Below are 94,351 nucleotides of genomic sequence, written 5' to 3' on the forward strand. Positions count from 1 at the left end.
TGGGTTCTTTCTAGGGACAGATTTCAATCCACAAAGATCAATACGCCTTAACTTATTCACTAAAATTTTTAGTAAATTCAGTCTACCGAGCTATGCTCTTAACATACCTAATAAAATGGACTAGGGCATGGCAAAGCTAATATTGGCAATTGATGACGATAAGTTGGTTCACCATATAATAGAGGAGTCTTTAGCAGGGTTTTGTAAAATTATTCATGCAAAAGATGGGGATGAAGGTTTAAGGCTCGCTAATAAATATAACCCTGACATTATTTTGCTCGATATAGAAATGCCGGGTAAATCAGGCTTTGAAGTTTGCCAAACGATTAAAAAAAATGAGCTAACCAAAGATATTCCCGTTATGTTTTTATCATCCAACATTGAGTTGGCTGATCGTGTTAAAGGTTACAGTGCTGGTGCATCTGACTATATAGCTAAGCCTTTTAACGCAGAAGAATTAATGGCGCGTATAAAAGTGCTTTACGAATATCGACAGCAAGGCATAAAGTTAAAATATGATGTAGCGCACGCAAATAAAACAGCCGAAATGGCGATGACTGAATCAGGTGATATGGGCCGAATAATACGCTACGTTGGGCAAAGTTATCATGCTAATAATTTCTCATCATTAAGCGAATATTTTTTAGCATTTTTTACACATTTAGATTTAGATGTTGTTGTTGTTTTTTGGTATGAAAGTAGAGGCATATTTTATTCTCAGCAAAGTGCAGTGTGCCCATTAGAACAAGAGTTATTAGAACAACATAGGCATGCACAGCGGTTTGTCGATATTAGCTCCAGCACAATTATTAATTACCCTAAAATATCATTACTGATAAAAAACATGCCCGTTGACGATAGCGCTAAATTTGGGCATTACAAAGATTTGTTTCCACACATATTGGAGATCACCAATGAAAAAGTGATCACTATACAAAATAATGAAAATAGCTACGAACAGGCCACGCAAATAGGCATCGTGCTTGAAGACATAGTGAAGCAATTAGATTCTCAGAGCCAGGCAAAAAACAGTATTGCTAAACAGCTTATAGAGCAATTAAGTGAGCTTGATAGTGCAATTAAAGTGCAAAAAGAGAGTGATAATATTTGTGACTTAACGCCTTACTTTACCAAGCTAGATAAAACTATGCAGTTGTTTACTTCTGCTAATAGCGATCTAGCATTTATTAAATGTCAGCTTAAGCAAATTAGTGAAACTCGTAATGGGCTACTCGCTAGCTTGCGTAGTAACGATAGTGAAGTTGTCTTACAAAATACCACTGAAAATAACGATATAGAGCTATTTTAGTGCTTTAACCTGTACTGATTGATATACTAAATAGGTATTTTATCGTCGGAGTGTAGAGTGGTTATTCAGTGTGCTTTTAAAGAGTGTCGCCCTTATTTAAATGAGTTAGAAACGCGTTTTGGTTTGGCTCAATGGGCAGAGCAAAACAATGGTTTTCGGCTGAATTACGACTATAGCGGCCTGAGTTTATATAAAACGGATGAACCCAAATTAGGCGCGATCAACGTTGATTTTGTAACCGGCGCAGCGGCGCATAGGCGCAAGTTTGGTGGAGGTAAAGGCCAAGCAATTGCCAAAGCGGTTGGCTTAAATAAAGGCGCAACGCCCGTAGTGCTTGATGCAACTGCCGGCTTAGGGCGTGATGGTTTTGTACTTGCGTCACTTGGATGCAACGTTATATTACATGAGCGCCACCCCGTAGTCGCCGCGTTATTGTATGATGGTTTGCAACGTGCTTATAACGACATTGAAATTGGCGCATGGATGAAGCAAAGCATGAGCCTTATATTTGGTTCAAGCCACACTCTACTATCGCAATGTGAAAGCATGCCCGATGTGGTTTATTTAGATCCTATGTTCCCGCATCGCGAAAAATCAGCATTAGTAAAAAAAGAAATGCGTGTATTTCAAGAGCTTGTTGGTGCAGATACCGACGCTGACGATTTACTCGAATTCGCCTACCCACTCGCCAGTAAGCGCGTAGTAGTAAAACGTCCCGATTACGCCCCATTTTTAAATGACAAAACCCCAAGTATGCAAATTAAAACCAAAAAGAACCGTTTTGATGTGTATGTAAAGGCGGCAATGGTTTAAAAATAACAACGCGATAAGCTTCCTACATAGATGTCTGTCGCTGAAACCATAATTTAAAATAATTGCCCGCACTAGGATCGTGGCTATCTTTAAGCTGGGTAATTGACTTCGCAATAAATTCATAACACCTTGATTATTATTTATCCATCCCAGATTAACATTCAAAAGCATTAATGCTGTCGTTAATAATTTTTAATTTATATTGATTAGATGTTTTTTAAATGTTAAAAAGACAACGTTGTTTATTTTCTATACCCAAGCGTAACCATAAAATTTGAGTGCAGAAAATATATTCACACGATAAAAAGACAACGTTGTTAATTTGTATGATGAAATCAACATTAATAATTAAAATGAGGACACACACAATGCTCATATTTCGAAAAAACAAACTTGCAGTTAGTGTTAATACAATTCTACTGGGCTGCACGTTACCACTCAGTGTTGTTGCCGCTGAAAAGCTGCCAGAAAAAGCTATATCTAGTGATGGTATTGAAATAATAGAAGTTTCATATGGTTATGGTAGTGTCAAAAAGAAAGATTTAACAGGTGCGGTGAGCACTGTTAGCCTTGAAGATGTCGTTGACTTGCCGTCTGGTAATATCATGAAAAATTTGCAAGGGCGTGTACCTGGTTTGCAAATTACGACGAGTGGCTCACCTGATTCTACAGCAACGGTGCGTATTCGGGGGCAAGGTTTGGGACCTTTAGGTAACAACGATCCCCTTTATGTTGTTGATGGTGTACCCACTAAATCGGGCATGCATGAACTAAATAGCCACGATATTGCAGATATACAGGTGCTAAGGGATGCGGCAGCTGCAAGTATTTTTGGTGCTCGCTCTGGTAATGGTGTCATTGTTATTACAACAAAAAAAGGGAATGAAGGGCTCGACTTCAATTTTTCTTTTAATCAGTCATATGATGATTTTAATTATGAGTTAAATCCATTAAATACACAGCAAAGATCACAATCAGTCTGGCAAGCTGCAGTAAATGATAGGTCAGATCCAAATGCAGCAAGTTCTCTTTATACTTATGATTGGAATAATGATTTTAATAACCCTCAATTAAACAACGTTGTTTTACCTGAGTTCACAGATGCTGCACAGGTGCAGCGTCCTGCAGATACAAACTGGTTTGATGAAGTTACGCGATCTGCAAAAGTAACGGATCTTAATTTTTCAGTTTCAGGAGGTTCAGACAAAGCTTCGATATATAGTTCACTTGGATATTACGGCTCAGAAGGTATTGTTGATGGCTCAGAATTTGAGCGAATTAGTTTTCGCGTTAACTCGGATTATCAGTTAACAAATAAACTTAAGATTGGTGAGAACTTTATAGTGACAAACCAAGAGTCAAACTTGGTTAATGATCTGGCCGGTAATATTCTAAATTTGGCTATAGAGCAACAATCTATCGTTCCTGTATATAACGAAGATGGAGACTGGGGAGGACCGGTTCCTGGTGTAACTGACCGTGATAATCCAGTTCGATTAATTGAAATGAATCGAGATAATGTCAGTAGATTCAATAAATTAATGGGGAATATTTTTGTTGAATATGAAGCAATAGAGGGCTTAACGTTAAAAAGCTCTATCGGCTTAGATTACGGACAATACTATTTCAGGAATTATACCCGTGCTTTTCAAGCTGGCTCACTAAACTATGGTGATCAGCTGTCAGTGACAGAAAATTGGAATAGCAGTTTCAGTTGGACTAATACCGCAGAGTATAAGCTTGATTTAGATGCAAACCATTTCACGTTTTTGCTTGGTACTGAACAAATAGATTACGAGTATGAAGGGTCTATTGGTTTTGGTTCTGGTTTTGCTTCTGATGATCGCGATTACGCTCATTTATCACAAGCAACTGGTGATGTTCGTGTGGAGGGGGATGGTGACAAATGGTCTCTTAATTCTTATTTTGCGCGTATGGACTATAACTATGATGATCGATATTTAGCAGGTCTGACAATACGTCGTGACGGTTCGTCTCGTTTTGGTAGTAATAATAACTATGGTAATTTCCCCGCTATTTCTGCAGGTTGGGTGATTAGTAACGAATCATTCTACGATATTGAGTTTTTATCTACTCTAAAGCTTCGTGCTAGTTGGGGCAAAACAGGTAATCAAGAAATCCCTACAGATGCAACGTACACAACCTATTTAAGTCGTTATGCAACGCAATCCTTATTCACTGATCAGCAAGATGAAGGAACGGCTTATGATATAGGCGGGGCTAATGGCGGCACGCTACCTTCTGGGTTTGTAAAAGCACAGACGGGGAATGATGACCTAAAATGGGAAACATCAACGCAAACAAACATTGGTCTTGATTTTGGCATGCGTTACGAAACCATATACGGCAGTATCGATTGGTTTGAAAAAACGACAGAGGATATTTTAACTTTAACCAATCCACTTGCAACATTAGGCGAAGGCGCTCAGCAATGGGTTAATGGTGGCACAATTGAAAACTCTGGTTTTGAGTTTCTCATTGGATATGCCGACTATCTTACTTTTGATAGCTTAGATGGTGATATTGATGTCGATATTAGTTTTAATATTTCTTCAGCTAAAAATAAAGTTGTATCACTTCCAGAAGATGTTGTTAATTCATTCGGCGGTAATGGCAATGATAAAACGATTGTTGGTCATTCTATTAACTCTATTTATGGTTATGTCGCCGATGGTTTATTCCAAAATCAAGGTGAAATAGATACTCACGCAGCGCAATCAGGGGCTGGTTTAGGTCGAGTCCGCTGGAAAGATTTAGACGGCAATGGCGTGATTGATGAAAACGATCAAAGCTTTTTCACCGATACTGATCCTGACTTTATGTATGGATTGAACATGAATTTCAAATACAAAAATTGGGATTTAAATATGTTCTGGCAAGGTGTTGAGGGAGGTGAAATACGTAATAGCTGGCGTGGATTTACTGACTTCACATCATTAAATATAGGCTCTAACTACGGCGACCGAGTTCTTGATGCATGGTCAGTTAACAATACTGACACCAATGTACCTGCATTAACTTTAATTGATAACAATGGCGAAGGCCGTCAATCAAGCTTATTTTGGGAAGATGGTAGCTACCTAAAGCTCCGTAACTTATCTATCGGTTATACACCTGATGAACAGTGGCTAAGTCAATACGGTATTAGTTCTGCGCGAATTTATTTGCAGGGAAGCAACTTATTGACCATTACTCCATCCGGGACGCTAAGTCAGGATCCAGAGACGCCAAACAGTAACTTTCCAATTCCAAAACGTATCACGTTAGGCGTGAACCTTTCTTTTTGATTTATTAAAACGACAACGATACGAGCACATATTATGAAAAAAATAAAAACTCTATTTGCAGCAACTACATTTGTTCTTTCTTTAGCTTCTTGTGGTGGGTCTGATCTTGATGTTGCACCTTCGGGAGTATTGACCGAAGAACAAGTTTCTAATAGTGAAAATGTAGATGCGTTGATTATTGCTGCTTACTCATATCTAGGTAACGATCATTATACCGCGCCTAATTTTTTATGGCCGACAGGGAACTTACGCGCAGGAGATGCCCATAAAGGTGGTAATGGACCCGGTGATATATTTGCTTATCATGCTTTGTCTTTATATCAGCCAATAGTTCCAGATATGGAGTCTTTCCCGCCAGATTTGATTGATTTGAATAATAAAAAATGGACACGTAATTACACGGGGATCTCAAGAGCAAACTCAGCATTAGCAGTCATCGCAAATGCGCCCGATGCAATTGAAAACAGCGCTGAAAAACAATCTGAACTGCGATTTATTCGCAGTGTTTTTTACTTTGACTTAAAAATTCATCATAAGCATATTCCGTGGATTGATGAAACGATGACTCAAGATCAGATACTTACAGCAACTAATCGTGAGCTAAGCGATCAGGAGCTATGGGATAAGATTGCAGCAGACTTTGAGTTTGCCGCAGGCAACTTACCACAAACCCAAGATGATGTAGGGCGAGCTTCAGCGTTATCAGCCAAGTCATATTTAGCTAAAACATTGCTCTATCAGGCTTATGAGCAAAATGAATTACATCAAGTTATTAATATTAATAAAGATAAACTTGTAAAAGTAGTAAATCTCATTGATGAAATTGAACAAGCCGATGTATATGGTTTGTTTGATGATTACGCAAATAACTTTTTATTTGAAACTGAGAATGGCAAAGAATCAGTGTTTGCTATTCAGCGTTCTTTAAATGACGGTTCACCAGATGGTCGTGGTAGTTGGCCTAGTGCATTAAATGCACCAATGGCTGGAGGTTTTGGTTGTTGTGGTTTTCACGTTCCAACAGAAAATTTTGTTAATGCGTTTAAAACAGATCAACAAGGCTTGCCGTTATTTGACTCTTTTAACGATTTTAACTACGACATGACGACTGACTCAGTTGACCCTCGCCTAGATCATACTGTTGCAATGGAAGGTAAGCCATTTAAGTATGACGAAAACTTGATTCATGGCGGTGATAGTTGGTCACGTGCTCCAGGCATATATGGCAACTTTACGGCAATGAAAGATCTTGAACACCCAGACTGCAGTTGTCGCGGTGAGAATGGACCATTTCCTATTTTTTCATTAAATACACCGCTAATTCGTTACGCAGATGTATTGCTTTGGAAAGCAGAAGCATTAATTGAGTTAGACAGGTATGACGAAGCATTGCCAATTATTAACCGAATTCGTGAACGAGCTAAGCAAAGCACCGATAAATTACATAATGCCAGCATTTATAATATTGGCGCATATATAAGCTTTGATTCTAAAGAGCAAGCAAGAGAGGCACTGCGTTTTGAGCGACGCTTAGAATTAGGACTTGAAGGGCATCGCTTTTTTGACTTAGTTCGTTGGGGGATAGCTAAAGAAACTATTGATAAGTATTTAGCAATTGAGGCTGTACGTAAACCTTACTTAGTCGACGCTGTTTTTACTAAAGGTAAGCATGAGTATTTACCTATTCCAAACCAGCAAATGATTTTAAGTGGCGGGTCGTACACACAAAATCCAGGTTATTAATAGTGGTGGGTTTCGGCCCACCTTTTAATTGTTAAGTTTTAAGAGTGATTATGAAAAAAATTATTTACTGGTCAGTCACTGTTGCTGTGGCTGGTTTTTTATTTGGCTTTGATACCGCAGTTATATCCGGTGCTGATAAACCTATTCAAGCATTATGGAATACGAGTTCATTATTTCATGGCCTATTTATTATGTCTTCGGCTTTATGGGGAACACTCCTTGGCGCCTTAACAGGTAATTACCCGTGTGATAAGTGGGGTCGAAAACCCACATTGATTTTAGTTGGGGTGTTATTTTTTATCTCAGCACTTGGCTCTGCTATGGCTCCTGAAGTTTACAGCTTTGCAATATTGCGATTTATTGGTGGTGTGGGAGTGGGGATTTCTTCAATTGTTGTACCAGCCTATATTTCTGAGATTGCTCCAGCTAAGTTTCGAGGACGTTTGGTCGCACTTTATCAATTTCAAATTGTATTTGGTATTTTAGTTGCGTTTATTTCTAATTTTTTAATCGCTGGTACATCCGCAATTGATTGGCGTTTAATGTTAGGTGTGGAAGCAATACCTGCCTTAGCCTATTTATTAATGATTATTAAGGCACCTGAAAGCCCTCGTTGGTTAGTGCAAAAGAAAAATGAAAAAATGAAAGCGCGTTCAATTTTAGTCACTTTAGGTGAAGAAAATCCTGACCAAGTATTGAATGAAATTGAACAGGACAAGTTACAGAACAATCAATCAAAACTATTTGGAGGTAGTTACAATAAGGCTGCACTATTTGCATTTTTATTCGCTGCATTTAATCAGTTATCAGGGATTAATTTTATTATTTATTATGCACCGCGGGTATTTGAACTTGCTGGACTGGACGTAAATCAATCATTACTTTCAGGCGCAGGAATTGGCGTGGTTAACTTATGTTTTACCATGCTAGGTTTATCTTTGATTGATAAGTATGGTCGACGGTCACTGATGTATATTGGCTCAATTGGTTACGTTATTTCTCTTTCTATGGTGGCGTGGGCGTTTGGTACAGATTCTGGTGGCTTAACGGTTGTTGCGTTTGTCTTTGTTTTTATTGCCGCTCATGCCATTGGTCAAGGTACCGTTATTTGGGTTTTCATTGCGGAAATATTTCCTAACAAAGTCCGTTCTAAAGGTCAGTCTTTGGGCTCTGGTACGCATTGGTTTTTTGCCGCTGCAATTACTTTATTTATGCCATTTTTCTTAGAACATTTTAGTGCAACTGAAGTGTTCACTTTCTTTACTTTAATGATGTTAGGGCAGTTGATTTTTGTTGCGTGGTTCATGCCAGAAACAAAAGGACGTTCTTTAGAAGCTATTTCATCAGATACCAATAATAAACATGGAGCATTAGATGCGAACCGTTAATTTAGTTTTAATTTCATCATTTTTGGCAGCATGTAGCATGACAAACCAAACTGAAAAAACCACCCATGAGGGTTTAGATAAACTTGGTAAAGAGGCGTTTCGTCCCGCTTTTCATTTTACTCCAGAGAAGCATTGGATGAATGATCCTAACGGTATGGTTTTTTACCAAGGTGAGTATCATCTATTTTACCAGCATAATCCTGATTCATCTGTATGGGGACCAATGCATTGGGGGCATGCGATTAGTAAAGATATGGTTGATTGGCAGCACCAAGAAATTAAGTTGTTTCCTGATGAACTCGGTACTATTTTCTCAGGCAGTGCGGTGGTTGATTGGAAAAATAGTAGCGGTTTTGGCAGTAAAGAAAATCCACCATTAGTGGCTATATTTACCTATCATGACGATAAAAAGGCTGCACAGGGGGCAATTGATTTTCAAACACAAGGCATCGCTTATAGTATCGATAAGGGTCGTACATGGAAAAAGTACGCGAACAATCCTGTATTGAAAAACCCTGGGATCCGAGATTTTCGTGATCCTAAAGTAAATTGGCATGAGGGTACCCAGCAATGGATCATGGTATTGGCTCAAGATGATCATATTGGCTTTTACAGCTCAAAAGATTTAAAAACATGGCAATTTGAAAGTAACTTTGGCGCTGATTGGGGCAGTCACGCCGGTGTATGGGAGTGTCCAGATCTGATTCGCGTGCGTATTGAAGGCACTGATGAATATAAATATGTTTTATTAGTGAGTATAAACCCTGGCGCTCCAAATGGCGGCTCTGGTACGCAATACTTTGTTGGCGATTTCGACGGTGAAAAATTTGTACTTGATAGCGATTATCAAAAAATGCTCACAGCAACGCCAGCAGTTTTCCCCCATGGACTTGATTTTTCTGACTTCAAAAGTGGTTTAAAAAATTGGCAAGTATCAGGTGAAGCATTCCATATAGTTAATGCTCAACCGTCAAATACGATTGCTAGTTCTTTTAAAGGTTCGGATAAGGCAATTGGCACGTTAACCTCAAAATCATTTGCGATCGATCACGATTTCATTAACTTCAAGATTGCAGGCGGAAAGCATCACAATAGTACTGCAATACAGCTGTTAGTTAATGACGAGATAGTTAAAACCGCAAGCGGAAATAATACAGGTACTATGACTGAACGTTCTTGGAACGTGAGTCATTTAAAAGGTCAGCAAGCTTATATTAAAGTGGTAGACAATGAACGAGGTGATTGGGGGCATATAAAAATTGCTGATATCGTATTTTCGGATAAAGCAGCAAATGAAAAGTATGAACCTTCGATATGGTTAGACTACGGCACAGATAATTATGCTGGCGTGACTTTTTCTGATGTTCAAGACGGTAGACACTTATTTATGGGGTGGATGAGTAACTGGCAATATGCAAATCAAGTACCTACAGAAGCATGGCGCAGCGCAATGACTATTCCCAGAGAATTAAAGTTATTGCAAACGCCAACAGGCGTGCGTTTGGCATCCCAACCTATTAAAGAGCTAAATAGTTTATTGAGTAAGACACAACAAAAGGCAACCCTAACTGGCGCAAAGAGCTATCAGTTAGATGAGTTTTTTACTGTTGAACCTGGGCAATTTAAGGTGAGCTTTAGTTTATTAAATACTGAACAAGTTATTGATATCTTGCTTAGCTCTGAAACAGGTGAGTACACTAAGTTACAGCTAAATCCAGCTCAAGGACAGCTTGTACTTGATCGCAGACAATCAGGTTTAAAAGACTTTGAAGATGGTTTTGCTTCTTTACAAACTGCGCCATTACAGACTGGGCTTAAATCTTACGATGTCGATATATGGGTAGATAAAGCATCGATAGAAGTGTTTGTAAATAAGGGGGTTAGCTCTATGACCTCGATTGTTTTTCCAACTTCTCCTTACGATAAAATACAAGTTAGTGCTCAGCAGTCCATATCACTGAGTGACATTCGCTTAAATAATATAGCAATAGAAAAATAACTTCCAAAATGGCTCTATATTAATATAGAGTCATTAACCTTTCTCCAAGGCTATGCGATATATGAGTAGCAATTATCGGCTATTAAGTGTCATTTTCTTTGTCTATTTTATGGCATGGTCTTTTTCTTTTTCATTATTTCCGATTTGGCTTAGTCAAGAGGTAGGCCTCAATAGTGCTAAAGTCGGGGTTATCTTTAGTATTAATTCCATCATGGCTTTACTCGTGATGCCTTGCTATGGCATTTTTCAAGATAGACTTGGTTTACAAAAAACACTGCTTTACTTCATTGCATTTTTTATGATGTTGATTGGCCCGTTTGTTAGTTATGTATACGCACCACTGCTACAAACGCAGTTTTACCTGGCTGCGATCTTAGGTGGTGGGATTTTTTCATGTGCATTTTTGGCTGGAGTGGGAGTAATTGAGAGTTATATAGATAAACAAAGTCGAATCACGTATTTTGAATTTGGTAAGGCGCGAATGTGGGGATCTCTAGGTTGGGCTGCAGCAAGCTATTTCGCAGGTTTATCTTATAATTTAGCGCCCAACTTAAATTACTGGTTATCAAGCATTGCAGCGCTCTGTTTAATTGGTTTATTAGTTTTTGTTAAAGTCGCAAAAAGTAATCACGGGCGAGTTCCTTCTCAGGCTTTTTCTTCTACACGACAGTTTAAGTCATTTTTTAAAACGACGGGGTTATGGCGTTTAAGTGTATTTGTGATCGGTGTAAGTTGTATTTATGCGGTATTTGATCAGCAATTTGCTATTTATTACACTTCTTTTTTTGACACCCCAGAACAAGGTCGAGAGTTTTTTGGCTATTTAACTTCAGCGCAAGTTATGCTTGAGGCTGCTGCTTTGTATTTAGCTGTAAAGTGGGTGAATTATTTAGGCGTTAAAAACTCGTTGCTGTTAAGTGGTGTATTGATGGCGGTACGAATATATTGCTCGGGGATTGTTAATGACTCTATCAGTATTAGCGTATTGAAATTGTTACACGCAATTGAATTACCACTTATGCTGATTGCGTTATTTAAATATATAAACATGCATTTTGACGCTCGTTATTCAGCAATGATCTATATAATTGGCTTTCAATTTACGACTCAATTGATGGCGTCAATTCTAGCTGTCGTGGTAGGCGTTGTATATGATCATTTAGGCTTTGCGCTAGCCTACCAGTATTTGGGTTTGGTTATCAGTGTGTTTATCGTATTGTCGTTTTTCACATTAAAAAAAGACGTTATTAAAACGAATCGCGAGCAATCAATTTAAATGCTAAGTGGTGGTGAACAATATCAGTGCGCTGCTCTATAAGATACTCCATTGCCCAACGTCCCATTGCAAGATGTGGGAGTGCCATGGTGGTTAAGTTCGGTTGTAATAACTGTGGAATACTGCCCCAATCATCAAAACTGGCAATACCAATATCCTTACCAACGACCATTCCTTTGTCATGCACTACAAAGTAAATTTCCAGCGCCATGGGATCTTGACCACATATAATTGCATCAGGTTTAAACTCGTCTATCACTCGCGCGGCTGACTCTCTTGAGGTAGAAATTTCACTGCCGTCTGCTTGGCTAATAATAACCGATTCAATGAGCAAATCTTCTAATGGTAAACCATGCCTTTTAAATGAATTTATAACGCCTTGTTTTCGCCCTTTAGCTGCAACTATATTCTCATTTAAGTTTAAAAAAGCAATTCGACGATAGCCTTTACGTATTAATGCGTCGGTAATATCTTCACCTGCTTGTTGTTCATCAGGTACAACACAGGGGAAATTATTCGAAGCAGGAAAACAGTTGGCCAAAATAGTGGGTATTTTTTTTAATTCATCAGCGATAATAACTTGGCGATGGTACATTGCTGAATATATAACGCCTTCAACACGATACTCTAAAAGACTTTCAATCGCTCTATCTATACTCGCTTGGGTTTCGTTAACATTGAGGATCAATAGTTCTTTATTTTTCTGCCAAGCAATTTCTTGGGCACCACGAATAATATCAAACGTATAAGGAACACTAAGTAATTCATCTGCGATAATAGCGTAAATATTTGATTTTTTACGTCGTGTTAAGCTTGCAGCGCGATTAGGTCGATAACCTAATTCTTTTATCGATCGAAGAATCTTTTCACGGTTAGCATCCTTGACAGTGGGATCATGATTTACAACACGAGATACTGTTTTAAATGAAACACCAGCGTGGGCAGCCACTTGTTTAATTGTAACCATACTAGAATAAGACCCTCTCTGAATAAAAAGAGTATAACAGCAGATTACGTTTTATTTATATGTTTTTATAAAGGTTTATCTTTGATATAAGCTATAAGTTTACTTAAATTGAATTAATAAATATTTGGAATTGTTAGAGCTTGTTTATTTTTAGAGATTAAATTTACAGCCGTATATTTGGTTTTTTCATGGTGTGTGGGCTATCCGCACAAATAGGTGATAATGCAGCATGATTGCCAAACATACACAGCCCTTTGAGTTCGTCCTCGGGGAAATTTTCCTTTTTTTATATAGATGTGGGAGCAGAGTTACCGAGTCTACTCGCTTACAAATTTCACACCGCGATTAAATTACTTCTAGATAAAATAAATTAAATATTCAAAATCAGCTGTTAACGAATTTGGTTTACAGTACTGAGTCTACTAACCATTTCCATTAGATCTGTAAACTATGTCGTTTTATTTTATATGATCGTATGGTTGTTAAAGTATATGTAAGCATTTGTTCTTTAATATCACAGTTGTTATCTCATAAATTCAGCGACAAGAATTCACTCACGTAAGATGCCTTATATTAGGCCAGATCTTAGGATCTCGCCTTTTGAATCTAGGATCTTATTACACTTTCGTGTTAGAATTCGCGCAATTTTTTGGCATAGGTAAGTAGCATAGCAATGATCTTAGATGATATTCGCGTTGTTTTAGTTAACACATCACACTCAGGCAATATTGGTTCGGCGGCTCGCGCCATGAAAACCATGGGTTTATCAAAACTGTATTTAGTTGACCCTGCATGTGAAATAGACAGCCACGCGAGTGCTTTGTCTGCAGGTGCTAGTGATGTTTTAGGTAATGCTGTTATTGTTGGTACAGTTGAAGAAGCCATTGCCGATTGTGCATTAACAATTGGTACAAGTGCACGTTCACGTACGCTTTCTTGGCCTATGGTTGAACCTCGTGAATGTGGCGAAAAACTAGTTACGGAAGCAGTAAATGGCCCTGTGGCATTAGTATTTGGTCGCGAAAACAGTGGTTTAAGCAACGACGAATTACAGCTTTGTAATTACCATGTATGCATCCCTGCGAATCCTGAATACAGCTCGCTTAATTTAGCGATGGCTGTGCAAACTCTGTGTTACGAAACGCGTATGGCGTTTTTAAATCAACAACCTAAAAAGGTTGAAGAAGATGACACTGTTTACCCAAGCTCAAAACAAACTGAGTTGTTTTATGACCACCTTGAAGAGACACTATTTAACACCGGTTTCATCATAAAACAGCACCCAGGTATTGTAATGACAAAACTACGTCGTTTATTTAACCGTGCTCGTCCAGAAGATGCAGAGATGAACATTCTACGCGGTATTCTCACTTCAATTAATAAGTCTATCCCTAAGTAACCAGAGTTCAGGTTAAGTAACTTAGGTATAGCGATTAGTTATAAAAACCAGTGGTTAAATAACTAGCTAATACTTGACTAAAATACTCAGGTAATTACAATGGCTGTAATACTTGACCAAAGAGGTCAGGTATTAAAAAATTTGTTAACTCTACAATTTAATAAGTAAGAGTTTTAAATCAAATTTTTATCAAGTGATAATACTTGACTAATTTACTCTGGTAATTAAAATTTGCACTCTTTGTGCAGGGGGCGTTATGAAGTTAACATCAAAAGGCAGATATGCCGTTACAGCGATGCTGGATGTTGCACTGCACACAGGTGTAGGTCCTGTAGCCCTTGCTGATATTTCACAGCGACAAGAAATTTCTTTGTCATACCTTGAACAATTATTTGCTCGTTTACGTAAAAATGGCTTAGTAAGTTCTGTTCGTGGGCCTGGTGGTGGTTATTTACTAGGGCGTGAAGCGGGCGTTATCTCTGTTGGCGATATTATTAGCGCCGTAGACGAATCGGTCGATGCTACACGTTGCCAAGGTGCCGATACCGGCTGTCAAAGTGGTATGCGCTGTTTAACACATAATTTGTGGTCAGACTTAAGCGCACGCATAGAAGAATTTTTGAATAATATTACCCTTGCTGAATTGGTGGAAAAATCAGATGTGAAAGAAATAGCATCGCGCCAAGATAACAGTATCAATAATGCAATTAAGCAGTTGGAAAACATTCAAGTAAGCTGTCAACTTTAAGGTTGACCTGCAGCGGAGAGAGAAATGAAGTTACCGATTTATTTAGATTACGCAGCGACCACGCCTGTTGACGAACGTGTTGCTAAAGAAATGATGCAGTGCCTGACAATGGACGGTAAGTTTGGTAATCCTGCGTCACGCTCACATCGTTTTGGTTGGCAAGCAGAAGAAGCTGTTGACCAAGCACGTACAGATATTGCTGATTTAATTAATGCAGACCCACGTGAAATTGTTTTCACATCGGGTGCAACAGAATCAAATAACCTAGCTATTAAAGGTGCAGCACAGTTTTATAAGAAAAAAGGTAAACACGTTATTACCGCTAAAACTGAGCATAAAGCTGTAATCGACACATGTCGTGAGCTTGAGCGCCAAGGTTTTGAAGTAACTTACATGGACGTTGAAGAAAACGGCCTACTTGATCTGCAAAAACTTGCCGACACAATGCGTGACGACACAGTACTTGTAAGCATCATGCACGTTAATAACGAGCTAGGTGTAATTCAAGATATCGCGACTATAGGCGAAATGTGTCGCGAACGTAAAATTATGTTCCACGTAGATGCAGCGCAAAGCGCGGGTAAAGTATTAATCGACGTGCAACAACTTAAAGTTGATTTTATGTCGTTCTCTGCACATAAAGTGTATGGCCCTAAAGGTGTTGGTGCACTTTACGTTCGTCGTAAACCACGTGCTCGCCTTGAAGCGCAAATGCACGGTGGCGGACATGAACGTGGTATGCGCTCTGGTACACTAGCAACTCACCAATTAGTGGGTATGGGTACTGCGTTTAAAATTGCTAAGCAAGATTTCGAAAAAGATCACGCACACATCAGCGCACTACGTAATCGTTTAATCGACGGTATTATGGCTGATATGGACGAAGTATACTTTAACGGCACACAAGACCAATCAGTACCTGGCATTGTAAACATCAGCTTTAACTTTGTTGAAGGTGAGTCGTTACTTATGGCAGTAAAAGACATTGCAGTATCGTCAGGTTCAGCCTGTACATCTGCAAGCTTAGAGCCTTCTTATGTATTACGTGCACTTGGCCGTAACGACGAATTAGCACATAGCTCAATTCGTTTTAGTATTGGTCGCTTTACTACCGAAGAAGAGATTGATTACACCGTCGAATTAATGAAAAACTCTATCGGTCGCCTACGTGAGATGTCTCCACTTTGGGAGATGCATCAAGAAGGTATTGATTTAGATTCAGTTGAATGGGCTCACCACTAATAGTGTGAGCACATACCCTAGCAGGTAATGAGGATAGAATAATGGCTTATAGTGATAAAGTAATCGACCACGTAGAAAACCCACGTAACGTAGGTACTCTAGATAAGAACGATCCGTCAGTGGCAACGGGTATGGTAGGCGCACCAGCATGTGGTGACGTAATGAAATTGCAAATTAAAGTATCTGCCGAAGGCGTTATTGAAGATGCAAAATTCAAAACCTACGGTTGTGGTAGCGCAATTGCTTCATCTTCACTTGTAACAGAGTGGGTTAAAGGTAAAACGCTAGACGAAGCCGCGACAATTAAAAACACTGATATCAGTGCAGAGCTTGAATTACCACCAGTGAAAATTCACTGTTCAATTTTAGCCGAAGACGCAATTCAAGCAGCAATTGCAGACTACAAAAGCAAACAAGCGAAGTAAGAAGAGAAACTCATGGCAGTGACATTGACAGATGCGGCAGCAAACCGCGTACAATCATTTTTAGCAAACCGCGGCAAAGGTTTAGGCCTGCGCGTTGGCATTAAAACGACGGGCTGTTCAGGTCTTGCTTATGTACTTGAGTTTGTTGACGATTTAAACGAAGACGATGAAACTTTTGCGGCTAAAGGTGTCACGTTAATTGTTGACGCTAAAAGCTTAGTTTACATTGACGGCACAGAGCTCGACTACACTAAAGAAGGCTTAAATGAAGGGTTTAAATTTAGAAACCCTAATCAAGCAGATGAGTGTGGTTGTGGCGAAAGCTTTACCGTTTAAGCTTAAAATATCTTTGTAGTATCAATAAGCCCTGCCAGTTAATGTAGGGCTTTGTTATTTTTGAAATTAATTTCTGAATTTTATTGGTTGAAGTTATGCGTTACTTTGAATTATTTGCAGTCCCCGTTGATTACAATATTGATTTAGCAACAGTTAACAAGCACTACTTGGAATTACAGCGTACTGTACATCCAGATCGCCACGCGAATGCGAGCAGCCGCGATAAGTTAATGGCCGTGCAAAGCGCCGCCGAAATTAACGATGCGTTGCAAATATTAAAGCACCCAGTAAAGCGTGCCGAGTATATGCTGAGCGAGCTAGGCGTTGATATTCGTGCAGAGCAGCAAACCTTGCAAGATCCAATGTTTTTAATGCAACAAATGGAACTTCGCGAAGAACTTGAAGAGCTAACATCAGCAAGCGATCCTGATACTGCGATTGCAAATTTTGAAAAACAAATTAAGCAACTAAACACGCAGTACAGTGCACAACTTGCCGATCAACTCGCAAGTAACGATGAGCAGCAATATCAACTTGCCGCTGATAATATTCGTAAACTGAAGTTTGTTTATAAGTTACGTGACGAACTAGAGCGTATTGAAGACAGTTTATTTGACGATTAATTACTTGCTGCAAAGCGAGCAACACGAGTTTAAAGAGCATTATGGCATTATTGCAAATTGCTGAGCCGGGGCAGAGCGCGGCACCACACGAACATAAACTAGCGATTGGTATTGACCTTGGTACAACCAATTCATTAGTTGCAACAGTGCAAAGTGGCGAAGCCCGCACGTTGACTGATGATCTTGGCGCGGCTATGTTACCGTCGGTTGTTCGTTATCAAGCAGGCGGTATTACTGTTGGCGCAGAGGCTGCTCAAGCAGCAACGCAAGACCCTGCTAATACACTTATTTCGGTTAAGCGTTTTTTAGGTAAAACTCAGGCTGAAATAGAGCAAAGTTATGGGCAACTACCGTATGAATTTTGTGAGCACAATGGTGCGTTAGCAATAGAAACTGCGGCAGGTAAAATCAGTCCAATTAAAGCATCAAGCCATATTTTAGCTGCACTAAAAGCACGAGCTGAGCAAAGTTTTGGCAACCAAGAAATTTTAGGGGCGGTAATTACAGTACCTGCGTACTTTGATGACGCACAGCGCCAAAGTACTAAAGATGCCGCAGAACTTGCTGGTATTAACGTACTGCGTTTATTAAACGAGCCAACAGCAGCAGCCGTTGCCTATGGTTTAGATTCTGGCCAAGAAGGCATTATTGCTGTTTACGATTTAGGCGGTGGTACATTTGATATATCAGTACTTAGATTACACCAAGGTGTGTTTGAAGTAATGGCAACCGGTGGCGACTCTAGCCTCGGCGGCGATGACTTTGACTCGCTCCTTGTTGATTACTTTAAGCAGCAAACTGGTGTGTCGGCGTTATCGTCTTCAGTTTTACGTTTATTCATCAATAAAGCAAAAGCGTGTAAAGAAGCATTAAGCCAATACGCTAAAGTAAACGTGGGTCTTGAGTTTGACGATCAAAAATACACAGTAGAAGTAACGCGCGAAACGTTTGACGAAATGGCTATGCCGCTGGTTAAAAAAACACTGCGTTCGTGTCGTCGTGCTGTAAAAGATGCTGGCATAGAAAACGAAGAAATACTGCAAGTTATTATGGTAGGCGGCTCAACCCGTATGCCATTAGTACGTAGCCAAGTACAAAGTTTTTTTGATAAAGAGCCGCTAACTTCAATCGATCCTGATCGTGTTGTAGCCTTAGGTGCCGCGCTTCAAGCCGACGTGTTAATTGGCAATAAGCCAGATTCTGACATGTTATTGCTTGATGTATTACCGTTATCACTGGGCCTTGAAACGATGGGTGGTTTGGTTGAAAAAATCATCCCACGCAATACGACGATTCCGGTAGCACGCGCACAAGAATTTACAACGTTTAAAGATGGCCAAACAGCCATGTCATTACATGTGCTGCAAGGTGAGCGTGAGCTTGTTGATGATTGTCGATCGCTTGCTAAGTTTAGCTTAAAAGGTATTCCACCAATGGCGGCAGGCGCTGCGCATATTCGTGTAACCTTTAAAGTTGATGCAGATGGCTTATTAAGTGTTTCAGCTATGGAAAAATCAACAGGTGTACAAGCTGAGATTCAGGTTAAGCCTTCGTTTGGTTTATCTGATGACCAAGTAGCTAACATGCTAAAAGAGTCAATGAGCAACGCCAAAGGCGACATGCAAGCACGTATGCTTAAAGAGCAACAAGTAGAAGCGTTGCGCGTAATTGAGGCGCTTAATGCATCACTTGCAAGCGATGGAGCATTGCTTGACGATACGCAACTAGCTAACTTACGCGCTGAAATTGCAGAACTGGTAAAAGTGCGCGAAAATGCACAAGAGCCTAGTGAAATTAAAGCAGCTATCGAAAAAGTCGATAATGCGAGTAGCGATTTTGCATCGCGTAGAATGGATGCATCAATTAAAAAGGCCCTTACAGGGCAGTCAGTAGACAACATTTAAGAGAGATTAGAATGCCACAAATTGTTTTTCTTCCACATCCTGAATTATGTCCTGACGGCGCTGCAATTGAAGCACCAACAGGCCAAACGGTACTCGACGCTGCACTTAAAAATGGTATTAGCATTGCGCATGCCTGTGAAAAGTCGTGTGCATGTACTACGTGTCACTTAGTGATTCGTGAAGGATTTGATTCACTTGACGAAAGTGATGAGCTAGAAGATGACATGCTAGATAAAGCATGGGGTTTAGAGCCTGAATCGCGCCTTGGTTGCCAAGCAATTATAAGAGATGAAGACCTAGTGGTTGAAATACCTAAGTACAATCTCAATATCGTTAATGAAGAGCACTAGTTTTTAACGATGTATATATTAAAAGCCGCTGTTTGATACAGCGGCTTTTTTGTTTGTGAATTGCAGGCGTGACGAGCAAAGCTCGTATGTTATTTGTAGACGCAAAGCTTGCTGGCGTTATGTGTTTTAACTCTAGGTTATAAATATAGAAGCTGCGCTTCTCACGTGAGCAAGCTCAACGTCTACAGCAAATTTTAAATTATATATTTATTTTGTAGACGCACAGCTTGCTTGCGTGATGTGTTTTAACTCTAAGTTATAAATATAGAAGCTGCGCTTCTCACGAGAGCAAGCTCAACGTCTACAGCAAATTTAAAATTATATATTTATTTTGTAGACGCACAGCTTGCTGGCGTGATGTGTTTTGGCTCAAGAGTAAAAATATAGAAGCTGCGCTTCTCACGTGAGCAAGCTCAACGCCTACAGCAAATTTAAAATTATATATTTATTTTGTAGACGCACAGCTTGCTGGCGTGATGTGTTTTAGCTCAAGGGCAAAAATATAGAAGCTGCGCTTCTCACGTGAGCAAGCTCAACGTCTACAGCACATTTAAAATTATATATGTATGTTGTAGACGCACAGCTTGCTGGCGTGATGTGTTTTGGCTCAAGAGTAAAAATATAGAAGCTGCGCTTCTCACGTGAGCAAGCTCAACGTCTACAGCAAATTTTAAATTATACATTTATGTTGTAGACGCACAGCTTGCTGGCGTGATGTGTTTTGGCTCAAGGGCAAAAATATAGAAGCTGCGCTTCTCACGTGAGCAAGCTCAACGTCTACAGCAAAGTTTAAATTATATATTTATGTTGTAGACGCACAGCTTGCTGGCGTGACGAACTTAAAACGTAATTTTGGAGGTTTATTTTGAGTAATCTTATTTTCTCAGACTCATTTATTAACGGCGGATTTTATAAAACTAATACGCGCTTTAGCGTGAACGATCCCGCTACCGAAAAAAGTATTGTTGAAGTAAGCGATATTGACGAGCAGGGTGTAAATAGCGCAATAACCGCAGCTCAAGGGGCTTTTGTTAAGTTAAAAGAGACGAATGCGACTGAGCGAAGTGAAACCTTGATGCGCTGGTATGAGCTAGTTATAAAGCACAAGCAAACACTCGCAGAGCTGATGACTAAAGAGCAAGGCAAGCCGCTCAAAGAATCCCTTGGCGAAATTAACTACGGTGCAGGTTTTATCAAATGGTTTGCAGAAGAAGCCAAACGTAGTTACGGAGATGTAATTCCGCCAACAGATGACTCGCATCGTTTAACTAGCTTTAAGCAGCCTGTAGGTGTTGTAGCTGGTATTACGCCATGGAACTTCCCTGTTGCTATGGTTACTCGTAAAGTAGCGCCAGCTTACGCTGCGGGCTGTAGCTTTATACTTAAACCTTCTGAACATACGCCACTATGCGCTATCGCACTTGCTTATCTGGCCGATCAAGCTGGTTTTGTTAAAGGTGCATTTAATGTACTGGTTTCACAAGATGCCAAAACAGTAGGCAAAATGTTAACCGACTCAGACGTTGTGCGTAAGTTTACATTTACTGGCTCTACCGGTGTAGGTAAGCAATTACTATCGCAGTGTGCAAGCACAATCAAGCGTACTTCAATGGAGCTGGGCGGCAATGCGCCTTTTATCATTTTTGATAATGCAGATTTAGATGAAGCTGTTGAAGGGCTAATGGCGGCTAAATTTAGAAATAGTGGGCAGGCGTGTGTTGCTGCAAACCGTATTTTTATACAACGTAATATTATCGACAAAGTACTGTCAAAAATCACGCCTAAGGTTGCAGGGTTAAAAGTGGCAAATGGTTTTGAGGACGATGTTGATATTGGCCCACTCATTTACCCTAAAGCCAAAGAGAAAGTGCAGCAGTTAGTACAAGACGCACTCGATAAAGGCGCGACGCTGATTGGCGATAATAGTGACTTAGGTGGCAGCTTTCAAAACCCATTAATAGTGAATAATGTAACCACTGACATGGATATTTACCACGAAGAGGTATTTGGGCCAGTATTAACGGTTATTCCTTTTGATGAAGAAAGTGAAGTGCTTGCACTTGCCAACGATGTACCATTTGGTCTAGCAGCTTATTTTTACAGCCAAAACATTAAGCAAGTCTACCGAATTAGTGAAGGGCTTGAATTTGGTATGATCGGCGTAAATGAAGGTGTTATATCAAATCCAGTAGCGCCATTTGGTGGCGTTAAACAATCAGGTTTAGGGCGTGAAGGCGGCCATCAAGGGCTTGATGAGTACTTAGAAGAAAAGTACGTGTGTATTAAAATTTAATAACGTCTTATTTACGCGGTTTATTTGCTTATAACGCTTAATTTATGGGCAAAAAACAAACTAACAGCTATGTTGTCAATATGGGTACAAGTGATTGTAAACGTAAATCTTTATAATCAATTTTTTATTACAATAATGTGGCAGATATATGATCTTTATCCTTTACTGTTGCCACACAAGGCACTAAATGCTACCTTTGGCAGTATATTTTTTGTTAAAAAAATAAGACAAAAACTAATAAAAAGTAAAAGGATTTCTATAAGTAGAAATAACCCCGTGTGTAAATGCCACCGTAAGGTGGCATTTTTTTGTTCAAAATTTAAAAAGGTTAATTTTAGCAAAATAACTGGTAGAGAATTTTAAATTAAGCATTCAATAATCAGATCTTTGGATAATAAATTTTTGCCTAGTTATAGCGTGATTTTCTTAACGTTAAATAGACTCTATATAAGCGAATTGGTATAACGTGTGAGGATTTTTAATTTTATTACAAACTGGTCTGTGTTATTTAAATCACACAAACCAGCTTTTGTAATAAATAGATCAACGGATAGGTGAGTAACCGGGAAGGTTATCGAGGTCGACTTCATCTAGCTGCTCAGGTTTTGCATATTCATTGATGTAATGTTTATACACTTCGGATTCAATAAATACTGCAAAAATGTCTGCATCAAGATGGTTCTGACTAACCATAGAGCCTAAAATATGCAAACATTCACTTACTGGTTTTGCTTTTTTGTATGGTCGGTCTACAGCCGAAAGAGCTTCAAAAATATCAGCGATAGCCATTAATCTAGCAGGTACTGACATTTGTTCTTTAGTCAATCCGCGAGGATAGCCTGTACCGTCAAGTTTTTCATGATGCCCTAGAGCATACTCAGATACATTACTTAAATGCTTTGGAAACGGTAAGATATCTAAAATATTCTTAGTTATATCCATGTGGCGCTTCATAATGTCACGTTCACCTTGAGTAAGCGTACCACGCCGAATCATTAAGTTTTCAACTTCATTATCAGACAGTAATGGGATTTTTTCGCCATTAATTTTTAATTGATATTGGGTTGATATTCTTTGGATATGCGCCTGTTCTTCCTCACCTAAAAACTCTCCGCCAACGTTCACGCGTTGTAATAATGCACGATCTAATGCGAGTTGTTTCAGTTCGGTATCAAGCAATCGTTCAAATTGGAGTACTTCAATTGGCTTATTTTTTTTCATCGCAGAGATTATTTTCTGCTGATACGCTATTTTTAAATCTCTGCTAATTATTTCAAATTTTGCATCGATAAATTTGATTCGATCAAAAATAGTTTCTAACTTTGTTGATTTTTCCATGACGTGGTCGGGAGTCGCAATTTTTCCACAATCATGTAGCCATCCTGCAATATCTAACTCATGGCGCTCTGCATCACTCATTTTAAATGTAGCAAGTGGGCCTTTATCTATTAGATGAACAGCATCGGCAAGCATCAATGTTAATGCGGGTACTCGTTTGCAATGACCTCCTGTATGAGGTGACTTTTCATCTATCGCCATGGCAATAGCCTCAGCAAAAGTTGCAAACAACTCTTCCATATCTTTAATTAGTGCAGAGTTTGTTAACGAAATAGCACCTAAAGAGGCGAAAGAACGAACTAGCGTAACAAGCTCCTCACTAAAAGGAATATTATTATTTTCGTCGTCTTTTACATTGATAAGTTGGATAACGCCAATAATATCATCAGCATGATCTTTTAAGGGAATAGTTAACATTGACTGGGTACGATAACCTGTACGAGCATCCATAGCGCGAGCTGCGCTCATATCAAAAGGCAGTGCAGCATAAACATCAGGAATATTAATAACTTCCCCAGAATTAACCGCATGAGCAACAATCGCTGTTTTATTTTCTTTTCCGTCGATAAAAAGATCTATATTAGGAAAATCAACAGGCTTACCTAAACGACCGCCTAAATACAGATCCAATGATTCATTAATAACCGTTTCAAACTTAAGTTGTTTGTTATCTGTAATCGAATAAATAGTCCCAGCATCTGAATTAGCTATAGACATAATTACTTGCAGTATATCATCGAGTAATTTACTCGAATCTTTTTCGGTTGTTAACCTAACGCTGATATCAATAAAGTGATGCAGGTTTATTTTATCTTTGATGTGCTGCGGCATATTTCCACTACTTTTTGGTATGAATAAAGGCACCATTCCAATCCTTTGCGAGTGCTTGTAAATCAGTATTTTGAATTCGTTTGATAAAAACACCGTACACATGCGAACTAAACAGTGTAGTACTTTGTAATTCAGTAAATAAACTTAGTGCTTGCGGCCAATCTTTATTATAAAAATGGGTCATGGCGATAAATGATTTTTTTATTTCAGCGAATTGTTTTGTATCTAATTTATTTGTGAAGCCAATGGGCTCAAATAGCTGCGTTGCGGTCGTTTTTCCAACGACCTGCACTTTATCTATCAAGCGAAACGTTATATGTGGACATGCATTCATTGTTTCTTCAGCTACTAGAATAGCTACGCCGTAAAACTTGGTCAAGTTTTCAATTCTTGCACCTAAATTAACTGTATCACCTAGTACGGTATAAGCTTTACGATAAACGGATCCCATATCGCCCACATTCATATCACCGGTACTTAAGCCTATACCAATTTTGACCGCAGGTAGTTTTTGTTCGGCAAATAATTTATTAATGAGAGTCAGTCCGTTAATCATAGCCATTGCTGCTTCAACGCCGTTTTGTGCATGGTTTTCATCTTTTAATGGAGCATTCCAAAACGCCATCACCATATCACCAACGTATTTATCGATAGTCCCGTTATGATCAAATATTATTTGCGTTATTGAAGTAAGGTATTGGTTTAAGTACTCGCTTAATTGATGCGCAGTCATGTTTTCAGATAATGAGGTGAAACTGCGAATATCAGCAAATAATACTGTCATGTTTCTTTTTTCACTGCTTTGAGATAGCTCATTGCCTTGTTTTATAAGTTGTTCAATACGCGCAGGGGGGACATATTGATTGAACATAGATTTAATTTTTCGGCTGTGGTGCATCTCGGCGATAGAGCCAACAATAATGTAATAACCAGCTAATAATATTATGAGTAAGAGTGGCATTAATAATGGCAAACTAATTTTTTGTACTGACCATAAATACACGTTAAATGATATAACAGCTACCGTAATAGTTAACGAAAGAAAAATAATAAATCGGGCACTTCTGCCGTGGCTAAAAAGTGATAAAACGACACCCGTTAGCGCAATAATAAATAGGCTCGCACCTAAAGACCAGTTGGGCTTGGCTGGCAGTATCTCTGGGTGCATCAGTCCTTCAAATATATTGGCATGCACTTCAACACCAGGATATTGCATACCAACTGGGGTTGACCTTAGGTCAGCTAAGCCCACAGCTGAAGTACCAATAAAGGCAACTGTTCCTTCTAGTTCATCAGAGCCAACTCTTTGCATCAGCACATCGGTTGCTGAATAATAAGGGAAGCTATGTGCTCGGCCTTTATAGGGAATGAGTATTTGGCCGTGCTCATCTGTCTGAATCCATTTATCTTGAAACTTAATTCCTTCAAACAAAGTAATACCATCTAAAATATTTGAGCGCGTTTCAATTTTATTAGCAAGGACATACAGTCGAGCCACTTCAAGTGCTAAAGAGGGATAAAGTTTATCACCGACCCGATTAATAAGAGCGGCTCTGCGGATAAAGCCATCGTTGTCGCTATGCGCATTTATAAAACCAATACCAGCAGCGGCATTTTGTAATTGTGGGATATTTACAATAGCCCCCGAAAACTCACTTATTTGTGAGTTCGCATGTTCAGCATTTTGCCATAAAACGCTGCTTTTTTTGGGGGGACTGTGGGCTGCAAGTTGGTCATCGGTTAGTAAAAACCCAAGGGCGGTATCATTTTTAGCAAGTGCGTTAGCAAACTTGGTATCGGCGTCTACTTGCTGTTTAATTTTGGCAAGTGGTAAGCTATATTGCTTTGATAAGTTAGGTATTTCAGAAATGATTTGTGTAACTGGATTTACTTCAGGCTCGGCAAAAAATATATCAAAAGCGATAACAATAACACCTGCATCGGTGAGTTTTGTTACAAGATCAGCTATTTTCGATCTACTCCAAGGAAATCGACCTTGCTCTCGCATACTTTTTTCATCAATATCGATAATAACTACTGATTCGTCGATATGTCTAGGTGTTGCAGGTGTTGTTAATAAGAGCCGAGAATCATAAATGATGCCTTCCACACGATTAACTAATTTGGCTAATGTTCCTGTAGCAAATAACTCTATTGATGCAATAAATAAAGTTATAACGGCACCAATAAAAAAATGCCTGGAAATTATAGGCTTTAAAGATCTAATGGGCGTTTATCCTTGATAGATTAAAAATCAAAAACTCGTCCTTCTCGGCCGCATTCTATCAGTAACTTGTCACCGTATTTAGCTTGCAATGAGTTTTCTATTGCTAGAAGTTCATCATCGCTTCTTGCAGGGTCGTGGCTGATAATAACAATGTTTTTGATGTTCGCCTTTACGGCGAGATCGGCAACTTGATTAATCGTGCTGTGTCCCCAACCATGCTTAAGTGGTAAGTCGATATCTATAAATTGTGCGTCATGGATCAGTAAATCAGCGCCTTTAATAAAGTTAATCCACTCGTTGATATCGGTTCTTAGATCTTCTGGGGGGTTTAATTCATTATCAGTAACATACGCTACTTTCTTGCCGTCAGCGTTAATACAATACGCAGTACCGCCATCGGGGTGATTAAGCGGCGCAGTCGAAATTGAAAAACTATTAAGGCTAAATGTTTTTTTAGCCGACAATGTCGTATTTAGCGTAATATTTGCAGGTAACTCTTGGTATTTAACCGGAAATTGAGAGCCACTCATTTGTTTTAGTATGGCATCTTTACTTTCTTCGTCATCTACATTTCCAGCCACTATTGTTATATTTTGGTTAGATTGATAAATAGGGGTGAAAAAGGGGAAACCCTGAATATGATCCCAATGATTATGTGTCAGTAATATAGCGATAGGTTCCGCTTTTACCACTAAACGTTTACCTAGTTCAACAATACCTGTACCTGAGTCTAAAATAAGGGATTTGCCATTTTTCTGCTCTATATATACGCAAGATGTGTTACCACCAAAAATGTGCGTATGTTTTCCTGTTGAGGGCATTGAGCCCCTAACACCAAAAAGTTCAACTCTCATAAATTAAGGTGTAACTCCATCAACATAAAAATTGAACTTAGATGCACTTATATTATTAGAAGTGCCGTTATTACAGGTGCTGCTAACAATAACTTGGGTATCACTTTGTAAAATCATTGATGTAAATACTTGTTCATTTGCACATTGCTCGGCCTTGTAAAAACCAACACCGTTGTGGCCAAATGTGCCATCTAATACACCATTACTTAAAATGCGCGCTAACACACCTTTATTATTACCCATACCACTTAGTACAATGTTACCCATGCTATCAAGCGCGGCATCTTTTACCTTAGTGTCACCGGTTTGCGTTAGTATGTACTGGCCAGCTCCACCTTCAGCAAAACTAGTCTCTTTTATTCCTGCTGATGATAATTTAACAATGACAGCTTGGTTTGGCGTATTCGTTTCATTACCAATTAAATACAGATTATTTAAGGTATCAGCAAATATTTTAACTATTCTATCGTGGTTATCTAAACTAATTACAGAGTCTATATAGCTAAATTCGCGTTCACCATCAACACTTAGCTTTACTGCTAATAGCTGAGAATCAGAACCCGAAACAACTTTTCCGCCAATAAAAATTTTATCGCTATTATCAATGTAAACAGTTTTATAGGATTGGAAAGCGGTTCCAATAATTTTACCATTGTTACCAAAGTCGCTCTCCAGTGAGCCTTCTGGCGTTAACTTCATAACAAATGAGCTCGGTGTATCTGCCACTGTTAACGAGCCTACGGCAATAATATCGTTATCGCTATCCAGTGCTGCGTCAGTTAGATTGAGCTTCTGCGTCGTTACGGCTGTAGTGGCGTAAATCCCTTCTGTTGCAAAGTCTGTATCAAAATAACCATTTTGATCTACTCTTGCTACAAAACCTTCTTCATTATTTTCAGTTTTACGCGAACCCGCGATAATAAGTTTGCCATCATTTTGCTCAATTAACGCAAAATTAGATGTACTTAAGTCGATTGCAATTTGCCTGTGCCCACTTTCACTAAAGCTAGTGTCTAACAGCCCGGCTACGGTCAGGCGCGTTAATACTAGTTTAATTACGGAGCCTTGCTGAGCTGTTGATGCGATAATATATTTACCAGCATGGGTGCCATGGCTAAGCTGTATCACCTGCTTTGATTGATCATTAGAGTCAGTCCCTAAGTTGCTCAATGTAAGGTAACCAGATCCTGCTAAGCCAGTAAACAATGCCGCGTGATTGTCTATTGCTACAATAAATGGCTGACTACTTGAATCATCGCTGATGCCTGATACCCAAAGCGTATCGTTTAAATCTATTGTTGCAGCATTAGCTATTTGTTTACCGTTAATATCCGAAATAATATTAATGCCGTAGGTGTCATCAAGTGCCCCATCGGTTGCTAAAATACGCGTAGAAAACAGCTTTTCAGTCTCACCTTTCCCCGTTGTGCCCGATAAAGTAATTTGATTATTTATAGGTTCATATTTTACGCCAGTAATTTCAGCACCACCGTTGCCAGCACCTGTATTACCATCAATGTCATAAACGGCAATACCATGATTACCTATACTCGTTACCAAATCGCCTTTTTTATCAATAGCGAGAACAACAGCTTCTTTTTCACCTGAATGGCGAGTGGTATATCCGCCAACAAAGGCGGTAAAATCAGCTGTATTTAAACCGCCAAGTGCAAAGAGTTCATCGTCGGTGTTATTCCCAGATAAATCGATGCTAAGTGCATTATAATCATTAAAATTACCGTTATTTTCACCATCTGAAATAAGGTAACGGATTAATGCATCTTTATCACCGTTTGCACTGGTAACACTCCCCACAACCATAAGATCAGAACCATTAAAGTTTTTAATGGCAAATGCTTCATCATCGCGTTGTTGACCACTTACATCTTTAATTTTAGGGCTAGACGCTTCGTAAGCTAATGTCGAAATGTCATATTTTATCCATAAACTATCATCGTCATTACCATTAAACTGTTTACCAACAGCTTGAATTTTATTGTCGCTAAATTCAAGATCATTAATAACCAGCGTACTTGCCATTTTGGTACAGTGAATACCTGAATTATTGTCACCTGAGGTGTTGCTTATCACGCCTGTAACGCTCATTTTTAATAAACATGCTTCGGTGTTGGTACCATCAAAACTAGAAAAGGCGATAAACAAGTCACCGCCACCTGAAATTATGGCCGTTGCTTTTTCATCGTGCCCTAAATCCAGTATTTTTATGCCATCTTCATCGAACGCATTATTGGCCGCACCATTATTAGTATATGAAGCAATGACAATATCTTGGTCTGTGTTTTGACTAAACCCAACAAAATAAAGATTATTATTTAACTCAATACTGTCGTTAAATTCACCGTTTGAAAAAACACTAGACAGCTCTAACTCACCAGTCACAGGGCGTCCAAAAGTTTCATTTTCGACAGGTATGAGGTAGTCGTCAGCATTAATTACATTAACAGTAATATTAATAGAAGTTGTTTCATTAGGAGTACCATCGTCGGTAACTGCTACTGTTATCAAATGCTGAGTCGCATTTTCATAATTAAAAGGGCTCGGGCCGCTTGCTGTTAATAGGCCAGAGCTGCTGTTAATGTTAAACAAACCTATGTCGCCACTGACCAGTGTGTAGCTTAAATTTTCGTTTTCAATGTCGCTGGCAACAATGGTGCCGACAACGTCACCGTCTGTCGAATTTTCACTAACACTAAATGTTTGATTTGATGCAGTAGGTGCATCGTTTACAGCTGTGATTGTAATCGACAAATTTGCCGAGGCAGTGCCTTGGTTTCCATCACTTACAGAATATAAAACGGCTGCCACGCCATTACTATTTACAGCGGGTGTATATTGCAGTTGATTGCCAATAATTAATACCGATCCTAAGTCGGCGGTCGCTGAGGTAATTGTTAAGGTATCTCCGTCAATATCGGTGTCATTGGCGAGCACATTAATTAATAGCGGGGCGGCATCTTCGGCCATTGTTGCTGTATCAGCATTTGCAATGGGCGCATCGTTTACAGCTGTGATTGTAATCGACAAATTTGCCGAGGCAGTGCCTTGGTTTTCATCACTTACAGAATATAAAACGGTTGCTGCGCCATAACTATTTATAGCAGGTGTATATTGAAGTTGATTACCAATAATTAATACCGACCCTAAGTCAGTAGCTGCAGAGGTGATTGTTAAGGTATCTCCGTCAATATCGGTGTCATTGGCGAGCACATTAATTAGTAGTGGGGCGGCATCTTCGGCCATTGTTGCTGTATCTGCGTTTGCAATAGGCGCATCGTTTACTGGGATAACCGTGATAGTTACTGTTGCGGTTGTATCATTAGCATTGGTGCTTTCTAAGGTGTTTCCATCAGTAATACTATAAGTTAGCGTTATATCACCATTAAAATTGACTGGTGGTGTAAATTCTATTTTTTTATCGATAATAACAGCTTGGCCAATCGTGTTTTCAATACGAGATATACTAATTACATCGCCATCTAAGTCGTTATCGTTAGCCAGTACATCAAGTAACGTCGCTGGACTATCTTCATTTAGTGTAAAGGTATCATTATTTGCACTTGGCAAAGTATTCACACCACTTTTACTTAATATTACTTGAGCACTCGCCGCAAGGCCTTGTTCATTTGAAACTAAATAAGTAAAGCTATCAACACCTACAAAATTTTGATTCGGTTGATAAGTAAAAGAGCCATCAGTATTAAGATTAAGCTCGCCATTTTTTACAGCCACAACCGGTACGGTATTAACATAAAGATCACCGCTTTCAATATTAATGTCATTAACTAGCAGGCCGCTTTCAACGTTAACTTCAAGCAACTTATTCGGTCTGAATAAATACTCATCATTTTGGGCAATCGGATTATCAGCTTCACTATTAATTGTTAACGTTACGCTGGCTTGAGCTGTAGCACCTTGAGAGTCAATTATTTGATATTGAAACTGATCTACACCAAAAAAATTAGCATCGGGTATATAAGTAAAGCTACCATCAGTTGCAAGTAATAATTGGCCATGAACAGGCGCAACAATAAAGTTTTCATCAACAAAAAAGTTGTCATTATTAGGATCTGTATCATTTTTAAGTAAACCAGCAATAGCTTCAACAACTAATGTACTGTCTTCACTTAAACTATAACTATCGTTAGTCGCAATCGGTGGCATATTTTCAGCTACGCCGATGATAACTACATTGGCAATAGCTTGCTCACCTTGACTATCAACAATACGATATTGAAAGCTATCCTCCCCGCGCATATCTACTTCACCAAGGTATTCAAAGCTACCATCTGCGCGTAAAGTCAAACGTCCTTTTTCTGGTTCAGTGATAGGTGAGGTATCAACCGTTAAGCTATCTAAATCAATATCACTATCATTGGCAAGTAAGCCAGGTGATGCAATATTCAAATTACCATCAAGTGGAATGCTATAGCTGTTATCAAGTGCAATAGGTGCATCATTTATCGGATTAACAACAATTTCAACAACAGCGATGTCTGTCATATCAAGCTCATTAACCACTTGATAGCTAAAAGCATCTTCACCATTAAAATTGGCCGTTGGCGTGTAATTAAACTCACCAGACTCATTTATATTTAACGTACCGTGCTGTGGTTGCACTAGCGCATCTAAATTTATGCGCAATTCACCCATATATTGATCGGTATCATTAGCAACTACATTGCCTTGTAGGCTTTCATCTTCATTAATTTGAAATTGATCGGGTTGCGCATTCGGGGCAAAATTTAGTTCTCCACCAATAGGGGCTATATTTATTGCTTCAGCAAAACCACTTTCGCCACTGCCATCAATGCCAGTGATCAGTATTTGATAGCTTTTATCAACAAGCGATCCATCAAAGCTAAAAGCTGAATTGGATAAGCTTAGAAATTGTTGCCCATTTTCGAGCGTATTAATATTTTCAGGAGTCACACCAGCTTGAGTTGCTAAATAAACGTTATAGCGATTGAGGTCTGAATTGGCTTGCCATGAAAGATCAATACTTTGATCATTACGCTGCGCCGTAACGCCTTCAATTTGATGGGGTTGCCAGCTAAATGTAGTCGCGTCAGCAAGTACTTGGTTATTTAAATTATCGGTTATCCATATTTCTAAACGAAGATCGCCCGCTTTTTCACCATAAAAATAAGGGTTAAAGCCGATAATTGATTGTTCAAAGCTTAAGCCACATAGTTCAGAACAAAGTGCGATGCTTTTATCTACACTTGGTAATACCAAGCTTACTGTAGCAATACCATCGGGATCTGAAACCGCAAGTGAAAACGTTACATTACCTTGCACAACTTCATTTTTTTGCGCAAATATAATATCAGCCTGTGAATTAGCAACTACATCGCTAACAAATGCTCTACTTGACGTCGAAACACCTGAAACTTTAAATTTGGTCGATTGATTACTAGCAGTAACTCCCGTTAAGTTGAGGTTACTTGAAATAGGCTGAGGTGTTGCTTCGTTACTCGAACTTGGTGAAGCTTCTGGTGCAGTGGTGTCTTCTGAGCCACCACAGGCGCTTAATATAAACGCCATGGCACCAAGCAAAAATATATTTTTTGCTATCATTTTAAATACTCCATAATAAAAAGCGCTGTGTCCAATGTGTTTATGGTTCTAACCTAAAGGAGCCATTAGCATTTACATTAGGGTTATTTATTTCATTGAGATTAAAATTGCCGGTAATCGTATCTAAACCATTCAAAAAAATCGCCTCAATATCGCCAGCCGCTTTGTTATTACCATGAGATGCAAAGGTAACAGCTAAATCAAGTTTACTTATATCTATTAAGCCGCTGTAAGCTGCATACCAATTACCACCAGTATCGCTAAAGCTAATTTCACCCTCGGGCACCGTACCATTATCAAAATCAACCGCCATGGTCATTGTAAAGTCAGTCACTGCACCTAAACTAGAATTCACTCCAAAGCTTGTCGCTTGATAGTTAAAAACGCCTTGGCGTTGTGCTATTTGATCAACCAAAGATGCATCACTAACCGTTTGATATTGTTGTTCAGAATAAACATCAGCAATAATAACTGTCTCTGAATCAAAGTTACTTTCTACTACAATCTCAGTAACAGGATCGGGCGAGGCAGTAGCCGTTTGTTGTTCACTTTCTTCATCCTCACTTTCACTTGGGCTATCGATACTTGTTATATTTTGATCAAAAACGCGCGACGCACTAATACTTGTGAATACTTCACCAGAAGACGTTACTTGCGCAAAGGAAAACGCTTCATCGCTGCCTAAAGAAACAACTTGCTGGTTTTCGAGTGTTAAATCTATTGCGCCGTCCCAAACAGCTAAAAACACATCGCCTTCAACCAACTGAACTTCAAAATGTGTACCGCGAATACCAATAGATCCAACAGGGGTTTTTACACTATAAGAGCCACCATTTTTTTTAATCACTCCCGAAATCGAACGCAAACCACCTTTAAGTAATTCAATTGACGCAGAGCCTTGTTGGGTATTACTATCAAACTCATAATTAGCAATATTGAGCACCGAATTCTCTTTTAGCGCAATCAAGCCACCGTCAGACATTGAAAACTGTGCCTTACTTTTTTCACCAGTAGTTATGCGATCTACACCAAATACAGTGTCTCTGCGTTTTAATTGTCTTTGCTGTTCGGAGTTAGCATCTAGAGCTAAAACAGTACCTCGGGCAAGAATCGTTTTACCAGCAGGATTGGCGGCTTGTGCATTAAAACTCACACAAAGTAAGGTTGTTATCACAGGGAGTAAAAGTTTCATAAGTACCTTAAATTAGAATGAGTAAGAAACGCTTAAATTAATATCTAAGCGATCATATTCAAATAAAGATATATTACTGGTTTTATCTTGATAATTGGCCGCCAGTTGTATAGCTAAATCGTCGTTTATTAAATAACGTATGGTGCTTGTAAGCATCAGTAAATTGTCTTCACGGTCTTTTAAAAATAAAGGATGTTCATCTTGGTAATCAATCCATTGATATCCTGCAAGTGTTAGTAGTTGCCAATGTTCAGCAAGCTGAGAATTAGCCTGATAATACATGCCAAGTATATTACGACTATTTGATTTACCCGCAGGTACATCCGCATTTTCAGTTTTGATATTAATACTCACACTTTGGAACCAGCGTTGAGATACATAACTAGTTCCTGCGTTTAGTGCAATAAATGTGTTATCGAGTTTTTCATCAAGTTTATTATTCATTACACCAAAAGAAACAGCCCCAAATAAGCGAGATTTTTTAGATAATTTAAAATCAGCTCCTGTTACGAGCGACGATTCTGTTCTATAAAGTTCGCCATCAAGTACTAATGGTGTTACACCAGCTTGTACATACCAACTTAGCTTATCTTGTTTGTGCTTATAAGCTGCATTTATGTGTGTGTTAACGCGGTCATATTGTTCTAACGCTTCAAACTTATACCATGCAGTATTAACACTTAACGTTAATAAGCTTTGTTGGTCCAGAGGATGAGAATAGCTCCCTCTATAGTTAAGCTGCATATAGTTATCATCAGTACTTTTGCTGTCTGGCGACAGTAAAAATTCGCCTAAATTAGGTATGATAATAGTATCTTCGGCTGTGCCTGCATTTACATTGTCATCCACACCAAAAGCCAGTTGAATATTTTGTGTATAAGAGCGCCCTGCACGTTGCTGTTCAACAATGGCAGCATCAAGTAGTGATTGCGCGCTCGTTTTTATATTTTTAGGTGTATTAGCCGCGTTAATAAGTATTAGCGCTTGAGTATCTGCTGCGGGTAAGTTTTTAACCATTAAATAAGCTCGAACTAAATGTAGGCGAGCTTCGTACCATTGTGGGCTTGCTTCAACTACACGTTCAAAAGCAAAGACTGCTGTAGCTGGTTGGTTTGTTTTAAGTGCGGAAATCCCTAATAAAAAGTCAAAAGCAGGCTCGCCTAAATATTGATTTTCAATATGACTTATTTTGTAGGCTTGTTGAAACTTATGATCAGAAATTAATTGTTGTAGTTCAGTTAACAATTTAGCGTAGCTTTCGTCATTTTTAGCCAGAGCACTAACACTAACTACAGTTAAAAAAGCACACAGTAAATGTGCTAGAGCCTGTTTAATCATGTTTTATCGAATATCCTATAAGAAATTTTTTGCTTTATTGCCATTAGGGTCAGTTGACCTTTTCGGATTGAAATTTGTTCTATCTAGGGGCGACTTAATCGCGGCGCAAGGTTTGTTGCTTAGTGGGCTCGGTAACTGCTCCTGCGTTACTCTAATGGCTTACATACCTATAAGAATAAATCAAAACCGAGCAAAGCTGCCCAGTCATGCTCACGGGCCTTATTTAAAAACCAAACACGCCGCTGCAAATCTAACCTCGAAAGATAAACAAGCCCTAATAAAATGATGGTAGTAGGTAATAATTTAGCACTTTTTATAGGCATGTAAAGCAAATGAAAACATTATTTCAAAAATGTAAATGTTAATATCTTCCAGCTTTTTAAATCAATAGCATAAAATTAGTGACCTATTATAGCGATAATAAAACAGCTTGATAACAAAGCATAAATTTCGTTATTCTAAATAAAATTTAACAACATTTTAGAGTAATTTAATTCGGTAAATTAGTCATGTTTTAATAAAATTGGTTTAGAACTGGTCTAGTTGTTCAGACAAGTAAGTGCAGGGGGAAATAGATTGTATTTTTAGTTATTTAAAATTACTGGGGAAATAATATGAAAATGATTATACAAAAAATAAAAAAAGGAGAAAAATTGGGGCGATTGACGGGGCTTGAACCCGCGACAACCGGAATCACAATCCGGGGCTCTACCAACTGAGCTACAACCGCCACAACACACCTTGTTTGGTGTGGCGCGCATAATACATAAAATAATAAATCTTGTGAAGTCTAAAAGTGAAAAAAATCAAAAAAAATAATTAATGCGTAAAATACAGTATGTAAGGTGGTGATTGATTAGTGCTTAAATATGGCTACTTTAGGCCATTTAACTGGGGGCAAAACGTGTAACGAACGAGATTAGTAAAGGGAGAAAAAATATTTAAGCCTTACTTTCTTTATTAGTAAGTGCGAATGATTAAGAAACAGCGCATACCTTCTAAAAAAACGATAAATACTTAATAAATATGAAACATATTGTCGCTTTTATATATTAATTTATATAAACATAGCGTTTTTTATAGTGAAAATTCATTGTTTTTTGAGAATAAATTGTAAATAAATGTATAATGTTGGCTGGAAAAACGCTTAATGAAAACTATTTGGAGTGATTATGGATTCAATATTAAACTGGCTGAACGAAAACTCAGGCCTAATTTTACATTACGGTATACAGGCGGTTGTTGCGCTTGTTATCTTTTTACTTGGTAGTCGTATTGCTAAGTTTTGTTCTAACTTAACTGAAAAAGGTTTTGCTAAAAAGAACGTAGATAAAGCGGTTGGCTCATTTGTTTCAAGCATTGTGTATACACTTGTATTTGCTGTCACTATTTTAATGGCACTTTCGCAAATTGGTATTGAAACTACGTCATTCATCGCTATTTTAGGTGCCGCAGGTTTAGCTGTTGGCTTAGCGCTTCAAGGTTCATTGTCTAACTTTGCATCTGGCGTACTAATTATTTTACTTCGTCCATTCAAATCAGGTGATTTTGTTGAAGCTGGTAGTAAAATGGGTACTGTTAAGAAAATCGAAATATTCTCAACTGAACTACGCACTCCAGATAATAAAGTAATAATTGTGCCAAATTCACAAATTATGTCGGGTGCTATTACTAATTTCTCACGTGAGTCTACTCGTCGTATCGATTTAGTTATCGGTGTTGGTTACGATGCTGATTTACGTCAAGCAAAAGAAGTATTAAAATCAGTGTTAGATGCAGAAGAACGTCTACTTAAAGACCCAGCTTATACAGTTGCTGTATCTGAGCTAGGTGATTCGAGTGTTAATTTTGTAGTGCGTCCTTGGGTTAACAGTGCGGATTACTGGCCAACATATTTCTCGCTAATGGAAAATATTAAAATTGCATTAGACGACGCAAACATTTCAATTCCATTTCCACAAATGGATGTTCATTTACACAAGCAAGACTAATTTTAAATAGGTTATTTTTTTAATGAAATTAAAGCTTTTATCAATGTTAGTTGCAGCCTCTGCTGCAACTAACGCATTTGCCGAAGATGCAGAGCAAAAAACGTGGGAAGTTACCAGTGAGCTTGGTGCTATTATCACAAGTGGTAATACAGAAACAACCACGCTTAAAGGTGGTATTAAAGTACAGCACAATCTAGAAAACTGGAACAACGAGTATAAAATCGATGGAATCTTCAAAGAAGATGAAGTTGAAGATGCTGACGGTAATAAAGATAAGCAGCGTACCAACGAAAAATACTCTATTTCTGCGCAAGGTAATTACAAATTAAATGAAAAGCATGCTCACTTATTCATTTATGGTTCACACGTGTCAGATTACTTTGGCGCATACCGAAGTGAATCAGTAATTTCTGCTGGTTATGGTTTACGTTTATTAAACGAAAAAACCATGTGGCTAAGTGCTGAAATTGGTCCAGGTTATAAATATTTCGAATACCCAGATGACAGCACTGAAATTGACGACAACGGCGATTTACTTGCTGGTGAGTTTGAAGGTGAGGTGATTGCTCTAGGTAAGTTAGATTATAACTGGAAGATTTCTGATAATGCGCGCTTTACTCAGTTAATTGCAGTGGAGTATGGTGATACAAACACTAAAACGCGTTCAGAAACTGCACTACTTGCAAAAATTAATGGCTCATTACAAATGAAAGTTGCTTTTAATGTTACCAACAACTCAGATGTTGCTGATGATAAAGAAAGCACTGATACTGAAACGTCATTCACGTTAGTTTACAGTTTTTAACCAATGTAACTAAAGAAATGACATTTAAGTGACAAAAAGGGACGAAAGTCCCTTTTTTATTTGCTACTAAATAATGTATTATGGCGACCAATTTTGGTTGTAGACCTAGGGATATACCTACTCGTGAAAGTATTTACTCAATTTTTTAGTGCTTTTGTTCTATTGTGCAGTTTTAGTGCATTGGCTTTAACGCCAACAGCGTCACAATTGGAGCAGTTTAAAAAGCTGCCTAAATCGCAACAAGAAGCCCTCGCAAAACAGTACGGTGTAGACTTATCTACAATCACGGGTACAAATCAATCAAGCGAACAGGTTAAAACTGAACAGTCGACTATCGGCCAACGCTCAGAATCTGAGCCGGAGCAGCTTACAGGTGAAGAGCGCTTTAAACCAAAAGTAGACGAAATAAAGCCTTTTGGGTATGCGCTATTTGCAGGTGAACCTACAACATTTATGCCAAGTGAAAATGCAGCTGTTCCTGATACGTACTTAATTGGACGCGGCGATCAACTAAGAATTAATTTTTATGGTAAAGAAAGTGAAAGCTTCGACATAACCGTTGACCGTGAAGGGCGACTTAATATTCCTGACTTAAGTCCAGTTCAAGTGGCTGGCCTTACTTTTGCTGAAGTAAAAGAGTTAATTAATGCAAAAGTAGAGCAAGAAGTTATTGGTGTAAAAGCATTTGTATCGCTTGGTCAACTTCGCAGTATGCGCATTTTAGTGCTAGGTGAAGCGTATAAGCCTGGTAGCTACAGTGTTTCTTCATTAACAACTGTTTCGCACGCATTATTTGTAAGTGGTGGCGTGTCTGATATTGCTTCACTGCGTAATATTCAAGTTAAACGCACAGGCAAGGTTGTAGCAAATTTTGACCTTTACGACTTACTTATTAATGGCGATAGCAGTAACGACATCGTATTAAAGCCTGGCGATGTTGTGTTTATACCATCAGTTGGCGCTCAAGTAAGAGTTGAAGGTGCGGTTAAACGTCCCGCTATCTTTGAACTTAAAGAAGGTGAGACTGCTCAGCAATTGCTAATTATGGCAGGTGGCCTTAAGGCAAACGCTTATGCTAAAAATGCAGTGGTAGAGCGCTTTAACTATGATCGTAAAGAAGTACTATCGGTAGACTTTTCAAAACCGCAAATTAATTATATTCCACAAGATGGCGACCGTATTCGCTTTAATTCAGTTAGCTCTCAATACCAAAATACTATTAGCTTGATTGGCGCGGTAGCACGCCCGGGTAATTATCAATGGTACCAAGGAAAACGTATTTCCGACGTTCTAAAATCAGTACGTGGCGACTTACTCCCACAAGCTGATTTAAGTTACGGCTTACTTATTCGTGAAACAAATATTAATGGTGACATAGAAGCGCACCAATTTGATATAGCGCAAGCAATAGTTAAAAACACCGCAAATAACCTACAGCTTAAAGCAAACGATAAAATAATTGTATTTAGCCGCTTTGAAGAGAAAGAAGCTGAGTTGTCTGCGCTAGCAAATATGGCATTAAGCCAAGAGCAACAAGAGCAGCAAACTAAAGCAGAGCAATGGCATAAGTTTGAACAAAAAGAGTTCGAAAAATATATAGGTATAAATCAAAAAGACGAAGAGCTTGTACTTGAAGACAATAAAATTTTAACTATTGCTGAAATATCTAAACGTAAAGCAAAAGAAGAAGAACAAGAGCTTAAAGCTCAAGAGTATGCGTCATTTAGTCGCCATAACTTATTAGCGCCTATTATTGCTAAATTTAAACAACAAGCTTCTGTTAGCGAAGCAATGAAATTGGTTGAAATTAGTGGCAATGTAACTTATCCAGGTATTTACCCGTTAACGGTGGGCGGCGAAGTTGTTGATTTAGTGACAGCCTCAGGTGGGTTATTAGAGTCTGCCTTTATTAAGCAAGCAGAAATTACACGCATCGTGTCTGGTAATGCATCTCAGGTTGAACATGTAAGGTTTGATCTTGAAGGCGCTATGAAAGGTGACTTACAAAATAATATTATACTACGCAGTAAAGATAGCATTAATATTTTCGCCATTCCCAACTGGCAAGAAAACGTAAAAGTAGAATTAAGAGGTGAGCTCAAATTCCCTGGTACTTATACTATTCGTCGTGGTGAAAAACTAACTGATTTATTAGAGCGTGCAGGTGGCTTCTCTCAATTTGCAGAGCAAAAAGCTGCGGTATTTACACGTAAATCGATTAAAAAACAGGAACAAGAGCAACTAGCTCGTTTGTCTACAGAACTTCGACGAGATATTGCATCAAAAAGCTTCCAAAACTCCGTAAGCGGCAATACCCTTTCTTATGAAGAAATGGATAAACTGTTAAACGATTTAGCCAATGTTGAAGCCGTAGGGCGTTTAGTTATCGACCTTCCTCGTATAGTAAGTAATCAACAAAATTTAGTATTACAAGATGGTGACACGCTTTATGTGCCAAGCAAGCGCGACTCTATAAGCATCATAGGTGAAGTTAACTACTCTACATCTCACCTTTATCAAGCTGGTGTGAGTGTTGATGATTATATTGATCTCAGTGGTGGTTTAAAAGAACGTGCAGCAGAGGATCGTATTTACATTATTAAAGCTAATGGTTCAGTAAAAATCCCTAATACAGGCGGCTGGTTTGCTGCTAATAATACAGACCAATTAGAACCAGGGGATACCATTGTGGTACCAATGGATGCAGGGCACATGGATAAGCTAACGCTTTGGAGCACAGCAACGCAGATTATGTACCAATTAGGTGTAGCGGTAGCTGCAATAAGCGGTATTTAATAGTTATGCGCGGCTTGTTGCCGCGCATTTATTTATTAGTAGGCGTGGCTTTTTGTTACGCATTTATTAGCAGGCGTAGCTTTATGCTGCGCAGAATGAGCCTGAGACTTACATGGAAAACAATTTAAATAACCCAAAACAAGCAAATGTTTTAGCTGTCGCTGATGATGAAATCGACCTGAGAGAATTATTTACAGCTATTTGGCAAGGTAAATGGATTATTATCGCGGTCACTACACTATTTGCGGTAGCTTCGGTTTTCTATGCAATTAATCAGCCCAATATTTATAAATCAGAGGCACTACTTGCTCCGACTGAGACCCCAAAAAATGCTAGTTTAGGTGGTTTAGCTGGGCAATTTGGCAGTTTAGCGAGTTTAGCTGGAGTTAATCTTAGTGGTGGAGGAAATAATAAAAGTCAATTAGCTATTGAAGTTTTGAAATCCCGTCATTTTATATCTGAGTTTATAAAAAGGCATAATATATTAGCTGATTTGATGGCTGTTAAAGAATGGGATAGCGTTAATAATACAATAGTATATAACAGTGATTTATATAACATTAAGTCTAAAGAGTGGACTAGAAAAGTTAAAGCACCTTTCAAACCTATACCATCAATGCAAGAAGCTTATAAAGTATTTATAGATAAGAGTCAGTTTATAAGTAATGAAGATACAGGAATGATAGTTGTTTCTATAGAACACATATCTCCAGTTATCGCTCAACAGTGGGTTTCATGGCTTGTAGAAGATATTAACGAGGTTATGAAAGAAAGGGATGTAACTGAAGCGAAGAGAAGCAGTGAATTTTTAGAAAATCAACTAAAAAAAACCAAAATTGCAGATATTCGCGTCGTACTATATAAATTAATTGAAGAGCAAACAAAAACAATAATGTTTGCAAATGTACGTGATGAATATGTTTTTAAGACAATTGACCCTGCTGTTATACCAGAACAAAAGAGTAAGCCTGCACGAGCAATGATTTGTATTTTAGGTACTATGTTAGGTGTCATATTAAGTGTTTTTCTTATTTTGGTTAGGTACTTTATTAAAAGGCAAGACTGAAAGTTCATGCTTTACCCTGAATCAGGGTAATAAATCTGATTGTTAAATAATAAAGTGAAGAAAGGTTTTAATATGTCTAAAATTAAAGTTTTAACTGTTTTTGGTACTCGTCCAGAGGCAATCAAAATGGCTCCTTTAGTACATTCACTGAAGAGTGATGAGCGTTTTGAATCAAAGGTATGTGTGACCGCACAACACAGAGAAATGTTAGACCAAGTACTAGAACTATTTGAAGTAATTCCTGATTATGATTTAAATTTGATGAAACCTGGGCAAACACTTTCTGAAATAACAAGCCGTATTTTGCTTGAACTTACCAGTGTATTAAAAGATTTTGAGCCTGATGTAGTTCTTGTCCACGGTGATACGGCAACTACATTTGCTGCTAGCTTGGCTGCATATTATGAACAAATAGCAGTAGGACATGTTGAAGCAGGTTTGAGGACGGGCAATATTTATTCTCCATGGCCAGAAGAAGGCAATCGTAAGTTAACTGGTACGCTTACTAAATATCACTTTGCACCAACGAAAATTTCCGAAGCTAACTTATTGAGAGAAAACTATAGCGTTACAAATATATTTGTAACGGGCAACACTGTAATTGATGCATTATTACTTATTAAACAGCAAATAGAATCTGACGAGAACTTGAGTAATAAACTTTCAGAAAAATTTCCAATGCTTGATTCAAATAAAAAGCTTATTTTAGTTACAGGGCATCGTCGTGAAAGCTTTGGTGGTGGATTTGAACGAATTTGTGAAGCATTAGCGCAAACGGCAAAAGCCCACCCTGATTGTCAAATTTTGTACCCTGTACACCTAAACCCTAATGTACAAGAGCCAGTAAAGCGGATTTTGAAAGGTGTAAATAATGTGTATTTAATTGAACCGCAGCAGTATTTACCCTTTGTATATTTGATGAATCGTTCGTACGTTATTTTAACTGATTCAGGTGGTATACAAGAAGAAGCCCCTAGTCTAGGTAAGCCTGTACTGGTAATGAGAGATACCACAGAGCGCCCTGAAGCTGTTGAAGCGGGTACTGTAAAGTTAGTTGGCACAGATGTCGTAAAAATAACGACTGAATTAAACGAGCTATTAACCAACGAGTCTTCATATAAAGTAATGAGTAAATCTCATAACCCGTATGGGGATGGTAAATCATGCCAACGTATATGCGATATACTAGCTAAATCTCTTTATGAGTGAAGGTTACGAGCTAAATAGAGAACAAGGAATCCCATGTCATTTAATACAATATCAGTAATTGGCTTAGGCTATATTGGTTTACCAACAGCTGCGATGTTTGCATCATGCAAAAAAAAAGTAATAGGTGTTGATATTAATCAAAATGCCGTTGATACAATTAATCGTGGTGAAATACATATAATAGAGCCTGATTTGGACTTGATAGTTCATGCTGCTGTAACTCAAGGTTACTTAAAGGCAACCACTAAGCCTGAACCTGCTGATGCTTTTTTAATAGCAGTACCAACACCATTTAAAAACACCTCAGGTAATGAAAGTAACTCAACCATTCCAGAGCCTGATTTAAGTTATATTAAAAAAGCAAGTGAGGCTATTGCACCAGTGCTGAAAAAAGGTGATTTAGTCATACTTGAATCTACTTCACCGGTTGGAGCTACAGAACAAATGGCTGAGTGGTTGGCTGCTGCGCGTCCAGATCTATCGTTTCCAAAAACACTAGATGACAATGCGGATATAAATATAGCTCATTGTCCTGAGCGAGTCCTACCAGGGCATGTTGTGCGTGAATTGGTTGAAAATGATCGTGTTATTGGTGGTATTTCTGCAACGTGTTCTAAACGCTCAGTACAATTATACAAAACATTTGTACAAGGTGAGTGCGTTATTACAAATGCACGTACAGCTGAAATGGCAAAGTTAACAGAAAACTCATGTCGTGATGTACAAATAGCATTCGCTAATGAGTTATCGGTAATATGCGACAAGTTAGATATTGATGTGTGGGAGCTTATATCACTTGCTAATCGCCATCCACGTATAAATATTTTACAACCAGGACCTGGTGTTGGCGGACATTGTATTGCAGTAGATCCCTGGTTTATCGTAAGTAAAACTCCTAATGAAGCACAATTAATATACACAGCGCGTAAAGTAAACGATGAAAAGCCTTTGTGGGTAATCAATAAAGTAAAACTCGCTATAGCTGATTTTTTGCAAGCAAATCCTACAAAAACAGCTAAAGATGTAACTATTGCTTGTTATGGCTTAGCATTTAAACCAAATATAGATGATTTACGAGAAAGTCCTTCATTAAATATTACTGAGCAAATAGCGAAACTGCATGCAGGTGATGTTATTGCTGTGGAGCCAAATATAAATGAATTATCGAAGCGTTTCGATACATTTAAATTATCTTCATTTGAATATGCAAAATTAAATGCAAATATTCATTTATTATTAGTAGATCATAACGAGTTTAAAATGAAAAACCCAATTTCAAGATATGTAATTGATACTAAAGGAATTTGGTCATGATAGCTAATCAAGGCCTAATAAAGATAGGCGTAATAGGTTTAGGCTATGTAGGCCTGCCATTAGCGGTTGAGTTTGGTAAAAAATTCTCAGTACTTGGTTTTGATGTGAACAAAAATAGAATTGCACAATTGGAATCCGGTACGGATTTAACCCTTGAAGTTAGTGATGAAGAACTCAAAGAGTCGTTACTGCTTAATTATTCTTATAGTGTATCGGATCTTAAAAGTTGTAATGTATATATAGTTACAGTACCAACACCAATTGATCAGCATAAGCAGCCTGATTTAACACCACTGATTAAAGCTAGTGAAATGTTAGGCTCAGTGATTAAATATGGCGATATCATTATTTATGAATCGACAGTATATCCTGGTGCTACGGAAGAAGTGTGCCTACCTGTTGTCGAACACGCATCTGGCCTGAAATTTAATAAGGACTTTTATGCAGGTTACTCACCAGAGCGTATTAATCCAGGTGATAAGGAACATCGTGTAACTAATATATTAAAAGTAACATCAGGGTCAACACCTGAGGTAGCTGAAAAAGTTGATCAACTCTATAAATCAATAATAACGGCAGGTACTTATAAAGCTAGTTCAATAAAAGTAGCTGAAGCTGCAAAAGTAATAGAGAATACTCAACGAGATGTAAATATTGCATTGATTAATGAATTATCAATTATTTTTAATAAACTAGATATAGATACTCTTGAGGTATTAGAAGCTGCAGGTACCAAATGGAATTTTTTACCTTTTCGACCGGGTCTCGTTGGGGGGCATTGTATAGGTGTTGACCCCTACTACTTAACTCATAAAGCACAAAGTGTGGGTTATCACCCTGAAATGATTTTAGCAGGGCGTCGCTTAAATGATGGTATGGGCAAGCATGTAGTATCTGAGCTAGTAAAAAAGATGCTTAAAAAGCGTATTCATGTAGACGGTGCTAATGTATTGGTTATGGGCTTAACCTTTAAAGAAAACTGCCCGGATCTCCGAAATACAAAAGTAGTTGATATTGTTTGTGAGCTTAAGGAATATAATATCAATGTAGATATTATAGATCCTTGGTGCTCAAATAGTGACGCTCAACATGAGTATGGTCTCAGCTTAGTAACAGAGTATAAAGAAAACAATTACGATGCAGTAATACTAGCTGTTGGCCATAATCAATTTAAAGTAATGGGGACAAATAAAATACGCTCCTTGGGTAAAGAGAATCATGTTTTGTACGACCTTAAATATATATTACCGAAGCAAGATGTAGATATGAGATTATAAAATGAAGTTATTAAGTAAAGTAAATTAGCTTGGGCTTAATTAGGTTTTTACTTTAGTACTCATTTTGACTCTTTGGCAAATTTATTTTAAGGATTTTTATGACTCGTTATGAACAAATACAAGCAGAACTACTTTCCTCGCCTAAAACGTGGTTAATAACAGGTGTCGCAGGTTTTATCGGCTCAAATTTATTAGAACACCTATTAAAGTTAAACCAAATAGTAGTTGGATTTGATAATTTTTCTACAGGTCACCAATATAATTTAGATGAAGTAAAAGGTTTAGTTACAAAAGAGCAATGGCAGGGCTTTAGTTTTATTGAAGGTGATATTCGCAACTATCGAGACTGTGAGTTGGCAATTAGTGGCGTTGATTACGTACTACACCAAGCTGCATTAGGTTCAGTCCCGCGCTCTATAGCAGATCCTGTTACAACTAACGCTGCTAATATTACTGGCTTTTTAAATATGTTACAGGCTGCAAAAGAGGCTAAAGTTAAAAGCTTCACCTACGCTGCTAGCAGTTCAACTTATGGTGACCATCCAGCGTTGCCTAAAGTTGAAGAAAATATCGGCAACCCTCTGTCTCCTTATGCTGTAACTAAATACGTTAATGAATTATATGCTGGCGTTTATGCTAAAACATATAACTTTAAGACGATAGGTTTACGTTATTTTAACGTATTTGGTCAACGTCAAGATCCCAACGGAGCTTATGCTGCAGTTATTCCTAAGTGGACTGCTGCTATGATTCAAGGTGATGAAGTGTTTATTAATGGTGATGGTGAAACAAGTCGCGATTTCTGCTTTATAGAGAACACGGTTCAAATGAATATCTTAGCCGCGACGGCTCCAGATAATGCCAAAGACAATATTTATAATGTGGCCGTTGGCGATCGTACTACGTTAAATGATTTACACGAAGCTATCCAAGCAGCCTTAACAGAATGTAAAATTCCTGCTGGGAAAGAGCCTGTCTACAGAGATTTCAGAGCCGGTGATGTGCGTCATTCTCAAGCAAACGTAAGTAAAGCAATAAATAATTTAGGTTACGTACCCGAATACAAGATATTACAGGGAATTAGTAAAGCAATGCCTTGGTATAAAGAGTTTTTAGGTAATAAATAATATGAAGATACTTGTCACTGGTGGTGCGGGCTTTATTGGTTCTGCAGTAATTCGCCATATTATAAATAATACTCAAGACGCCGTTATTAACCTAGATAAGCTAACATATGCAGGTAATTTAGAGTCGCTTAAATCTGTAAGCAATAACGAACGTTACATTTTTGAACAAGTGGATATATGTGATCGTTTAGAGCTTGACTGTATTTTTGACAAATACAAGCCCGATGCTGTTATGCATTTAGCAGCAGAAAGTCATGTTGATCGCTCAATTACAGGGCCTGCAGAATTCATTCAAACAAATATTGTAGGTACTTATAACTTATTAGAAGCGGCGCGTGAATACTGGAATACGTTAACTGATACAGCAAAAAAAGCATTTAGGTTCCACCATGTATCTACCGATGAAGTATATGGAGACTTACCGCATCCTGATGAACAAGACGGCGATCTTCCGCTATTTACCGAACAAACAGCTTACGCACCGAGTAGCCCATATTCCGCAAGTAAAGCGTCGAGCGACCACTTAGTTCGAGCTTGGTTACGTACTTATGGTTTTCCTACAATAATAACTAATTGCTCGAATAATTATGGGCCTTATCATTTTCCCGAGAAGTTAATACCGTTAGTTATTTTAAATGCGCTTGAAGGCAAGGAATTACCTATTTATGGTAAAGGTGACCAAATTCGTGATTGGCTTTATGTAGAGGACCACGCTCGTGCTTTGTATAAAGTAGTTACCGAAGGGATTGTAGGTGAAACCTATAATATTGGCGGTCATAACGAGAAACAAAATATTGAAGTGGTGCAAAGTATTTGTAGTATTTTAGATACGCTAGTACCTAAAAAGACAAAATACGCAGAGCAAATTACTTATGTAACGGATCGCCCTGGACATGACCGCCGATATGCAATTGATGCATCAAAGATGAGTGACGAACTCAACTGGAAACCTGTTGAAACCTTTGAGACAGGACTTAAAAAAACGATTCAATGGTATTTAAATAACCAAGTATGGTGTAAAAATGTGCAAGACGGCTCATACAAACGCGAACGCTTAGGTGAACTAAATACACAGGTTGAAGGAGAGTAATATGAAAGGAATTATTCTTGCGGGCGGCTCGGGCACTCGCCTTTACCCTATAACAATGGGTGTATCAAAGCAGTTACTGCCTATTTATGATAAGCCAATGATTTATTATCCACTGTCGGTATTGATGCTAGCTGGCATTCGTGAAGTGCTTATTATAACTACCCCTGAAGATAGAGATTCATTTAAACGTTTGTTAGGTGATGGTTCACGATTTGGTATTAAACTTAGTTACACCATACAACCTAGCCCTGATGGCTTAGCGCAAGCGTTTATTTTAGGCGAAGAGTTTATAGGTAGCGACGATGTGTGTTTAGTACTTGGAGATAATATTTTTTATGGACAAGGCTTTACACCTAAATTAAAACAGGCTGTAGAGAATGCTAAAAGTGGTCAAGGTGCGACTGTTTTTGGTTACCAAGTTAAAGATCCTGAACGATTTGGTGTAGTCGAATTTAATGAACAACAAAAAGCGATTTCAATTGAAGAGAAGCCAGTTAAGCCAAAGTCACACTTTGCAGTAACAGGTCTTTATTTTTATGATAATTCCGTAGTTGAACTAGCTAAAAAAGTTGAGCCTTCAACGCGTGGTGAGCTTGAAATTACCTGCCTTAACGAAATGTATTTAGAGGAAGGTAAGCTAAATGTTGAGATGCTTGGTCGTGGTTTTGCTTGGTTAGATACTGGCACGCACGAAAGCCTGCTTGAAGCCGCACAATTTGTAGAGACTATAGAAAAACGGCAAGGCTATAAAATCGCATGTTTGGAAGAAATTGCATTTAATTATGGCTGGTTAAGTAAGCAAGAGCTTGAAGTACTAGCAAAACCATTTTTAAAAAATAGTTATGGCCAATACCTAATGCAATTGATAAAAGATTAAATAATGATAGCACTTAATAAACCACTAACCCCAGACTTAACGAAGTTGACTGCTTATTTAGCGCAAGTCAACCAGAGTGGCTGGTACACTAATTTTGGTCCATTGCATGAGCAACTCACGAAGCGTCTAGAGGCATACCTAGGTGTTGAAAACTTATTGCTAGTCTCTAATGGTACTGTCGCAATTCAAGTCGCTTGTAAAGCATTAAATATTAATTCAGCTATTACAACTCCTTTTACTTTTGTAGCAACGACCAGCTCATTGTTGTGGCAAGGCATTGACACAGCATTCAGTGATATTGATATGCACAGCTATAACTTATGCCCAATAGCACTTGATAAAGCGCTCGCAAAAGATAGTAACTACGATGGCGTAGTTGCAACTCATGTCTATGGTAACCCATGTAATGTTCACGATATAGCTGAGGTCGCCAATAAGTATAATAAAAAAGTAATTTACGATGCGGCACATGCTTTTGATGTGAAAATAGCTGGGCAATCAGTGCTTAATTATGGTGATGCAAGCACGTTAAGTTTTCATGCTACTAAGGTTTTCCATACGGTTGAAGGTGGCGCTATTATTTTCAAATGTAAGGCTGATTTTGATAAAGCTAAGCAACTGATTAATTTTGGTATACAAGCTAATGGAACACTAGGCGCGGCAGGTATCAATGCCAAACTTAACGAATACCAATGCGCTGTAGGTTTAACATTACTTGATGATATTGAAAGTGTTATAAAGCATCGAACAGCACTATTTGATAACTACACAAATCAGTTGAAAGATGTGGTTGAATTACCACAATGGCATTCGCAAGCAAGCCTCAATGGTGCTTATATGCCTATATACATCGCGGATGCACAAAAGCAGAAAGATGTAATGCAAGCTCTGGCTAAAAATGATATTCAATGCCGTCGCTATTTTACACCCTCACTTGATCTAGCCTATAGCAAACAAAAAAGCTTTGGTTGCGGCAACAGTCAAAAGGTAGCAGGCGGGATCATTTGTTTACCATTGCATAACTCTATGAGCGCTGAAGATGTGTTAACCGTCACTAACGTTATTAAGGAAATACTATGAGCTTTGCTGTAATGCAGCCTTATTTATTCCCTTATTTAGGTTATTATCAATTGGTCAATGCTGTAGATAAATTTGTTTTTTATGACGATGTAACCTTTATAAAAGGAGGCTACATAAATCGGAATAACATTCTATCAAATGGTAAAGCTCAGCGCTTTACTATCCCGGTGCCTGGCATGTCATCAAATACATTAATTAATGAACTAAGCTTTGATAAAAATATAAAAAAAATACTTAAAACAATTGAACAAAGTTATAAAAAAGCCCCTTACTTTGAGCATGTTTTTCCACTTATTAAATCCGTATTGAATAATGAAAACAGACGTGTGGATCATCTTTGTGCGAAGAGTATTTCAGTCGTGTTTGATTATTTAGGTATTAGTAAAGACTTTTATTATTCAAGTGAACTCGAGTATAACCGTGACTTATCTGCTGCTGATAAGTTGATAGCGATGGCTAGTGTTTTAAAATCAAATGATTACATAAATAGCCCTGGTGGAAAGTCGCTTTATGATAAAGAATATTTCGCTAAAAAAGAAATATCTTTATCGTTTATCGAAACTGAAAAATATGAATACTCACAAAATAATGACGAATTTATTCCTCATTTATCGATGATAGATGTATTGATGTGGAATAACAAAATACAAGTTGTTGAGCTATTAGATAAATATAAGTTGGTCTAACTGATGGCTATTGGTGGGTATAATCAATTACCATTAATCAGTTTAGATACACAATTAGGCTCTGATGCCTATCAATTTCAATCAGCTCGAGCAGCTTTATACGCGTACTTAAATACCGCGAAAATTAAAACGCTGTATGTACCAAATTATATTTGCGATAGTATTTTTCCAGCACTTAAGTCATTAACTGTCGAGGTTAAGTTTTATTCGGTTAATGAGCAGTTACTTCCTGCAAGTTGTCCAAAGCAAATAAATAAAAGCAACAGTAGAATACTTTTAGTGAATTATTTTGGTTTGTTAAATGAGCAAATCAAAACGTTAACTGCCGTATCTCCTGAGTTATTTATTGTTGATAACTCACAAGCTTTGTTTAGTGAGCACATAGATGGTACGACAAGTATTTACTCGCCGCGTAAATTTTTAGGCATACCCGATGGTGGGCTGCTGAGAACAGAAATAAAAATTAATATGCCAGAAGCTCTATATGATGCTAGCGAAAATGTAGGGCATTTGTTACTTCGTGCTGCAGGTGATGTGCAAGCAGGGTACGCGCGGTTTTTAGCCGCGGAGCAGGCGCTTGAATGCTTTATACCAAAAAAGATATCAGTAATATCGGCTCACCTAATTAAATGCGCAGACATAAACGCAATTAAAGAGAAACGACGGCGTAACTATAAAATTTTATATAATAAGTTTAAATCAATAAATCAGTTAAATCTTCCTGTAGATGATCATGTACCACTTTGTTACCCACTAAAAATTAGTTTTAATGTTACTGGTATTTGTAAGGAACTTGTTAGTAGTGCTGTTTATTTACCTAGATACTGGTGTAGTCATCATAGCGGTAGTGTAGGGAAAGATATGTTTGAAAACACTTTGTTTTTACCTGTTGACGAGCGTATTAGCACAACTGAATTACTGCAGCTGGTTAAATTAATTAGAAACAAGCTATAAGTTTAAAATGCTTGTCAAAAGAGATAAATGATGAAAGAGATTTGTTTAAGAGAATTATCTATAGCAGATATGGAAGTTTTAAATGAATGGCGAAATACAAAAAAAACCGTTGATTACTTAGGTGCAAATTTTCGCTATGTGGATATAGCTATAGATAAAAAGTGGTTTGAAAATTATCAGAATAATAGAGCGAATAATGTTCGTTTAGCCATCTGCTGCCAAGAAACTAATCAGTTATTAGGTGCTGTTTATTTGCTTAATATAGATTGGCTTAACCGTAATACGGAGTTTGCAATTTGGTTAGGTGATGAAAGCATTAGAGGACAAGGGGTTGGAGAGCGTGCTACGACACTTGCTTTAGAACATGCATTTTTAGATTTAAATTTACATAGGGTATATTTAACTGTTTTAGAAAAAAACCAAGCGGCAATAGGGTTATATAACAAGGTAGGCTTCAAAAAAGAAGGCACTTTGGTGGACGCAGTTTACAAAAATGGGAGATATATCAACATGACTTCAATGGCAATAATTAAGAAAAATAATTAAGCGATATTATGTCATTGAAGAAAAATATAATAGCAAATTATGTCAGTCAAATATATGTAACTGCTATAGGAATACTGATACTACCTTACTATATAGAGTATATGGGAGCGGAAGCTTATGGTTTAGTTGGCTTTTTTGTACTGTTACAAGCTTGGTTTAATTTGCTTGACTTAGGTTTAACACCCACAATTAGCAGAGAAACAGCTCGTTTTAAGTCAGGAGCTACGACCCCTTTAGGATTTCGTCAAATATATAGAGCGTTGAATGTTATATTTTTTATTATTGCGTTAGTTGGGGGTCTCTTTTTATATTTGTTATCTGAACTTGTTGCTAAAAAATGGTTGAATTTCGATAGTCTAGACACGGATAGTGTAATTTTCTCTGTAAAGATAATGGCACTTACAGTGGCATGTAGATGGCTTTGTGGCCTCTACAGAGGGGTGATAACTGGAAGTGAAAACCTCGTATGGCTTAGCTACTTTAATATAGTTATGGCTACATTAAGAGCTTTAGGTGTATTTGTTGTAATGTTCAAGTTTGGATTTACAATTTTTATCTTTTTTGTCTACCAGCTAATAATAGCGTTTGTAGAAACCTTAATTCTATTTAACAAATCGCGTACATTGTTACCCTCTATAAACTCTAACCTAGAAGTAATTGGCTGGTCTTTAAAGCCATTATTACCTGTACTGAAATTTTCAATGACTATCGCTTTTACTGCATCTATTTGGGTATTAGTTACTCAAACGGATAAGTTGGTGCTTTCAAATGTATTACCATTAGCTGAGTATGGTTATTTCACTTTAGCGGTTTTAGTTGCTGGGGGGATTATGATAATAAGTGGTCCAATTAGTAATGCTGTATTACCTAGAATGACATCATTATTTGCTCAGAATAAAAATATTGAAATGCTAAACGTGTATCACAACGCAACTCAATTGGTTGCAATCATTGGTGGTGCAGCAGCAATTACTATCTTCTTTAGTGCTGAAAGCTTGCTATTTGCATGGACTGGGGATAAACATTTGTCTGAAGCTGTAGCACCGATATTACGTCTGTATGTTATAGGGAACAGCTTTTTAATAATTACTTCATTTCCTTATTATCTTCAATATGCAAAGGGTAATTTGAAATATCATTTGTATGGTAACTTTATATTTGCGGGTATTTTAATTCCAGCCATAGTACTAGCCGCTAAGTATTATGGTGCAGTGGGGGCAGGCTACACATGGGTTATTATAAATTTTTTATTTTTAACGTTTTGGGTAGGATTTATTCATTATAAGATTGAACCTGGTTTACATCTCAAATGGCTATTTAATAATGTTATATTTGTGTGCATACCAGCAGTATGTGTAGGTTATATTATTCATTATATATTATTTGAACCTGTAACTAGATTAGATAACTTTTATGTAGTTATAAGCACCGGTATACCTGTTTTTTTAACTTCTTTATTTTTTTCTCCTATAGCAAGAAAGGTTTTAGGTGAAAAATATTTCAATAAGGTAATGTCTTGACCCAAAATAGTAAAGTTAAAGTATCTGTTTGTGTTGTCACTTATAACCAAGAAAATTATATTCGTGATTGCCTAGAAAGCATAGTGAATCAAAGTACTAATTTTAATTTTGAAGTAATCGTCAGTGACGACTGCTCTACTGATCGTACGGCTGAAATCATTCAAGAATATGCTGATAAATATGCGTTTATTAGACCTGTTTTACGAAGAGTAAATGTAGGAGCAGGCACCAACTACTTTGATGCACATAATTTAGCCATTGGTGAATATGTTAGTCATTGTGATGGTGATGATCTGTTTTTGCCAGACAAGCTCCAAAAACAAGCTGATCTACTTGATGAAAAACCTTTTATTTCGATGACAACTCATGCTGTTAAAGTTATAGATAGTCAAGAAGTGATTGGGGCAGACCCCAAGTTACCTATAATAGCGAGCGTTGAGCAATTAGTATCTCTTGGGACATACTTTGTGCATAGTAGTGTTATGTATCGATACAAATGTAGAAAGAAATATCCTGAAGGATTTGAGGCTGTAGATTTCTATGTTTATATTGATACAGCAATTAATGGTTCTATTTATTTAGATAAATCAGTGCTTGGTTGTTATCGCAAACATAGTGGTGGTGTATCATCAAACCCTATTTATAAATCAGCGATAGAAAATTTTTATCTTGATGCCTATAATTTAGCCCTTAGCTTAGGGGTAAATAAAGCAATAGTAAAAAAAGCGCAAGTACATAAAAAGCTTGCTTTCTCTTTAAGGTGTTGTTTTTCTGGGGATTACTCTGGTTTTAAAAGGCTGATTGAACTTTCGGCTGAAGAGTATAAATATGCAACTTGGTTGCATAAGTTTTTACATTTAACAAGATATTTCTCTTTGATTTTTCGTCTTATTTATTCATTTAAAAAAATAAAAAATAAAAAATAATTTAGTAGAGACTTTTGCATGTGTGGTTTTGCCGGTTTTATAAGTATAAAGAAGACTATAGATTTTGGAGCGGAATCTGTAGTTAGGGATATGTTAAGTAAAATTAATCATCGAGGACCCGATGATTCAGGTACTTGGATAGAGGATGGCGTTGCTTTTGGGCATCAACGCTTATCTATTCATGATTTATCTCCGCTAGGTCATCAGCCTATGCACTCCCATTCAAATCGGTTTGTTGTTGTATTCAATGGCGAGATTTATAATTTCTTAGAGCTTAAAGAAGAGCTTGTAGCATCGGGAAGTGTGTTTAAAAGTGAATCTGATACAGAAGTATTATTAGCCTGTATTGAAAAGTGGGGAGTGGAAGCCTCACTTAATAAATTTACAGGCATGTTCGCTTTTGCTTTGTGGGATAAAGAAAACAAACAATTATATTTAGCTCGCGATCGCATGGGTGAAAAACCTCTTTATTATTCGATTCTACCGAGTGGTATTGTTTTTGGTTCGCAATTAGGTTGCTTAACTCAGCATCCTCTTTTTGATAAAGAGCTAGATAGGAATGCTATTGGATTATATTTAAGACATGGTTATATTCCTGCACCTTTTAGTGTTTATAAAAACACTAAAAAATTAATGCCAGGTAATTTTTTAGCTATTGATCTTAGAGATAATGAAACAATAGCTAGTCCGCCAGCCGCATATTGGTCATTTAAAAACGTGAGTGAAACATATAAAAATAAAGATAGAATAAATGATCCAAAATTAGCATTAAGTGAACTAGATGTATTAATCAGTAAAAGTGTAGAGCAACAATCTCAAGCAGATGTGCCTCTTGGGGCGTTTTTATCTGGCGGAATTGACTCGTCTTTAATTACATCTTATATGCAATCTCAGTCCTCTAAACCAATTAATACTTTCACAATTGGTTTCAAAGATCCTAAGTATAATGAAGCTAAATTTGCTAAAGAAATAGCAAACCATTTAGGTACAAATCATACAGAGCATTATATAGACCAGTCTGATTTGTTATCAGTAGTTCCCAAACTCCCACTTGTTTATGATGAACCATTTGCAGATTCATCGCAGTTACCTACATATATAGTAGGAGCTTTAGCAAAACAAAAAGTAACAGTGGCGTTATCTGGCGATGGCGGTGATGAGTTATTTTGTGGCTATAGTCGTTATGAGAGAACTTACCAACGCTGGAATAAGGTTAGCAAAATTCCAGAGCCAATCCGTGGCTTAATAAATAGTACAAGTAAACATATTAATGTTTTAAATAATGTTCATAACTTTAAAGCTATGGGTAAAAGTACCCATGGACTAATACGAAGTTTGGACTATTTAGGTTGTACTGATTTTAATTCTTTTTATAAGCGCTCAGTATCTACCCTTATGAATGTAGAATCACTTGTAAAAGGGGCTTTGCCCATTTTTTCAGCTTATGATGAGCAAGCTGAGTATGATTTATATAGTCACATGATGAATGCTGATTCTATGCAATATTTACCAGATGATATTTTAGTAAAAGTTGATCGAGCTTTCATGGGCTCGAGCCTAGAAGGGCGTATTCCTTTACTTGATCATAATATTGTAGAATTTTCAAAAAAAATCCCTGTTAGTGTTCATAGATTTGATGGAAAAGGGAAATATTTATTAAGAGAGCTTCTGTATAAAAAAGTACCTAAAAAATTAATTGAGCGTCCAAAAATGGGGTTTGCTATTCCGCTTGACGATTGGCTAAGAGGTGCTTTGAATGAGTGGGCTAACAATTTACTTTGCCCATCAAGATTAAAGCGAGATGATATTTTTGATGTTACTTTCGTTGCAAAGATGTGGGAACAACACCAAAGCAAAGTCAATAACTGGGGAACATTACTATGGTCAATTTTAATGTTTAATGCTTGGTTAGATGAACAATGAAACTACCAAAGCTAACAATTAAAACATCTCAAGAAGGCTTTTTGTTTAAGTCTTTATTGTTGGTTTTAACATTTTTCTATTTATTTCAATTAAAGTTTTTAAAATTTGAGTGGATGCCAGCTACGCGGCTCGTTTTTTTACTATGTACTTTAACTATTGGCTTAAAATTACTTTATTTTTTTAAAAAGGATATTGAAAGAAATGTAATCTTTTATTTTTTCCAATTCTCAGTTTTCTTGTATGTTATTTTTCAAGTTATTTTTTTATCTACAGATTTTGGGATGTTGAGTAAAATAATAGTGTTTTTAGTTTTTACTCTTTATATGGCGGCCGCAGCATCATTTTTTTTTAATGATGTACGGCACCTCTTAAAAGTAATTGTGATTTGCTGTTGTATACAATCGGTAATGATATTTATTTCTTTTATATTTCCTGGATACAGAGATTGGCTTTCAACAGTTATGGTTGAGGGCGGCAACATTCCCTTCACTGACCCATTTAGAGTACCAGGCTTTTCTACAGGATCTGGTGCAAGTTTAGCGTTGACCATATCAGTGGGTGTTTTTGCTTCTATGGCGCTTTACTGGCGCTCAACAATGTTAAAGCGTAAATTATTATATTTATTTATATCTTTGTTTATGAGTGCATCTTGCATTTTGGTAGGTAAGTTAGGTTTGTTTCTTAGTTTATTTTATATTCTTATTTTTTTTATAATAGCATCGAGCAATTTGAAACATACGTTTTTTATAGTACTGACATTTTTTCTTAGTTTATTTATTTTATATTTTAGCTTAGAAATTGATTGGGAGGCAATAGCTTACCCATTAGAACGTTCTTTTTCGATTTTTTTAAAGGGAGAAGATGCAACTGCTGGCGCATTAGCTAAAATGCCTATACCAGCTCTTGAAATAACCACTATCATAGGCACTGGGTTGGCTGCAAAAGCTAATGGTCTAAATGCCTCAGGCAGTGATATAGGGTATGTTCAAACTTATTATGGTTTTGGGTTAGTCGTTTCTATTTTATTTTACGGTAGTTTCTTTTTTTACTTAGTCCGCAGTATTTTAAAGTTAGATAACTCAGTCAACAAGCTGTTGTGTATCGTTTTTTTTATGCCTTTATTTATAATTGAGTTCAAAGAACCATTCATTACTAAAATAATTTATCCGTTAATTTTACTAATTTTAATCTTCTTATCACAAAAAGAAATGGGAATGAAAAATGCTCAAAGATGATTGGCGACGTACTTATGAGTTAGTTCTAGGCGGTCGATTGAAGAAAATATAGGCTGCTATAGAACCCCGGTTTTCACGCAATCGTAACGTATCGGTATGGGCAATGGGTTAAGCAAAATATATAATTCGTATCTTTTTAGAGCCATGGTGTTTTTTCAGTATCATCGTATGTGCAGTAAGTGGGGAATTGAGATTCCTCGGGTTGAAAATATAGATACAGGCCTTTATATCGAGCATCATGGAGGGGTTGTCGTTTCTAGCCAAACAAAGATAGGTAAAAATGTTAATCTATCGCAAGGTGTTATAATCGGAATTTCTGGGAAAGGAGATAGACGAGGAGTTCCAGTAATTGGAAATAATGTTTATACCGCACCTGGAGCAAAAGTGTTGGGGAAGATAACGATAGGAAATAATGTGTCTATTGACAGCTAACGCTGTCGTTAATCAAGATATTCTGGATAATTCTATTGTAGTTCTATCTCCAGGTTGTATTGTTTTAGATAAAAAATAAGCTTAATGATGAAAAAAAAAATTCCAATATTGCTAGTTATTGATCATTTCGGTTCAGGTGGCGCACAAAGGCAAATTGTTAATATTGCTAACGGGTTAGTTGAAGCAGGTGAAAATGTTCATATATTAATATACTACCCCGAGTTTACACATCACAGAGCTAACTTAAATAATCGAGTTGTGGTTCATGAAGCGGTTAAATCCAATAAGCTTGGTTTCTCTGTGGTATTTAAATTGCTCGGTTTATTATATAAGTATAATTATAAAAGCGCTCTTGCTTTTTTAAACACTCCTGCATTTTATTTGGAGTTGGCGAGTTTGTTTTATGTGAAAAAAATAACACTTACTTATTCAGAAAGAACCTCACTTGAGCTAATGCCAACAGGCCTTTTAAGTAAAATAAGATACAAATTTCATGGCGTATGTAAAAACATCACTTCAAATTCAATTGTTCAATCTGAGAAATTAAAGTTAGTTCATGTTAACAAAAATGTTGTTTATATCCCCAATGCTATGCCAGAGCCTTTTTTTGACATTGAAATCAATCCTAAAGCCATTGAGGAGCGGATATTCACTGTTGTAGCGCATACCACGCCATTTAAAAATTTCAGATATATTGCAGAAGCGCTTATATTATATAAAACAAATTTTTTATCTCCAGTACCTAAAATATATTGGTATGGTCGAATTATAAAATCGGATGAATTTAAAGAAGTTGAAAATTTATTACAGCAGCATGATTTAACTGAAAATTTAGTGTTTCGTGGTCCGTCTGAGGATATTCCACACGTATTAGAGAGTTCATTCATGTTAATTCATCCGTCCAAATTCGAGTCATCGTCTAACTCAGTTGCAGAGGCGTTAGCAACAGGTACTCCAACAATACTTGGCAATATTTCTGATCATGAAATTATTTTAAAAGATTCTTCTGCCGGTTTTTTAGTTGATTTAGAAAAGCCTATTGAGTTATCGCGTTGTTTAGAGGCTGCCACAAAAATTGATTCTATTGAATATCAGCAGTTGTGTGAAAATGCTAAATATTATGCAACAGAGAATTTTAAGTCTGAAAGTGTTTTAAAAAAATATATAAAACTACTCAATGATTAATTTTTTATATGAAAGAGGGACGCAATAAGTACTTAATGTCATAATATGCAAAATAGATATTTTTTATAAATTCAATTTAAGTGATCAGGTTATTATGAGTATATGTGTTGCTGGAAGGTTTCCACCACCAATCGGTGGCGTTAGTGTTTATGTTACAAGACGTTACGCTGAATTACTCAAAACTTCAGAGCAAGTTACAAAATTAGATTTCTCAGAAAAGAACTTTTTATTTAATTTGTTTAACTCAAAAGCTCAAAAGTATGAGGTTAACTCTCTTAATTTATATGTTGTTTTAGCATTTTTATTTTTAGGGAAGATAAGAAATAGTGTTTTTATCGATCATAATGCTTCAAGACACTATAGCGGTATTAAGAAAAAGCTACTATTAGCTATTTTAAAATATTGTCACGGAGTTTATGTTGTTAATCCGAAGTTAGTCTTTTTTTATCCACCTCAGTTTAATGTAAAGTTGATATCACCTTTCGTAGCACCTGACGAGTCAGAGCATAATTCTATAGTTGAAAATTATCCACGACCTGTAAAAAACTTTATAGAGGATGGTTGTTTTACGGTTAATTCTGCTTGGAAATATATTCCTTATGAAGGGGAAGATTTATATGGTGTAGGGACAAGTTTAAAACTGCTTGATGCTATACCTAGCATGAAATTATTATTGGTTATAGGTTTATACGAACCAGAGGTATTGTCTGATGAGTGTAAAAAATTAATAGATAAACATACTCAATCAGGTCGCCTTTGTATTTTAACTGGCCAACATCAACTTTGGCCCGTGTTTAAGAAAAAGCCAATTTGTTTAAGGTTAACACCAACAGATGGCGATAGCGTTAGTGTGAGAGAAGCATTATATTTTTCTTGCTTGACTATAGCTTCTAATTCAATCGCTCGTCCAAAAGGGTGTGTGATTTATGAATATGATTCTTTCGAAGATTTAAAAAGAGTATTAATAGAGCATTTATAAATGAAACAAATATTACAAGATATGGCCAAAGGGGGCTCAACTATAGTTGAAGCTCCTGCTCCCCAGGTAACAAAAAATAATGTAGTGATAAACACTACAACTACGCTCATATCTGCAGGTACTGAGAGAATGCTCGTTGATTTTGGTAAAGCTAACCTAATTGATAAAGCACGTGCCCAGCCTGATAAAGTTAAAATGGTGCTTGAAAAAGTACAAACGGATGGTTTGATGACTACAGTTGATGCTGTGAAGTCTAAGCTTGCTCAGCCATTACCGTTGGGTTACTGCAATGTAGGTGTAGTTGAAAGCGCAGGAATAGGTGCTGAGAGTTTTAAAGCTGGTGACCGAGTTGTATCTAATGGGCCTCATGCTGACGTAGTGCGAGTTGCAAAAAACTTAGTTGCAAAAATACCGAGTAATGTTTCTGATGAAGAAGCTGCTTTTACAGTTGTTGCAAGTATTGGTCTACAAGGCATACGTTTAGCGAACCCAACAATGGGTGAGTGTTTTGTTGTTACAGGTGTTGGCCTAATTGGTTTGTTAACAGTTCAAATGCTAAGGGCTCAGGGATGTAGAGTATTAGCAATTGATTTTGACCAATCAAAGCTTGATTTAGCTAAGCAGTTTGGCGCAGAAATTTGCAACCCCGGTAAAGGTGAAGACCCAGTTGCCGCTGGGATGACATTTAGTCGCGGGGTTGGCGTAGATGGTGTAATTATTACAGCCTCAACTAAATCAAACGACCCTGCAACCCAAGCAGCTAGAATGAGTCGTAAACGTGGCCGTATTATTTTAGTGGGGGTAATTGGCCTTGAACTAAATCGTGCTGACTTTTATGAAAAAGAGCTGACTTTTCAGGTTTCATGTTCTTATGGCCCTGGCCGTTATGATCCTAGTTACGAAGAGCAAGGTAATGATTACCCACTAGCATTTGTGCGCTGGACTGAGCAGCGTAATTTTGAAGCAATACTTGATATGATGTCGTGTGGTCAAGTCGATGTTAAGCCATTAATTACACATCGATTTAAATTCGAATACTCAAATGATGCCTATGATTTATTAACAACAGATAAAAGTGCTTTGGGTATTTTGCTACAGTTTGAATCTGATTCAGTAAGTCGTCATGAAAGAATCATAAATTTAAAAGCAGCACCTGAGTATCAACCCGATGATGCTATAGTCGGCTTTATTGGTGCTGGCAACTATGCATCACGTATGTTGATCCCTGCCTTTAAAAAAGCGGGAGCGCAACTTCATAGTATTTCAACTTCTGGTGGTATTAACGGTGTAATTCATGGTGAGAAGGCAGGCTTCAGCGAGGCGACCACTGATACACAGAGTATGATTGAAAATTCAAGCATCAATACTATTGCTATTGTTACTCAGCATAATAGCCATGCATATTTTGTTCAACAAGCGCTTAAGGCAGGCAAAAACGTATTTGTAGAAAAACCGTTAGCAATAACTCATGAAGAACTAGCCGAAGTTAAGACTGCTTATGAGGATGCTATTAAAGCAGAAAAACCACCTAAATTGATGGTTGGTTTTAATCGACGTTTTTCACCTCAAATACAAAAAATGAAAGCACTATTAGCACCGATTAAAGAGCCTAAATCATTTATTATGACAATGAATGCTGGCAGCATTCCAGCCGATCATTGGACGCAAAATAATAATGTTGGAGGTGGACGCATTATTGGTGAGGCCTGTCACTTTATCGATTTAATGCGTTACTTAGCTGGTAGTGAAATTGTAAGTGTTCAAGCTCGTAGAATGGGTGACACCAACGCAGTTGATATAACAGAAGATAAAGCGGCAATTATTCTTGGCTTTGCTGATGGATCATTTGGAACTATTCATTATTTAGCAAATGGTGCTGCTAGCTTTCCAAAAGAAAGAATCGAAGTGTTTGCAGCGGGCGGGACATTGCAGTTGGATAACTTTATAAAACTTAAAGGTTTTGGCTGGAAAGGGTTTAAGAAGCTTAATTTATGGAAACAAGATAAGGGCCAAACAACTTGCTCGGCAGCCTTCATTGATTCTATAAAAAAAGGTACCACAGCACCAATACCGGCTGATGAGTTATTTGAAGTTGCTAAGATAACCATTGATGTTGCAGAGCAGTTGCGCATACAAAAATGAATTTAATCAAAGTTAAAACAGCACTCGGATTAGGTTTACCAAACCTAGCCCGAGTGTTTACGTATCAGCTTGGGCTAAAAACAGGGTTTAATAAAGTAAAAAATATTACCTCTGAAATTAAATCAGGTGACTTTTTTACTCCATATGTAGGTCCTACAGTTAATAGCCCATGTAATGCTCAGTGGTTTAATAAGCATACTTATTTTGGTGTCGAATCAGGTAGAGCTGAAATTCCCAATTGGCATCAAAGCTGTTTAAATAAAGAGTTAACTCCTTGTGACATACCTTGGTATTTAATTGGGGACTTTGATGAGCAGTTAGGTGATATTAAAGGCGTTTGGGAAGCATCACGCTTTGATTGGGTCGTCAGTTTTGCTCAACAAGTAGCAAGCGGCGATAAAGGCGCTCTTATTAAGTTAAATGTCTGGGTGACCGGCTGGGTTAAGAGCAATCCTCCCTACAACGGAGTTAATTGGAAGTGTGGACAAGAAGCTTCAATAAGGGTAATGCATTTAGCTCTAGCCGCTTTATTGCTAAAACAAACCCAAAATACGACTCCAGCACTATTAAGTTTAATTAAAGCACATTTAAAGAGAATATCGCCTACTGTTATGTACGCGGTTGCTCAAGATAACAATCATGGAACTTCTGAAGCTGCGGCGCTTTATATTGGCGGTTCGTGGTTAGTACTAAACGGTGATAATGACGGTGTTAAATGGCAGAAACAGGGTTTAAAGTGGCTTGAGAATAGATCTAAGAAATTAATTGAAACAGATGGAAGCTTTAGCCAACACTCTGTAAATTACCACCGAGTTATGCTCGATACCTATAGTTTTTCCGAAGTATGGCGCCAAAAACACAGCCTACCTTCGTTTTCAGAGCCTTTGTATATAAAGTTAAAAGCTGCTACCAATTGGTTATTTTATTTTACAGACTCTATATCTGGAGATGCTCCAAATCTTGGTGCTAACGACGGGGCACGCTTAATTCCGCTAACAAGTACTGATTATAGAGACTTTAGGCCGAGTGTTCAGCTTGCCAGTACATTGTTTTTCAAAAAAGCGGCGTATAATTTTAGTGGTGATTTTAATGTGCCACTTAAGTGGCTAAAATTAGAAAAACCTAACCAATGTATAGCAAACAAAGTTGCAAAAGACTTTACAGATGGTGGCTATACTTATTTGAGCGCGGCAAACGCTGCGCTTTATTTTAACTACCCCATGTTTAAGTTTAGACCCAGTCAGAGTGATGCCTTGCACATCGATTTTTGGTTGAATGATCAAAATATATTTCGCGATGGAGGCACATTTAGCTACAATGCTGGGAAAAAATATATTGATTATTATGGTGGAGTAAAAAGTCATAATACGATTGAATTTGATTCGCACGATCAAATGCCTCGTTTGAGCCGTTTTTTACTAGGTGACTGGGTAAAAACTATTCATAAGAAAACTCTCATAGTTGCAGGTAGCGAGCAACAAATTAGTGCTGGGTATAAAGATAGATTTGGCTGCAAACATATACGCGTGATTAGTTTACAGCCACATTTATTAACCGTACAAGACACTATTAGTGGATTTAAGCAAAAGGCTGTACTGCGTTTTCGGCTTTCTCCAATAGATTGGACATTAGCAGGGGATAGCCTTGTAAGTGAATTTTGCACAATTGATTTTTCGGCGAATATGAATATAACTCGTATTGAACTAACTACAGGTTTTGAATCTCGCTATTACCACCAAGAAATTGAAATACCAGTACTCGAAATAGAAGTTAACGAGCCTGGAACATTGACCACGGAAGTAAAATTTTAATTATGAATGTTTTATATTTTCATCAGCACTTTTCTACGCCTAGCGGCTCTACAGGCATCCGTTCTTATGAAATGGCACAGCGGTTATTAAAACATGGACATCAAGTGACTATGGTGTGTGGTAGTTATGGCGGTGGAGAAACGGGTTTAACTCCCAGCTTTATCAAAGGTCGCAGGGAAGGAGTGGTTGATGGTATTCATATAATTGAATTTGATTTAGCTTATTCTAATGCTGATGGGTTAGTAAAACGTGCTGGCACATTTTTAAAGTTTGCAACTAAGAGTGTCGGTATAGCGCTAACGTACAAATATGATGTTCTTTTTGCAACTACAACCCCTCTGACTGCTGGAATACCTGGCATATTTGCACGCTGGTTACGAGGTAAACCTTTCGTATTTGAGGTTCGGGACTTATGGCCTGAACTACCAAAAGAGATGGGAGTGATAAAAAACCCCTTAGTTTTAGCTGCAATGTCTATGCTTGAGTGGTGCTCGTACCGCTCTGCTAATCGCTGTATAGGTTTATCGCCCGGTATCGTTGAAGGTATTAAAAAATGCGGTGTAAAAGCAAGTAAAATAGAAATAGTACCAAATGGATGTGATTTAACTATATTTGCTGAGGATGTTACCCCCTGGCGGCCTGATGGTGTAGCTGATACAGATTTAATGGCTGTATTTACTGGTACTCACGGACAAGCCAATGGCTTGGATGCTGCATTGGATGCAGCAGCTGAACTAAAGGTACGTGGTCGTGACGATATTAAACTGGTACTTGTTGGTCAAGGTAAGTTAAAGCAAAGCTTGCAGGCTCGAGCTGAATTAGAAAAGTTGGATAATGTGATATTCCACCCACCAGTTAATAAAAGTAAGCTAGCAGAATTAATGAAAGGGGCTGACATTGGCTTGCAATTATTAGCGAATATACCCGCTTTTTATTACGGTACATCGCCAAATAAGTTTTTTGATTATATTTCAGCTGGTTTACCTGTACTTAACAATTATCCGGGTTGGTTAGCGAGTATGATTAAAGATAATAATTGTGGATACGCAATTGAACCTGATAATGCAATAGCATTTGCTGACGCATTAATAAATGCCGCAGATAATAGGGAGTTATTACCTGAGATGGGTGAAAGAGCACAAGTTCTGGCTAAGCGCGATTTTAATCGTCATAATTTAGCGGATAAGTGGGTGGCTTGGGTTACCGGAGTAAAGAAATGAAGCGCACCTTCGATTTTATAGTTGCCCTCAGTGTATTGCTTACTTTATTACCATTAATAATTATAGTTGCGATATTAATTCGTTTAAAATTAGGTTCACCTATATTGTTTACTCAAAATCGTCCTGGTTTGAATAGCTATATTTTTAAAATGATGAAGTTTAGAAGCATGCTCGATGCCAAAGATAAGCACGGTAACTTGCTTCCAGATAACGAAAGGATGACTAAATTTGGTGCTTTTTTACGCTCAACTAGTTTAGACGAGCTACCTGGTTTGTTTAATGTTATCAAAGGCGATATGAGCTTAGTTGGGCCAAGACCACTACTAGTACAGTATTTACCGCTGTATAATTCAGAACAAGTTAAACGCCACAATGTAAGACCTGGTATAACTGGTTGGGCACAAGTAAATGGTCGTAATGCAATTGGCTGGGATGAAAAATTTAAGCTTGATGTATGGTATGTAGACAATCAAAGTCTCCTCCTCGATATGAAAATATTACTGTTAACAGTAAAAAAAGTTTTTGTAAGAGAGGGCATCAGTGCTGATGGGCACGTCACTATTGAACCTTTTAAAGGTTCTAATAATGACTAAGCCAGCTTTAAAAACGCTGGCTATTTTAGGGGCTAGCGGCCACGGTAAAATAATAGCTGATATTGCGGAGCAGCTAGGCTTTAGTGTTAGCTTTTATGATGATGCATATCCTAATAAAAAAAATATAGAGCATTGGTCTGTTGTAGGTACATTTTCAGATTTGCTTAATGTACCTAGTAACAACATGAATGTTGCTGTTGCTATAGGTGACAATAATACTCGAGAAGAAAAAATTAAAACGTTAGCCAAAAATGGCTACACACTTCCAATCCTAATACACCCAAGTGCAATTATAAGTAAATATGCTCAAATAGATTCTGGGTCTGTTATAGCTGCTAATGCTGTCATTAACGCTTTTGTAGTAATAGGCCGTGGCTGTATAATTAATACCTCAGCTATAATTGAGCATGATTGTAAAATAGGTGACTTTACGCATATTTGCCCAGGCACTGCATTAGCTGGCGGGGTTAGCGTCGGGCGAAGTAGTTGGCTAGGTATTGGAAGTAAAGTAAAACAACTTATTAATATTGGCGATAATACATTAATTGGTGCAGGTAGTTTGGTTGTTAAAGATATACCATCTGGTGTAATTGCTTACGGCTCTCCTTGCACTAAAGTTTCAGAAAATAGTTAAGCCTTATCATATTTTATAGGATTATCATGTTAAACACCCCATTTTCCCCTTGGCCTAATTTTACGCAAGAAGAAGCCGATGCAGTTAGCCGGGTAGTTTTGTCGAATAAAGTAAATTATTGGACTGGTACTGAAGGTCGTGAATTTGAAAAAGAATTTGCTGCGTGGGCTGATAGCGAGTACGCAATTGCACTTGGTAATGGCACTTTAGCACTCGATTTAGCACTTAAAGCTTTAAGTGTTGGCACTGGTGATGAAGTAATAACTACTCCACGAACATTTTTGGCATCTGCTTCAAGTATTGTAACTGCTGGTGCTGCTCCCGTATTTGCTGATGTAGATCTAAATAGCCAAGCTATTACTACCGAATCTATAAAAGGAGTGCTTACACCAAAAACAAAAGCGGTTATTGTTGTTCATTTAGCGGGCATGCCAGCTGAAATGGATGAAATAATGGCGCTCAGTAAAGAACATGGTTTTTATGTAATTGAAGATTGCGCACAAGCACATGGTGCAAAGTATAAAGGCCGCTCGGTTGGTAGTATTGGGCATATCGGTGCATGGAGCTTTTGCCAAGATAAGATTATGACAACAGGCGGCGAGGGCGGCATGGTAACGACTAACTCAAAAGAGTTATGGTCAACCATGTGGAGCTACAAAGATCACGGTAAGAGCTTTGATGCAATATACAATAGACAGCATCCTCCTGGTTTTAGATGGCTGCATGAGAGTTTTGGTACGAATTGGCGCATGACTGAAATGCAAGCAGTGCTAGGGCGAATCCAGTTAACTCGAATGAGTGATTGGACTGCAAAACGGCAATCGCATGCTGCACAGCTGGATAAAGCAGCAGATAGCTTCGATTGTGTAAGATTAGTTAAAGTGCCAGAGTATATCGAACATGCTGAATATAAACATTACATGTTTGTTAAACCTGAGTACTTAGTTGATGGTTGGGATCGCGATCGTATAGTAAACGAAATAGTTGAGCGTGGTGTACCTTGTTTTCAAGGCAGCTGTTCTGAGGTTTATCTTGAAAAAGCATTTGATGATACCTCATGGAGGCCTGAAAAACGTTTACCAAATGCAGTAGAGCTAGGAGAAACTTCACTTATGCTTTTGGTCCATCCAACCTTGAGTAAAGGTGAAATGGATAAAATGCTACAGGTTATAAGGGAAGTTTTGGGTTTGGCGTCTTTATAATCAAAGGCTAACATTCGCTGATAACGTTTGTTTACAAAAAACAACCAAATACATAAAGACTATATAAATATTTATATATAGTCTTTAATTATTAAGTGCAATAGTTGTTCATCTTGTAGTAAAATTGTAATCAATAGAATAGTAGTGGCGCTGCTAACTTCAGGGAAATGTATTGTGTTTTTAAAATTCTTAGTTAATTTACCTCGTCCCCAAAAAAGAGTTGTTTCTCTCCTCATTGATAGTGTATTTATAGTAGTTGCTTTTTGGCTTGCATTTTTGTTAAGGCTAGATAGTACGGCTGTCCTGAAAAGCACACATACATGGACATTGCTTTGTGCTTTACTTCCATTAAGTTTATTAAGTTTTGTAAAACTTGGTTTATACAGAGCAGTACTTCGTTATATGAACTCTCAGGCTATGTGGGCAATTATTGCAGGAGTTATACTTTCAACTGTTTATTTGACTGTTTTATCTTTTTTTCTAAGTGCGCCAGTACCACGCACCGTTCCTTTTATTTATGCTAGTTTTTGTATTTTATTTGTAGGTGGCGCAAGGTTGACAGTACGTGCCGTAGTTGGGCAAATTACTATGCGTAGCAAAGAAGGCGTAATAATATACGGTGCAGGCTCAGCTGGACGTCAACTTGCTACAGCACTTGCCAATGGTCCTGAATACTCTCCTGTTGCTTTTATAGATGACGATCCGAAAAAACATTTATCGCTAATACAAGGTATTTGTGTACATGCTCCCTCGCAAATAGCTGCAATTGCAAAGCAAAAGTGTGCCAACAAAATTTTACTAGCGTTACCTAGTACATCGCGTAGCCGCAGAAAAGAAATACTAAATGCGATTGAAAAATTTAAACTACAGGTAATGACCATCCCAGGCATGGCTGATATTGTGTCTGGGACTAACAATTTAGATGAAGTAAAAGACGTTGAAATAGAAGATCTACTTGGGCGTGATTCCGTTGAACCTAGAGATGATTTGATGGCGGCAAATATAGCTAATAAAGTTGTTATGGTGACAGGAGCTGGTGGTTCAATTGGTTCTGAGCTTTGTAGGCAAATAGTAAAAAGTAGCCCTACTAAAATAGTGTTATTTGAACTTTCTGAATTTGCGTTATACGCAATCGAAAAAGAGTTATCTGAATATTGCATTAGCAATGGCTTAAATATAGAAGTTTTGCCAATACTTGGGTCAATCCAAAATAAAAAACTAGTAGAGTCAACATTCTCAACTTTTGATGTACAAACTGTTTATCATGCGGCTGCATATAAGCACGTTCCTTTAGTTGAGCACAATGTAGTAGAAGGTGTACGTAATAATGTTTATGGCACATACAATGTAGCAACGGCTGCAATATTCACTAACGTAGAAACTTTTGTACTTATATCTACAGATAAAGCAGTACGCCCAACCAACATAATGGGGACAACAAAACGTATGGCTGAACTTGTCTTGCAAGGTTTATCTGAAATTCAAAGTACAACACGTTTCACCATGGTTAGATTTGGTAATGTTTTAGGTTCATCTGGTTCTGTAGTGCCACTTTTTAGAAAACAAATTAAAGCGGGTGGCCCAATAACACTCACCCATCAAGACATAACCCGCTATTTTATGACCATTCCTGAAGCTGCTCAACTAGTTATTCAGGCTGGTGCAATGGGGGTGGGAGGTGATGTATTTGTGCTCGATATGGGTGAGCCTGTAAAAATTAAAGATTTAGCAACCAAAATGGTTCATTTATCTGGGCTTGAGGTAAAACATGAAAAACGCCCGAATGGCGACATAGAAATAAAATGCACTGGTTTACGACCTGGCGAAAAGCTTTTTGAAGAGCTACTTATTGGCGATAATGTTATTGGTACTGAGCACCCTAGAATTTTAAGCGCGCAAGAAATAAAAATGCCATGGGCAGAGCTTGATCCGTTTTTAGATAAACTTAAAATTGCATGTGATGAGTCTGATCATCCTGAAATACGTAAATTATTGTTAACAGCACCAACTGCATTTTCACCAACAGATGGTATTTGCGACTTAAACTGGAAGCAAAAATATAATACACAATCTAACATTACGGTTTTACCAACGGCAACTAGTAACTAAATGAATATAGGTGCAAATTTACTTTGCACCTATATTCCCTACAGCGTTATTTGCACACCCCTTCTTAACCAAGTACAATCTGCCCTCACCAAATTAAATCTTTATTATAGAAAGTTAGCACTTTGTTTTATGTAACCCTGATTAATATGAAATAATCATCGGCTTTTTAATCAATAGGTAAAGTGTTTTTAAGTTTTTCACTAAAGTACTGGTTAAAGCTTGTGGCGCTAAACAAGCTATTTTATTTTTAAGTTATTTATTCCAGCTCATTTAATACTACCAGTAAATATATTCGTTAAAAAGTAAACGCAGCACTGAGATTTTAGGTTGAAAATAAATCAGTATGCAAACTTTTAACTAGGGGTAGAGGATAGGGCGAAAGTGAAAACCTAAGAATAATATACTAGTGAGGCTTTTTGCGGGTATGCTTTTCACATTTATTTAACTGGTTGCGTGTTTACTGAACAGTCGTATCTTGCGCCGCTCCTATAGCCATGCTTTAATTAGCCAGTTAAAAATACAAGTACTCACCAAGGTCGGTGAGTAAGTGCAATATTAAAAAAATTGGGATTCTACAATGGCGTTAAGCTGTAAATCACTCGCATCAATACTCGCAATACTAAGCATGACCGGCTGTACAATAGTACCTGGTAGCCATTTTGAGGGGGTTACCCCTGGCGAGCAAACACAAAACCTCGAGCAAGATCTCGAAAAAGTAAACATTCAAATAATTGACTCGCTACTAATAAATAAACAAAAACAAGCGCGAGTAGCTGCTAGGCCTATATCTAGTTTAAATAACATAAACACAAGCAACTACGAATATAAACTAGGTGTTGGTGACGTACTAACCATTGGCGTATGGGACCACCCTGAGCTAACAATACCTGCAGCGGTACAACGAACAGCAGAGTTTGACGGCTTTAGAGTGCAAGAAAATGGCACTATAACTTACGCATATGCACCCAATATACCAGCGGTGGGGCGCACTGTAAGTGAAGTTCGTAACGAGCTTGTCGAGCGTTTAAGCCGAGTAATTGAAGACCCTCAGGTAGATATGAAAATAGTAGGGTTTAGAAGTCAAAAAGCGTATGTGACTGGTGAAGTAAAACAGCCAGGTATATACCCTGTAACAGAAGTGCCGCTAACTTTAATCGATGCCTTAAACCAAGCCGGTGGTTTAACTAGTGCAGCTGATTGGCGAACAGTAACATTTACCCGAGGCAATAAAACAGAAGTTATTAAACTCGATGATTTTTATGCTCATGGCGACATTTCGCAAAACAGATTATTACAAAACGGTGATATAGTGCATGTTAGTCGTAACGACGCACAAAAAGTGTTTGTATTAGGTGATGTAAAAAGAGCCGGTACAGTAACACTTAATCGTTATGGTTTAAACTTGGCTGAAGCGCTAAGCGACTCGGGCGGTTTGAACGAAAATACAGCCGATGCTAATGGTGTATTTGTACTGCGTAAAAGTAATGTTGAGCAAACCGGTATTATTGCTAATGTTTACCAGTTGCATGCAAAAAATATAGCCGCAATGGTATTGGCCGAGCAATTTGAACTACAGCCGCATGACATTATATATGTAACATCAGCGCCACTAGCTCGTTGGAACCGTGTAATTAGTTTATTATTACCATCGGTAGCTACCGTTGATAGTTTAGATGATATAAGCGCCAATTAAGGGTTAATGGATATGTTTGATTCTGTCTTAATAGTGTGTGCGGGTAATATTTGCCGCAGCCCAACCGGTGAGTATGTATTAAAAGCAAAGCTCGAAGGTAAAAATATTAAAGTATCATCAGCGGGTTTAACAGCGCTTGAAGGCAAACCCGCAGATGCAAAAGCCAAACAAATAGCATTCGCTCATGGTGTTAATATGGATGCTCACCAAGGGCAGAAGCTTACATCAAGCTTAGTCGCGCAAAATAGCGTAATACTGGTTATGGAAGAACGCCATTTAAACGACGTACATGCGCGTTATCCTGAAGCGCGCGGTAAAACATTTTTACTAGGTAAATGGATTAATAACGCCGAAATCCCCGACCCATACCGCCAAAGCCAAGAGGCTTTTGAACACGTTTACACATTAATCGACAGCGCATGCAGCGCTTGGCAAAAGTATTTATAAGGAATGGCAAAGTTAATGAATCCTAAGCCGACAGCTCCAACCAGCAATCAAAATAAATCAAATGAACAAGAAATCGACTTACTGGCTCTATTTGGAACACTACTCGACCGTAAGTATTTTATTGTTTTATTTACGGCTGTATTTGCAATAATTGGGGTCGCAGTAGCCTTATTTAGTACGCCTATTTACAAGGCAACAGCCCTAATACAAGTTGAAGAAAGTAGCCCTTCCGTTCCTGGTTTAGATGACATGGCTGGCATGTTTGAGAGTTCAAGCGAAGCTGTAACCGAAATTGAACTATTAAAGTCGCGCAGCGTTATTGGTGAAGCCGTTGATTCGTTAAAGCTTAATATAGTAGCCGAACCAAAGTTATTCCCTGTTATTGGAGGGCGTTTTTTTAGGGGGTTTGTAGCCGAAAAAGAAAATGATATAGCGGAACCAATGCTAGGCGCTAGTAGCTATGCTTGGGGCGGCGAAGCAATTAATGTATTTAGATTTGTAGTACCAACAGCGTTTGAAGATAAAGAATTTGAATTAGTTGTAAATAAAAATGCGCAGTATGAATTAATTAACCCTGATGGAGACACTGTACTTACGGGTAAAGTGGGTCAGGATGAAAGCAGTGGATATTATGAACTTACAGTACGCAGTTTAAATGCACGCCCTGGTACAACATTTACTTTAATTAAGAATAACCGTTATCGAACAGTAATCGATTTGCAGCAAGAAATATCTGCCAGTGAAAAAGGTAAAGACTCAGGTATTATTACTTTGGCGTACGAACATAAAAGTTCTACTCATGCAGCAAAAGTACTCGATAAAGTTGCTGATATTTATGTGCGCCGTAATGTAGAACGTAACAGCGCCGAGGCTAAAAAATCTCTCGATTTTTTAGAAGTACAGTTGCCTGAAGTAAAAAAACAACTTGAAGGTTCAGAACAGCGTTTTAATGATTACCAAAAACAACGAAAGTCTGTAAATATAACTCTAGAAACTCAAGCGGTGCTTGAGCAGATTGTAGAACTAGACACAACACTGCAAGAACTTGATTTGAAACGCTTAGAATTAAGTCGCAAATTTAAGCGTGAACATCCAGCATATCAAGGTGTTATTAAGCAAATTGAATCTATTGAAACCGAAAAAAAATTACTTACTTCTAAAATAAGCAATCTACCCGAAACACAGCAAGAGTTGCTTCGTTTAACGCGCGATGTTGAAGTGGGTAACGAAATTTACATGTTACTACTTAGTAAAACGCAAGAGCTTGATATTGTGCGTGCTGGTACTGTAGGTAATGTGCGAGTTGTAGATGTAGCTGCGGTTGATACTACTGAACCAGTGAAACCTAAAAAGGCGCTTATAGCTATAGTGGCAACACTACTTGGTGGGTTTTTAGCTGTAGCAATTGTATTGATTCAAAAAGCTATGCATAAAGGCGTAGAAGACCCAGCAGAGATAGAAGCGCTTGGAATACCTGTTTACGCAAGTGTGCCGCACTCAGATTTTCAAGATAAACTAGCAGGCTTTACAGGAAGAACTAAAAAAAATAAAGTGGGCAAACCTAAATCAATACTTGCGCTCGACAACCCTGCCGATTTAGCAATTGAGGCACTACGAAGCCTGCGTACGAGCTTACACTTTGCGATGATGGAATCTAAAAATAATATTATTGCAATATCGGGCCCAAGCCCGGGTGTAGGTAAGTCATTTATATCAGTTAATTTAGCCGCGGTGTTGGCTCAAAGTGGTAAAAAAGTACTTATTATTGATGCCGATATGCGTAAAGGTTACTTGCAAACGCAGTTCGGTTTAAAGTGGGACGACGGCTTAAGTGACTATCTGTCGGGCCGTTTAAATTTAGAGCAAGTAACTAAAGCAACTAAAGTTAAAGGATTAAGTGTTATTACCCGTGGGCAAATACCACCAAACCCATCTGAATTATTAATGCATTCAAACTTTAGCAAACTAATTGAAGAGATAAATGCCGCTTACGATATAGTAATTATTGATACTCCGCCAATACTCGCTGTAACAGACCCCGCAATAGTAAGCGCCCACACGGGCACCACATTACTTGTGGCGCGTTTTGGGCAAAACCACTTGCGTGAAATAGAGCTAACTAGAAATCGCTTTGAGCAAAACGGTATAGATGTAAAAGGGTTAGTGTTTAATGGTGTAGTTAAAAAGGCCAGTAACGCTTACGGCTATTATGGCTACTACAATTATGAATATAAATCAGACAAGTAGTTACTTGGTGGTAATTGTAAGTATTTTCTTTGAAATTGAATTAACTTAGACGTTTTCACTGTATTAAATTAGTGCTGTAATTTAATCATTGTTACAATGATGGCTGATAAATAATAAAATGCTCACAAAGGACATAAAAGTGAAAGTATTAACTGTATTTGGCACTCGACCTGAAGCGATTAAAATGGCTCCATTGGTTCATGCTCTAGTAAATGATAGTCGCTTTGTAGCAAAGGTTTGTGTAACTGCTCAGCACCGTGAAATGCTAGATCAAGTACTGGACCTTTTTAAAATCGTACCAGACTACGATTTAAACTTAATGAAAGTAGGGCAAACACTACCTGAAGTAACTAGTCGAATTTTGCAAGAATTGACTCCAGTACTTAAGGCTTTTAAGCCAGATATAGTACTTGTTCATGGAGACACTGCCACCACTTTTGCAGCAAGCTTGGCTTCTTATTATGAGCAGGTAGATGTAGGGCATGTCGAAGCAGGGCTGCGTACTGGTAATATTTATTCTCCCTGGCCTGAAGAAGCTAATAGGAAGCTAACAGGAACATTAACTAAGTTCCACTTTGCGCCAACTGAAATATCAAAAGCTAACTTAGTTAAAGAGAATTATGCAGATGAAAATATCTTTGTAACGGGCAACACAGTTATTGATGCTTTATTACTGGTTAAGCAGCAAGTTGAAGGGGATGTAGAACTGAGCAATGCATTAGCGTCAAAGTTCCCTATGCTTGATGAAAGTAAAAAGCTTATTTTAGTAACAGGTCATCGTCGTGAGAGTTTTGGTGGTGGGTTTGAACGTATTTGTGAGGCTTTAGCGCAAACAGCTAAAGCACACCCTAATACACAAATACTTTATCCTGTGCATTTAAACCCGAATGTACAAGAGCCAGTAAAGCGGATATTAAAAGATGTAGACAACGTACATCTTATAGAACCACAGCAGTACTTGCCTTTTGTATATTTAATGAATCGTTCACATATAATTTTAACTGACTCCGGTGGTATTCAAGAAGAGGCGCCAAGTTTAGGCAAGCCAGTGCTTGTTATGCGTGATACTACAGAGCGGCCAGAAGCCGTTGATGCAGGCACTGTCAGGCTTGTTGGTACTGATGTTGATAAAATTACATTTGCACTAAATGAATTGTTAACCTGTGAAACAGCATATAAAAAGATGAGTCGTGCCCATAATCCATATGGTGATGGTCAAGCTTGTCAGCGTATTTGTGATGTTTTAGGTGGTTATAAGTATTAGATATGTAACCGAGCTAATTTAAAAGTAAAAAATGAAGCCTTCATAATGTTCATGTCATTTTTATTTTAGTTATTATACGTATGGTTTTTTCCGTACTTTTTGAAAAATTATTGAATATGTTTCATAAGTGTTGTGAAACTCGCAGTTAAAAATAAAGGACAAGTATCCCATGTCATTCAGTACTATTTCCGTTATTGGTTTAGGTTATATCGGTTTACCAACAGCAGCTATGTTTGCATCACGTAAAAAAAATGTAATAGGTGTTGATGTAAATCAACATACGGTTGATACAATTAACCGTGGTGAAATACATATAGTAGAACCTGATTTAGACATGATAGTACATGCTGCAGTTACTGAAGGGTATTTAAAAGCAGTAACAGTACCAGAATCTGCTGATGCATTTTTAATTGCTGTACCAACTCCTTTTAAAAATGATATTAATAATAAGAATGACTACTCAATTCCTGAGCCAGATATAAGCTACATAAAAAAAGCCAGTGAGGCAATTGCACTTGTACTTAAAAAAGGCGACTTAGTAATACTCGAGTCTACATCACCAGTTGGTGCTACTGAACAAATGGCTGAGTGGTTAGCTGATGCACGCCCTGATTTGTCATTCCCACAGGTAGCGGGTGAAAATGCAGATGTAAACGTAGCTCATTGCCCAGAGAGGGTCTTGCCAGGTCATGTTGTACGTGAACTTGTAGAAAATGATCGTGTAATTGGTGGCATGACGGCAAAGTGTTCTGCTAGGGCTGTTGAGTTATATAATACATTTGTACAAGGTGAGTGTGTAATTACTAATGCCCGTACTGCTGAAATGGCAAAACTCACTGAAAATTCATGCCGTGATGTACAAATAGCATTTGCTAATGAGCTATCTATTATTTGTGATAAGCTAGATATTGATGTCTGGGAGCTTATATCACTCGCTAATCGTCATCCTCGAATTAATATTTTACAGCCAGGCCCCGGTGTGGGAGGGCACTGTATTGCAGTAGATCCTTGGTTTATTATTAGTAAAACCCCTGAAGAGGCTAAGCTTATTCACACTGCTCGTGAAGTTAACGATAGTAAACCTGTCTGGGTAATTAATAAGGTAAAAATTGCGATAGCAGACTTTTTGTTAGCAAATCCTGACAAAACAGCAAAAGATATAACTATTGCTTGTTATGGATTAGCTTTTAAGCCTGATATTGATGATTTGAGAGAAAGTCCTGCGTTGAATATAACAAATCAAATTGCTAAATTTCACTTAGGAAAAGTATTAGCCGTTGAGCCTAATGTAAAGGAGCTTCCAAATTCTCTTGCGGTTAATATCAGATTAACCGAATTAGATACCGCAAATAAAAATGCAACTATAGGTGTGATATTAGTTGATCATAAAGAGTTTAAGTTACATTCCAAAGACTTTAAAGGGATTGCCTATATTGTAGATACACGAGGTATTGTAAAGTAAAGCATGTTAAATAAAATTCCTTGGAATAAAATTGAGCTATTAGCAGCAACAGGTTTACCTGGTGGTTTCAAAGTATTTGTATTTTTTTTAATTCAATATGCTTATGATTCAACTACTTTAGGTAGAGTTGCAACTCTACTTTCTATGGCTCAAATTTTAGCGTACTTTACAGCCATAGGCTGGTGTTCGTTATTAATAGTACGTGTTGCAAAGTGTGAAAATATTAAAAATCAGCTCTTAGTCTACAATAGCCTCCTCGTAATGGGAGGGATTACCACTGTATTAATATCTATAGGTATTTTTTTAATTAGTTTTATTGTCGAAATTGATAATCTATTAACCTTTATTTTACTTTTAATATCTTGGAGTTGGTATCAGTTTCAGCGACATTATATATTAGCTTTGAAGTGTTATAAGTTAATAATAAAATTTGATCTTATCTTACTACTTTTAGCTGCTGTTTTAATTCTTTTAATCGATCCAATAATTGCACTGTATGTTTCTTTCTTTTTAATTTCATTTGTAATGATGTTATATCAACAGAAGGGATTTAAAATAACGCCATTTAAGTTGTCTTATGATTTTAAAGGGGTATCTTTCGGTTTTAATAATTTCTTTAGTGGTGGTATTACTTTATCATTAATTCCTTTGGCTAACTTCTTCAATGGTGTCGATTTTGCAGGGTTTATATCTTTGTTCTTGTCTCTATCTGCATTAGCAATGCTATTTCCAAGGGCTATATCATTATTTCAGTTACCGACACTAAGTGAAAAAATAAACGATCCTTCAATCTTTACATTGACTGATACTATGAAGAAGCAGATGCTTTTATGTAACTTTTTAACTTGTATTGTTAATTTGTTTTTGGCGCTTTTTATAATTTCTTTTATGAACGTTGGGGATAATGTTTATCACAACTTTTTTATACTAATTTCGTTTGTGTTTAATTACCTTTTTACAACACAATCTTTAATTGGAGCAAATGTACTTATGGCTTTAGAGAAAAGTAAAGTTCTATTGCTTTTATCATTTAATAGTGCACTTGTTTTCTTCGCAGTGTGCTTTTTATTATCGAAATCCAGCTACGGCAACTCTTTTTTTATTATTAGTGTGCTATTGGCATCCCTTGCGTTGGCTAAATGGTTAATACTAGAATCAATTTATAAAAGTGAGTTAAAATGTCAGTAACTAAGTTATATCGGATCGGTAACTATTTGCATAAGAGAAATATACCGGGAGCTGCTTTTCTATTTAAGTTATTAATTAGGGTAGTCTTTAATTGTGCCGTTGATCCTAGGACTAAAATAGGGAAGGGGAGTTTCTTTGCATATGGTGGAATAGCGGTAGTTATTCATCGGTTAGCAGTTATTGGTGATAATGTTACAATTTCTCAATGTGTTACAATTGGTGGGCGGTCAAAAATTAGTCGTTTACCAACCGTTGGCAATAACGTTTATATTGGTGCTGGGGCAATAATTCTAGGAGATATAAGTATTGGTGATAATGCTGTAATTGGTGCAGGTTCCGTTCTAATCGACAATGTTGCAATTGGTGAGGTGTGGGCTGGTGTACCTGCGAGGAAAATAAATTGAAAATTAAAAAAAAAATTAATGGGCACATTTTATTTTCTCCAAATGTTTTTTTAATCTTTTGTGCTTTTTTCTTTTCTATATGTATTATTGAAAACCCTTTAGGTTGGAGTAATGCTTTCGGTTGGGATGGAACTATTAATTATGATCTGGTTTTTATCTATCTATTATCTTTATATTTAGGTATTAAACTAGGTGGTATTAATTTTTTTCCGTCTAAAGTTAGTTTAGATGAAAAAAATAATATCAATTATAAATACTTAGCCTTACTTTTCTTTATAGCTATTATTTTTCAATCTGCAAAATTTATTAATATTGGAGATATCCCTTTATTAGGGGATCCTTTGAGTAGGTATAATTTAACACTTGGTGGTTTTGAAGATTATCCTACGAGACTTATAGCACCTTTTTGTATGATTTTTTCATTGTTTTATATAGATAATAAAAGATTAAAATATATTATATTTATTTTTTTAGGCGTAATTTTAAACTTGTTCTTTTTGCAAAGACAAGAAGTTATGAATTTGATTCTAGGTGTTGCTTTAGTTTTAACGTTTAGAAAAAAAATAAACTTTAACACTATTATCAAAGTCATATTGGTAGCTTTTATAGTTGCTTATATTTTTATTGGTGTAGCGGCTGTAGTTCGTGTTGGTCCCGATGCTTTGATGACTAATGCTAATGTTTTCATCTTACCTCTGTGGGTAATTCATGCAGATACAACTACTGCTTTTTTATTTGGTCAGTCTGTTGTTGAAAAAATGAATGGTGAATATTTGTATGGAAAATATTCATTTGGTATTTTTATTTCAATTTTTATTCCTGGCTACACTGAACATGGTGCTGAACTTGTTAGGGTTATGTTTACCGAGGCTAAAACAGCTCAATCAATATCCGTTCCTTATTCCTATTATGTTGATTTTGGTTATACATCATTATTTTTTCTTTCTTTTCTTCAAGGCTTCGTTCTTTCTTATTTTTATAGAAAGGCTATTAATTCAATGAGTTACAGTGATCTTGTGCTATACGCCGTTATATACCTGAACGCTTTATGGTCTTTACGATCAGGATCTGTGATCTTGAGCCCAATTGTAATATATATCATCTTTTCCTTTTATTGTTTGTCTAACACTAGTGAAAAAAAAATTACATTCAGAAATTTAGCAAGAGGAGGTTTTGTTTTTATTTTAGCTATATCAACTATAGCTTTAGCCTTTAGAATCTAATATTAAGAGAGTATATGTCAAAAATATTATTGTTAATTATGAAACTTAATTTACTGCCGTCACTAATTTTTGGTAGTAAATATAAAAAGATTAAGTCTAATTTTTTCTCAGAAAATTTAAATGTTTTTTTTACTTTTATAAACGTAAATAAAGAAAAAATTCAATTTTACTCTAATAAAGGAACTTTACCCAATGATATTACTTCACTAACTGACTTTAAAAATAGTTTTGATTTAATTGATAAAGAGATTGCTCTAACCAATTTTAATAAGTTATTGAATAAAAACTTGTCAGGATCAGCTTTATGTACGACAGGAGGTACGTCAGGTAAACCAATGAAAATCTATCTCCCAAAGACAAGGTATAAAAATGAGTTTGGTGCCCTGCATGCACTTTGGAGTAAAATTGGATATAACTTTGATATCAGAGCTGTAGTTCGTAATGAAAAAGTAGAAGGTAATTCTTTTAAAGTTAACTTAATAACTAAAGAGGTTATATTCGATGGATTCAGAAGTGATGACGAATATTTAAAGTTTATATACGAAACCATGAAAAAATATAATATAAAATTTTTTCATGGTTATACATCTAATGCAGAAAGGTTTTTTACTTATTTGTTAAAAAATAAGCTTGATACCTCTTTTATGAAAGGAATTATCACATCATCGGAGAACTTGTACCTTCATCAGATCGAGCTTTTTGAGAAAGTAAAACATATCAAGCATATGAATTTTTACGGTCACAGTGAAAAGTTATTACTAGGTGGTTGGTGTACTGAAGGTAATTGTTACCATTTTTATAATTCTTATGGTTACACAGAATTACTCGATGAAGATGGTGTTGATATCACTGAGGAGGGCGAGATAGGTGAGTTAGTGGGGTCTACTAATTATAATCATTTTATGCCTTTATTTAGATACAAAACAGGTGATTTTGCAATTAAGGGAAAAAAGAAGTGCCCTGGTTGTGGGTTTGAGGGATTATCTGTATCCAAAATCTTGGGTCGCTGGCATGGTGAGCGTGTTTATAATAGTGATAATACATTTGTGACTACCACAGCACTAAATCTTCATTCTCATCATTATGATGCAGTCGATGGTTTGCAGTATTATCAACCTGAAAAAGGCGTACTGGAGATTAGAGTTATTCCAAACTCTAGTTTTTCTAATCATATAGAAAATGAGCTTTATCAATTGGTTAAGTCTAAATTGAATTCGGATTCTATTATACATTTGGTAAAAGTTACAGAAATAGAAAGAAAAGCCAACGGCAAATATTTACTTTTAATTAGTGAAATAAAATAAATGTTAAGAAAAAATGTAAAAAACTTAATTATTTCCACTGACTATGATGGGCAAGGGGGAATTGCAACAGTTGTAAGTACTTATAAGGAAAATGGTTTATTTGAGCGTTGGAATATTGAAGCACTATCTACACATTCGTCTTTTGCGAAAGCTGGAAAATTTAGCTTGGTACTTATGTATGCTTTTTTTATCATAAAATTATTAAAGACTATCATGTTCAACCAAGTTGGTTTCGCTCATATACATATAGCCTCAAGAGGAAGTTATACTAGGAAGTCAATAGTAGTAAGAATTTTAAAGTTTTTCAATGTAAAAGTCCTTTTACATTTGCATGGTGCGGAATTTCAAGATTTTTATCAAAATGAATGTTCTGCAAGAAAAAAGCTACACATTAGAAAGACATTTCAAATGGCAGATAAAGTAATTGTATTATCTAGTCAATGGTATAAATGGTTATCAACATTACTTCCTAATAATAGTAAATTAGAGATATTATATAATTCGGTTGCAGTTCCTGAGCTTCAGAGAAAACATGTTGAAGTTGGGAAGATTGTATTTCTTGGACGAGTTGGTGAACGAAAGGGAGTTTATGATCTTATTAATGCCTTTAAATTAGTGTTAGATAGCTGTCCAAAATCACAGCTTATAATTGCAGGTGATGGCAATTTAGATGAAGCGAAAAAACTTGTGAAAAACCTTGATATTGAAAACTCTATTGTTTTCACTGGCTGGGTTAGTGGCGAACAAAAAAAGAATCTCCTTGCTACATCCGATGTATATTGTTTACCAAGTTACAATGAGGGGTTTCCTATGGGGATTTTAGAAGCTATGGCAGCTTCTATACCTGTAGTTGCTAGTCGTGTTGGAGGTATCCCTGACGCAATTGATAATGAGTCAAGTGGCTTTATTATTGAAGCTGGGGATGTTGGTGCTTTAGCTGGAACTTTAACAAAATTGATTAATGATAGGGTTTTAAACCAAAGAATAAGTACTAATGCAAAGATAAAGTTCGATCTAGAGTTTAGTTTGAATATAATAATTCCAAAGCTAGAAAAAATTTATAAGCAATTATGATAAATAAAAGAATATTGACTAAATCTACTGAGATAGCTGGTTTATTATTAGATAACTCTAAATCCGAAGATTATAGTGGTTATGATCCATTTGATTCATTAAATAGCCGTTTATTGCAAATGACAGGACTTGATCGTATTCCTATAATCAGGTTAGCCTGGTTGCAATTTGGGAAAAGATCGCCCATTAATATTAGGCGTTTATTGATCGTACCTAAAATGAGAAACCCTAAAGGCATAGCGCTCTTTATATTAGGGTTAATTGAGGATTATAAACGTACGAACAATAATGATTTTTTAAGTGATGCAATAGGTCTTGCTGAATGGCTTCTTTCACAACAAAGTGACCCATTAATTTGGGAGTATAGTTGTTGGGGTTATCATTTTGATTGGGAAGCTAGGGCTTTTTTTGTTCCTAAAGGTAAACCCAATATAATTACAACTGTATATGCTGCACGTGCTTTATATAAGTTAGGTGAAATTCTAAATCGAAAGGATTTTATTGATGCCTCTTTTAGCTCAGCAAAGTTTATAATTGAAAAGCTTTATACGGAGTTTGAAGGTAAAACATTCTTTGCTTATATCCCCGGTGAAAAGGCATTTGTTCATAATGCGAGCTTGTGGGGGGCTGCTTGGGTTGCTTTTGTTGCTTCTAAGACAAAGAATGAATACATGGCAAATACTGCAACTACCGTAATTCGTGAATCAATTAAAGCGCAAAGTTCAGATGGCTCTTGGGTCTATGGTAGTCGTAATCACCATCAGTTTATAGACGGGTTTCATACTGGGTATAATCTTGAAGCACTTTGCATGGCAAGAAAGGCACTAAATACGAAAGATTTTGATGTGTCTATTCATCTTGGGTTTATTTATTACAAAAACAATTTTTTTTCTGATAATGGAATTGTTAAATATTATAATAATAATACTTATCCCATCGATATGCACTCAGTTGCGCAAGCAATTTTTACATTATTAAAAGTTGGCAATGAGTTGAGTGATGAAGAGTTATGTAAGAAAGTTGTCGTATGTGCGATAAAATTGCTTTACTTAGAAGAAAAAAAGCAATTTTCATATCAAATTAACCGCTATTACACGAATGATATCAATTACACTCGTTGGACTCAGGCTTGGGGATATTTTTCTTTAGCATTTTTTAATAGATATTTTGAAAGTAAATATGAAAAGAATTAACTTACTAGGCTGCCCTATAGATATTACTTCAATGGATGAAACGGTATCGGTAATAAAGGAATTACTAAGGGAAGGTGTATTCACTCAACATGTTGTTGTAAATGTTGCAAAACTTGTAAATATGAGGGCGGATAAAGCTTTAAAAGAATCCGTCGAAGGTTGTGATATTATTAATATAGATGGAATGGGGGTTGTTCTGGGAGCTAGGCTGTGTGGTTATGATGTACCCGAACGCGTAGCCGGGGTGGACTTATTTCATAACTTACTAAATATGAGTGCCATTGAGGAGTTTCCGGTTTTTTTATTGGGAGCAACAGACGATATTGTTAGTAAAACAGTACAGAAAGTGAAAGAGCAAAATCCTGATTTAATTATTGCAGGGTATCACCATGGATATTTTTGGGATGATGAAGAAGCGATAGTTGAAAAAATAAAGCAGTCTGGTGCAAAATTGTTATTTGTAGCTATTACATCTCCAAAAAAAGAAAACTTCATTAATAAATGGCAAGATAAATTAGGTGTAAGTTTTGTAATGGGAGTTGGTGGTACGTTTGATGTTGTAGCAGGTAAAGTTAAACGTGCGCCTTTATGGATGCAAAGATATGGTTTAGAATGGCTCTATCGTGTAATACAAGAGCCGAGAAGAATGTGGAAGCGTTATTTGGTTACTAATTGTAAATTTGCTTGGCTTTTATTTAAAGAAAAGCTCAAATGATCCGTTTATATTTTATTTAAATAAAGTGTTATAATAAGAATTGCGTTTTTAACAATAATAATTGGGATCATATGCAAATGCATAAAGGAATTTTGCAAAGTAATGCAACCATTGTTGCATTTGTTCAACGAGTACTCGATATTACTATTATTGTTGGTACTTTATGGTTAAGTACTTTTTTACATGATAAAGCATGGCTATTGCAGCACACCACGGCTGCATTATTAGCCGTGTTTTTATTTCATTTTACTAGTGAACTAGACAAGTTGTATATATCATGGCGCGGATTGTCACTCTATAAAGAGCTTAAAAAACAATATCTCATTGGTTTATAAGTGCTGCCGTATTATTTTTAAGCGTTAACTTTTTAGCCCCTGAATACTTAAACCCTACAGGATTACAGCTAGCGTGGTTTACATTAGCGACAGTATTGTTAGGTACTTACAGGATATTTTTACGTTTTTTATTAAGGTTTTTGCGTGCACAGGGTTACAATACTCGTAATGTGGTAGTTGTAGGGGCTGGTGTATTAGGTCAAAAATTTGCAAATAATATTATTGAACATACTAGTTTTGGGTTGGTTTTTAGTGGTTATTATGACGATGAAACGCCTAATCAAAAAGTTGTGGCTGCACAAACTTTGGGCGATCTTGAACAGTTGGTTACTGATTGTAAAATAGGCGGAATTGACCGAGTTTATATCGTACTACCTCCACAAGCGTATGAGCGTCGTAAGTGGTTAGTTAAAGAACTGGCCGATAGCACTGCAAGTGTGTATATAGTGCCTGATGTTTTTACATACCAGTTATTACATTCACGCAGTGATACTATTATGGGCATACCAACTATAAGCATTTACGACTCACCCATAGATGGTAGTAACGCTATAGTTAAACGTATAGAAGATGTAATATTATCAGTATTAATACTTGCTTTAATTTCACCTGTATTAATAGGGCTTGCTATTGCTGTTAAAGTTAGCTCTAAAGGACCTGTGTTTTTTAAACAAAATCGTTATGGTATTGATGGTAAAGCAATAAAAGTTTGGAAGTTTCGTTCGATGAACGTAATGGAGGATGGGGCTAAAGTAACCCAAGCCACTAAAAATGATAGTCGTTTTACCCCAATAGGGCAGTTTATTCGTAAAACAAGCCTTGATGAACTCCCACAGTTTTTGAATGTATTGCAAGGGCAGATGTCGATAGTCGGACCTCGGCCTCATGCCGTAGCTCATAATGAAGAATATCGTTCACTTGTAAATGGATATATGCTTCGTCATAAAGTAAAACCAGGTATTACAGGATGGGCGCAAATAAACGGTTGGCGTGGTGAAACCGATACGCTCGATAAAATGGCAAAACGAATTGAATTCGATCTTGAATATATTCGTAATTGGTCACTTATTTTTGATTTGAAAATAGTGTTTTTGACTATCTTTAAAGGTTTTATAAATAAAAATGCCTACTGATAATTATTAGGAGCTAGCCCCCTAGCCTCTAATAACTAATTCCTACTTATCCGAGTTTATTGCATCTATTCAGTTTATATATAACTAGCGTTTGGTACGTTATTGTCAAATATAGATTTAATTATTTACAATAAAGGACTACCTATGAAAGCTGTAATTCCTGTTGCCGGCCTAGGCACTCGCATGTTGCCCATGACTAAAGCAATTCCAAAGGAAATGCTCCCTGTAGTTGATAAACCACTAATTCAGTACATTGTAAATGAATGTGTTGCTGCCGGTATTAAAGAGATTGTTTTGGTAACCCACAGTTCAAAAAATGCGATTGAAAACCATTTTGATACCAGCTTTGAGTTAGAAGTAACACTCGAAAAGCGTGTTAAGCGCACACTACTTGAAGAAGTGCGCTCTATATGCCCTCCCGATGTAACGATTATGAGTGTACGTCAAGGTGAGGCCAAAGGCCTAGGGCATGCAATTTTATGTGCAAAGCCAATTGTAGGTAATAACGATTTTGTTGTGCTACTCCCTGATGTAATACTCGATGCCTACACGGCGAATCAAAAAACTGAAAACTTAGCCGCGATGATTAAGCGCTTTAACGAAACTCAAGCAAGCCAGATTATGCTAGAACCTGTGGCAGAGGAAGATGTAAGCAAGTACGGTATTGCTGATATTAACGGTGTTCAATTGGCCTCAGGTGAAAGCGAAAAAATTAGAGCCATGGTTGAAAAGCCAGCAACGGATGCAGCCCCCTCAAACCTTGCGGTGGTTGGGCGTTATGTATTAAGTAAAAATATTTGGCCTTTACTTGCTAAAACGCATGCTGGTGCTGGTGGCGAAATACAACTTACCGATGCGATTGATGCGTTAATTATGCAAGAAACGGTAGAAGCATTCCATATGAGCGGGCGCTCGCACGACTGTGGCGACAAGTTAGGTTATTTAAAAGCGATTGTTGAGTACGGTATGCGTGACGCAAAGCTAGGAAAAGAGTTTGCTCAGCATTTAAATATGCTTATGAACGCAAAAAATTAATAATCTAGTGATTTTGTACGGTTTGGCGTATGTTGTAGGTGAGGTTTCACACCTCGCTTTTTGACACCAAAGCCACGTTACATGAGCGCGAAGTAAATTCGCACCTCTGGGTTGGTGTATGTTGTAGGTTAGGTTTTACACCTCGCTTTTTAACATTAAAGCTATGGTATATGAGCGCGAAGTAAATTCGCACCTACGGGTTGGTGTATGTTGTAGGTGAGGTTTTACACCTCGCTTTTAAAACAGTCAAGCCACATACAAAGCGCGAAGTAAATTCGCACCTACGGTTTTGCGTATGTTGTAGGTGAGGTTTCACACCTCGCTTTTTGACACCCAAGCGACGTTACAAAGCGCGAAGTAAATTCGCACCTCTGGGTTGGTGTATGTGGTAGGTGAGGTTTTACACCTCGCTTTTTAACACCCAAGCCACGTTACAAAGCGCGAAGTAAATTCGCACCTACGGTTTGGCGTATACTGTAGGTGAGGTTTTACACCTCGCTTTTTAAACTTCCAAGCCACGTTACATGAGCGCGAAGTAAATTCGCACCTACGGGTTGGTGTATGTTGTAGGTGAGGTTTTACACCTCGCTTTTGAAAAATTTAAGTTGTATCAGTGTCAAATCAACTAATACCTACTAAAATGTTAAATTAATCAAATCGTTGTTGTTAACTCAGCAGCGATTTTTTATTATGTACGTATTACCTAGAACATAACAATAAATGGAATAAAAATGCTAAAAAAATTACCCGTATTAATAGGATTGATGTTTAGTTCTCAGGTTCTAGCAAATGGTGTATCAGCTTATTTACCTTTAAAACAGAATCCTCAATTAGAGCACCTAGTTGAAAAGTTGCTAGTAGTTGGCGATAACGCCCATATGATGAGTAAACCTTATAAAACGTCTGAAGTATTAAGGGTATTAAAATCTATTGAGCATAGCTACCCAAGCTTATATCAAAAGTTATTTAATGAATTGGCTCTTTACAAGCAATCAGATGCAGTAACTTATGCTAAAGCAACGCTTGCTTATGGTAATGAATCTAAATCAATCCCTAACCAACGTGGCCAAAAGGTTGATACGTATTTAAAGCTAGAGGCCGGTGGATTTGCTAATTTTGGTAATCACTTTGGTGTAAGTGTTGCAGGTATTGCTAACGAAGATAACCTACTACCTACTCAAAGTTTTGTTTATTTTGGTAACGAATACGCGCAAGTTGACATAGGTTACCGTGAGCATTGGTACTCACCGTTTAACGATAGTGCAATGATTTTAAGTACCAATGCTAAAATACTTCCTTCAATAAGTATTAGTAATGTAAAACCCATTACCGATTTTGATATACGCTACGACTTGTTTTATATGAAAATGAAAACAGATCCTGCCATTAATTCAGGTAAAGACCTTGGTAAAAAAGTACCAGGCAAACCTAATTTAGCAGCAGCGCATTTAAGTTTTTCGCCTTTTTCTGGTTTAACTCTTGGCGTTAATCGTTTATTACAATTTGGTGGTGGTGATCGTTCAGTAAGCTTAAAAGGTTTTACCGAAGCCTTTTTTTTACCGGGTGGTAACGATAATGTAAATGCAGAAGAAATCCAAAAATATGGCCCTAACTATGAGGTAGGCGACCAATTAGCTTCACTAAGTTTTGATTATAAAGCGGCATGGTTTGACATGCCGTTTAGTTTTTACGGAGATATAGGAGCTGAAGATACTCAAGGAGGACGACGGAATAACGCTTATAATTTTGGTTTATATTTACCTTACTTAAGCGAAAACCATAGCCTAAGGCTTGAGAATAATCGATGGCAAGAAGGTTGGTATTACAACCACCTTTACTCACTTGGTAACTCAATTGATGGCCAGGTTTTAGGTCACTGGGCGGGTAATGAACGTGGATTGAATCACCAGCCAGCTGCTGAAAGCCAGTCAATCAATTGGGTATGGAAATATAGCGCAACAAGAAGTATTGATACCACTATTCGCCGTATTGAAAATGGTTTAGACCAGATTAGGAATAATGCAGGCATCTTGCCAGAGACCCCGTATACCATAGGCTTTGAGTTAGAAACACGTTATACCCAGCAGTTGCAAGATGGCTATTGGGGTTTAGAGTTATATACAGGTAAAACAGTGTTCGATGATAACTTTTTTAGGCTTAGTGCTTTTTATGGATGGTAAAAATAATCATGTAATTGATGATTCTATTTCGAGGCACTAGCTTTTTGCGTTAAGCTTATTGTTTAATTTTATACTAAACTCTAAAAATAATTTTGATGATTTTTAACTTGCGTTAGTTTTTTAGCGTATTTTGAAACATTCGTTTATTTATTTGCGCGAAGGGTTTATATGAAAATTACAGTAGTAGGTACGGGCTATGTTGGCCTTTCTAACGCTATGTTATTAGCGCAACATAATGAAGTGGTTGCGCTCGATATTGATGAGCAAAAAATAGCGCTTTTAAAGAAGAAGCAGTCGCCTATTGTTGATATCGAAATTAGTGATTTTTTAACACGTAATGACTTAAATTTTACAGTGACTACCGATAAAGTAGCCGCTTACAAAAATGCAGATTTTATAATTATTGCAACACCTACCGATTACGATGTCGAAAATAATTACTTTAATACAAGCTCAGTAGAAGCTGTGATTAAAGATGCAATGGCGCACAATAAAACTGCTGTAATGATAATTAAGTCTACAGTGCCTGTAGGGTTTACTCATGGTATTAAAGATAAGTTAGGTGTTGATAATTTAATATTTTCACCAGAGTTTTTGCGTGAAGGTAGAGCACTACACGATAATTTATATCCATCACGCATTGTAGTGGGTGAGCAAAGTGAGCGTGCAAGTGTGTTTGCTAACTTACTTAAGCAAGGCGCTATAAAAAAAGATATTGAAGTATTGTTTACTGACTCTACAGAAGCTGAAGCAATTAAATTATTTTCAAACACTTACTTAGCAATGCGCGTAGCTTACTTTAACGAGTTAGATAGCTACGCAGAAACACATGGTTTGAATAGTAAGCAAATTATACAAGGTGTTAGTTTAGACCCACGTATAGGTAACTATTATAATAACCCATCGTTTGGATATGGTGGTTACTGTTTACCAAAAGATACCAAACAACTTAGAGCAAATTATGCATCGGTTCCTAATAATATAATAGGTGCAATTGTTGATGCCAACACAACGCGAAAAGACTTTATTGCTGATTCAATCATTAAACGCAGCCCTAAAGTGGTTGGTGTTTACCGCTTAGTTATGAAAGCAGGGTCTGATAATTTTAGGGCTTCAGCCATTCAAGGCATTATGGAGCGCATTAAAGCCAAAGGTATTGAGGTTGTAGTTTACGAACCAGTGTTACAAGAAAGTGAATTTTTTCATTCTCGCGTAATCAAAGATTTAAATGAATTTAAACGCATCTCTGATGTTGTTGTATCTAACCGCATGGTTAAAGAGCTTAGTGATATTACTGACAAAGTGTATACACGAGATTTGTTTGGTAGTGATTAAGCTAGGCCTGTTTATTTTTTGAGGCTGAATTTACTGCCTTTTGGGTTTGTTCTAAAGGTGGTTTACTCTTTGTTGCTCGGTTTTTACTTATTCTTATATAGATGTAAACCAGTAGTGTAACGCAGGAGCAGTTACCGAGACCACTAGGTTACAAACCTAGTGTCGCGATTTAATCACCTCTAGGTAGAATAAATTTTAATCTTGAAAGTTCAACAGACCTCTATATTTAAAATAAATAATCTGGAATCTAATTTTAACCCCGATTTTAGGTGAATTTTTAATTCATCATTTTTAGGAGCGATTTTTATCTTGCCCTTTAAATTAGTTCTTTTGTATTGGTTACATTAAAAATTGTTGAATAACTCTGCCTTTAAAGGTGGTTTACATAAAAGTGTCATAAATAGTTAATACTCTAAGCGCGCACTCACTATTGGAGCTAAGATTTATGCGCGTGTCATCTATCACCCGGTTACTGGCTATATTATTGGCTTTGGCGAGTATTTTATTAGGCTTTACCTTATTTTGGGCAAGCCAAACTTTACTTAAGCTAGAGCAGCAAAATACCGCATACAGCCAACTCAAAAATACTATTTTAGTTGATTTAGCCGGTTATTTAGGGCGTTACTTAGACCAAGGTGACAACCAATATTTAAATCAAGCCTCTACTTTAATTAACAATGTTAAAGTTAATCAATTATCTATATTGCCAAGTGAGTTAAGCACAACGCTTGAACAGCAATTAACGAACCTCAACAATGACATAAATGGCAAATACCGTGCACTTGGTAAGCTTTCGGGTAACGAAACCGCACTACTTGATAACGCGCTTAGGCAAATGGCAGGCTCAGCATCAACATTAATTAGCTATGCTAAAAAAGCACCGAAGCAAAATAACCATGCGCTAATGTATTACTCTCTGGCGAGTGATTATTACACTGAAGTAATTAATTTATCTTTATTTACCTATCAACTTATTGTTCAGTACGATAAAAACACAGAACAAAGCTTGCAACAAAGCATCGTAAATTTAAATAAATTAGCACAAGCTATTGAGCAGCTTCCTAATTTAGGCGTTATGAGTGCCGTTGACGAAGACGCTCTATTTATTGATGAAGAAGCCGAAGACCTTGGCGACGAAATAAAGTCAGAGCTTGTCAGTTGGCCTAATCGTTATCCGCGTGATTTAGCAAGTACTCTTGAGCAAACTCAGTTACGAGAAAATGGCTCTAATACGTTACGCTCACAAATTAGTGCACTTTCAAATACGGTTATTAATGCAGAGCAGGCGCTTAAGGCGGAGCAAGATAATTTAAAGCAGCAAGTACTTTGGGTATTTTGTGTTGCAATAGGTACGTTGGTTATATTGGCTGCGAGCGTTTATTTTGTACAACGTAATCAAGTACTAAACCCGCTTAGGCAATTGCGAGATGGCTTTGCTTTTTTAATTGAAAGTAATGAGCTTAAGAGTATTGAAAGTAAAAATTCAAAAACTGAGATTGGTGAGATTGCGCAGTTTTTTAATCAACTCATCGATAGGCAGCGAACTGAAGCGCAAGAGCGGGCACAAATGCTAAAGGTGGTTAACAGTTTTATGCAGCAAATGAGCGAAAACTTATACACTATTAGTCAACAAGCATCGCTTAGCTATGGGCAAGTAGAACAAAATCAAAACTTATTAAGCGACATTCAACGTATTGGCGAGCAGGTAAATGATATTAATGCACAGGTGGCCGATAACGCACAAAGTACATTTACTGCAATGGAGCAAAGCTTGGGCTTTTCAGCAAATATGTTAGATGCCAGTTCTGATACGCAAGTGCGTGTAGAACAAGGAATGCAAAGCATACAAGAGTTACTAACAGGTGTTGATGGAGTGGGTAAAATTATTGAGGTTATTCGTAATATTGCCGATCAAACTAACCTTTTAGCCCTAAATGCAGCGATTGAATCAGCGCGTGCAGGAGAGCACGGACGTGGCTTTGCTGTGGTGGCTGATGAAGTAAGGCAGTTAGCGCGGCAAACACAAGGATCGCTTAGCGATATAAACGATCAACTAAGCTTGTTAACTGAAAACTCGCGAGTGGTGTCTACGCAAATATCAGCATTGGCCAACGGTGCACAGTCGCAAACACAAAATGCTCAAGAGCTAAAACTAAACTCCGAAGGGGTAGCTAGTAATGCTCAAAGTGCAAACAGCGTTGCTTTTGAGGCAATGGAACTGGCAAAGCAACAAAGTAGCTTACTCGACAATTTTAGTAAATCAATGCAAAGCATGAAAGGGCAAGTGAGTGAATCAAGTTTACTTGTTGATGATATTCGTAATCAGTTACAGCAGCAAATGCAAACAATAAAAGGTAGCTTGGGCCTTAAAAAATAAACAAAGCTGTATGTTAGCCGCATTAAGCGATAAGCTAAAAATTCATTACGTTTCAATATTTTTTAAGGATTTATTATGATTGAACAAGGCCAAACGTTACCGGCTGTAACACTTACGCAATTAACTAACGACGGCATGCAAACATTGACGAACAGTGAGTTATTTGAAGGTAAGAAAGTTGTGCTGTTTGCTGTGCCAGGCGCGTTTACACCAACCTGTTCAAATGCTCATTTACCAGAATTTATTACCCTCGCTGATAAAATTAAAGCAAAAGGTATTGACGCTATTTACTGTGTATCAGTTAACGATGCATTTGTTATGAAAGCATGGGGCGATTCACAAAACGCACAAGAAATTGCCATGCTTGCCGATGGTGATGCAAGCTTTACTAAGGCATTAGGCCTTGATAAAGACACCGCTGGCTTTGGCGGTATACGTTCTTCACGTTACGCAATGATTGTTGATAACTCGGTAGTAACCGGTTTGTTTGTAGAACAAGATAAAGAATTTGCAGTAAGCCGCGCAGAATACGTTTTAGAAAACCTTTAAGCGCGAAGTAAATTCGCACCTACGGTTTGGCATATGTTGTAGGTGAGGTTTTACACCTCGCTTTTTAAACACCAAAGCCACGTTACAAAGCGCGAAGTAAATTCGCACCTACGGGTTGGTGTATGTTGTAGGTGAGGTTTTACACCTCGCTTTTTAAACTCCCAAGCCACGTTACAAAGCGCGAAGTAAATTCGCACCTACGGTTTGGCATATGTGTAGGTGAGGTTTTACACCTCGCTTTTTAAACACCAAAGCCACGTGATATGAGCGCGAAGTAAATTCGAATCTACGGGTTGGTGTATGTGTAGGTGAGGTTTTACACCTCGCTTTTTAAATATTAAAGCCACGTTACAAAGCGCGAAGTAAATTCGCACCTACGGTTTGGTGTATGTGTAGGTGAGGTTTTACACCTCGCTTTTTAACATTAAAGCCACGTGATATAAGCGCGAAGTAAATTCGCACCTACGGTTTGGTGCATGTTGTAGGTGAGGTTTTACACCTCGCTTTTTAAACATTAAAGCCAGGTTACAAAGCGCGAAGTAAATTCGCACCTACGGGTTGGTGTATATTGTAGGTGAGGCTTTACACCTCGCTTTTTAAACACCTAAGCCACGTTACAAAGCGCGAAATAAATTCGCACCTACGGGTTGGTGTATGTGTAGGTGAGGTTTTACACCTCGCTTTTTAACATTAAAGCCACGTGATATGAGCGCGAAATAAATTTGTACCTACGGTTTAGCGTATGTTGTAGGTGAGGTTTTATACCTCACTTTTATACATTAGAGCTGTGGTGATATGAGCGCGAAGTAAATTCGCACCTACGATTTGGCGTATGTTGTAGGTGAGGTTTCACACCTCGCTTTTTAAACACCAAAGCCACGTGATATGAGCGCGAAGTAAATTCGCACCTACGGGTTGGCGTATGTTGTAGGTGAGGTTTCACACCTCGCTTTTTACTTTATG

Annotated in this window: 70 protein-coding genes and 1 tRNA gene; 63 read left to right on the forward strand and 8 right to left on the reverse strand. The window is 37.3% G+C overall.

Translation table 11 applies throughout. The features are described 5' to 3' along the window. Window positions 1-127: 127 nt before the first annotated feature. The 7 genes from DC53_RS04715 to DC53_RS04685 all read left to right on the forward strand — a co-directional run bounded on the left by DC53_RS04715 (window position 128) and on the right by DC53_RS04685 (window position 11,836). Entirely contained in the window at window positions 128-1,309 is a 1,182-nt protein-coding gene (locus tag DC53_RS04715; protein ID WP_033031191.1) for a response regulator transcription factor, read from the forward strand. Between the two features lie 57 nt (window positions 1,310-1,366). Continuing rightward, entirely contained in the window at window positions 1,367-2,122 is a 756-nt protein-coding gene (locus DC53_RS04710; protein ID WP_033031192.1) for a class I SAM-dependent methyltransferase, read from the forward strand. Between the two features lie 368 nt (window positions 2,123-2,490). Further along, window positions 2,491-5,430 (forward strand): SusC/RagA family TonB-linked outer membrane protein, encoded by a 2,940-nt coding sequence (locus DC53_RS04705; protein ID WP_033031193.1) that lies wholly within the window; start codon window positions 2,491-2,493, stop codon window positions 5,428-5,430. Window positions 5,431-5,463: 33 nt separating this feature from the next. After that, window positions 5,464-7,173, forward strand: a complete 1,710-nt coding sequence (locus DC53_RS04700; protein ID WP_008136305.1) for a RagB/SusD family nutrient uptake outer membrane protein — start codon at window positions 5,464-5,466, stop codon at window positions 7,171-7,173. Between the two features lie 50 nt (window positions 7,174-7,223). Next, entirely contained in the window at window positions 7,224-8,561 is a 1,338-nt protein-coding gene (locus DC53_RS04695) for a sugar porter family MFS transporter (protein ID WP_008136304.1), read from the forward strand. Further along, entirely contained in the window at window positions 8,548-10,560 is a 2,013-nt protein-coding gene (locus tag DC53_RS04690) for a glycoside hydrolase family 32 protein (RefSeq protein ID WP_008136303.1), read from the forward strand. The genes DC53_RS04695 and DC53_RS04690 overlap by 14 nt, the downstream gene beginning before the upstream one ends. Before the next feature lie 61 nt (window positions 10,561-10,621). Continuing rightward, entirely contained in the window at window positions 10,622-11,836 is a 1,215-nt protein-coding gene (locus DC53_RS04685) for an oligosaccharide MFS transporter (protein ID WP_081824585.1), read from the forward strand. Here the strand turns inward: DC53_RS04685 and DC53_RS04680 are convergent. Next, entirely contained in the window at window positions 11,808-12,803 is a 996-nt protein-coding gene (locus tag DC53_RS04680; protein ID WP_008136301.1) for a LacI family DNA-binding transcriptional regulator, read from the reverse strand. The two genes, DC53_RS04685 and DC53_RS04680, sit on opposite strands and share 29 nt — an antisense overlap. Window positions 12,804-13,476: 673 nt before the next feature. Here DC53_RS04680 and trmJ point away from each other — a divergent pair. The 9 genes from trmJ (at window position 13,477) to DC53_RS04635 (ending at window position 22,123) form a co-directional block, all read left to right on the forward strand. Continuing rightward, window positions 13,477-14,202: a tRNA (cytosine(32)/uridine(32)-2'-O)-methyltransferase TrmJ gene (trmJ, locus tag DC53_RS04675; RefSeq protein WP_007377676.1), complete on the forward strand. Its 726-nt coding sequence runs from the start codon at window positions 13,477-13,479 to the stop codon at window positions 14,200-14,202. A gap of 256 nt (window positions 14,203-14,458) precedes the next feature. Then, entirely contained in the window at window positions 14,459-14,950 is a 492-nt protein-coding gene (gene iscR, locus DC53_RS04670) for a Fe-S cluster assembly transcriptional regulator IscR (protein WP_002958424.1), read from the forward strand. Between the two features lie 24 nt (window positions 14,951-14,974). After that, a complete protein-coding gene (locus DC53_RS04665; RefSeq protein WP_002958425.1) occupies window positions 14,975-16,192 on the forward strand; it encodes an IscS subfamily cysteine desulfurase in 1,218 nt (405 codons plus the stop codon). Window positions 16,193-16,233: 41 nt separating this feature from the next. Then, the gene (gene iscU, locus DC53_RS04660; protein WP_007377675.1) at window positions 16,234-16,617 is read left to right on the forward strand and encodes a Fe-S cluster assembly scaffold IscU; all 384 of its coding nucleotides are present in this window, start codon (window positions 16,234-16,236) and stop codon (window positions 16,615-16,617) included. A gap of 12 nt (window positions 16,618-16,629) precedes the next feature. Continuing rightward, on the forward strand, window positions 16,630-16,953 hold the full coding sequence (gene iscA, locus DC53_RS04655) for an iron-sulfur cluster assembly protein IscA (protein WP_007377674.1): 324 nt from the start codon (window positions 16,630-16,632) through the stop codon (window positions 16,951-16,953). A gap of 95 nt (window positions 16,954-17,048) precedes the next feature. Next, window positions 17,049-17,576: a co-chaperone HscB gene (hscB, locus tag DC53_RS04650; protein ID WP_033031194.1), complete on the forward strand. Its 528-nt coding sequence runs from the start codon at window positions 17,049-17,051 to the stop codon at window positions 17,574-17,576. 41 nt (window positions 17,577-17,617) lie between these two features. Beyond that, entirely contained in the window at window positions 17,618-19,480 is a 1,863-nt protein-coding gene (gene hscA, locus DC53_RS04645) for a Fe-S protein assembly chaperone HscA (protein ID WP_007377672.1), read from the forward strand. An 11-nt stretch (window positions 19,481-19,491) separates the two neighbouring features. Beyond that, the gene (gene fdx / locus DC53_RS04640; protein ID WP_007377671.1) at window positions 19,492-19,830 is read left to right on the forward strand and encodes an ISC system 2Fe-2S type ferredoxin; all 339 of its coding nucleotides are present in this window, start codon (window positions 19,492-19,494) and stop codon (window positions 19,828-19,830) included. 865 nt (window positions 19,831-20,695) lie between these two features. Beyond that, a complete protein-coding gene (locus DC53_RS04635; protein WP_033031195.1) occupies window positions 20,696-22,123 on the forward strand; it encodes an NAD-dependent succinate-semialdehyde dehydrogenase in 1,428 nt (475 codons plus the stop codon). A 543-nt stretch (window positions 22,124-22,666) separates the two neighbouring features. Here DC53_RS04635 and DC53_RS04625 read toward each other — a convergent pair. The 7 genes from DC53_RS04625 to DC53_RS04595 form a co-directional block, all read right to left on the reverse strand. Next, window positions 22,667-24,328, reverse strand: a complete 1,662-nt coding sequence (locus DC53_RS04625; RefSeq protein ID WP_007376714.1) for an HD-GYP domain-containing protein — start codon at window positions 24,326-24,328, stop codon at window positions 22,667-22,669. Further along, entirely contained in the window at window positions 24,300-26,402 is a 2,103-nt protein-coding gene (locus DC53_RS04620) for a CHASE2 domain-containing protein (RefSeq protein WP_239462848.1), read from the reverse strand. Before DC53_RS04620 ends, DC53_RS04625 begins: the two co-directional genes overlap by 29 nt. 137 nt (window positions 26,403-26,539) lie before the next feature. Beyond that, a complete protein-coding gene (locus DC53_RS04615) occupies window positions 26,540-27,340 on the reverse strand; it encodes an MBL fold metallo-hydrolase (RefSeq protein WP_007376717.1) in 801 nt (266 codons plus the stop codon). A gap of 36 nt (window positions 27,341-27,376) precedes the next feature. Continuing rightward, on the reverse strand, window positions 27,377-32,971 hold the full coding sequence (locus DC53_RS04610; protein ID WP_033031199.1) for an Ig-like domain-containing protein: 5,595 nt from the start codon (window positions 32,969-32,971) through the stop codon (window positions 27,377-27,379). 40 nt (window positions 32,972-33,011) lie between these two features. Further along, window positions 33,012-34,163, reverse strand: a complete 1,152-nt coding sequence (locus DC53_RS04605) for a FecR family protein (RefSeq protein WP_033031201.1) — start codon at window positions 34,161-34,163, stop codon at window positions 33,012-33,014. Between the two features lie 12 nt (window positions 34,164-34,175). After that, entirely contained in the window at window positions 34,176-35,501 is a 1,326-nt protein-coding gene (locus DC53_RS04600) for a DUF2860 family protein (RefSeq protein WP_033031203.1), read from the reverse strand. A 654-nt stretch (window positions 35,502-36,155) separates the two neighbouring features. After that, window positions 36,156-36,231, reverse strand: a tRNA-His gene (locus tag DC53_RS04595). 442 nt (window positions 36,232-36,673) lie between these two features. Between DC53_RS04595 and DC53_RS04590 the strand changes: the two genes are divergently transcribed. The 47 genes from DC53_RS04590 (at window position 36,674) to DC53_RS04395 (ending at window position 93,388) form a co-directional block, all read left to right on the forward strand. Further along, on the forward strand, window positions 36,674-37,492 hold the full coding sequence (locus DC53_RS04590) for a mechanosensitive ion channel family protein (RefSeq protein ID WP_008133554.1): 819 nt from the start codon (window positions 36,674-36,676) through the stop codon (window positions 37,490-37,492). A 22-nt stretch (window positions 37,493-37,514) separates the two neighbouring features. Beyond that, window positions 37,515-38,297 (forward strand): DUF481 domain-containing protein, encoded by a 783-nt coding sequence (locus DC53_RS04585; protein WP_007376723.1) that lies wholly within the window; start codon window positions 37,515-37,517, stop codon window positions 38,295-38,297. 123 nt (window positions 38,298-38,420) lie between these two features. Further along, window positions 38,421-41,093: an SLBB domain-containing protein gene (locus tag DC53_RS04580; protein ID WP_033031208.1), complete on the forward strand. Its 2,673-nt coding sequence runs from the start codon at window positions 38,421-38,423 to the stop codon at window positions 41,091-41,093. Between the two features lie 112 nt (window positions 41,094-41,205). Continuing rightward, window positions 41,206-42,159 carry a Wzz/FepE/Etk N-terminal domain-containing protein gene (locus DC53_RS04575; RefSeq protein WP_033031210.1) on the forward strand — a complete coding sequence of 318 codons (954 nt, stop codon included), beginning with the start codon at window positions 41,206-41,208 and terminating at the stop codon, window positions 42,157-42,159. A gap of 81 nt (window positions 42,160-42,240) precedes the next feature. Beyond that, on the forward strand, window positions 42,241-43,368 hold the full coding sequence (wecB, locus tag DC53_RS04570) for a non-hydrolyzing UDP-N-acetylglucosamine 2-epimerase (RefSeq protein WP_108912443.1): 1,128 nt from the start codon (window positions 42,241-42,243) through the stop codon (window positions 43,366-43,368). A 33-nt stretch (window positions 43,369-43,401) separates the two neighbouring features. Then, complete coding sequence (wecC, locus tag DC53_RS04565) at window positions 43,402-44,682, forward strand: UDP-N-acetyl-D-mannosamine dehydrogenase (protein WP_033031214.1); 1,281 nt, start codon at window positions 43,402-43,404, stop codon at window positions 44,680-44,682. Beyond that, window positions 44,679-45,959 carry a Vi polysaccharide biosynthesis UDP-N-acetylglucosamine C-6 dehydrogenase TviB gene (gene tviB, locus DC53_RS04560; RefSeq protein ID WP_033031216.1) on the forward strand — a complete coding sequence of 427 codons (1,281 nt, stop codon included), beginning with the start codon at window positions 44,679-44,681 and terminating at the stop codon, window positions 45,957-45,959. The genes wecC (DC53_RS04565) and tviB overlap by 4 nt, the downstream gene beginning before the upstream one ends. Window positions 45,960-46,057: 98 nt before the next feature. Further along, on the forward strand, window positions 46,058-47,086 hold the full coding sequence (locus DC53_RS04555) for an NAD-dependent epimerase/dehydratase family protein (protein WP_033031218.1): 1,029 nt from the start codon (window positions 46,058-46,060) through the stop codon (window positions 47,084-47,086). Window position 47,087: 1 nt separating this feature from the next. Further along, window positions 47,088-48,176 carry a dTDP-glucose 4,6-dehydratase gene (gene rfbB / locus DC53_RS04550; protein ID WP_033031220.1) on the forward strand — a complete coding sequence of 363 codons (1,089 nt, stop codon included), beginning with the start codon at window positions 47,088-47,090 and terminating at the stop codon, window positions 48,174-48,176. Window position 48,177: 1 nt separating this feature from the next. Beyond that, a complete protein-coding gene (gene rfbA / locus DC53_RS04545; RefSeq protein ID WP_033031222.1) occupies window positions 48,178-49,053 on the forward strand; it encodes a glucose-1-phosphate thymidylyltransferase RfbA in 876 nt (291 codons plus the stop codon). A 3-nt stretch (window positions 49,054-49,056) separates the two neighbouring features. Then, complete coding sequence (locus DC53_RS04540) at window positions 49,057-50,133, forward strand: DegT/DnrJ/EryC1/StrS family aminotransferase (RefSeq protein ID WP_081824587.1); 1,077 nt, start codon at window positions 49,057-49,059, stop codon at window positions 50,131-50,133. Beyond that, window positions 50,130-50,819, forward strand: coding sequence for a WbqC family protein (locus tag DC53_RS04535; protein WP_033031225.1), 690 nt, complete (start codon window positions 50,130-50,132; stop codon window positions 50,817-50,819). Before DC53_RS04540 ends, DC53_RS04535 begins: the two co-directional genes overlap by 4 nt. Before the next feature lie 3 nt (window positions 50,820-50,822). Continuing rightward, window positions 50,823-51,773, forward strand: a complete 951-nt coding sequence (locus tag DC53_RS04530; protein WP_033031227.1) for a hypothetical protein — start codon at window positions 50,823-50,825, stop codon at window positions 51,771-51,773. Between the two features lie 27 nt (window positions 51,774-51,800). Continuing rightward, window positions 51,801-52,319, forward strand: coding sequence for a GNAT family N-acetyltransferase (locus tag DC53_RS04525; RefSeq protein ID WP_239462847.1), 519 nt, complete (start codon window positions 51,801-51,803; stop codon window positions 52,317-52,319). Between the two features lie 8 nt (window positions 52,320-52,327). Then, a complete protein-coding gene (locus DC53_RS04520) occupies window positions 52,328-53,839 on the forward strand; it encodes an oligosaccharide flippase family protein (protein ID WP_033031233.1) in 1,512 nt (503 codons plus the stop codon). Beyond that, on the forward strand, window positions 53,836-54,765 hold the full coding sequence (locus DC53_RS21410) for a glycosyltransferase (protein ID WP_050484160.1): 930 nt from the start codon (window positions 53,836-53,838) through the stop codon (window positions 54,763-54,765). The genes DC53_RS04520 and DC53_RS21410 overlap by 4 nt, the downstream gene beginning before the upstream one ends. An 18-nt stretch (window positions 54,766-54,783) precedes the next feature. Then, window positions 54,784-56,688 carry an asparagine synthase (glutamine-hydrolyzing) gene (asnB, locus tag DC53_RS04515; RefSeq protein WP_033031235.1) on the forward strand — a complete coding sequence of 635 codons (1,905 nt, stop codon included), beginning with the start codon at window positions 54,784-54,786 and terminating at the stop codon, window positions 56,686-56,688. Continuing rightward, window positions 56,685-57,923, forward strand: a complete 1,239-nt coding sequence (locus DC53_RS04510; protein ID WP_033031237.1) for a hypothetical protein — start codon at window positions 56,685-56,687, stop codon at window positions 57,921-57,923. The genes asnB and DC53_RS04510 overlap by 4 nt, the downstream gene beginning before the upstream one ends. Window positions 57,924-58,019: 96 nt before the next feature. Next, window positions 58,020-58,355 carry an LbetaH domain-containing protein gene (locus tag DC53_RS0120685; protein WP_050484161.1) on the forward strand — a complete coding sequence of 112 codons (336 nt, stop codon included), beginning with the start codon at window positions 58,020-58,022 and terminating at the stop codon, window positions 58,353-58,355. Window positions 58,356-58,439: 84 nt separating this feature from the next. Continuing rightward, window positions 58,440-59,540 (forward strand): glycosyltransferase, encoded by a 1,101-nt coding sequence (locus DC53_RS04505; RefSeq protein ID WP_081824588.1) that lies wholly within the window; start codon window positions 58,440-58,442, stop codon window positions 59,538-59,540. A gap of 94 nt (window positions 59,541-59,634) precedes the next feature. Beyond that, the gene (locus DC53_RS04500) at window positions 59,635-60,519 is read left to right on the forward strand and encodes a hypothetical protein (RefSeq protein WP_033031241.1); all 885 of its coding nucleotides are present in this window, start codon (window positions 59,635-59,637) and stop codon (window positions 60,517-60,519) included. Continuing rightward, window positions 60,520-62,661 (forward strand): bi-domain-containing oxidoreductase, encoded by a 2,142-nt coding sequence (locus tag DC53_RS04495; RefSeq protein ID WP_033031243.1) that lies wholly within the window; start codon window positions 60,520-60,522, stop codon window positions 62,659-62,661. Beyond that, a complete protein-coding gene (locus DC53_RS0120690; protein ID WP_033031245.1) occupies window positions 62,658-64,472 on the forward strand; it encodes a heparinase II/III family protein in 1,815 nt (604 codons plus the stop codon). The genes DC53_RS04495 and DC53_RS0120690 overlap by 4 nt, the downstream gene beginning before the upstream one ends. 2 nt (window positions 64,473-64,474) lie before the next feature. Beyond that, complete coding sequence (locus tag DC53_RS04490; protein WP_033031247.1) at window positions 64,475-65,692, forward strand: glycosyltransferase family 4 protein; 1,218 nt, start codon at window positions 64,475-64,477, stop codon at window positions 65,690-65,692. Continuing rightward, window positions 65,689-66,285 (forward strand): sugar transferase, encoded by a 597-nt coding sequence (locus DC53_RS04485; RefSeq protein WP_033031249.1) that lies wholly within the window; start codon window positions 65,689-65,691, stop codon window positions 66,283-66,285. The genes DC53_RS04490 and DC53_RS04485 overlap by 4 nt, the downstream gene beginning before the upstream one ends. After that, window positions 66,278-66,919, forward strand: coding sequence for an acetyltransferase (locus DC53_RS04480; protein WP_033031251.1), 642 nt, complete (start codon window positions 66,278-66,280; stop codon window positions 66,917-66,919). The genes DC53_RS04485 and DC53_RS04480 overlap by 8 nt, the downstream gene beginning before the upstream one ends. A 26-nt stretch (window positions 66,920-66,945) precedes the next feature. Then, window positions 66,946-68,121 carry a DegT/DnrJ/EryC1/StrS family aminotransferase gene (locus DC53_RS04475; RefSeq protein WP_033031253.1) on the forward strand — a complete coding sequence of 392 codons (1,176 nt, stop codon included), beginning with the start codon at window positions 66,946-66,948 and terminating at the stop codon, window positions 68,119-68,121. Window positions 68,122-68,295: 174 nt separating this feature from the next. Continuing rightward, window positions 68,296-70,230, forward strand: coding sequence for a polysaccharide biosynthesis protein (locus tag DC53_RS04470; protein WP_033031255.1), 1,935 nt, complete (start codon window positions 68,296-68,298; stop codon window positions 70,228-70,230). 577 nt (window positions 70,231-70,807) lie between these two features. Next, complete coding sequence (locus DC53_RS04465) at window positions 70,808-71,923, forward strand: polysaccharide export protein (protein ID WP_033031257.1); 1,116 nt, start codon at window positions 70,808-70,810, stop codon at window positions 71,921-71,923. A gap of 12 nt (window positions 71,924-71,935) precedes the next feature. Then, window positions 71,936-72,370 carry a low molecular weight protein-tyrosine-phosphatase gene (locus DC53_RS04460; RefSeq protein ID WP_033031294.1) on the forward strand — a complete coding sequence of 145 codons (435 nt, stop codon included), beginning with the start codon at window positions 71,936-71,938 and terminating at the stop codon, window positions 72,368-72,370. A gap of 15 nt (window positions 72,371-72,385) precedes the next feature. Next, window positions 72,386-74,617, forward strand: a complete 2,232-nt coding sequence (locus DC53_RS04455) for a polysaccharide biosynthesis tyrosine autokinase (protein ID WP_033031259.1) — start codon at window positions 72,386-72,388, stop codon at window positions 74,615-74,617. A gap of 139 nt (window positions 74,618-74,756) precedes the next feature. Continuing rightward, window positions 74,757-75,881 carry a non-hydrolyzing UDP-N-acetylglucosamine 2-epimerase gene (gene wecB, locus DC53_RS04450; protein WP_108912442.1) on the forward strand — a complete coding sequence of 375 codons (1,125 nt, stop codon included), beginning with the start codon at window positions 74,757-74,759 and terminating at the stop codon, window positions 75,879-75,881. 169 nt (window positions 75,882-76,050) lie between these two features. Further along, complete coding sequence (wecC, locus tag DC53_RS04445) at window positions 76,051-77,343, forward strand: UDP-N-acetyl-D-mannosamine dehydrogenase (RefSeq protein WP_033031262.1); 1,293 nt, start codon at window positions 76,051-76,053, stop codon at window positions 77,341-77,343. 3 nt (window positions 77,344-77,346) lie between these two features. After that, window positions 77,347-78,531, forward strand: a complete 1,185-nt coding sequence (locus tag DC53_RS04440; protein WP_033031265.1) for a polysaccharide biosynthesis protein — start codon at window positions 77,347-77,349, stop codon at window positions 78,529-78,531. Then, complete coding sequence (locus DC53_RS0120695; RefSeq protein WP_033031267.1) at window positions 78,522-78,935, forward strand: serine O-acetyltransferase; 414 nt, start codon at window positions 78,522-78,524, stop codon at window positions 78,933-78,935. The genes DC53_RS04440 and DC53_RS0120695 overlap by 10 nt, the downstream gene beginning before the upstream one ends. Further along, a complete protein-coding gene (locus DC53_RS04435; protein WP_033031269.1) occupies window positions 78,932-80,158 on the forward strand; it encodes an O-antigen polymerase in 1,227 nt (408 codons plus the stop codon). Before DC53_RS0120695 ends, DC53_RS04435 begins: the two co-directional genes overlap by 4 nt. A gap of 14 nt (window positions 80,159-80,172) precedes the next feature. Further along, window positions 80,173-81,462, forward strand: coding sequence for a phenylacetate--CoA ligase family protein (locus tag DC53_RS04430; protein WP_033031271.1), 1,290 nt, complete (start codon window positions 80,173-80,175; stop codon window positions 81,460-81,462). After that, a complete protein-coding gene (locus DC53_RS0120700) occupies window positions 81,463-82,536 on the forward strand; it encodes a glycosyltransferase family 4 protein (RefSeq protein ID WP_033031273.1) in 1,074 nt (357 codons plus the stop codon). After that, the gene (locus tag DC53_RS04425; RefSeq protein WP_033031275.1) at window positions 82,533-83,729 is read left to right on the forward strand and encodes an aspartate-semialdehyde dehydrogenase; all 1,197 of its coding nucleotides are present in this window, start codon (window positions 82,533-82,535) and stop codon (window positions 83,727-83,729) included. The genes DC53_RS0120700 and DC53_RS04425 overlap by 4 nt, the downstream gene beginning before the upstream one ends. Beyond that, complete coding sequence (locus DC53_RS04420) at window positions 83,716-84,444, forward strand: WecB/TagA/CpsF family glycosyltransferase (RefSeq protein ID WP_033031277.1); 729 nt, start codon at window positions 83,716-83,718, stop codon at window positions 84,442-84,444. The genes DC53_RS04425 and DC53_RS04420 overlap by 14 nt, the downstream gene beginning before the upstream one ends. A 77-nt stretch (window positions 84,445-84,521) precedes the next feature. Continuing rightward, complete coding sequence (locus tag DC53_RS22425) at window positions 84,522-84,779, forward strand: hypothetical protein (RefSeq protein ID WP_204247261.1); 258 nt, start codon at window positions 84,522-84,524, stop codon at window positions 84,777-84,779. Further along, window positions 84,776-85,912: an undecaprenyl-phosphate glucose phosphotransferase gene (locus DC53_RS0120705; protein WP_204247262.1), complete on the forward strand. Its 1,137-nt coding sequence runs from the start codon at window positions 84,776-84,778 to the stop codon at window positions 85,910-85,912. Before DC53_RS22425 ends, DC53_RS0120705 begins: the two co-directional genes overlap by 4 nt. 144 nt (window positions 85,913-86,056) lie before the next feature. After that, on the forward strand, window positions 86,057-86,947 hold the full coding sequence (galU, locus tag DC53_RS04415; RefSeq protein WP_033031279.1) for a UTP--glucose-1-phosphate uridylyltransferase GalU: 891 nt from the start codon (window positions 86,057-86,059) through the stop codon (window positions 86,945-86,947). Window positions 86,948-87,678: 731 nt separating this feature from the next. After that, window positions 87,679-89,127 carry a capsule assembly Wzi family protein gene (locus tag DC53_RS04410; protein WP_033031282.1) on the forward strand — a complete coding sequence of 483 codons (1,449 nt, stop codon included), beginning with the start codon at window positions 87,679-87,681 and terminating at the stop codon, window positions 89,125-89,127. Between the two features lie 168 nt (window positions 89,128-89,295). After that, on the forward strand, window positions 89,296-90,462 hold the full coding sequence (locus DC53_RS04405; RefSeq protein ID WP_033031285.1) for a nucleotide sugar dehydrogenase: 1,167 nt from the start codon (window positions 89,296-89,298) through the stop codon (window positions 90,460-90,462). A 445-nt stretch (window positions 90,463-90,907) separates the two neighbouring features. Beyond that, the gene (locus DC53_RS04400; RefSeq protein ID WP_033031286.1) at window positions 90,908-92,839 is read left to right on the forward strand and encodes a methyl-accepting chemotaxis protein; all 1,932 of its coding nucleotides are present in this window, start codon (window positions 90,908-90,910) and stop codon (window positions 92,837-92,839) included. Between the two features lie 75 nt (window positions 92,840-92,914). After that, window positions 92,915-93,388, forward strand: a complete 474-nt coding sequence (locus DC53_RS04395) for a peroxiredoxin (RefSeq protein WP_033031288.1) — start codon at window positions 92,915-92,917, stop codon at window positions 93,386-93,388. Window positions 93,389-94,351 lie beyond the last annotated feature (963 nt).

It is taken from the genome of Pseudoalteromonas fuliginea, from assembly GCF_000690055.1.
GTDB classification, from domain to species: Bacteria; Pseudomonadota; Gammaproteobacteria; order Enterobacterales; family Alteromonadaceae; genus Pseudoalteromonas; species Pseudoalteromonas fuliginea.

Coding starts and splice junctions, on each gene's coding strand:
- hscA (WP_007377672.1), top strand. CDS start 17,618: ATGGCATTATTGCAAATTGCTGAGCCGGGGCAGAGCGCGGCACCACAC.
- galU (WP_033031279.1), top strand. CDS start 86,057: ATGAAAGCTGTAATTCCTGTTGCCGGCCTAGGCACTCGCATGTTGCCC.
- DC53_RS04520 (WP_033031233.1), top strand. CDS start 52,328: ATGTCATTGAAGAAAAATATAATAGCAAATTATGTCAGTCAAATATAT.
- iscA (WP_007377674.1), top strand. CDS start 16,630: ATGGCAGTGACATTGACAGATGCGGCAGCAAACCGCGTACAATCATTT.
- trmJ (WP_007377676.1), top strand. CDS start 13,477: ATGATCTTAGATGATATTCGCGTTGTTTTAGTTAACACATCACACTCA.
- DC53_RS04680 (WP_008136301.1), bottom strand. CDS start 12,803: ATGGTTACAATTAAACAAGTGGCTGCCCACGCTGGTGTTTCATTTAAA.
- DC53_RS04420 (WP_033031277.1), top strand. CDS start 83,716: ATGAAAAGAATTAACTTACTAGGCTGCCCTATAGATATTACTTCAATG.
- wecC (WP_033031214.1), top strand. CDS start 43,402: ATGTCATTTAATACAATATCAGTAATTGGCTTAGGCTATATTGGTTTA.
- tviB (WP_033031216.1), top strand. CDS start 44,679: ATGATAGCTAATCAAGGCCTAATAAAGATAGGCGTAATAGGTTTAGGC.
- DC53_RS04625 (WP_007376714.1), bottom strand. CDS start 24,328: ATGGTGCCTTTATTCATACCAAAAAGTAGTGGAAATATGCCGCAGCAC.
- DC53_RS04530 (WP_033031227.1), top strand. CDS start 50,823: ATGGCTATTGGTGGGTATAATCAATTACCATTAATCAGTTTAGATACA.
- iscU (WP_007377675.1), top strand. CDS start 16,234: ATGGCTTATAGTGATAAAGTAATCGACCACGTAGAAAACCCACGTAAC.
- DC53_RS04695 (WP_008136304.1), top strand. CDS start 7,224: ATGAAAAAAATTATTTACTGGTCAGTCACTGTTGCTGTGGCTGGTTTT.
- DC53_RS04615 (WP_007376717.1), bottom strand. CDS start 27,340: ATGCCCTCAACAGGAAAACATACGCACATTTTTGGTGGTAACACATCT.
- DC53_RS04715 (WP_033031191.1), top strand. CDS start 128: ATGGCAAAGCTAATATTGGCAATTGATGACGATAAGTTGGTTCACCAT.
- iscR (WP_002958424.1), top strand. CDS start 14,459: ATGAAGTTAACATCAAAAGGCAGATATGCCGTTACAGCGATGCTGGAT.
- DC53_RS04575 (WP_033031210.1), top strand. CDS start 41,206: ATGGAAAACAATTTAAATAACCCAAAACAAGCAAATGTTTTAGCTGTC.
- DC53_RS04475 (WP_033031253.1), top strand. CDS start 66,946: ATGTTAAACACCCCATTTTCCCCTTGGCCTAATTTTACGCAAGAAGAA.
- fdx (WP_007377671.1), top strand. CDS start 19,492: ATGCCACAAATTGTTTTTCTTCCACATCCTGAATTATGTCCTGACGGC.
- wecC (WP_033031262.1), top strand. CDS start 76,051: ATGTCATTCAGTACTATTTCCGTTATTGGTTTAGGTTATATCGGTTTA.
- DC53_RS04405 (WP_033031285.1), top strand. CDS start 89,296: ATGAAAATTACAGTAGTAGGTACGGGCTATGTTGGCCTTTCTAACGCT.
- DC53_RS0120700 (WP_033031273.1), top strand. CDS start 81,463: ATGTTAAGAAAAAATGTAAAAAACTTAATTATTTCCACTGACTATGAT.
- DC53_RS04430 (WP_033031271.1), top strand. CDS start 80,173: ATGTCAAAAATATTATTGTTAATTATGAAACTTAATTTACTGCCGTCA.
- DC53_RS04425 (WP_033031275.1), top strand. CDS start 82,533: ATGATAAATAAAAGAATATTGACTAAATCTACTGAGATAGCTGGTTTA.
- DC53_RS04510 (WP_033031237.1), top strand. CDS start 56,685: ATGAAACTACCAAAGCTAACAATTAAAACATCTCAAGAAGGCTTTTTG.
- rfbA (WP_033031222.1), top strand. CDS start 48,178: ATGAAAGGAATTATTCTTGCGGGCGGCTCGGGCACTCGCCTTTACCCT.
- DC53_RS04455 (WP_033031259.1), top strand. CDS start 72,386: ATGAATCCTAAGCCGACAGCTCCAACCAGCAATCAAAATAAATCAAAT.
- DC53_RS04585 (WP_007376723.1), top strand. CDS start 37,515: ATGAAATTAAAGCTTTTATCAATGTTAGTTGCAGCCTCTGCTGCAACT.
- DC53_RS04465 (WP_033031257.1), top strand. CDS start 70,808: ATGGCGTTAAGCTGTAAATCACTCGCATCAATACTCGCAATACTAAGC.
- hscB (WP_033031194.1), top strand. CDS start 17,049: ATGCGTTACTTTGAATTATTTGCAGTCCCCGTTGATTACAATATTGAT.
- DC53_RS04495 (WP_033031243.1), top strand. CDS start 60,520: ATGAAACAAATATTACAAGATATGGCCAAAGGGGGCTCAACTATAGTT.
- DC53_RS04555 (WP_033031218.1), top strand. CDS start 46,058: ATGACTCGTTATGAACAAATACAAGCAGAACTACTTTCCTCGCCTAAA.
- DC53_RS04490 (WP_033031247.1), top strand. CDS start 64,475: ATGAATGTTTTATATTTTCATCAGCACTTTTCTACGCCTAGCGGCTCT.
- DC53_RS04690 (WP_008136303.1), top strand. CDS start 8,548: ATGCGAACCGTTAATTTAGTTTTAATTTCATCATTTTTGGCAGCATGT.
- DC53_RS04395 (WP_033031288.1), top strand. CDS start 92,915: ATGATTGAACAAGGCCAAACGTTACCGGCTGTAACACTTACGCAATTA.
- DC53_RS04535 (WP_033031225.1), top strand. CDS start 50,130: ATGAGCTTTGCTGTAATGCAGCCTTATTTATTCCCTTATTTAGGTTAT.
- DC53_RS0120685 (WP_050484161.1), top strand. CDS start 58,020: ATGGGCAATGGGTTAAGCAAAATATATAATTCGTATCTTTTTAGAGCC.
- DC53_RS22425 (WP_204247261.1), top strand. CDS start 84,522: ATGCATAAAGGAATTTTGCAAAGTAATGCAACCATTGTTGCATTTGTT.
- DC53_RS04605 (WP_033031201.1), bottom strand. CDS start 34,163: ATGAAACTTTTACTCCCTGTGATAACAACCTTACTTTGTGTGAGTTTT.
- DC53_RS04540 (WP_081824587.1), top strand. CDS start 49,057: ATGATAGCACTTAATAAACCACTAACCCCAGACTTAACGAAGTTGACT.
- DC53_RS04440 (WP_033031265.1), top strand. CDS start 77,347: ATGTTAAATAAAATTCCTTGGAATAAAATTGAGCTATTAGCAGCAACA.
- asnB (WP_033031235.1), top strand. CDS start 54,784: ATGTGTGGTTTTGCCGGTTTTATAAGTATAAAGAAGACTATAGATTTT.
- DC53_RS04610 (WP_033031199.1), bottom strand. CDS start 32,971: ATGATAGCAAAAAATATATTTTTGCTTGGTGCCATGGCGTTTATATTA.
- DC53_RS0120695 (WP_033031267.1), top strand. CDS start 78,522: ATGTCAGTAACTAAGTTATATCGGATCGGTAACTATTTGCATAAGAGA.
- rfbB (WP_033031220.1), top strand. CDS start 47,088: ATGAAGATACTTGTCACTGGTGGTGCGGGCTTTATTGGTTCTGCAGTA.
- DC53_RS0120690 (WP_033031245.1), top strand. CDS start 62,658: ATGAATTTAATCAAAGTTAAAACAGCACTCGGATTAGGTTTACCAAAC.
- DC53_RS04410 (WP_033031282.1), top strand. CDS start 87,679: ATGCTAAAAAAATTACCCGTATTAATAGGATTGATGTTTAGTTCTCAG.
- DC53_RS04400 (WP_033031286.1), top strand. CDS start 90,908: ATGCGCGTGTCATCTATCACCCGGTTACTGGCTATATTATTGGCTTTG.
- DC53_RS04685 (WP_081824585.1), top strand. CDS start 10,622: ATGAGTAGCAATTATCGGCTATTAAGTGTCATTTTCTTTGTCTATTTT.
- DC53_RS04485 (WP_033031249.1), top strand. CDS start 65,689: ATGAAGCGCACCTTCGATTTTATAGTTGCCCTCAGTGTATTGCTTACT.
- DC53_RS04525 (WP_239462847.1), top strand. CDS start 51,801: ATGATGAAAGAGATTTGTTTAAGAGAATTATCTATAGCAGATATGGAA.
- DC53_RS04600 (WP_033031203.1), bottom strand. CDS start 35,501: ATGATTAAACAGGCTCTAGCACATTTACTGTGTGCTTTTTTAACTGTA.
- DC53_RS04480 (WP_033031251.1), top strand. CDS start 66,278: ATGACTAAGCCAGCTTTAAAAACGCTGGCTATTTTAGGGGCTAGCGGC.
- DC53_RS04700 (WP_008136305.1), top strand. CDS start 5,464: ATGAAAAAAATAAAAACTCTATTTGCAGCAACTACATTTGTTCTTTCT.
- DC53_RS04500 (WP_033031241.1), top strand. CDS start 59,635: ATGAGTATATGTGTTGCTGGAAGGTTTCCACCACCAATCGGTGGCGTT.
- DC53_RS04590 (WP_008133554.1), top strand. CDS start 36,674: ATGGATTCAATATTAAACTGGCTGAACGAAAACTCAGGCCTAATTTTA.
- DC53_RS04665 (WP_002958425.1), top strand. CDS start 14,975: ATGAAGTTACCGATTTATTTAGATTACGCAGCGACCACGCCTGTTGAC.
- DC53_RS04505 (WP_081824588.1), top strand. CDS start 58,440: ATGATGAAAAAAAAAATTCCAATATTGCTAGTTATTGATCATTTCGGT.
- DC53_RS04705 (WP_033031193.1), top strand. CDS start 2,491: ATGCTCATATTTCGAAAAAACAAACTTGCAGTTAGTGTTAATACAATT.
- DC53_RS04460 (WP_033031294.1), top strand. CDS start 71,936: ATGTTTGATTCTGTCTTAATAGTGTGTGCGGGTAATATTTGCCGCAGC.